Annotated in this window: 110 protein-coding genes and 3 tRNA genes; 21 read left to right on the top strand and 92 right to left on the bottom strand. The window is 43.1% G+C overall.

Features of this window, described 5'->3' with window-relative positions:
* The 4 genes from OS173_RS07740 to OS173_RS07725 all read right to left on the bottom strand — a co-directional run.
* A partial coding sequence (locus OS173_RS07740; RefSeq protein WP_267183696.1) for a GTP-binding protein occupies positions 1-629 on the bottom strand: 629 nt, incomplete at its 3' end.
* 47 nt (positions 630-676) lie between these two features.
* Positions 677-752: transfer RNA gene (locus tag OS173_RS07735), tRNA-Thr, on the bottom strand.
* A 9-nt stretch (positions 753-761) separates the two neighbouring features.
* A tRNA-Gly gene (locus tag OS173_RS07730) sits at positions 762-835 on the bottom strand.
* Positions 836-873: 38 nt separating this feature from the next.
* Positions 874-958: transfer RNA gene (locus tag OS173_RS07725), tRNA-Tyr, on the bottom strand.
* A 687-nt stretch (positions 959-1645) separates the two neighbouring features.
* On the opposite strand from OS173_RS07725, the gene OS173_RS07720 reads away from it, so the two are divergent.
* Complete coding sequence (locus OS173_RS07720; protein WP_267183695.1) at positions 1646-2545, top strand: helical backbone metal receptor; 900 nt, start codon at positions 1646-1648, stop codon at positions 2543-2545.
* Here the strand turns inward: OS173_RS07720 and OS173_RS07715 are convergent.
* The 5 genes from OS173_RS07715 to OS173_RS07695 form a co-directional block, all read right to left on the bottom strand.
* A complete protein-coding gene (locus OS173_RS07715) occupies positions 2506-4113 on the bottom strand; it encodes a GDYXXLXY domain-containing protein (protein WP_267183694.1) in 1608 nt (535 codons plus the stop codon). The two genes, OS173_RS07720 and OS173_RS07715, sit on opposite strands and share 40 nt — an antisense overlap.
* Positions 4106-5143: a DUF2157 domain-containing protein gene (locus tag OS173_RS07710; protein WP_267183693.1), complete on the bottom strand. Its 1038-nt coding sequence runs from the start codon at positions 5141-5143 to the stop codon at positions 4106-4108. Before OS173_RS07710 ends, OS173_RS07715 begins: the two co-directional genes overlap by 8 nt.
* 73 nt (positions 5144-5216) lie before the next feature.
* Complete coding sequence (gene zapE / locus OS173_RS07705) at positions 5217-6269, bottom strand: cell division protein ZapE (protein WP_267183692.1); 1053 nt, start codon at positions 6267-6269, stop codon at positions 5217-5219.
* The gene (locus tag OS173_RS07700) at positions 6269-6940 is read right to left on the bottom strand and encodes an alpha/beta hydrolase (RefSeq protein ID WP_267183691.1); all 672 of its coding nucleotides are present in this window, start codon (positions 6938-6940) and stop codon (positions 6269-6271) included. Before OS173_RS07700 ends, zapE begins: the two co-directional genes overlap by 1 nt.
* A 39-nt stretch (positions 6941-6979) precedes the next feature.
* Positions 6980-8533, bottom strand: a complete 1554-nt coding sequence (locus OS173_RS07695) for an AmpG family muropeptide MFS transporter (RefSeq protein ID WP_267183690.1) — start codon at positions 8531-8533, stop codon at positions 6980-6982.
* 162 nt (positions 8534-8695) lie between these two features.
* Here OS173_RS07695 and OS173_RS07690 point away from each other — a divergent pair, with 162 nt between their 5' ends.
* The 3 genes from OS173_RS07690 to prpC all read left to right on the top strand — a co-directional run bounded on the left by OS173_RS07690 (position 8696) and on the right by prpC (position 11977).
* Positions 8696-9742 (top strand): cyclic nucleotide-binding domain-containing protein, encoded by a 1047-nt coding sequence (locus OS173_RS07690; protein WP_267183689.1) that lies wholly within the window; start codon positions 8696-8698, stop codon positions 9740-9742.
* 218 nt (positions 9743-9960) lie between these two features.
* On the top strand, positions 9961-10848 hold the full coding sequence (prpB, locus tag OS173_RS07685) for a methylisocitrate lyase (RefSeq protein ID WP_267183688.1): 888 nt from the start codon (positions 9961-9963) through the stop codon (positions 10846-10848).
* A gap of 1 nt (position 10849) precedes the next feature.
* Entirely contained in the window at positions 10850-11977 is a 1128-nt protein-coding gene (gene prpC, locus OS173_RS07680) for a bifunctional 2-methylcitrate synthase/citrate synthase (RefSeq protein WP_267183687.1), read from the top strand.
* Positions 11978-12042: 65 nt separating this feature from the next.
* On the opposite strand, the gene OS173_RS07675 is transcribed toward prpC, so the two are convergent.
* From OS173_RS07675 to OS173_RS07640, 8 genes are all read right to left on the bottom strand, one after another.
* Positions 12043-12201, bottom strand: coding sequence for a YqaE/Pmp3 family membrane protein (locus OS173_RS07675; RefSeq protein WP_267183686.1), 159 nt, complete (start codon positions 12199-12201; stop codon positions 12043-12045).
* A gap of 85 nt (positions 12202-12286) precedes the next feature.
* A complete protein-coding gene (locus OS173_RS07670) occupies positions 12287-12973 on the bottom strand; it encodes a hypothetical protein (RefSeq protein WP_267183685.1) in 687 nt (228 codons plus the stop codon).
* A gap of 121 nt (positions 12974-13094) precedes the next feature.
* Entirely contained in the window at positions 13095-13379 is a 285-nt protein-coding gene (locus tag OS173_RS07665) for a type II toxin-antitoxin system RelE/ParE family toxin (protein WP_267183684.1), read from the bottom strand.
* The gene (locus OS173_RS07660; RefSeq protein WP_267183683.1) at positions 13379-13603 is read right to left on the bottom strand and encodes an addiction module protein; all 225 of its coding nucleotides are present in this window, start codon (positions 13601-13603) and stop codon (positions 13379-13381) included. Before OS173_RS07660 ends, OS173_RS07665 begins: the two co-directional genes overlap by 1 nt.
* A gap of 50 nt (positions 13604-13653) precedes the next feature.
* A complete protein-coding gene (locus OS173_RS07655) occupies positions 13654-14985 on the bottom strand; it encodes a DEAD/DEAH box helicase (RefSeq protein WP_267183682.1) in 1332 nt (443 codons plus the stop codon).
* A gap of 190 nt (positions 14986-15175) precedes the next feature.
* Positions 15176-16396, bottom strand: a complete 1221-nt coding sequence (locus tag OS173_RS07650; RefSeq protein ID WP_267183681.1) for a M56 family metallopeptidase — start codon at positions 16394-16396, stop codon at positions 15176-15178.
* Positions 16393-16761 carry a BlaI/MecI/CopY family transcriptional regulator gene (locus OS173_RS07645; protein ID WP_267183680.1) on the bottom strand — a complete coding sequence of 123 codons (369 nt, stop codon included), beginning with the start codon at positions 16759-16761 and terminating at the stop codon, positions 16393-16395. Before OS173_RS07645 ends, OS173_RS07650 begins: the two co-directional genes overlap by 4 nt.
* A 504-nt stretch (positions 16762-17265) precedes the next feature.
* Positions 17266-19062, bottom strand: coding sequence for a hypothetical protein (locus tag OS173_RS07640; protein WP_267183679.1), 1797 nt, complete (start codon positions 19060-19062; stop codon positions 17266-17268).
* A gap of 216 nt (positions 19063-19278) precedes the next feature.
* On the opposite strand from OS173_RS07640, the gene OS173_RS07635 reads away from it, so the two are divergent.
* Entirely contained in the window at positions 19279-19533 is a 255-nt protein-coding gene (locus OS173_RS07635; RefSeq protein ID WP_407659812.1) for a ComEA family DNA-binding protein, read from the top strand.
* A gap of 42 nt (positions 19534-19575) precedes the next feature.
* On the opposite strand, the gene OS173_RS07630 is transcribed toward OS173_RS07635, so the two are convergent.
* The 6 genes from OS173_RS07630 to OS173_RS07605 are packed head-to-tail and all read right to left on the bottom strand — an operon-like array spanning position 19576 to position 25116.
* Entirely contained in the window at positions 19576-19935 is a 360-nt protein-coding gene (locus OS173_RS07630) for a YhcB family protein (RefSeq protein ID WP_267183678.1), read from the bottom strand.
* 15 nt (positions 19936-19950) lie between these two features.
* The gene (locus tag OS173_RS07625) at positions 19951-20277 is read right to left on the bottom strand and encodes a DUF2288 domain-containing protein (protein WP_267183677.1); all 327 of its coding nucleotides are present in this window, start codon (positions 20275-20277) and stop codon (positions 19951-19953) included.
* Positions 20261-21112, bottom strand: coding sequence for a tetratricopeptide repeat protein (locus tag OS173_RS07620; protein ID WP_267183676.1), 852 nt, complete (start codon positions 21110-21112; stop codon positions 20261-20263). Before OS173_RS07620 ends, OS173_RS07625 begins: the two co-directional genes overlap by 17 nt.
* A gap of 11 nt (positions 21113-21123) precedes the next feature.
* Positions 21124-22446: a UDP-N-acetylmuramoyl-L-alanine--D-glutamate ligase gene (gene murD, locus OS173_RS07615; RefSeq protein WP_267183699.1), complete on the bottom strand. Its 1323-nt coding sequence runs from the start codon at positions 22444-22446 to the stop codon at positions 21124-21126.
* Positions 22446-23798 carry an adenine nucleotide alpha hydrolase family protein gene (locus tag OS173_RS07610; RefSeq protein WP_267183675.1) on the bottom strand — a complete coding sequence of 451 codons (1353 nt, stop codon included), beginning with the start codon at positions 23796-23798 and terminating at the stop codon, positions 22446-22448. Before OS173_RS07610 ends, murD begins: the two co-directional genes overlap by 1 nt.
* 4 nt (positions 23799-23802) lie before the next feature.
* Positions 23803-25116 (bottom strand): TldD/PmbA family protein, encoded by a 1314-nt coding sequence (locus OS173_RS07605; protein ID WP_267183674.1) that lies wholly within the window; start codon positions 25114-25116, stop codon positions 23803-23805.
* 13 nt (positions 25117-25129) lie between these two features.
* Between OS173_RS07605 and yjgA the strand changes: the two genes are divergently transcribed.
* A complete protein-coding gene (yjgA, locus tag OS173_RS07600; protein WP_267183673.1) occupies positions 25130-25681 on the top strand; it encodes a ribosome biogenesis factor YjgA in 552 nt (183 codons plus the stop codon).
* 111 nt (positions 25682-25792) lie between these two features.
* On the opposite strand, the gene OS173_RS07595 is transcribed toward yjgA, so the two are convergent.
* From OS173_RS07595 to OS173_RS07495, 22 genes are all read right to left on the bottom strand, one after another.
* Positions 25793-26191: a hypothetical protein gene (locus OS173_RS07595; protein WP_267183672.1), complete on the bottom strand. Its 399-nt coding sequence runs from the start codon at positions 26189-26191 to the stop codon at positions 25793-25795.
* Between the two features lie 201 nt (positions 26192-26392).
* Positions 26393-26680 (bottom strand): DUF6980 family protein, encoded by a 288-nt coding sequence (locus OS173_RS13405; protein WP_407659813.1) that lies wholly within the window; start codon positions 26678-26680, stop codon positions 26393-26395.
* Positions 26681-26830: 150 nt separating this feature from the next.
* Positions 26831-27103, bottom strand: a complete 273-nt coding sequence (brnA, locus tag OS173_RS07590) for a type II toxin-antitoxin system BrnA family antitoxin (RefSeq protein ID WP_267183671.1) — start codon at positions 27101-27103, stop codon at positions 26831-26833.
* A gap of 40 nt (positions 27104-27143) precedes the next feature.
* Positions 27144-27449, bottom strand: a complete 306-nt coding sequence (locus OS173_RS07585; protein ID WP_267183670.1) for a hypothetical protein — start codon at positions 27447-27449, stop codon at positions 27144-27146.
* 213 nt (positions 27450-27662) lie between these two features.
* A complete protein-coding gene (locus tag OS173_RS07580; RefSeq protein ID WP_267183669.1) occupies positions 27663-28169 on the bottom strand; it encodes a hypothetical protein in 507 nt (168 codons plus the stop codon).
* A 138-nt stretch (positions 28170-28307) separates the two neighbouring features.
* Positions 28308-28727 (bottom strand): hypothetical protein, encoded by a 420-nt coding sequence (locus OS173_RS07575; protein WP_267183668.1) that lies wholly within the window; start codon positions 28725-28727, stop codon positions 28308-28310.
* A gap of 58 nt (positions 28728-28785) precedes the next feature.
* Positions 28786-29913 (bottom strand): M23 family metallopeptidase, encoded by a 1128-nt coding sequence (locus OS173_RS07570; protein WP_267183667.1) that lies wholly within the window; start codon positions 29911-29913, stop codon positions 28786-28788.
* Between the two features lie 41 nt (positions 29914-29954).
* On the bottom strand, positions 29955-30410 hold the full coding sequence (locus OS173_RS07565; RefSeq protein ID WP_267183666.1) for a GyrI-like domain-containing protein: 456 nt from the start codon (positions 30408-30410) through the stop codon (positions 29955-29957).
* Between the two features lie 177 nt (positions 30411-30587).
* On the bottom strand, positions 30588-31958 hold the full coding sequence (locus tag OS173_RS07560) for a dipeptidase (RefSeq protein ID WP_267183665.1): 1371 nt from the start codon (positions 31956-31958) through the stop codon (positions 30588-30590).
* Between the two features lie 298 nt (positions 31959-32256).
* A complete protein-coding gene (locus OS173_RS07555; protein WP_267183664.1) occupies positions 32257-32517 on the bottom strand; it encodes a type II toxin-antitoxin system RelE family toxin in 261 nt (86 codons plus the stop codon).
* The gene (locus tag OS173_RS07550) at positions 32504-32737 is read right to left on the bottom strand and encodes a hypothetical protein (protein ID WP_267183663.1); all 234 of its coding nucleotides are present in this window, start codon (positions 32735-32737) and stop codon (positions 32504-32506) included. Before OS173_RS07550 ends, OS173_RS07555 begins: the two co-directional genes overlap by 14 nt.
* Before the next feature lie 575 nt (positions 32738-33312).
* Positions 33313-38034 (bottom strand): AVAST type 4 anti-phage nuclease Avs4, encoded by a 4722-nt coding sequence (gene avs4, locus OS173_RS07545; protein ID WP_267183662.1) that lies wholly within the window; start codon positions 38032-38034, stop codon positions 33313-33315.
* 554 nt (positions 38035-38588) lie between these two features.
* Positions 38589-39005: a hypothetical protein gene (locus OS173_RS07540; RefSeq protein WP_267183661.1), complete on the bottom strand. Its 417-nt coding sequence runs from the start codon at positions 39003-39005 to the stop codon at positions 38589-38591.
* Between the two features lie 220 nt (positions 39006-39225).
* Positions 39226-39912, bottom strand: coding sequence for a response regulator transcription factor (locus tag OS173_RS07535; protein WP_456085705.1), 687 nt, complete (start codon positions 39910-39912; stop codon positions 39226-39228).
* A 306-nt stretch (positions 39913-40218) separates the two neighbouring features.
* A complete protein-coding gene (locus OS173_RS07530) occupies positions 40219-41526 on the bottom strand; it encodes a sensor histidine kinase (RefSeq protein ID WP_267183660.1) in 1308 nt (435 codons plus the stop codon).
* A complete protein-coding gene (locus OS173_RS07525) occupies positions 41523-42557 on the bottom strand; it encodes an SAM-dependent methyltransferase (RefSeq protein ID WP_267183659.1) in 1035 nt (344 codons plus the stop codon). Before OS173_RS07525 ends, OS173_RS07530 begins: the two co-directional genes overlap by 4 nt.
* Positions 42547-43326: a DUF1295 domain-containing protein gene (locus OS173_RS07520; protein ID WP_267183658.1), complete on the bottom strand. Its 780-nt coding sequence runs from the start codon at positions 43324-43326 to the stop codon at positions 42547-42549. Before OS173_RS07520 ends, OS173_RS07525 begins: the two co-directional genes overlap by 11 nt.
* Entirely contained in the window at positions 43316-43849 is a 534-nt protein-coding gene (locus tag OS173_RS07515) for a DUF2878 domain-containing protein (protein ID WP_267183657.1), read from the bottom strand. Before OS173_RS07515 ends, OS173_RS07520 begins: the two co-directional genes overlap by 11 nt.
* Before the next feature lie 3 nt (positions 43850-43852).
* A complete protein-coding gene (locus OS173_RS07510) occupies positions 43853-45172 on the bottom strand; it encodes an SAM-dependent methyltransferase (RefSeq protein ID WP_267183656.1) in 1320 nt (439 codons plus the stop codon).
* 5 nt (positions 45173-45177) lie between these two features.
* Positions 45178-45954, bottom strand: a complete 777-nt coding sequence (locus OS173_RS07505) for a DUF1365 domain-containing protein (RefSeq protein WP_267183655.1) — start codon at positions 45952-45954, stop codon at positions 45178-45180.
* Positions 45955-45958: 4 nt separating this feature from the next.
* Positions 45959-47203, bottom strand: a complete 1245-nt coding sequence (locus tag OS173_RS07500; RefSeq protein ID WP_267183654.1) for an NAD(P)/FAD-dependent oxidoreductase — start codon at positions 47201-47203, stop codon at positions 45959-45961.
* A complete protein-coding gene (locus OS173_RS07495; protein WP_267183653.1) occupies positions 47200-48117 on the bottom strand; it encodes an acyl-CoA desaturase in 918 nt (305 codons plus the stop codon). Before OS173_RS07495 ends, OS173_RS07500 begins: the two co-directional genes overlap by 4 nt.
* Before the next feature lie 133 nt (positions 48118-48250).
* On the opposite strand from OS173_RS07495, the gene OS173_RS07490 reads away from it, so the two are divergent.
* A complete protein-coding gene (locus OS173_RS07490) occupies positions 48251-48805 on the top strand; it encodes a nuclear transport factor 2 family protein (protein ID WP_267183652.1) in 555 nt (184 codons plus the stop codon).
* Positions 48806-48810: 5 nt separating this feature from the next.
* Positions 48811-49359, top strand: a complete 549-nt coding sequence (locus tag OS173_RS07485; RefSeq protein WP_267183651.1) for a chalcone isomerase family protein — start codon at positions 48811-48813, stop codon at positions 49357-49359.
* An 84-nt stretch (positions 49360-49443) separates the two neighbouring features.
* Here OS173_RS07485 and OS173_RS07480 read toward each other — a convergent pair whose 3' ends face one another.
* From OS173_RS07480 to OS173_RS07470, 3 genes are all read right to left on the bottom strand, one after another.
* Complete coding sequence (locus OS173_RS07480; protein WP_267183650.1) at positions 49444-50067, bottom strand: hypothetical protein; 624 nt, start codon at positions 50065-50067, stop codon at positions 49444-49446.
* A 180-nt stretch (positions 50068-50247) separates the two neighbouring features.
* Complete coding sequence (locus OS173_RS07475; protein WP_267183649.1) at positions 50248-51594, bottom strand: hypothetical protein; 1347 nt, start codon at positions 51592-51594, stop codon at positions 50248-50250.
* 32 nt (positions 51595-51626) lie between these two features.
* Positions 51627-52568, bottom strand: a complete 942-nt coding sequence (locus OS173_RS07470) for a DUF523 and DUF1722 domain-containing protein (RefSeq protein WP_267183648.1) — start codon at positions 52566-52568, stop codon at positions 51627-51629.
* 167 nt (positions 52569-52735) lie between these two features.
* Here OS173_RS07470 and clpS point away from each other — a divergent pair, with 167 nt between their 5' ends.
* Both clpS and clpA read left to right on the top strand, forming a co-directional pair.
* Complete coding sequence (gene clpS / locus OS173_RS07465; protein WP_267183647.1) at positions 52736-53056, top strand: ATP-dependent Clp protease adapter ClpS; 321 nt, start codon at positions 52736-52738, stop codon at positions 53054-53056.
* Positions 53057-55327, top strand: a complete 2271-nt coding sequence (gene clpA, locus OS173_RS07460; protein WP_267183646.1) for an ATP-dependent Clp protease ATP-binding subunit ClpA — start codon at positions 53057-53059, stop codon at positions 55325-55327.
* A 232-nt stretch (positions 55328-55559) separates the two neighbouring features.
* Here clpA and infA read toward each other — a convergent pair whose 3' ends face one another.
* The 11 genes from infA to OS173_RS07405 form a co-directional block, all read right to left on the bottom strand.
* A complete protein-coding gene (infA, locus tag OS173_RS07455) occupies positions 55560-55778 on the bottom strand; it encodes a translation initiation factor IF-1 (RefSeq protein WP_267183645.1) in 219 nt (72 codons plus the stop codon).
* 83 nt (positions 55779-55861) lie between these two features.
* Complete coding sequence (locus OS173_RS07450) at positions 55862-57730, bottom strand: hypothetical protein (RefSeq protein ID WP_267183644.1); 1869 nt, start codon at positions 57728-57730, stop codon at positions 55862-55864.
* Between the two features lie 56 nt (positions 57731-57786).
* Complete coding sequence (gene ung / locus OS173_RS07445; protein WP_267183643.1) at positions 57787-58470, bottom strand: uracil-DNA glycosylase; 684 nt, start codon at positions 58468-58470, stop codon at positions 57787-57789.
* Between the two features lie 4 nt (positions 58471-58474).
* Complete coding sequence (locus OS173_RS07440; RefSeq protein ID WP_267183642.1) at positions 58475-59284, bottom strand: response regulator; 810 nt, start codon at positions 59282-59284, stop codon at positions 58475-58477.
* A gap of 57 nt (positions 59285-59341) precedes the next feature.
* Positions 59342-60277 carry a cell division protein FtsX gene (locus OS173_RS07435; protein ID WP_267183641.1) on the bottom strand — a complete coding sequence of 312 codons (936 nt, stop codon included), beginning with the start codon at positions 60275-60277 and terminating at the stop codon, positions 59342-59344.
* Positions 60274-60942: a cell division ATP-binding protein FtsE gene (ftsE, locus tag OS173_RS07430; RefSeq protein ID WP_267183640.1), complete on the bottom strand. Its 669-nt coding sequence runs from the start codon at positions 60940-60942 to the stop codon at positions 60274-60276. The genes OS173_RS07435 and ftsE overlap by 4 nt, the downstream gene beginning before the upstream one ends.
* A 4-nt stretch (positions 60943-60946) precedes the next feature.
* The gene (gene gspF, locus OS173_RS07425) at positions 60947-62161 is read right to left on the bottom strand and encodes a type II secretion system inner membrane protein GspF (RefSeq protein WP_267183639.1); all 1215 of its coding nucleotides are present in this window, start codon (positions 62159-62161) and stop codon (positions 60947-60949) included.
* A 2-nt stretch (positions 62162-62163) separates the two neighbouring features.
* Positions 62164-63639 (bottom strand): type II secretion system ATPase GspE, encoded by a 1476-nt coding sequence (gene gspE / locus OS173_RS07420; RefSeq protein WP_323373185.1) that lies wholly within the window; start codon positions 63637-63639, stop codon positions 62164-62166.
* A gap of 5 nt (positions 63640-63644) precedes the next feature.
* The gene (locus tag OS173_RS07415; protein ID WP_267183638.1) at positions 63645-65543 is read right to left on the bottom strand and encodes a secretin N-terminal domain-containing protein; all 1899 of its coding nucleotides are present in this window, start codon (positions 65541-65543) and stop codon (positions 63645-63647) included.
* The gene (locus OS173_RS07410; RefSeq protein ID WP_267183637.1) at positions 65540-66409 is read right to left on the bottom strand and encodes a type II secretion system protein N; all 870 of its coding nucleotides are present in this window, start codon (positions 66407-66409) and stop codon (positions 65540-65542) included. Before OS173_RS07410 ends, OS173_RS07415 begins: the two co-directional genes overlap by 4 nt.
* A 69-nt stretch (positions 66410-66478) precedes the next feature.
* Positions 66479-68251 carry an acyl-CoA dehydrogenase C-terminal domain-containing protein gene (locus OS173_RS07405; protein ID WP_267183636.1) on the bottom strand — a complete coding sequence of 591 codons (1773 nt, stop codon included), beginning with the start codon at positions 68249-68251 and terminating at the stop codon, positions 66479-66481.
* A 212-nt stretch (positions 68252-68463) separates the two neighbouring features.
* Here OS173_RS07405 and OS173_RS07400 point away from each other — a divergent pair, with 212 nt between their 5' ends.
* The gene (locus tag OS173_RS07400) at positions 68464-69864 is read left to right on the top strand and encodes a cytochrome ubiquinol oxidase subunit I (protein WP_267183635.1); all 1401 of its coding nucleotides are present in this window, start codon (positions 68464-68466) and stop codon (positions 69862-69864) included.
* Complete coding sequence (cydB, locus tag OS173_RS07395; RefSeq protein ID WP_267183634.1) at positions 69861-70880, top strand: cytochrome d ubiquinol oxidase subunit II; 1020 nt, start codon at positions 69861-69863, stop codon at positions 70878-70880. The genes OS173_RS07400 and cydB overlap by 4 nt, the downstream gene beginning before the upstream one ends.
* 119 nt (positions 70881-70999) lie before the next feature.
* On the opposite strand, the gene OS173_RS07390 is transcribed toward cydB, so the two are convergent.
* From OS173_RS07390 to ssb, 3 genes are all read right to left on the bottom strand, one after another.
* Positions 71000-72799 carry an ABCB family ABC transporter ATP-binding protein/permease gene (locus OS173_RS07390; protein WP_267183633.1) on the bottom strand — a complete coding sequence of 600 codons (1800 nt, stop codon included), beginning with the start codon at positions 72797-72799 and terminating at the stop codon, positions 71000-71002.
* 102 nt (positions 72800-72901) lie between these two features.
* Entirely contained in the window at positions 72902-74071 is a 1170-nt protein-coding gene (locus OS173_RS07385) for an ATP-grasp domain-containing protein (RefSeq protein ID WP_267183632.1), read from the bottom strand.
* Positions 74072-74179: 108 nt separating this feature from the next.
* Complete coding sequence (ssb, locus tag OS173_RS07380; protein WP_267183631.1) at positions 74180-74644, bottom strand: single-stranded DNA-binding protein; 465 nt, start codon at positions 74642-74644, stop codon at positions 74180-74182.
* 203 nt (positions 74645-74847) lie between these two features.
* Here ssb and OS173_RS07375 point away from each other — a divergent pair, with 203 nt between their 5' ends.
* Entirely contained in the window at positions 74848-75363 is a 516-nt protein-coding gene (locus tag OS173_RS07375; protein ID WP_267183630.1) for a GspH/FimT family pseudopilin, read from the top strand.
* Between the two features lie 30 nt (positions 75364-75393).
* Here the strand turns inward: OS173_RS07375 and OS173_RS07370 are convergent, their stop codons facing one another.
* Both OS173_RS07370 and OS173_RS07365 read right to left on the bottom strand, forming a co-directional pair.
* Complete coding sequence (locus tag OS173_RS07370) at positions 75394-75720, bottom strand: HesB/IscA family protein (protein ID WP_267183629.1); 327 nt, start codon at positions 75718-75720, stop codon at positions 75394-75396.
* A 128-nt stretch (positions 75721-75848) separates the two neighbouring features.
* Complete coding sequence (locus tag OS173_RS07365) at positions 75849-76250, bottom strand: phasin family protein (RefSeq protein WP_267183628.1); 402 nt, start codon at positions 76248-76250, stop codon at positions 75849-75851.
* A gap of 99 nt (positions 76251-76349) precedes the next feature.
* Here OS173_RS07365 and OS173_RS07360 point away from each other — a divergent pair, with 99 nt between their 5' ends.
* Positions 76350-77120 (top strand): hypothetical protein, encoded by a 771-nt coding sequence (locus tag OS173_RS07360; protein WP_267183627.1) that lies wholly within the window; start codon positions 76350-76352, stop codon positions 77118-77120.
* Between the two features lie 57 nt (positions 77121-77177).
* Here the strand turns inward: OS173_RS07360 and lpxC are convergent, their stop codons facing one another.
* The 15 genes from lpxC to mraZ all read right to left on the bottom strand — a co-directional run bounded on the left by lpxC (position 77178) and on the right by mraZ (position 93279).
* A complete protein-coding gene (gene lpxC, locus OS173_RS07355; RefSeq protein ID WP_267183626.1) occupies positions 77178-78089 on the bottom strand; it encodes a UDP-3-O-acyl-N-acetylglucosamine deacetylase in 912 nt (303 codons plus the stop codon).
* Between the two features lie 219 nt (positions 78090-78308).
* Entirely contained in the window at positions 78309-79481 is a 1173-nt protein-coding gene (ftsZ, locus tag OS173_RS07350) for a cell division protein FtsZ (protein WP_456085706.1), read from the bottom strand.
* A 31-nt stretch (positions 79482-79512) separates the two neighbouring features.
* Positions 79513-80739: a cell division protein FtsA gene (ftsA, locus tag OS173_RS07345; RefSeq protein ID WP_267183624.1), complete on the bottom strand. Its 1227-nt coding sequence runs from the start codon at positions 80737-80739 to the stop codon at positions 79513-79515.
* The gene (locus tag OS173_RS07340) at positions 80736-81482 is read right to left on the bottom strand and encodes a cell division protein FtsQ/DivIB (protein ID WP_267183623.1); all 747 of its coding nucleotides are present in this window, start codon (positions 81480-81482) and stop codon (positions 80736-80738) included. Before OS173_RS07340 ends, ftsA begins: the two co-directional genes overlap by 4 nt.
* Positions 81475-82374 carry a D-alanine--D-alanine ligase family protein gene (locus tag OS173_RS07335; protein ID WP_267183622.1) on the bottom strand — a complete coding sequence of 300 codons (900 nt, stop codon included), beginning with the start codon at positions 82372-82374 and terminating at the stop codon, positions 81475-81477. Before OS173_RS07335 ends, OS173_RS07340 begins: the two co-directional genes overlap by 8 nt.
* The gene (murC, locus tag OS173_RS07330; RefSeq protein WP_267183621.1) at positions 82367-83794 is read right to left on the bottom strand and encodes a UDP-N-acetylmuramate--L-alanine ligase; all 1428 of its coding nucleotides are present in this window, start codon (positions 83792-83794) and stop codon (positions 82367-82369) included. The genes OS173_RS07335 and murC overlap by 8 nt, the downstream gene beginning before the upstream one ends.
* A complete protein-coding gene (murG, locus tag OS173_RS07325; RefSeq protein WP_267183620.1) occupies positions 83791-84837 on the bottom strand; it encodes an undecaprenyldiphospho-muramoylpentapeptide beta-N-acetylglucosaminyltransferase in 1047 nt (348 codons plus the stop codon). Before murG ends, murC begins: the two co-directional genes overlap by 4 nt.
* Positions 84834-86009, bottom strand: a complete 1176-nt coding sequence (ftsW, locus tag OS173_RS07320; protein WP_267183619.1) for a putative lipid II flippase FtsW — start codon at positions 86007-86009, stop codon at positions 84834-84836. Before ftsW ends, murG begins: the two co-directional genes overlap by 4 nt.
* Before the next feature lie 2 nt (positions 86010-86011).
* A complete protein-coding gene (gene mraY, locus OS173_RS07315) occupies positions 86012-87094 on the bottom strand; it encodes a phospho-N-acetylmuramoyl-pentapeptide-transferase (RefSeq protein ID WP_267183618.1) in 1083 nt (360 codons plus the stop codon).
* The gene (locus tag OS173_RS07310; RefSeq protein ID WP_267183617.1) at positions 87091-88434 is read right to left on the bottom strand and encodes a UDP-N-acetylmuramoyl-tripeptide--D-alanyl-D-alanine ligase; all 1344 of its coding nucleotides are present in this window, start codon (positions 88432-88434) and stop codon (positions 87091-87093) included. The genes mraY and OS173_RS07310 overlap by 4 nt, the downstream gene beginning before the upstream one ends.
* Positions 88431-89927 carry a UDP-N-acetylmuramoyl-L-alanyl-D-glutamate--2,6-diaminopimelate ligase gene (locus OS173_RS07305; RefSeq protein ID WP_267183616.1) on the bottom strand — a complete coding sequence of 499 codons (1497 nt, stop codon included), beginning with the start codon at positions 89925-89927 and terminating at the stop codon, positions 88431-88433. The genes OS173_RS07310 and OS173_RS07305 overlap by 4 nt, the downstream gene beginning before the upstream one ends.
* On the bottom strand, positions 89920-91638 hold the full coding sequence (locus tag OS173_RS07300) for a peptidoglycan D,D-transpeptidase FtsI family protein (protein WP_267183615.1): 1719 nt from the start codon (positions 91636-91638) through the stop codon (positions 89920-89922). Before OS173_RS07300 ends, OS173_RS07305 begins: the two co-directional genes overlap by 8 nt.
* Positions 91635-91904: a cell division protein FtsL gene (gene ftsL / locus OS173_RS07295; RefSeq protein ID WP_267183614.1), complete on the bottom strand. Its 270-nt coding sequence runs from the start codon at positions 91902-91904 to the stop codon at positions 91635-91637. The genes OS173_RS07300 and ftsL overlap by 4 nt, the downstream gene beginning before the upstream one ends.
* On the bottom strand, positions 91901-92815 hold the full coding sequence (gene rsmH, locus OS173_RS07290) for a 16S rRNA (cytosine(1402)-N(4))-methyltransferase RsmH (protein ID WP_267183613.1): 915 nt from the start codon (positions 92813-92815) through the stop codon (positions 91901-91903). Before rsmH ends, ftsL begins: the two co-directional genes overlap by 4 nt.
* The gene (gene mraZ, locus OS173_RS07285) at positions 92815-93279 is read right to left on the bottom strand and encodes a division/cell wall cluster transcriptional repressor MraZ (protein ID WP_267183612.1); all 465 of its coding nucleotides are present in this window, start codon (positions 93277-93279) and stop codon (positions 92815-92817) included. Before mraZ ends, rsmH begins: the two co-directional genes overlap by 1 nt.
* A gap of 348 nt (positions 93280-93627) precedes the next feature.
* Between mraZ and OS173_RS07280 the strand changes: the two genes are divergently transcribed.
* Positions 93628-94167 carry a hypothetical protein gene (locus OS173_RS07280; protein WP_267183611.1) on the top strand — a complete coding sequence of 180 codons (540 nt, stop codon included), beginning with the start codon at positions 93628-93630 and terminating at the stop codon, positions 94165-94167.
* 347 nt (positions 94168-94514) lie between these two features.
* On the opposite strand, the gene OS173_RS07275 is transcribed toward OS173_RS07280, so the two are convergent.
* The 4 genes from OS173_RS07275 to OS173_RS07260 all read right to left on the bottom strand — a co-directional run bounded on the left by OS173_RS07275 (position 94515) and on the right by OS173_RS07260 (position 100298).
* Positions 94515-94994 carry a hypothetical protein gene (locus OS173_RS07275; protein ID WP_267183610.1) on the bottom strand — a complete coding sequence of 160 codons (480 nt, stop codon included), beginning with the start codon at positions 94992-94994 and terminating at the stop codon, positions 94515-94517.
* Positions 94995-95147: 153 nt separating this feature from the next.
* The gene (locus OS173_RS07270) at positions 95148-95450 is read right to left on the bottom strand and encodes a YybH family protein (protein WP_267183609.1); all 303 of its coding nucleotides are present in this window, start codon (positions 95448-95450) and stop codon (positions 95148-95150) included.
* Between the two features lie 190 nt (positions 95451-95640).
* The gene (locus OS173_RS07265; protein WP_267183608.1) at positions 95641-97905 is read right to left on the bottom strand and encodes an arginine/lysine/ornithine decarboxylase; all 2265 of its coding nucleotides are present in this window, start codon (positions 97903-97905) and stop codon (positions 95641-95643) included.
* Positions 97906-98066: 161 nt separating this feature from the next.
* Positions 98067-100298 (bottom strand): NADP-dependent isocitrate dehydrogenase, encoded by a 2232-nt coding sequence (locus OS173_RS07260; RefSeq protein ID WP_267183607.1) that lies wholly within the window; start codon positions 100296-100298, stop codon positions 98067-98069.
* 35 nt (positions 100299-100333) lie between these two features.
* On the opposite strand from OS173_RS07260, the gene OS173_RS07255 reads away from it, so the two are divergent.
* Positions 100334-100519, top strand: a complete 186-nt coding sequence (locus OS173_RS07255) for a hypothetical protein (protein ID WP_267183606.1) — start codon at positions 100334-100336, stop codon at positions 100517-100519.
* Here OS173_RS07255 and OS173_RS07250 read toward each other — a convergent pair.
* Genes OS173_RS07250 through hutU form a run of 3 tightly spaced genes read right to left on the bottom strand, consistent with a single transcriptional unit; the run spans position 100496 to position 104463 of the window.
* Positions 100496-101272, bottom strand: a complete 777-nt coding sequence (locus OS173_RS07250) for an N-formylglutamate amidohydrolase (protein ID WP_267183605.1) — start codon at positions 101270-101272, stop codon at positions 100496-100498. The genes OS173_RS07255 and OS173_RS07250 overlap by 24 nt on opposite strands.
* Positions 101254-102780, bottom strand: a complete 1527-nt coding sequence (hutH, locus tag OS173_RS07245; RefSeq protein WP_267183604.1) for a histidine ammonia-lyase — start codon at positions 102778-102780, stop codon at positions 101254-101256. Before hutH ends, OS173_RS07250 begins: the two co-directional genes overlap by 19 nt.
* Positions 102781-102783: 3 nt before the next feature.
* The gene (gene hutU / locus OS173_RS07240; protein ID WP_267183603.1) at positions 102784-104463 is read right to left on the bottom strand and encodes a urocanate hydratase; all 1680 of its coding nucleotides are present in this window, start codon (positions 104461-104463) and stop codon (positions 102784-102786) included.
* A 196-nt stretch (positions 104464-104659) separates the two neighbouring features.
* Between hutU and OS173_RS07235 the strand changes: the two genes are divergently transcribed.
* A complete protein-coding gene (locus OS173_RS07235; protein WP_267183602.1) occupies positions 104660-105265 on the top strand; it encodes a hypothetical protein in 606 nt (201 codons plus the stop codon).
* A 43-nt stretch (positions 105266-105308) separates the two neighbouring features.
* On the opposite strand, the gene OS173_RS07230 is transcribed toward OS173_RS07235, so the two are convergent.
* Genes OS173_RS07230 through OS173_RS07215 form a run of 4 tightly spaced genes read right to left on the bottom strand, consistent with a single transcriptional unit; the run spans position 105309 to position 107487 of the window.
* Positions 105309-105668 carry a hypothetical protein gene (locus OS173_RS07230; RefSeq protein ID WP_267183601.1) on the bottom strand — a complete coding sequence of 120 codons (360 nt, stop codon included), beginning with the start codon at positions 105666-105668 and terminating at the stop codon, positions 105309-105311.
* Between the two features lie 55 nt (positions 105669-105723).
* Complete coding sequence (locus OS173_RS07225) at positions 105724-106095, bottom strand: roadblock/LC7 domain-containing protein (RefSeq protein ID WP_267183600.1); 372 nt, start codon at positions 106093-106095, stop codon at positions 105724-105726.
* Entirely contained in the window at positions 106088-106615 is a 528-nt protein-coding gene (locus OS173_RS07220) for a GTP-binding protein (protein WP_267183599.1), read from the bottom strand. Before OS173_RS07220 ends, OS173_RS07225 begins: the two co-directional genes overlap by 8 nt.
* Positions 106616-106620: 5 nt before the next feature.
* Entirely contained in the window at positions 106621-107487 is an 867-nt protein-coding gene (locus tag OS173_RS07215) for a hypothetical protein (protein WP_267183598.1), read from the bottom strand.
* A 418-nt stretch (positions 107488-107905) separates the two neighbouring features.
* Here OS173_RS07215 and trmB point away from each other — a divergent pair, with 418 nt between their 5' ends.
* Together trmB and OS173_RS07205 are read left to right on the top strand one after the other, a co-directional pair.
* Positions 107906-108592: a tRNA (guanosine(46)-N7)-methyltransferase TrmB gene (gene trmB / locus OS173_RS07210; protein WP_267183597.1), complete on the top strand. Its 687-nt coding sequence runs from the start codon at positions 107906-107908 to the stop codon at positions 108590-108592.
* Positions 108592-110430, top strand: a complete 1839-nt coding sequence (locus OS173_RS07205; RefSeq protein WP_267183596.1) for an SLC13 family permease — start codon at positions 108592-108594, stop codon at positions 110428-110430. Before trmB ends, OS173_RS07205 begins: the two co-directional genes overlap by 1 nt.
* On the opposite strand, the gene OS173_RS07200 is transcribed toward OS173_RS07205, so the two are convergent.
* Positions 110414-110584: a hypothetical protein gene (locus OS173_RS07200; RefSeq protein ID WP_267183595.1), complete on the bottom strand. Its 171-nt coding sequence runs from the start codon at positions 110582-110584 to the stop codon at positions 110414-110416. The genes OS173_RS07205 and OS173_RS07200 overlap by 17 nt on opposite strands.
* 271 nt (positions 110585-110855) lie before the next feature.
* Between OS173_RS07200 and OS173_RS07195 the strand changes: the two genes are divergently transcribed.
* The gene (locus OS173_RS07195) at positions 110856-111053 is read left to right on the top strand and encodes a type II toxin-antitoxin system VapB family antitoxin (protein WP_267183594.1); all 198 of its coding nucleotides are present in this window, start codon (positions 110856-110858) and stop codon (positions 111051-111053) included.
* Entirely contained in the window at positions 111053-111418 is a 366-nt protein-coding gene (locus tag OS173_RS07190) for a type II toxin-antitoxin system VapC family toxin (protein WP_267183593.1), read from the top strand. The genes OS173_RS07195 and OS173_RS07190 overlap by 1 nt, the downstream gene beginning before the upstream one ends.
* Before the next feature lie 296 nt (positions 111419-111714).
* Here the strand turns inward: OS173_RS07190 and OS173_RS07185 are convergent, their stop codons facing one another.
* Positions 111715-112245, bottom strand: a complete 531-nt coding sequence (locus tag OS173_RS07185) for a hypothetical protein (protein ID WP_267183592.1) — start codon at positions 112243-112245, stop codon at positions 111715-111717.
* Positions 112246-112361 lie beyond the last annotated feature (116 nt).

Raw genomic sequence — 112361 nt, 5'->3', positions numbered from 1 at the left:
GCTGTGTCACGCTCAGGCTCAGGAAAATAAGAATCCATCTCATCCAACAGCTTTTGTACAGCCGGTACACCGATATCACTGGTGTCGCCTTCTAAGGCTTTCAAAGCTGATCCTTTAACCAATGGCGTGTCATCACCAGGGAACTCATAGTCATTCAATAACTCACGAACTTCCATCTCAACCAACTCTAACAACTCTTCGTCATCAACTTGGTCACATTTGTTTAAGAACACAACAATATAAGGTACGCCAACCTGACGTGCCAACAGGATATGCTCACGGGTTTGTGGCATTGGACCGTCAGCGGCTGATACCACTAAAATGGCACCGTCCATTTGCGCCGCACCTGTAATCATGTTTTTAACATAGTCAGCATGGCCCGGACAGTCAACGTGCGCATAGTGACGATTGTCTGTTTCGTATTCTACGTGAGAAGTCGAAATCGTGATACCACGCTCTTTTTCTTCTGGCGCGTTATCAATTTGGTTGTAATCTCTAAAATCACCACCCATCTTTTCAGCAGCAACTTTTGTGATCGCTGCAGTCAAAGTCGTTTTACCATGGTCAACGTGACCGATTGTGCCCACGTTCACATGGGGCTTATTGCGTTCAAATTTTTCTTTTGACATAGTTGCTACTCCAAAAACAAAAGCAGTTATAATTAAATCGTTTGTAATGGTGCCCATAACTGGAGTCGAACCAGTGACCTCTTCCCTACCAAGAAAGTGCTCTACCGACTGAGCTATATGGGCATCTTACATTGGAGCGGGTGATGGGAATCGAACCCACGTATTTAGCTTGGAAGGCTAATGTTCTACCATTGAACTACACCCGCTCTTCAAACCCGAAGCTCACTTCAGGGTCTCTATATAATGGTGGAGGGAGGAGGATTCGAACCTCCGAAGTTAAAAACAGCAGATTTACAGTCTGCCCCCGTTGGCCGCTTGGGTATCCCTCCAACGAACGAAGCACGGCATTTTCGTAGAATATTGCCTTAATGTCAATAAAAAATAGCAGTAATTTGAGTATCTGACTAAGCCGAGTTTAGCGAACATTACTGAGTTGCGAATTTTAGATGAATTTTATCGCTTTGCAAGGATTATTTTAAAATCTGGAACAACTTAAAAAAGCGAGAGATCAAATTGTCTCCAATAATGTTCTGCACTTCAAAATACGCATAAAATCAATTCCGTTGAAACGCCACATCAATTCTAAAACATCTTGGAAAAATATGTCACTAACCCGTGGTGCATTTAGAGCGATAAATGGTAAATAAACATGATTTAATAACCAAAAAGACGACTCGTCTTTCCGGCCAATACCACATCCTGTTAACTTGGCACACCTACGTCCTGTAGGCGACTAAGCGAAGCGCATGGACGCCGCCAAGGATGGCGGTGTTAGAATCGAGACCGGATCGGAGATCGAGGAATCTTCTCAATTTAGTCAGAATTTTAAACTTTGGGAGATATCTCCACTCACTTCGCTCGGTCGATATGACAACATTTGTTTTGGTTTCTTCCAAATGCACCACGGGTGTCACTACTATTTAATTAACATGTCAGCACAATACGAGTCTTAATTGAAACTTCCTCATTAAGAGTGTGCTAGTGCGGTGTTATGTATTTTTTTACAATCTACCAAAATGGCTTTGGAAGCTTTTCTCCATTACAATGCCCGTCACTCACTACAACAAAACACCACCATGCTAAATCGCTGTTTATATATCCTGTTACTGAGCGGACTCATAAATCCAATCCACGCTCAAAGTGATGCCAACAAGCCGGTAACGACCGTAAGCTTGGCGCCACATATCACAGAATTGATTTATGTTGCCGGTGGCGGCGAGACCCTAGTCGGTGTAAGTGCTTACAGCAATTACCCAAAACAAGCCGTTAACCTCACTGTTGTGGGTGATGCTTTTCGCATTGATTTAGAACAGATGATTGCTTTACAGCCGGATATGATTTTCTACTGGCAAGGCACCACAACCAATCAAGTCTTACAACAACTACAGCAACACAACTTAAACACCATACCGATTAAAATTGACTCTTTAGCCGACATCGGTGAGGCCATAAAAGATATTGCAAAACACATCGGATTAAAACAACCCGATGCCTATCAACAATTCAAAAAACAATTACACAGCCACAAGCAACAACAATCGACAATCCGGTCGGTGTTTATTCAATTATCAGAGCAACCACTTTACACAGTCAGCGCAGACCATTGGATGAGTGAAGCCGCGGCTTTGTGTGGCCTTGAGAATATTTTCCAGCAACTGCCAACCATTGCCGCCACCGTCACCAAAGAAGCTGTGATTGTCAAAAATCCTGATGTCATTATTCGCATGCAGCCCCTCAACAAAAACAGCCCTTTAAAACAATGGCCGCAAATTAGCGCCATTAAAAATAATCACATCGCTGTACTTAACCCCGATACCTTCAGTCGGCCGACACCCAGAATATTAAATGCCATTGAAGACCTGTGCCAACAAGTTAATCAGTTTTCTGGTAATGCGTCAGCTGCAGAAATTAACTGAAAATCCGCATTATATAGACCAGTCAATATAGAATCACCTTGCCGACTAACCCGAAAACCACCATATTCGGCCTGCTCATACAGCTTCGCGCTCCCCTCCTCAAAAAAGTAGGCATCAGTGGGTACCACCAAACCCCAGCGGCTGTGCTTTAGTGATAATAAATATTCATTATCCTCAAGTGGTTGGCCCTGGTAGAATCGCTGAAAAGCTGCCACCGACTGTTGATTGGTTTTAACCACAATTTGATTAGATGGTTGTAAATCGTGGTTATCTGATTGTGCCTGATTAACGGTATTACTTAACGCAAATCGCAAACGCATATAATCTCCCTGCATCAAAGAGCGTGGATCAACCGGCGCCAATTCCAGCAACATAAAATCACCGTCTTTAATGAGCATCTGTTTTTGATAAATGCCGGTATTCACCACAATTACAACAATAACAAAAGTGACCACCGCAATCCAAGGAACACTTTGTTGCGAAGCGGAGTGTCCATTAGCTTCCTTTGACGGTCGGCGCGTCAACCAAACCGCAATCAACATAACAACACCCATGGCTGTTAGTGTCATAGACTTCACCAGCAAACTCACATCTAAATGATAGTAATACCAGCTGACAAACCCCAACATCGCCAACACGCCTAAACCTGATAATATTCTATTACGACACACAAAACCAAGAATCAACAACAACGCGGCGCCACTAAAGCCGTGAATAACAAAACCCAACAAAGCAAAACCAATCAGGCTAAACAAAATTAAGCCGCGTTCAGCCGATGTTTGTGGCAACAATGATTGTCGCTGCAATCGCCACCACAAATAACCGTATACCGCGATGTGCAACACTGCGTTTAGCCATACAGCAGACTGGGTGAACCAAACACTCAAATCACCGCCCACATGACGACCCAGCTGCCAATACCATGATAAAGCCTGTACATTTAAACCAACCAAAGATAGCGCCAAAGCATAAGCCATGGGTTCGTATAGTTTTTTATCTTCATGCCAACCGATTTTGTCCATCCAAAGCCAAACCAATAAAGCACCCAGTAAAGCACTACCAACACCTGAAACCAATAAGAAAGAATGCCCCCAGAACAATAAGGTTACAGCAAATAAGGTACTTAATAATCGGTGTACAAAATCTTGCATCAACCACACCAAAAGAAGTTGATAAACCGCTAAAATATAAAACAATGATTGTGTTTGCCATCCCAGGTGTTTTGCCACCGCAAAACTAACCAACAGTTGGCCCGCCAAACTCAGCGCCAGAAACAAATGCTTTAAAAATGCCATCTTATTGTTATTTTGTTGCCTGTAAAAATGCAAAGCAGCAAAATTCAGCACCAAACCCAGGGCACCGCTCATCAACGGATAATCAAAAATGGGCACAATCATAAAACCGATAAAACCGGTTAAAAATATCGCAGCAAACCAGCCACCCACCGCCTGTAACACATGCACAAACCAGCTGTTATCGTCGTCTGTTTGTGAAACCGGTGGCGCATCAACCTGGGTTGTCATTTGTTTGGCTTTGAGCTGTTGCCATAAGACGTTTACATCATTCATCTTGCCACTCCTTTTGAATTGACTTCAACCAAGCCACCGCAGCGGCTGTTAAAGCGATAACGAGTATTGCCAGTAACAATAAAACAGACTCGTTAAAAACGTTATCAAACAGCTGAATGACTAAGGTTACTAACAGGGTGATGAGTGTCATCATCCAAAAAGCAAGAAACAACAAATCAGGACGATGATATCGATAATAAGCATATAAACCGGCCAATCCCAGCAACACCACCAAACCCCTGGTTAACGCATAAGACTGCCATTCAAATATGGCCATAAAACCCATAATTGTGAGGCACATTAGCAGCGCCAGACTTTGCAGCTGTCGTCCCCAGTCATCCGCCATTAAGCAACGCTGATAAAACCCTTTATCAGTTTTTATCGGGCTTGATTTAGATAACAACTCAAGCAACATCCACAACGCCGTGTTAACCATAAAAAACAGCCATATAAAATCAGCTGAATGATTAAACCACAACAACATCAGTGGCCGAGAATCTGCCAATAAAAACAGTGCCACGTTGATGATTGAGGACCACATTACCCACAACACGGATTGACCTGAAGTAATCGCCAACGCACTGATTAGTAGAGCCCATAAGGCGAACAACTGCCAGGGATCAGCACCTGTTTGGTATACCTGACCGAATAAAGCCAGTAGTCCACCGATTAATAAAACCATAACCACTGAACCAATAACTGTCATTAAATTTAGGCTTTTCGGCCGTATATTGAAACGATTATAAAAAGCCGGTGTTTTTATCAACCAAAGGCCTAAAACAGTTAAGAACAACCCCGCCTGCACCATAGCAAATTTAAATATTACGCCCATTGACTGCCAGTTATAAGCCAAAAAGAACAGCAAAGCCACGGCCAATGCCAACCCCCCGAGCACCATAAATAATGTTTTTAAAAAGGGCATCCAGTCGGTGGGCGCGGGGCGTTCATCAGCCATAATTAAGGCCGCTGAAACTGCGTCTTGTTTAATGGCTTTTTGTTTAATCCATTGATAAATAGCTGACTGAGACATATTGATTTGCCTTAAGCACAAATACAATAGTTTAGCAGAATTAAAACCTTGTGCGTCGCTTTGATTAAGCGATTTATTTCGGCTGAATTCGCAGTAACTCTGTGAGTCGTGAACGGGTGCGTCGGTACTCAAATGACATGCGTTTACCCTGATACAAAACATCGTAATGACAAGCGGCACGACACACCATGCCCACTTCAGCCTCATACAACACATCAACCAAAGTAATAAATCGCCTGGTTTGATCATCCATATCGGATGTTAATAATGGGATATGATCAATCAGCACGAAGTCAAATTGTTCACCAATAAGCAAATAATCATTGGCACCGCGAGCGGCCTCACATAAAGCTTTGAAATCACACCATAGTATATTGCCAGTCGATTTAATCACCGGTAATGCGCGATGATTAATATCAATGTCACCAGAAGCTGATGGGCCATTGGCAACGTGATCAAAAAATACATTTAACCGTTTCGCCGAGGAATCGTTGACAGGGAAATACCAATGTTCATGATCATGACTGTTATGATAGCGATAATCTTTTTCGCCATCGAGACGTAACACCTCCATATAATCATTAATCCAAACAATGGCCGGCATAAACTTAGCCCGTTGTAAACCATCTTTGTATAAATCATCAGGTTTTACGTTTGAGGTGGTCACTAACGTGATGCGATGTTGATGCAGGGTTTTTAGCAAACCGGCGAGGAGCATGGCATTAGCAATGTCATTGACCAAAAATTCATCAAGACATAAAATCTTGATGCGTTTCGCTAATTGTTGACCAATGTGCTCAATGGGATCAGACACACCCGCAACAGCACGTAAACGGCGATGTACCCATTGCATAAAATCATGATAATGCTGACGGCGCTTCGGAACTGATTCAGGCAGGCTGTCGTAAAACAAATCCATTAAGTGAGTTTTACCACGACCCACAGAGCCATAAATATATAAACCCCTGGCAACAACCGATTGTGAAAATGGCCACCATCTTTTCTGCGGTGTCTGAATAAGATCATCGTACAATCTTTGGAAAGACTGTACCACCTTAGCTTGGCGTTTATCGGGCAATAAGGTGCCGTCGTCAATTTCCTGTTGATATCTTTGGGCAGGTCCCATTAATCATTCGGCTCGCTGTTTACTTGTCTTAACAAGCCATTTTTAACCGCACCTTTTAAATCCAATAATCGACGATGGAAAAAGTGTCCGGCCTTCATAGTCACCAATTGTGGCTTTGGATTTTGAGCTTCCACATATTCATAAACAGCCCGCGGACTGACCACATCATCCTCTTCACCCATCACCATTAGCCATGGACAGTCAGGCGGATCTAATTCAGTAAAATCATAACGCTCTACAGGAGGCGCAACCGTCACAAAATGCTCAGGCTTAATATCATGAACTGCTCGCATCGCCACGTAGCATCCAAAAGAAAATCCCGCCAACCAAAATTTACTGTCCGGCTTGGCTTGTTTCGCCCATTCAAAGACGGTCATAAGGTCATCGGTTTCACCCACACCATCATCAAACACACCGTCAGATTCACCAACACCGCGAAAATTAAAACGAATGGTGTAAGCGCCCATCTCACGAAAGGCTTTTTCCAGCATATGGGTGACTTTATTGCGCATGGTGCCACCATACAGCGGATGCGGGTGACAAATAATGGCGACGCGATCCTTATCCACGGCATCAGCCACCGGTGGTGCAGTGAGTATTTCCAACTGGCCGGAGGAACTTGGTATCATTAATACCGTTGATTCTTCCGCAAATTTTGGCGCTTCAGACATAATAATTTATGATTTTTCAAAATTCGGCATTATATCACGTTAGGCTGATTTTTCTGTTTCACTGTCTGCTGATGCTGTGAACTCAAAAGCCTTAACCTTGATGGCATATAACAACATTAAAATAACCGGCAAACCAATAATGGCGGTCATCAAGAAAAACCCACCAAATCCCAAAGTTTCCACCATTCCTCCTGAGTAACCGCCCAAAATTTTTGGAAACAAAGTCATGACTGATGAAAACATGGCATATTGCACCGCAGTAAAACGGCGGTTAACCAACAAAGATAAAAAACCCACAAAAGCCGTCATCGCCAAGCCGGCGGACAAATTATCGGCAGAAATCATCAGCGCCAAAAACCACACACTTTTATCCATACCGGCCATCACCATAAACAGTAAATTAGTCAGTGAAGACAGCACCGCACCAATCAGCATAATTCGCAGAATACCAAATTTAACCACCAACACACCACCAATTAAGCCACCGGTTAAAGTCATGACCAAACCAAAGGTTTTTACAATACCGGCTATTTCATCCAATGAAAACCCCATGTGTTGATAAAACAAATTGGCACTTACTCCCATGACAATATCCGACACCCGATATAATGCGATAATCCCCACCAATAAAACAATGTAGCGGCGGTGGCGCTCAAATAAATCAGCCACCGGTTGCACATACACAGACCTCATCATAGCCTGATTAACGAAACCACTGAGACCAATGAGTTTAGCCATCACAAATGCAGCCATAAGAGCCACCAGTAGCCGAATCGTGACAGTTAGGGTATCAATCAAAATTGTATTGCTGATAACTGCTGATAACTGTGATGACAGATGTTCTATATTGTCAGACAATGACCAATAAACCATCACAAACACGACCATTGAGAACACGAATACCAACAACACCCCCAAATAATCACGGGTGCTATGTACCAATTCTTGTTTGGTTGGCGGCTCTTTAATGGCCAGTGTGGTGGCAATCCCCACCAACATGACACACGCCATGATTAGATAACTGATTTGCCAGGCCTGGTATTGGTAATTTCCCACCGCAGTGCCTAAATAGCCGGCAATAAATAAGGCGCCTGCACCGGAAGTTATCATGCCTAATCGATAACCGACAATATACACAGAAGAAAGCATAGCAATGTCTTTTTCTGTGGAGGCTTCAATCCGCCAGGCATCAATCAGAATATCCTGTGTGGCTGATGAAAACCCCAGTAAAACAGTTGCCATCGCCATCCTTAACAGCGCCCCATCACCAGCTGCGGGATTGGTCATTGCCATCCAGACAATCGCCGACATAATAAGGATTTGCACCACCAGCAACCAAGCCCGCCGTTGGCCCATAATCCGACTTAACACAGGAATCGGAAGTTTATCCACCAACGGTGACCATAAGAACTTAAAAGAATATGCCAAAGCCGCCCAACTAAAATAAGTAATTTCAGATTTAGCAACCCCCACCTGATCAAGCCAAAGCGATAACGAAGAAAAGATTAAATACAAAGGAATACCTGCCACAAAACCTAACAAGGTCATGTGCAAGAACTTCGGCTTAAATAAGTAATACAGAACCGATGGCATGATTGAAAGAACAGTGAAAAGCGACTCAGTTTACCATGATTTTACCGCAACCAAGACAAGCTCTTTGGCCCGAATAACCATGATACAGACCTGAGTCAATGGTTTTGTACAATCATAAAGAAATCAGGTAAGATAAAGCATAATAAAAAGGGGAACCGACCAATGATTAGCGCTGAACAACTGCAGAACTATTTTCCGTTTAATACAATTAATCCGGATTTTTATCCTCTGTTATTGTCTCAATGCCAATCATTTGAAGCACCTAAAGATACAATGCTTTCAAAACACGGGCAGCCCTTAAAACAAAGCTTATTCTTAACCCAAGGCGTGGTTCAGGTCACCACCGAATCAGGTCGAGAAAAAGTATTAAAATCTAAAAGCTTATCGGCAAAATACCCAATTATTGATGCCCATAAAAGCCAAGATGCCACCATTCGCGCCACTTCCCAATCAGTGAGTGGTTTCGGAATCGATGCCAAACTGCTTGAGCAATTTCAAGTCTGGAATCGGTGTCATACCGAAGCCCCTTTAGACAGCCCCTTGAGAAACCACCAAAGTTATCAATGGGTACTGGGTTTATTAAACAGCCGTACCGTAAAAATGATACCCCAGGGCAATGTCTCTGAACTGTTTGCTGTACTGGAGCGTATCGAAGTACGTCAGGGAGATGAATTAATGAGCGAAGGTGAGGCCGGCGACTTTTGTTATATCGTTGCTGATGGTAAAGCCGGGGTTTTCAAATGCCAGGCTGACGGTGAAATTCAGGCGGCAACACTGAAAAGTGGTGATTTATTCGGCGAATCTGCCTTGGTCTCTAACGAGCCACGCGATGCCGGTGTCCGCATGATGTCCGATGGTGTGCTGATGCGCTTATCGGGCGAGGCTTTTCGAAAATTACTGAAAGCCCATGTGGTACGCTGGATCACGGCAGAAAAGGCATTACAAAAAATTGCCAATGGCGCCACCTTACTCGATGTACGCGAGAATGACGAACATCAGCAAATGGGCATCAAAGGCAGTTTAAATATTCCCTTACCCGAATTACGCGAACGCAGTCGCCAAATTAACCCCAACGCCCCAATCATCACTGCCAGTAATATGGGTTCACGTTGTGCTGCAGCGGCCTATACCTTAACCACCATGGACTTTGACGTTTATGCCTTACAAGGTGGCATCAGCGGTTTATTGCGTCATATAGAACGGGCTTAACAACTTAACCCAAAGTCACGCTTTGGTGGCTATAATGCCACCATTCTGTTATAATTCGCACGCTTTAAATTAAAGGTCTTATCAAGGACTTAGCATCTTTTTGGTGCCGTAAAAAAAATTTAAAACGTGATTCAATCGGGTGTAAAGCATGGCTCACGTCAACACCTAACAAACGCAGTTGAACACACCCAAACTGCCAACAGCAACCCCATAACAATATGACACAAACAATCACCAGCCCCGGACTTAAATTCCGGCAAGCCGTCGAACAAAACGACCCACTGAAAGTGGTCGGCACCATCAATGCTTACACCGCCCGCATGGCTAAAGCCATCGGCCATCAAGCCATTTACTTATCCGGTGGCGGTGTCGCTGCCAATTCCTTAGGGATGCCGGATTTAGGCATTTCATCATTGGAAGATGTATTGATTGATGTTCGCCGCATCACCGATGTCTGTGATTTGCCTTTATTGATTGATGTCGATACCGGCTGGGGCGGCGCTTTTAACATTGCCCGCACCACCCGCTCAGTGATTAAAGCCGGCGCTGCGGCTATGCACATCGAAGATCAGGTGGCACAAAAACGTTGCGGTCATCGACCCAACAAGGAAGTGGTGTCAAAACAGGAAATGGTCGATCGCATTAAATCCGCTGTTGATGCCCGCACCGATGAGAACTTCGTGATTATGGCCCGCACCGATGCCCTGGCCATTGAAGGCGAACAAGCCGCTATTGAACGTGCGGTGGCTTGTGTTGAAGCCGGTGCTGATATGATTTTTCCTGAGGCCATGAAAACCTTAGACCAATATAAACGCTTTAAGGCTGCAGTCAAGGTTCCGATTCTGGCCAATATCACTGAATTTGGTCACACACCATTATTCACCTGCGACGAATTGTCACAACACGATGTCGATATTGTGCTGTATTGTTGCGGCGCCTATCGCGCCATGAACAAAGGTGCAGAAACTGTTTACAAAGCCTTATTAAAACAAGGTCACCAAAAAGATGTCCTGGACATTATGCAAACCAGAGAAGAGCTGTATGACTACCTGGATTACCACAGCTATGAACAAAAATTAGATCAACTTTTTTCGGAGGACAAATAACATGGGAAATGCAAAAAAAACCGGCGGTGCCGGATTACGCGGCCAGGTGGCCGGACAAACCGCCCTTTGTACTGTCGGTAAACAAGGCACCGGCCTGACCTATCGCGGTTATGATGTCGATGATTTAGCCACCAATGCCAGCTTTTACGAAGTCGCGCACCTGATTATTCATGGTCACCTGCCCAATCAAAGCGAACTCGATGCTTATAAAAAGAAAATCAACGGCCTGCGTGAATTACCGCAAGCGGTGAAAAAAACCTTAGAACTGATCCCCGCCGATGCCCACCCCATGGATGTGATGCGCACCGGAACCTCGATGTTGGGTAACTTAGAAACCGAAACTGATTTTTCACAACAACGGGATAAAGCCGACCGTTTAGTCGCCACCTTGCCAGGTATGATTTGTTACTGGTACCAATTTGTCACCCATGGCAAACGCATCGATACCGCATCGAACATTGATGGCGTCGGCGCGCATTTCTTGGAAATGTTGCACGGTAAAAAACCCAGTGAATTACATGCCCGGGTGATGGATGTGTCTTTAATTTTATACGCCGAACATGAATTTAACGCCTCAACCTTTACCGGCCGTGTGGTGGCATCGACTTTATCGGATATCCATTCCTGCGTCACTGCGTCCATCGGCGCCTTGCGCGGTCATTTACACGGTGGTGCCAATGAAGCGGCCATGGCCATGTTGGCCCAATGGTCAACACCTGCAGAAGCCACAGCCGCCATCGATGAGATGCTGAAAAACAAAACCCTGATTATGGGCTTTGGTCATGCGGTCTATACCGAACGCGATCCCAGAAATGCCATCATTAAAAAATGGTCTGAAAAATTGGCTGAAGAAGTGGGTGACACCACCTTATACCCGGTCAGTTGTGCGGTTGAGAAAAAAATGTGGGATGAGAAAAAACTGTTCCCCAATGCCGATTTTTTCCATGCCTCAGCGTATCATTTTATGGGCATTCCGACTGAGCTATTTACGCCCATATTCGTGATGTCACGGGTCACCGGCTGGACGGCTCATGTGTTCGAACAACGCGAGAACAACCGCATTATCCGCCCCAACGCCGATTACACCGGCCCCGAAGCCCGCAAAGTTGGGCCCATTGAGGACAGATAAACACATTAACCTGGACATAAAAAAAGCAGCGATTTAAGCTGCTTTTTTTTGATTTCATAAAACTTCTATCTTTTCGCAATGATATAAACCGCATGAACCACACCGGGGATATATCCCAATATCGTTAATAAGATATTCAACCAAAACTGACCGCCTAAACCGACCTGTAAAAAAACACCCAGTGGTGGAATTAAAATAGAAAACAAAATTCTGATAAAGTCCATATATCCTCCTATATTATTGATTATAATAGTAAATATTATACTTAAATTATCTTAAATAAATGTTATTACAGTGTTAACTTAACATTTATTCACAATCAATCCATATCGGTTTCACCTGAATGTCTTCCGGTAAATATGTAAACCAATCACGCGTCAACTCAACCTGGCCTGCTTCGCAATAAACCTCAAAACTTAACCCCCTGGTATGTAATGGTTGATCGTGAATAATCACTGTACTCACAGAACTACCGGCAGATTTGAACTCAACATCGGCTATAGACTGCAGCGATAAATCGATGACATCCCCGAATTGTTGTGTTTTAACCTCTACTTCAACCGTGGTATATAACAAACCTTCTGAACTGGATGTGGTGCTGGTTGAAACCACTAATTCATTCAAAGGAAATTCATCAATCACTTCAAACGACATAGGCTCAGACTGCCAAGTGTCACCATCAATCGTCAAAGTAAATGGGCCAATGGTCTGGCGACCCTTTTCTAAGAATTTAATTTTAAATGTTCGGGTCAGAAACTCAGGCTTTAGAGGTCGTTCAAACAACGATTTTTTTATTCTAACTCCTGGGGCTGACGCCAACCCCTGCCTAATGTCACCGGCCAGAAAAGGTCCAATGGCCAAAGTTATCTGCGCCGTTTCACCGACATGCACGAAAGGTTTATCTATATCCACAAACATCTTCATAGGCCGTGTGTCTGCCGCCACTTGATTAATAAAAGTCAATAACGTAAGCCCTAGCAAAATACGATTTAACATTAAACGTCCTCTAAAAAAAGCCGTATTTTACTGTAAAAAAGGTTTGATTTATGTCCAAATGAGACCCTTTACATGCCAACTAACCCACAGCATGAACGATTCTTTTTATTGCTAAAAATAGTTATTTTGGTATCTTTTTTGGATGTTGGCGGTTATCAAAAACAGCATGAACGATTATTTCATTGATTTCGATGGTATAGAATATTGAAAATGGAAATTTTTTTATAAGTTTTCTACGATATTGTCGATGTGTGATGGGAAAAGTATCAGGAAATTCAATAATATTTTGAACACCTTGCTCCAAACAATCGATAAAAACCTGACCTAATCCATGGCTTTGTTCTTCATACCAATCGAAAGCCAATTCAATATCTTCTAAAGCGTCGTCGGTATAATAGAGTTTCATTAACCCTTAGTTCTTAATTTTTGATGTGCAGATTTCCAGTCATGTAACTTAACTTCTCCATTCTGAAAATCACGCTGCCTTCTGTCTAATTCTCTCTTTTGCCATTCAGGCATCGGCAGCTTATTCGCATCACAGGCGATGGAATCCCACAAGTCTTCAACCATTGATATCTTTTCAGATAAGGCTAATTGATCAATTTGTTTTAAAAGATTTTCTCGACTCACTTATTAAATCTCAAATATTAACTGAATATATTTTAACACAAACCGGAATCTCACTTGTTTTTCTTGCGTGCTTTGCGGTTTTTGGCGCCGCCGGCCCTGCTACTGATGGATTTTCCGGATTTTCTTTTGGGTTTTGTTGGCTTGCCCGGTTTGACTGGTCCTGTTTTATTGTTTCCTTTGGCTTTATTTTTGGGCTTGGGTTTGGGTGTGTGTTTGTGCACAGCCGATTCTCTTAAAGTATCGGCTTCAGTGAGCTCAAAACCACGGCGATAAATACGTGGAATCGCCTCACCGATTAAGCGTTCAATTCGTGCCAAAGCACGGGCTTCTTGCGGACACACAAAGGAAATCGCCTGCCCGGACTTTCCGGCACGGCCGGTACGCCCGACACGGTGTACATAATCTTCGGGTAAATGCGGTAGATTGAAATTAAGCACATGGTCTAAACCCTCAATATCCAGACCCCGTGCGGCCACTTCGGTACTAATCAACACCTGAATTTTTGCTGATTTAAAATCTGCCAGTGCGCGACGGCGTTGCCCCTGACGGGTATCACCGTGGCACAGTGCCACCGGCACATCGGTTTTTTTCAAGTGTTCCAATAAATGCTCGGCTTGCTTTTTGGTGCCGGTAAAAACCAGAATCTGGTACCAGTTATGTTCTTCCAGCAAAGCCATAAACAGATCCAACTTGCGTTCTTCACTGACCGGATAAATGACATGCTCAACGGTTTCTGCCGTGATATTGGCCTTGCTAATGCGCACATCGGCCGGATTTTTTAAGATTTGGTGGCTTAATTCATTGAGCGCCGGCGTGATGGTCGCAGACACCAGCATGGTTTGTCGGTTTTTAGCGGTCTGGTTAATTAAGCGCTGGGCATCTTCAATAAACCCCATATCCAGTAAACGATCGGCTTCATCTAAAACCACCACATTGACTTCGGATAAATCAACGTGGTTTTTATCAGTATGCGCCAATAAACGACCCGGCGTGGCAATTAATATATCTAAGCCGGTCCGTAGTTTGGCCACTTGTCCATCGAGGTTAACACCACCATAAATGGCCAGCATATTAATATCCAAATGCTGTGCATAATCTGCGATGGCTTGACTTAATTGTTCCGCCAGTTCACGGGTTGGTGTTAATATTAAAGCCCGTACTTTACCGGCCGCCAGGGTTCTGGGCTTGTCCACGATTTGTTGCAAGATCGGCAGCGCAAAAGCCGCTGTTTTGCCGGTTCCGGTTTGGGCATTAATCAAGACATCCTGACCACGGCGTGCCGGCACCATAGCCTGCTCCTGAATCGGTGTCATCTCATGATAACCACAACTTTCAATGGCTTTAAGTAATTGAGGGGCTAAACCCAATGATTCAAACTTCATGGTATATCCTTTCAAGGCCTATCAAGGCCAATTCAAAATCGAGCACGCACTATACATGACAATGCACCATCTGATAACAATTATATCAAACAATTCTCTTCATTCTATTGCCATGGGTCAAAACAGATAGAGGCATATATACAAAACCCATACTTAGACTTATCACATAATAAGCGACTACTAAAACCCTTTATTTTGATAACACTGTAAAATTAAGACCAAAAGCAGGTTCGTTTATCGTTTCTGCACTGACTTTAATACCGGCTTTTTGGTTCGGCTCTGTTAGGATGCTTGGTCTGTATAGTGTGGTGTTCTGTCTGTTTAATATTTGGGTATCAATCATAAATTGATTGGCTTCAGTTGCTGGCTCACTAATCTTGAATTTAATGGTGTATCTGTCCAGCTTTACTTCCTGCCAGTCATCCACTTCAACGACCATTTGCTTGTTCGTACTTGAGGCTTCACTGAGTCCCGAAAATTGCTCTGTCACCTCAAAAATAATATCAACCACCACCTCATTATCAGCAAGCTGGACTTTTTCAAGCTTATCCTGATTAGCTAAACTGGCTGTGGAAAGCAGTGCAATGATAATTAGGCTAACTGTGATATAAAACTTATGTTTCTTCGTCATGTTTTTCTCCTGGGATAGTTTTTGAATTCGTTTTATTTGAAAACTGTTATTTTGACTGATTTCATTGATTAAGGCCGTGGGCTTCGTCTGTTGATATTCCAAAATAATTTTGGCTAGGTGATGTTGGTAACGCTTATTTGTTGATTGTTTTTGACAGGCTTCATCACAACGCAATTCAATGACTTCACGTAATCTTTTATTGAGCCAATAAACCATCGGATTAAACCAAAATAAACGATAAACAAATCCAATAATTAATAACCAATAAATATCACCATTTCGAAGATGTTGTCGCTCATGCGCCAAAACGATATCACGTTCGGCTTGCCGAAACAGCTTTGTATTAATCCAGATTTTAGGCTGCCAAAATCCGGTGACACACGCACCCACTAAATCATCCACCAGTCGCACATTTTTATATTTTGTTGATTGGCCTTTATTAACTAACCACCGATGTTTATGAATAAGTTTCATGACATCAAGGACAAACATGAGTACGCCACATAACATAAATAACAAGCCAAGTTGAATCATCGATGGCACCCAAAATCTAACTGATTCGGGTGTTTCTATGTATGTTGCTAAGCTATGAACGGTATAAATTGTCTCATTGACGGTGTTCAGTTCGACATGCAAGCTAATCAAATGATAGGGCAACAACCAACTCATCATCGCCAGCATTAAAACCGGAAACTTAATGCGCTCAGGAATCAACATCCATCTGTTAATGGCCAATGCCCAAAAGCTGATTAATAGGTTAATAAATAAATAACTGATCATAACTTTTTGTCCCGTTTGATCAGGTTTTCTAAATATTGAATGTCTTCCTGGCTAAGGTCATCTTGTTCAAACAACTGATTCATCAAAAGTTTTTTATTGCCGGCAAAAAGTTTTTGTAGCACCTGTTTAAGCATCGGCTTTTGAACTTCCTTTGGAGTCACAAGTGTTTGATAATAAATAGTCCGGCCTTCAACACGATGGCGTTTAATGACCTTTTTCTGTTCCAATCGATCGATAATGGTTTTAACGGTTGAATATGTCACGTCCCTAGTCTTTGTAATATAGGCATGGACCTCAGGCGAGGTGGCTTCCGTTTGTTGCCAGAGATATTGCATCACATCCAGTTCAAAAGAAGTTAGTTTCATGGTTCTCTACAAGTGTCGATATGCAGATTATTATTGTTACCTCTACACTTGTCAAGATAAAATTTATTTTGAATCTAATTTGTTACATTTAATATGGCTTTGTTACGGCAGACTTATACTCAAAGACGCGGGTTGCCGGCCTTCGCCGGCAAGCCTAGCAACAACATAACAATTATATAAACACCCGTGGTGCATTTGGATTAATAGTCGGTTCTTAAGATTTCTTTCAGAACCTAAAAAGTGTCACGCCATTCCGACTAAGCGAAGCGCATGGAGGAATCTCCCTAATTTTATCGCAAATTTCCATTGGCAGGAGATATCTCCACTCGCTTCGCTTGGTCGATATGACAATATTTGTTGGGTTCTGTCCCAAATGCACCACGGGTATAAACCTTTATTCACAACTCTATTTATCAACAATACTTATTTTCTGTATGAGATAAAGGCTGCTGGGCAAGCCTGTCACGCATCATTAAACACTAAAATTTAGGTTTTGCTTTGGTTTTAATTCACCACCAGCGTGTCCACTGCCATGGGCACGGGCTCGGAGCGGCCGTAGGTTTGCCATAGGCTGGTCATATAGCTGGCACGGTTTTGATTGGCGGGACCTTCCGTCCAGTTGCGGTTACACAGTGCGTTTTCTGACGGCAGATTATTGTCATCGGCGACTTTTTGTAAAAATTCGATGTATTCCTTGCTGGCCACCTGAAAATTCAATCGGGCAGTCAGGGTAATGGGCAATGCCACCTGATCGATATTAATTTGATAATCGGTGACATCGTAATTAACCACCGCCGCTGCTAATTGCGGATCCGCCGGATAGGTGATACCCACCGGTGCCAACTCACGATTACCGGCACCGGTAAAACCCAATGGCGGTATACGGTTATCTTTGGCGATGCAATTATTAAGCACAAAATGGAACATGACATCACCATCGCCGTCTTCAGTCTCGCAGGTGTTATTTTGCTCATTCCAGATACCCTGCAGTGTTTCATAGACTTTGAGCTGACTGTCCTCGGTTAATACGCCGGTGCTGTTATCATAAGCGCCAGATTGCCAAAACACAGTGTTGTTGCCATCACGCGCTTCTAACTGGAGCCACATACGACGGCCTTCGGGGTAACCGGTAGGCAGTTTATGACCGGTCAGGTTGGTCACTTTGACCGCGACCGTCAATTGTTGCGTTGTTTGTGCGGTCACCTGCGCAGTAACCAAAGCGCTCTGATTTTGCAGCATGTTAAAGGCATACGAGGTGGTTAAATCTAAAGCACCTTTACGATCTAAACCGACTGGGTCATTGGCTGCTAAATCATCGCCATAAACAGCTTTGATGACTTGGGGGATCCAGGTATTACCGCCGGCAAATTGATGGGTGGGCAAATTTCCAGGCCGATTAACACCAAATACACAAGCACGGGCATCGGTTTCATTGGTTTCCGGCATATGGCAAGTCTGGCAGGTTTGGCCGGTTTGCAGCACTGGTTGCTTTGAGGTACTTAAGGCTTCAAACGGATCGCGGTAAATTAAATCAGCAAAATAAGAGTTTTTCCATTCTGAATAGGTGCGTTCAATGGGCATGGCAACATCGGTTTCCTGACCATTGTGCCAAAATTTTCTGGCAATACTCAACTGACCATTGTCTAAAATCTCAGGTGAGGAAATGTCGTGACAACTACCACAGTATTTTGATGACTCTAAGAATGATGAATAGACCCAATCGTGGGGTGGCGGGGTATTGCCGTCATTATATTTATATGGACCTTTACGACAAGGTTCTCCGGAATAACTATTTTCACAGGCGGCATCATCCAGCCAGATATCGGCATTTTGGGTGGCAGCCGGTTGACCTAGGGGTGTATGTGACTCGATGCGGTGACAAAATTGACATGTGACACCACTGTAGTCATTATGATTGGAAGCGGCTTCTGTAAAACTGCCTTGCAGTGAACAGCCTTGACTACCGTTAACATTAACAATACCTTTAGCTGCTTGTCCTGTTTTTACCACCCGACCGCCGGACCAACCTTCCGGGGTATGACAGCGCAAACAAAAATCACCGACTCCTGGAATATCGTTATTGGCCACATCGAGCGCTGCCCAAAACAGCGGATCACGCATGGCGTTGGCTTTCATGGAGCCAATCCAGGTATCAACAGGCATATTATAAGGATCACTGCTGCGCTGCGTGCTTTGATGACAACTCAAACAATCAGCATTGCTTGCCAGCGGAAATTGCAATCCGGGTTGACTACCATGGGGTGTGAAATCAACGGCTTCAGTTGTTAGCGGGAAAAACATAAGAGTGCCAAGGCTTAAGCAGTATAAAACAATCGCAATCGACATTTTCCTACACGCTGTTATCATTGATACTATTCTCATGGTTTATTTCTAACAACATTATCAGAATTTGACGGTATTGTCATTATTTTAACTTCGCTACCATAAGCAACAGATGTGAAAACATCACAGGAAGAGTAATCACTCATTGAATAAAATTAAAACGAGGAATCAATTATGAATATGTTTAAAACTTTATTTTTAATCTGCAGCTTATTAATTTCAACAGCTTTTGCGGCGGTTAATATTAACAAGGCTTCTGCGGAGGACATTTCAAAAGAGCTGAAAGGCATCGGAATTGTGAAAGCCACGGCCATAGTGAGTTACCGTGATAAGAATGGTCCTTTTAAAACCAAGGAACAGCTAACGGAAGTGAAAGGTGTTGGTTTAAAAACTGTGGAAAAAAACCGTGACAATATTTTATTGAAATAAACGACTTAATGATTAAGTCATCTATAAATTCAACCCATTGGTTTAGTCCACCGATGGGTTGATATTATGGGGATAATCATCATCACTTTTTAAGTATTTAATGGTGACTTCTCGGGATTTACGGTTAATTAATTGATTGCGAATTTGTTCATCAGTTAATAACTCTTCAGCGGAATCAGCTAAATGGGTAAATACCGCTTGGTAGCTATCGGTTAAGTTATCGATGAGGTCGGCCGTTTTGGCAAAGTGGTTTTCAACTTTTTGCTGGTACTGATCTAAACGCTGTTCCAGTTCTTTAACTGAATGTTGTTTGCCTTTTTTTTGGTTAATGATGTACATACCGGCAATTCCCAAAGCCCATCCCAAAATACCGGCTGATAATATTAAAATCCAATCTATCATAATTTTATCTCTGTCCTATGACTTGTTTATTTCTTGAACCACCACCCAGGGGGCCATTGTCACCGCTTCAAAACAAGCGTTCTGTTTTAACCATTTTTTGGCATGTTCATCATGCGCTCTGGTCAATAGTTTAGCATTGATCCAGTCGCTTATACAGTCTGCATCATCGGCGTGAATCTTTTCTGCTACATCAATCAAATCCAATTCAGGATCAACCACCAGGATCACGCCTTTGGCAAAAAATTTCTGTAATTCCAGGTAATCAATTGGCCCCCGCTCTTGATTAAGTCTCGTTCGGATATCTTCTGTTTCATTCATTTGCTGATTACTGTTTGTCATCATGCATTACCATCTCTTCACGCCAAGGTTGTCGTTGGCTATAGACGTTTAAACGCTCCACATAACCATCACAACCTCGAATTTTATCGTCTTCACTTCGTCGTGTGTAGTCAGCCATCAATTGGCTAAAATCATCAATTTCACTGACCGTTATACCGCAATAGCCGGCCACCACCCACGATTGTAATTCAATGGCGCCGTTAAAATCAGCAATTTCCGCCAATACCGCCGCTTTGGTGTCAATCATCGCCCAAGGCATGCGCTGCTGACCATACATACTTTCTAATTCTGAAATGATTTTCAAAGCTTGATGGCCATTACGGCAGTCTTCATTCGGCTGAGTGGCTAACATCCACGCCCAATCATTAAAAGCCGACTTGATTGTTCTGATTTTAGCTTGTTCAAAATAGCTGTAAGCACGCTGACAATTAACCGCCTCACCGGCTAAACCATACACTGAAAAATAGGCTAAGCGATAAAACGCCTCACCATGACCGGCCTCTGCAGCTTGTTGCAACCATTTTTTTGCTGCCGACCATTGTTTGTCTCGGTACAGCATTAATCCGGTTTCAAACATACCGTGCACATAGCCTAATTCAGCGGATTTTAAAAACCACTCTTGAGCCAATTCATCATCCTGAGGAATGCTTTGGTAATCGTTTTGTAAGCCTTGTTTAAACATATTACCGATAAAATAAGCCACCTCACCATCGCCTTCGGCCACTTTATCAAGCAAAGTTCGGGGAATTAGCTGCTCTGCCTGAACATCTGACCGGCCGGAAATTCCAGGTGGTTCGGCAGAAACCGAAACCATCATAAATAGCCATAATATTGTCAAAAAATGTTTCATCATTGCTCAAATTGTTGTACCCATTGGGCAAATTGTTGTCCGCGTTGTTGGTAATTAGTAAACGCATCAAAACTCGGTGCGCCCGGTGATAGCAACAAATAATCACCCGCTTGAGCCACCGAAAATCCTTTACTAACCGCTTCAGCTAAAGTAGTCACATACTCAACGTCCATTATATCATTGTGCTGCTGTAAGGTTTGTAAAATCCGTTGACCATTGGCACCGCTACACAGTATTTTTTTCGGTGACTTATCAGTGATTTTTTGGGCAAACCACTGCCAATCAACACCGCGATCATAGCCACCGAGCAGTAACACAGTGCGTTCTATTGGGCACGTTTGCAAAGCAGCCCAAGTGGCATGGGGTGTGGAGGCAATGCTGTCATTAATCACATGAACGCCACCTATCGTGCCGAGAGATTGCAGGCGATGTGGCAACGGCGGGCATTTTTTAACTGCATTTAAAGCAGGTTTAACATCCAAACCCAAAACTTTAACCACGGTCATAACCGCCGCCAGATTGTGTAGATTATGGACACCGGATAGTTGCCAGCCGGCCGTCGAAAGCAGGGCTTTGTCCTGATACATCAAAACATCATCCAGCACATAAAACCCTGATAAATGGTTAAACAAAATAAACGCATCAATCGGCGTATGTTGTTGCATTTCCTGGCTTAACACATCCTTGGCATTAATAACAGCCTGTTTGGCAGAAGTCAGCAAACGCCATTTATCCTGGCGGTATTGCGCATCATCACGGTGCCAATCCAGGTGCTCCGAATACAGGTTCAATATTACCGCCAGATCCGCTTTAATGGCGCCATCCTGGGCTTGGTAACTGGAGGTTTCTAAGATAATGACATCATAAGTCGCATCACAAGCAATCAAAGGCGTACCAAAGTTACCGGCAATCACACAGTTCAAACCACAGGCTTTAAGGGCTTCATGCAATAAATAACAACTGGTGCTTTTGCCTTTGGTGCCGGTAATGGCGACCACCGTCGGTGATTTGTCACCGCGGTGTAATTCATTACTAAACCATAATGCTGATGCACTGATAAATTGACTGTGACTGTCTTGCACTGCTGTCTGGTAGGGACTGATACCGGGCGACTTAATCACCACATCAAAGCCATCCAAGACTTTGGCAGTGATTGGCGCATGATTAAATTCGACACCACTGTTGTCTGCTTCTTGTTCAGGGCATAACACGAACAGCTTCAAATCAGGCAGGTGTTTTTGTAAATAGCTTACGGTGGCTTTACCTTCCACACCATAACCCCACACCGCGATTTTTTTATCGACTAACTCGCTTAACAGCATCACCAATGGGCCTCTGAAAAGTGTCGCTTATTGGGCAAGTAATAAGGTTCTTGCCGAGCCCATAACGCATCACTATCCGCCTGATTAACCGGCGGCATCTGTTGTAACCAGTGTGCCAAAGACCCTTGATCCTGCCAATCCGGATGCTGTTTTAATAACCACAATGCGGCACGCATTTCCAGGGCTTCACCGACACATTCAAAAGGTTTATCCCCTTCAAGTCCGAATAACGCCAAAAACAAATCGGATAATTGTTTATCAGCCAATAAATCATGACCAAAAATTGCCAGTAATTGTTCCCGTGATACGAACGGCGCCAGGGTCACAAACACAAAAGCGCATTTGGGGCAAACCCCACACCAGCGATTATTTTGGTTTTTTGAACCGCTTAAATGAAAATTCCGATTACAACTGGAAAATACCTCGAAATACTGCGGATATTCACTAAATTGTTTCACAATCGCCAATTCTGAATAAGGTCGCAACAAAGAAAAATAGTCCACCGCTTGACCCATACTGAATGCCAACACCTTTCGATATTGTTGTTCAAAAGCCCAGGATTTGGAATATTGATGGTTAACCCATTGGCCATTGGCCGCTTGAAGATTGCCGACATCAGCAGAACGTTCGTTACTAAAAGCCACACTGTCAAACCCCCCTAATAAAGCGGTTAAAACCGCAACCGTGCTATTAATGGCGGTAATCGGCACATGGCCGTTAAAAGCACCCTGCTCCGTCAGTAGTGATAACCGTTGATCCACGCGGCGGCGAATTTGCAGCATCGGCAGTTCAGTGGCTTGCGCCACTTGCTCAATTAATTCAGCCGATCCCACTTGTAACAGGGTAATGTCTTCACCGGCTTGTCGCAGGCGTTCAATGCTTACCAGAGAATCTTTGCCACCGCCAATCGGTACCAAGGTTCTGGGCGGTAACGATAACACTTTCTCAGTGTTCGGCTTGTGGTCTTGGCTGGGGAATTGAATATACGATAACCAACCCAAATTATTTTCATGGGCCAATTCTGCCAAACCCGCTTGCCAGCTATCGGTGAGCCATTGGGCTTCAATCGTACTTGGTTTTGTTTGATCAAATTCAATGGTTTTCGCTAAATGAGTTTTGTAATAACTGACACCGGCCATCCAAAACACCTGTTGCACCGCATGATTAACGGCCAGCAGCCAGGCATTGCGTTGCTCATCGGCTAACCAGGCTTGTTGCAATAAGGACTCCGGGAAAATAAATTGCTCCTGAAAATCCCCGAAGCGACTGTCCCGATAATTCAGGCTTAGCACACCATCAGCGGCATTAAAATGCACTTTTTTGAAGGTAAATGTGGATTGACTCTCAGTCACGGCATTAGTCACCGGCAATGGTCATACCATCCACCAACCAGGCACCGGTGTGGATTTTACTGCGTTGATCGATATCTGAGCCGACTGCTCGAATGTGGCTAAACATATCCTTTAAATGCCCGGCGATGGTCATTTCACTGACCGGAAAAGCAATGGCGCCATCTTCAATCCAAAACCCGGAAGCACCACGAGAATAATCGCCAGTGACCGTGTTTACACCCTGCCCCATTAAAGAAGTGACCAAAAACCCACGCTCCATTTGTTTGATTAAATCATCGGTCGTCGGTGCCTCGACTTTTAGATTGTGGGCACCGCCACCATGACCGGTGGGTTGAGTGTTTAGGCGTCGCGCTGAATATAAAGACAACATAAAGCCGGTTAAAACACCTTGATCAATCAAGGTTCTGGGTTTGGTGGCAATGCCGTTACTGTCAAAATTACGGCTGCCAAAACCACCCGGGATAAACGGGTCTTCACTGATATTAAACCAGTCAGGGAACAATTGTTTATTCAAATCATCTTTAAGGAAACTGGCTTCCTGATAAAGTGCGCTACCACTGATGGCCGATAACATATGGCCAATCAAGCTTTTCGCCATAGACGGATCGAATAACACCGGCACCTGTTGCGACTTAACTTGTCTGGAACCTAATTGAGCGACACTGCGACCGGTGGCTTTGGCACCCATCGCTTCTGAATTCATTAATTGCCCAAAATCACGTACCGCATCCCACCAGTACTCACGCTCCATTTCACCATTTTTCTTGGCAATCGCCACCACGCTGGCAGAACAATTGCTACCGCGTTTTTCACCGACAAAACCATTGCTGTTGGCATAAATGGCGTAACCATCCCCGACTTCTACGCCGGCTTCATCCACCACCACATCAGCTTGCATCTCTGCCGCTTGCGCCCGCGCACCTTCAGTGGCCCGCAAAGCATAGGCAATTAAAGTTTCAGGATCATAGGGATTATCAAAAGCCGTGTGTAAATCTTTAAATTCTGTGGCCAATAATTCCTTATCAGCTAAACCCGCCGCCTCATCCGGTGCGGTTAAAGCCGCAATGGCCAAAGCCTTATCAATGGTCAAGGCAATGCTTTCATCATTAACCACCGCGGTGGAGGCGGTACCCTTGGCACCGTTTTTATACACCGTTAAGCTTAACGATTTATCCTGGTTGTTCTCGACCGTATCGACCTCGCCCTGGCGACAACTTACGCCTATCCCCCGGCCTTCGGCATAACTAATTTCGGCATCATCGGCGCCTTTATGCTTTACTGTTTCAAGAACTTTTGTGACAATATCAATTTGATTCATACCTGAGCCGTTTATGTCTAATAAAGACCAGTCGCCAAACAGCGACCAATCAGTGGAAAATACCTTAAGTAAAACCCAGCTAAAAAAACAGGCCCACGGTCTCCAAGACCTGGCCCGAGAAATAGCCGAGCTACCGGCGAAAAAACGTGACGCTTTAAATTTACCGCCGGCATTAATCGCAGCCATTGATGAATCGAAACGCATCACCAGCCACATTGCCGCCAAACGGCATACCCAATACATGGGCAAACTGCTGGCCAAGTGCGATTATCAAAGCATTGAACAACAGTTGCAACAAGATGAGGCTAAAAATGCCCATTTTCAAGTCAGAGACGCCATAATTAACCAATGGCTAACGGCCTACATTGACCACGAAAAAACATTAAATGCCTACCTTTACGAACATTTCCCCCACGAAACCCTGAACGAGCTCCGCAACCTGGTCCGCAATTACCTGAAAAAACCCGAACCACCCCACTCGAAAAAATTGTTTAAAGCCTTGCGGGAATTAGACAATCAAGAACCCTTGCCGCCTGTTGGTCAGTTGGACGTTAAATTAAGTTGACAAATCTCGTTCCGATAGAAATTGTAGGTTGGCGCTGAGCTTGCGAAGCCCAACATCATGCCATGCCGACTGGAAAAAATGTTGGGCTTCGCTGCGCTCTGCCCAACTTACCTAACTTAAAATCTCCAGTCCACTAGTTTTAACGTTTAATCTATATATTCTGAATTTCTCAGTTTCGGTATTAGCATTAAACCTAACATAGTGTTGTCCGTCTTCTGCACTTTGATATACACCCTCAGTCCATATGATTTCTTCAGGTTCGTTAAATAATTGAATGCACTTTTTAGATTCGATAAAATATATACTAATACCACAACCAGCTACACAAATGAATGTACCATCAAATGAAATAAGGGCTGAATCGGGGTCACCATAAACACTGGTCAAATATAAATCCGAATTTTCATAATCACACAAATTATCTGATTTTGACTTATCCTTTAAATAAACAGATTCATTTATAGAATACAGTTTGTATATGTCATTTTCAGATAAATATCTAATACTCACGGAAGGCTCCAAATGATATATACCAGCTTATTAAGCTAGTACATAAGATTATCATATAACACTAAATCGTGCATTTTCGTATTATTCCTACAATTTCCAGTTAAAAACAATTTTATTATGCAGTGAATCCGTGGTGTATTTTGAGCCAATCATAAAATTGATAGATTATATTTATTGCCGGTGGGCAATACCCATCTTTCTCTACTCCAACCACGAAGAACTTAGATATTTTATTGGTATGTCATTTCCCCACGGATCAATACCTAGCTTCTCTAGCGAATCAAACCATGCATCTCTTCTCGATTTGGGTAACTTTGTACCACACCAATTACAGTATTTTAGAATTGAATACTCAAATCCGCTGCTTAATTGAAGACCAAATTCCTGAAAAGCACTGCTATAGTAGATAGGATGCTCACTATCTGAAAGGGCTTCACGCATATCTTCACAACAACACTCTGGATATGTTTGTCGTTCGTTTTTTAACATCATTACTATGTTCATAATACGAAAACCTCTATCACCTCGTTAAGCCTTGTAGGATGGGCTTCGCCCATCATAAATCTTGGAACATTGTCATTAATTGTTGATGGGCGGAGCCCATCCTACTTATCCCGATTACAACGTGATAATATCGCATCAAACATCAGCATTGTTTGCCGCACCAGAATGCCTTGTCTTATCATGACCTGACTGCTCCAACCGCTCAGCCAACCAAACTTTTATAATTGACTGCCGGGTAACACCCACACGTGATGCTTCTTGGTCAAGTGATTCAATCATCCAAATCGGAAAATCAACATTGACACGCTTTTGCTCACGATTAGGCCGTCTCATCGTTTTTAGATCAAGATCATCAACAATATCGGATTGATCATCATCAAATTTTTTATCGAATTTTTTAGCTTTCATGAATAGTCACTTCAGTTTTAACTCAACTGTATAAAACACATCACTCCCCGAATGCTTCACTGGTATTACCGAATGCGTATTCATGTAAATTTGTTTCTTCCTCTGTGGTGATTAATCTTCCCTGAAAGTCATCAAAAGAAATACGCGGATTATAAGATTTACCCTGAACTCTAATCTCCGCTTGATTATGCAGCATGGCAAAATCAAAAGTGAAATCTCCAATTATATCTTTTGCTTTCTCACCCGCTATCCCTTTTTTCTTTAAGGTTTCTTTAAGTATAACAATCATTTGATACTGCCATTCAGCAGCAATATCATAATAATCTTCTGAAATCTTAATTTTCATACTGTGTCCTTCAAATTTTAATATGTCGGGCTTCGCGTTGCTCTGTCTAACCTACATGGTTTTATGACTAATATATCTCCATTAACTGGAATTTAGTCTATTCATACTCAATTCGTGGGCTTGGCAAAATTAGCCTCGTAAGATGGGCTCAAATTGATTAAGTTGACTTAACGCATCTCCTCAATTACTTATCGATTACGTCTTAGAATACTTCTACCTTTTACGCACAAATACAAAGCTAATACTCATTATTAATAGAATTAAAGCCATAATACCTAGATTCGAAGTGGTGTCCACAGATGTTGGCTCAGGCGCACCTCGAACCTCAAAGTCTAACTGACTAACAAAATACGTAGAATAGTCAACAGGCATTGGGGGGAAATCATTAGGATCTAGTATTCGGTATAATTCATAGGTATAAATCCCTTCACTTAAGCCACTAATTTGGCCAGCCATAAATTCAGCTGTAACGCTCATGGGAGGTATAGGTGTAATTGTTGTGCAGACATCATTTGGCAGAACAAAAATCCTTACAATATTACCGTCAACTTCAACAACACTGTTAATAATATCAACCGAATAACAAACCCATGACTCAGCCAAAAAATCAATATTTTGTCCTGCAAAAGGGATTTGAGGCTCTATTGATAAAGGGTCTTGGGCATTAGCCACCCAAATATTGCCAAGCAAACATAAAAAAATAAAAATCTTTAACTTCATAAAGTAAGCACTCCACCAGGATTTATATGACTATATTACGCCAATAATCGTAAAAATAAAAAATTTCTTTTCATTTAGACTCAATCCTAAACCATTAAAAAATTCAAATAGCTACGTTATCAGAGTAATCGTAGACAGTCACTTCTCTATAGCCATTTTCGTACAAGCGATCAGCCAGGTAAGATGGGCCCAGCCCGTCATAAAGCTTGAAAGAAATCCATTTAACTTTGATGTACGTAGATTACCTAACTTGGCATTTATTAGCTTTGAAATGAGCCAAGCAGTCAGCCATGCGACCACTACCCAAAACGTTGCGAGTACAATGTAACCATAAATTGTTGCACCACACCATCCCCAACCACAGTGGTCAAGAAGCAATCCGGGAATTCCAAGTCCATTTAAAATATAAACAGGCGCCATCTGAATCAATCCCATTACAGCATATGGTGTGATTAAATAATCCGGTAAACGGTCTTCCCAAATGACATAGGGAAGCCAAACCACTGTGTAGGTAAAAACTATTATCAAAAACAGTTTAACTGTTGTGCGCTTAAACATCTGGACAATCTCTACTAAAATAGAATTAAACAGTTACCTCAAGACTCAAAAACCAGCATTAAAACTCAATCACATCACTTTCAGCCGGCATTACATTGCGCTGAACTTCAGAATCTGTTGGCTTAAACGGATAGATCGGTTTAATATCTAAATAACCGACCGGCGCTGTGCCCAATTTTGTAAATTGTGAAAACTTGTAAGGCTGGCTTTCCATAAACAGACCGTCGGAATATTTCTCCAGTTGCTTGCCATCCGGATTTGTCAGTACGTGCATATGCAAGTGCGGTGCGAAGGAGTTGCCTGAATTACCAAATCGCCCCAGTTCTTGTCCAGTGGTGACGACATCGCCGGCTTTCACTAAAACAGAGTTCAGTTTTAAATGGGAGTAATTGCCGATGCTGCCATCGGCATGTTCAATATAAACGACATTGCCGGTGGCATTATTGATATCAGTTTCATAATCCAGTTCAAAGGGCGTTTGGTTATCAGGTATACCATCTTTAGCATAAATAACTGTGCCACCTTGGGCTGCCAGAACCGGCTGATCAAAACAGTACCAATCTTCAAGTTTTGAACCATCGTTTTTATATGGGAGTCCATCGACCAGTTTGGCATAATCGATGGCATAACGCTGCGGATTGTTACCATAAAGATAAGCGTCTTGCCTCGTATCAAAGACCGGTTCATTAAAGGGAAACAAAGCGCGTGTGTGGTATGAACTGACACCCGGCGACCCTTCAGCCAACCAGACGCCCTGTGGCAATGGAAAAGAGATTGTGATTGGATCGGGATATTGACGGTCTATTTTCAAATTAAAAACATGTTCTTTTGCGTTGCCAGAATTATCCTTATATTTAAATATATGCCTGAGTTCTTCGCTTGACCAGCCATTCTCAGGATAAGCCAGCCAGATACTGCCAATACTGACATCGCCGCGTTGATTAAAATCTTCATAATTCAATTGCAACTCATCTTCATAATAAATGGCGACGTTTTGCAAATTGGGAGCCTTGATATGAAAATCGTAGACCAACCAGGTACCGTTGGTATTCAAAACCTTAACAGGCTGTGTAGGCAGGCCGACATAGAAATCTTCTGAGATTTCTTTTGTGTTTTGGCTGCTGCAGGAAACGGTAAAAATAAGGGTGAAGTAAAGGATTGCTCTAAAGCTTTTTAAGTGCGTCATGTTTGGCCAATCTAGGACAGTCACTTTATTATAGTTATTGTTTAAGCAATTGAGATATAAATATCAATTTCTTTTGGATTTTTATAATGTTCAAAATCTGTTGTGTAAGCGCGTTTGTGCGCTGAATCCGGGTTGCTAAAGTAATCCCATATTTCGCCCCAGGTTTTAATAACAGCTTCAACACGTGCTTGGTCATCAGGTGCTGACGCCAGACCTTTAAATACCAAATATTTTCCGCTTCTAATGGTTACTTTCTCAAGTGCCTCATCCGCTTTTTCAGTGCCCGCTAAGACATTAAATTCACCACTGGCGTCAGATTCATAATCATAATAAACGCCATAAACCCGTTCTCCACCCTGGTAATCCACCGACACCTCCTGATCGAATGTCTGCCAGGTTTTGCCAATTCGTGCTGTTTCAGGGTTCATTTCTTGGGCGTTAGTGGTTCGCACCGACATGCCGTAAATTTGTTTTTCATTAAGGGTTACAATATCCATAGTTTCTCCAATGTCTTTATTTTAGCTTGTATAAAAAGCCCCGTAATGTCGACATAGTTGATCATAAAGCCTGGCAGATTGTCGCTCATTATGGTGGGCGAATCCCACCCTACGCGAACAGCTATTTTTATAATAAGACCTCACACTATGCAAGGGCTTATTAAAATCATTGTCCTTTTACTGTGACGTGTGGTTTTGGGCATAATCCTCAACTTGCTGCCAGACGCGGAACAGGTTACCGGACAGGATTTTCTCGATATCCTGTTCTGAGTAGCCGCGTTGTAACAATCCGGTAATTAAATTCGGGTAAGCCGAGACATCTTTTAAGCCGGTGGGTAAAGAATCGCCCACACCATCGTAATCCGAGCCGATACCGACATGATCGATGCCCACCATTTTCACCACATAATCAAAATGATCTAAAACTATGTCTAAAGTGGCAAACTCAAAGGGTGCTTTTTCGAGGTAGGCTTCAGTAAAGGCTTTGGCTTCTTCACTATCGGCTTTGACACCGTTCTCTGTTAGAAATTGAGCCACAGCTTTTTTATACGCATCATAGCTGTCAATCGATTTCTGAGAGACAAAGGTTGAACCAAAGTTGATAAAAATCACCCCACCCTTGTCAGCCAGGGATTTAATCATGTCATCACCCATATTACGCTCCAAACCGGGCGTAAAATGCCGCGCCGAAGAATGCGACGCAATCACCGGCACTTCGCTGATTTCAATCACTTGTTCGAAGGCCAGGTCAGAAATATGCGAGACATCAACCATCATGCCGATGTTGTTCATGGCTGTGACCAATTCTTTCCCAAAGTCAGTCAAGCCCTGCGCCGGACGTTTTTCGTCATAAGACGAATCAGAAATGTGATTACTGAGCGAATGTGACAAAGTAATGTAGCGAATACCACGATCATAGAAGTGTTTTAAATTATCCAGATTACCGGCAATCGGCGAACCATTTTCCATCCCCATCGGCAAAGAAATCAGGCCTTCTTTAAAGTTGGCTTTGATATCGGCAGGTGATTTCGCTAAAGCGAATTTATCCGGTGATTGCGCCACCATTTTTTCCACGCCATCAATCAATTCATTAGCCACGGCTGTGCTGTCACCGCCCTCTGCCTCAATGCTCGCAGGAATATAAATCGACATAAACGGCGCATCCAAACCACCCTTTATAGCCCGCGGATAATCAAAATCACCACTCTCGGTGGCCTGACTCACATCTTCATACTGTTCCTTTAACCGATAAGGCACATCCACATGCAAATCCGCAATAATGTATTTCTTGCTAATGGTTTCTGCCTGTTTTTGCACATCTATCTCTGCGTGAATAATCATCGAGAAAGATAGTAAGCAACAAACAGAGAATATTTTGAGTTTTAGATTCATGGTTAATACGTGTTTTAGAAAGTGTTGAGATTGTACACCACTGAAATTGAAATATCTTTGGGATGGACTGATGTGTTCTAAATGCCAGCTCAATAATTGTCGTACGACTAAAATATTCACTCGTTCCCATGCGCCAGAGACTGTGAAATAACGCATTGGATTTATTAAAATTTCAATTTTTTGAGATTGAACAGACACACCCCTTAATCCCCTCTCAAGAGGGGAAATAAAAGTGCTGATTCTTAATGCACTGTTTAAATATAGACAGAATCATTCCCCTCTTGAGAGGGGTGCAGGGGTGTGTTCTTGGGGCATAATTCACTTTTGTTCCCGACAAAAGTGAAAGCAACCGCGGCGATCACTTCATTTAACCTCGCGCTTTTCGCCTCTGATTCGCTACGCTCACCAACCGGCTCAGCGAGTCGTGTTGCTCAGCAGCGCTCCAATTAGATTTTTAGCGCTTATAAACCTGCTTTTGGTGACTTATTTTCACCACCGTAACAATCAACTGCATATCGGTCACTTCATAGATAATTCGATACACGCCCTGTCTAATCCGATAGCGTTCCTGACCTGAAAGCTTTTCACTGCCAATTGGCCGGGGATTTTCCCGCAATGCCTCAATACGATGAAGGATTCGGGCAACATCTTTGTTTGGGATTGGGCGTAAATCTTTGGCGACTGACTTCTTGAAGACCAGCTTATATTTTGCCATGAGCCTTCAAATCGTCCAACAAGGCCTCATAGCTCATAGTCGGCTCGGAAACCCGTTCTTCAAAGGACGCTAAATCCTCCTGATCCTCAGCCAGCGCCGCCCGAACCGCTTCGTTAACGATATCTGATAAGGAACGGTGGGTATGCGCGGCTTTCAGCCTGAGCGCCGCATGCAACTGCGGTTCAAAATAAATTGTAGAACGCTTTGATGTTTCGGTCATGGTGCTTTCCGGAGACTGAGCTAAATTGTCATTATAGCGTCATAACGTTATGGCGTCAATCAAGCAATGTTCAGACTCCCAGGTTGATAAATCGATGAGTTAAAAGGCTTTAAATCTGTTGGCTATACCGTCGTTGGAACTGCTAGCCAGCTCAAAGAATATTCAAAAAAAACAAATCGGTCATGGTCGGTTGGAATACGCTTAAAGCCGGCTCTCGAATAGAGCAAGCCAAACAGATTCTTTTTTTATACTTCACACTCGTGAAACCATGACGCTCGGCTTGAATCAGAGAAAACAACCTAAAAAAGCTTTTTCAAGGCACTACAAACCTTAAACAAACTTAACCACTCAAAAACACTCAATTTAACGTGTTATTATGCGTCAAAATTTAACATCATGGCTCGTTTTACGACCTTCATTAAATGACTGTCCTTGTTTATGTTTTATACGGCACGTGAATATGTCGCCATTTGTCAGCATATGGATAGGAGCGACACAAACTACAAATAATATATTCTTCGTATTTGATTTAGGCCTTTGGTTTTTCGGTAAACCTCGGCCACAAAGTTTTTTAGCTAGGCTACATCTTCTCTTAGGAGATAACCAGTAATTGAATATTGCTCAACCAGGAAATCCAGAACCACCATTGACTTTGCCCGTAAATTTGGTGTTCGTCTAACTTTGTCATGATTTTTGAATAAATACCTTCTCATATATCTTTCCAAATAAAATATAGTATTACCTGATTTATCCTTTGATATATCAATATCAAAAGTCTTAATTGCGTTACTGATCCAGTAAATACCATCATCTAAAAATTCACTTCCAATGCCACAAAGGAGTTTACTAATGCTATAAATAAAAGAAGGCTCACCACCGATCCTGCCACTTAGCTCATCAAAAAAAGCTTTATTCTCCGTTGAAAATGTATGCCATGTCATTGCTTCATCCTTCCAAGGGACTCTTCCAAATAAAAAGGATTCGATTATACGTTCTTTATCATGCCTCCAACCTTGGCTATTTATTGAATCAACGATATGGTCTTTAAATCGATTCCAAACATACCAAAATGAGTCCGGCATATTCAATGAGTCTTCAGCGCTAACAAATTCATTTAACAAATCTGCCACACCTTCACTCAAGGTGAAATTATCGGTAAAATATTTAAGGTATTTGTCCTTCTCGCTATTCCCTATATGCAGGATAAAACGGGCATAGTGCTTTAAAAATTCATATCTGAAAGTATAATCAAGCCGGTCTTCTCTGTCTGGTGAAAGCAATTGCTGTGAAATTATCTTAATAATCTCCTCGACAAACGGCACTGGTTTATTGTGTTCGCCATCCAATGGTGCAAGCTGAAAAGCAGTTATCAATATGTCGTTATCTATGCTTTCAATGTTGTCTATTACGGATTCCGTGATGGTTTCATCTTCGATACTGTTTAGTACACGCTCTAATTCTTTAAATAACTCCTGTTCAAAGTCATTGTTATCAATTTCATATTTGTGCTGCTTATATGCCTCTTGTCTTAAACGATCCCGAACATCTCTATATTTTTGAGCAATTACCAAATACCCAATATACAACGAATTCATGAACTCAGATTCATTCTTCCATAAGTGCTGAACAGCTTTAATGGCCACTGAATTTATCCTGTCCACTCCCATCATCGTTATTTGATCATGCCTCATCAGTGCTTTGATTAACAGCAGCTTGATAGTTAGCCTTTCATCCGGAAAATCTTCTATCAATTTTGGCAGCACAAATAACGCAGGAACAAGGCCGTCACCAATCTGGTGTATGTAATCATCATTGTTAACGATGTTTGCGTATTCAAATATGACTTCCCTGCAAAATTCTAGCTCGGTTTTTCCTAACTTTTCTTTAAAGTCTCGCAATAGCACGGCGCACACATACGATGGTGTGGCTCGATCGAACTGTAGTTCCTCCGCCATGCAGCCTTCTGAAAGTTGATTCCATATTTCTTTTGCCTCGCCCAAAGCAGTCAGTGGATCGTTTTCATAAAATTCATATTTTTTGTAGTTTTCTCTATTATAAAGCCTGCTATCAGCCCAAATTTTTAAACCGGAATGTGTAAACGGCCTGCTCGCTTCTCGCTGAGATGTTTCACTATATTCCTTAAGCTCTGGATCAATCTCCGGATTGAATTCTATTGCTATACCATTTTCCATTTCCTTTGCTTCAGGTGACATTTTTCTTTTGTCCATACGGGCTAAATATAGACGCCAAGTTTTATCGCGATGATTTTCTAGTTCTTTCTCCGGTAAGTTTTTGTAGTGAACATCCCAAATTTCCCAAATTTCTCGAAGCCTTTTCTCAGATTCTTCTTCGCTCACTTCTTCTGTCCTAAAAAACTGATACTGAAGCGCTATATTTTCTAGTGAATTTTTTCGATGTTTTTGATCGCACGCACTTATCCTTTCATTCTCATGAAGCTCATTCATCCGGTTGATGCTAAAGTTTTTGAGCGAAGTAAGTTGAGTTTTATGTGTTTGATCCAACATCATTCTAGATGTGTCATAGAAAAAAAATTCTTTTGTCCTGAATAGAGTTTTGGCTACATTAAATGTTTTCTCGTGAAAAGCACATACTATGCTTGCAACAACAGCCACGAGCGCAGAAGATTCAGATCTTGTTAGGATATAATTTAGATAAAATTCAAGTGTTTCAGATTTGGTATTTTTTCCCCTCTCAAGAAAGAAGCGTTCTAGAGACATTAATATTGATTCAAGTAAATCAGGGTTTACCTGTGTTCCTCGGTACATGCACCAAAGACGATTTGAAATAGGTAGATCAACTTTCTTCCCATCATCTAGTAATAGTGTTGCTGTTTCAATCTGGCCCTTATCAAGGCTGGATTCTTCATATTTTTTTGAAGCATAATTAATTAGGTCGGCAATGAAGTTTAATGTTAATTCTAAATTGGTTTTCAGCAGGGCGTATATAGGTGTTTGATAGGCACTGGCGGGAAAATAGTCTTGATGTCCATTCTCAACACCAAATTCATGATCTATCTCTAGTCTTGATCCATAAAAATAATCGCGGTTTTCTGGTGGTTCATACACCCAAAGGCATTTGGCTAGAGCGATCACTTTTTCCGGAATTTCCATAGCAACATTAAAGCATTCCATTTTGGTTAAAATGAATTCACTCATAAGATGATATGGATCGTTATTTCGCTTCCATTTGTTTAGAATTATTTCATCAATGATTGCTTCAAGTTCAATTTTAATTTCACCTACCCCATAAAGAATGGTTAGGATCAACTCTTTGGAAAAACCATCATCCCTAATATAGACATCGTTTTCTATTACCGATTTGTAAAACGATAATGCAATTAGGCTGGAATATTTAGTTGCGTCGCCAGACTTGTTGTGACTGTTCCAGTCGTAGAGGGCAGGTAATGCAAAATTGAGATTATCAATACCGATTTTCTCGATGTTATCGAAAATGAACTTGACAAGCGATTTCCATCCGTTTCCTTTCGGTTTGGTTATTATATATTCCATTGATAAAATATCTGGCGTTCTCACACCAAGCTTATCAAATAAACTATTGTCTATCTCTTTGCATCCTATTCTTATCAGCAAGCATATCCGTTTTAGAAGTCTGAAATCGTCTTCCAATAGTAAATCTTTATTAACGGTAAAAAAATAATCGGAATAGTCGGATAGAAGCATGGAAATTAGCACTTCATCCTTCCACAAATTGGATATTTTGTGAGACGACAAGGTTTCTACAATAAGATGGCTAACTTCTTCATTGGCCGCACTAAGTTTCTCTGATAGCCACCGCCTGAAAACCCTTCTTATGGGCAAAGACTGTTGTATTCTATCAAAAAATATTTCAGCATTTTCTGAGGATAAATAATTACTCTCAACGAATTTATCAAGCGCCCATTCTTCATATATATCATGAGTAATAAAATACCCGCGAGTAGACTCATAGCTAATTATTCCATCGGAAACCAACGATTGTTCTACCGTTTCATTTGAGTAGCTATGATCTGGATTAACGAAAAACCTTCCTGAATTAGCTCTTTCTTTAGCAAGATGTATGAAAAATTGTTCTCGTTGCGGGGATCGTTTCGCAATGACTCTTGGCCATAAAGACTCTTTGAATTCAAAGTAGCTTGCGCCCTTGTTGTCTTGGTAATGCTTCAAATACTCCCTAAGATAAAATGGAGTCAATATGAGCGCTTTGAGCCTTTTGTCATCAGGGATGACAAAATTATGCTTTTTGGCAAGTTCGAATAATGTATCTTCATTCAGGTTTTCTAGATGCACCGACTTAAAGCTAATTTTGTATACTTCATATAGCTGAAAAATTAAATCATCTAGGTAGGTATTTCTCGTGGTGAACCACACCCTCCATCCAGCTTTGATTAAATTGGATAGATACTCTTTAATAGGATCAGTATTTTCCAAAGCAAGCAAGTGTTCCGCAGAATCAATAACAACTGTTTTATTTTCAGCTCCTTCATGTGCTCCAATAAAATCTTTTAGAAAAACACCTGACAAAAATACATTCAAGCTACTAACAGAAAATTCTGTCGCTTTGTGGACATAAAAAGCATCATTTTTTCCTTTGTCTCCATACAGCTCTTTTATCAAGGCTGTTTTTCCCGTGCCGCCTTCGCCACTTATAATTAACGCGCTAGCATCTGACTTTTCAATTTCAGATATAATATTAGAGCGATTGATTGAAACATCTTGGTCGCCAAAAGTTATAGCAGTTTCAATATCGTCCAGAATTGCACCTGTATGAGACTCGAACGACTCCAAAAGTCCAAATAAATTATCAGATTGAGTAAAGAAGTACGAAGTGATCCGGCTACAATCATCGACAACAAACGGCGATTCGAAAAAGCTACAGCATCTCCATTCAATTTCTAAGTTGTTTGCCTTTGCCTTTTGTTCTGCTTCTATTTTCCCTTGTGGTTCTTTTCCTTTGTTTTGCCCCCATTCTGAATTTGTGTAAAAAATTATTTTATTTAAATGGGGATAGTCACGTTTCGCTTTTGTAATCGTATCTAGTATGTCATTTTTGTGGCCAGATAATGCGGCGTCATAAAATTTAGCTTGCCAACCAACATTAACTCCATTTGAGGAAATCGGATTGGTTTCTATTGCCGATTGGTTTTTATAGCGAAAAATGCCAGTTTTCACGCTAAATTCATTGCAAAAAAGGAGATAACACATCCACTCAAAAGCATTTTGTGGATTTGCTGAAAACTTTGCTTTAAATATATCCCAATCAGTTTTAATCAATTTCATTTTCTCTTTTAATGAGTTTTAACTGATATTGAATCGATATCATCTGCAAGATTATTAGGGGCTTTCGGAAGGCAATATAATCTCGCTTTGGTTCAAAATCAGATGCTCGTGCGGTGCCGTATAACGCCAGCGCACAACGGCGCCCTTGTAATGGAGGCGCAGCCGCAATGAAAAGGGCGTCCGGCGGCCACCGGCCGCGAATTGATGCGCCTTGTTATATGAGCCTACGCGACATTTTTTGAACATTTACTACAAATTGCTGTGTTAGCTTGGTTTACCTCGTCACACGATGGACAAACCCAGTTGTACCTTGGCGCCTTGGGGCCAAGCACCCCTTTTCTTTTAAGAGCCCGATATACGAATACCACGATTAAAACAAATGCGAGTGAGAGTAGCGGATTCTCGAGCGCAAAAAAGATTGGATAGAAAATCATTATCCATGGCGAGATATCAATATGATTGCCCGCTATCGCCCCTGGCGAGAATATGCATAAGAACAAAACCGTTACAGCGCTGGATGGAATCTTCATAGTCTCACTGGGCCTATATAACGCTCAAAGCAGCCGCGCGGTACGCGTCGGCTGGCTTTGCTTGTTATATTTTTTTGAAATTACAGCTGCAAGTGAATAAAGCACACCTGACAGCGCCAGCCAAAATAGCACCTGCATGGTTAGCGAATCTAAAAACTCAATCGAAAGCACAAACCAATGTGTTGCTCCGAGTAGCAGTGTTACCAGTACAGCTAGCACGTTGAGCATGTTTACTCTGGATAACAACTGAACCGAGATTAATGCAACTAGCGATATAAAGCCGTACGCTGAGCAAATTAACAAGCTAAGTTTGAAAGTGCCCCAACAGCCAAACTTTGGATCGCAGCTACCAATAAGCAATATTTTGTATGCCTGATAAGCGGCTATCGGCAGCATGAATAAAAGTAGTGACGTTGATACAGTTCTAATTATCGTGCTCATGACTACTCAAAAAATATAACAACTTATTAAACATACATTTTAATCCAAACTTAGGGCTTAAATCAGCTTTTTAGGGGTTTTTTACGCCTTTTTGAGTGCTTTATCACCACTTTGTTGAAGATTTATGCGTTTTTATTCGAACAATTCGAGGTTAAAACGCATTTGTGTCCTATTAGCATCTATATGGCCGGATAATAACGCATTTTTGAGATTATTTATTTTAATCCTCATCCGCCATCTTCAAACCCACACCCGGTATGGTATGCAACAATTCTTTATCGAAAGGTTTATCGATGATTTTGCGGAGTAGGTAGAGGTGGCTGCGCAGGACGTCGGATTCGGGGACGAGGTCGCCCCAGAGTTGTTGGGTGAGTTGTTCTTTGGTGACCACTTCGGGGGATTTTTTCATCAAGATTTTAAGAATCTGCATGCCGGTGGGGGATACTTTGAGCAATTGTTTGTCGCGCTTGACTTGCATGGTGGCGAGATCGAACACCAAATCACCGACTTGCAGGGCGCTTTGGTCGAATTCGCCGCGGTGGCGGCGGACCAGTGATTTTATGCGAGCCACTAATTCATCGGGATTAAAGGGTTTCACCAAATAGTCATCGGCACCTGAGTCAAATCCGGTGATTTTATCATCGATTTGATCGCGGGCGGTGAGCATAATAATGGGCACATCGGATCGCACTTCTTTGCGCACTTTTTGGCAAATATCAAAGCCGCCCATGCCGGGTAACATCACATCTAAAACCAAGGCATCATAATGGTTGGTGACAGCCAGATGCATGCCGGTGATACCGTCTGCGGCATAGTCGACGGTGATGTTTGCCAATTCCAGAAAATCAGTCACTGTTTCTGCCAATGATTGGTGGTCTTCCACCAGTAATACGTTAATATTTGTCATGTGTTGTGCTCCTGTGTAGCTGGCGTAGTATATTAAACATCTGTGTACTATGAGAGTCTGTCACAAGCCTCATAACAAGGCATCGGTTGCAGATAATGGCCTTAGTCCTTATCAAGAGCGATACCAACAGTAGGCCCTTTTAGGGGACGCTGTAATGAGGTTTGTGGCTGACTCCCGAAGGGTGAATCCTAAAACAGCCATCTACGGCGTTATATTTCCTTGCAATATGAATAACTATTACGAAGAAAAAAAGCCTTGTATCTGACTGTTTTATGATTCACTCATTGTGCACATATGTTCAATATACTACGCTAATATTTTAACTTGTGTAAGGGTTAAGGTGACCGTGGTTCCCTGATCGGGTTGGCTTAAAAAATCCACTTGCCAACCGCATTGCTGACAGAGCCAATCGACAATCGACAAACCCAAACCGAATCCTTTTTCACCGAACTCATCGCCGCGGTAAAAGGGTTCTTTAATTCTCTTCAAGGTCTCCGCATCCATGCCTTTACCCTGGTCTGAAATAATGATGTGATTATGATCTATGGTGACCGTCAACTCGGGCTTATCACCTGAATATAAACAGGCATTACGCACCAAATTACTGATGACCATAGAAAAAATTTGTTCCGCGATTGGCGCCTCGATAAGATGCTTCATGCGCCAATGCAAAGTGACTTCTTTATCGGGGAATAAAGCAATGGCCTGCTCAACGATGTTTTTGAGCACATCATTAATCACCGTGACCTCTTGGTTAGCGACCTGATTTTCGCGGGATAAAAGCAACAAAGCTTCTATCAATGACTGCATATCAGCCACCATCGGTTCCATGCGCATCACTAAACGTTTAGCCGCTGGTTCCAGGGGCTGTTTTTTCAGTAGTTCAACATTCCCCTTCAGTACCGCTAAAGGTGTTCGTAACTCATGACCGGCATAACGAGAAAAGTTTCGCTCGCGATTAACAAACTCGGCAATGCGTCCGGAGACTTTTTCAAAGGTGGCCACCAGGGTGTTGATTTCATTGTTGGCGTATTGATTGACATCATCGAAATTGAGCTGACTTAAACCCGCTTGCGAAATATCAACCTTTTCCAGTTTTCGCACCAACTGCAGAATCGGTGACAAGGCCCGCTTTGAATGCACATAGGAAATAAAAGCCGGTAAATAAATGGCCAGCAATACAATCACCAAGGGTGTAATACCAAAATAAAACGCCAATTTCGACACCTGGGCTTCTTCAAAAACCAGAAACAGCTTTTGGTTGCCCTTTTGGGTTACATAGGCAATCGGCATTTTATGGTTGAGTTCCACCCGTTGATAGGCTTCTTGCATGGTTGCCAGAGGCTCCGGTACAGCGGAATAATCATCGTTATTAACCATGTAACCGGTGAGATTCATGGTTTTGGGTAAGGGAAAATCCGAATTGTTAGCGCGGTGTTCCCAGAAAAATGCGGCCTCACCTTGTAAGGCTTGTTTAATCAGGACATTTTCCACCACTTTGGCGGCGCCAAAAACACCACCCACGGTGGCCAAGCTGATAAAGACCAATTGAATAATAAAGACTTTATTCAGCTTACTGACTAAGCCTTTATCTTTTTTAATTGTGTTGCTCATTTATTTTTTGGAGACCACAAATAATGCCCCACCAACCATTGATTACCTTTATCATAACCAAACAACTCGGCACATGACATAAAAAAGATGCGCCAGCGTTGCCACCACAAGGCCGCATCATCACCATACACCCGTTTTAATACCGGCATGATGTGGTTTTTATTGCGATCCATGTTATTGAGCCAGTGGTTCGATGTTTTCTCATAATGCTGACCCGATAACAGCCACCGGCGTTGCACTTTCATGTCATCCTGAAAAAACAAAAACGTGTCCTGGGCCGGCATTTGTCCACCACTAAAGAAATATTCAGACATCCAGTCATCTTCGCCGCGGACTTCATAAGGGTACATTAAAAAGCGGTGACAAAAAATATGCACAAACATCAAACCATCGCACTTTAACCAGGTAGAACAGTTGGCCAGAAGCTGCTGGTAGTTTCGAATATGCTCAAACATTTCAATGGATATGATGCGGTCAAACCGCTGGTCTAACGTCAATTCATTGATATCACAGGTGATGATTTCAACATGACTTAATCCGCGTTCCTGTGCCTGTCCCATAATGTATTCACGCTGCGAATGGGAGTTAGAGACGCCGGTAATTTTTGCTTTCGGAAATTGTTCGGCCATAAATAAGGTCAACGAACCCCAGCCACAGCCCAGTTCAAGAATCTGCTGACCGTCCTTGAGTTGCGCCCGTTCAATATATAAATCCAGCATGCGCCGTTCTGCCGTTGATAAATCATCACCCGGCTGATAATAAGCCGATGAATATTTATCATAATCTCCCAATACCCATTGATAAAATTCAGCGTCCACTTCGTAGTGTTGTTCATTGGCTTTGTCGGTTTCAATGGCCATCGCCGTGGTTTTTAATTCCAGCAAAAAATCATTAAACTTCTGAGACGCCTGCTCCGGCTCTTGGGCCGACTCTTCTGATAACCTTTTTTTGACCAAGTGTCGAATGCCTGAGCGAACCAAAAAGTCAGGTACCAAGCCGCGCTCCACCCAATCAATCATCTTATATATCATTGTTAACAGGTCCTATAAAAAATTTGTTGGTGCGTTGTTGATAACGCTTATAAGCTAAGCCACGTTTTTTAATGGCCTGCTGTTCTGAAAATGGAATCCCGGTGAGTTTTAATAAGAACAAGAGCATTAACGCCACCATGCCGAAGGCATACCAGAGATAATCGCTGTGCCACAATAAAATCGGGTAAATAAACCAATGTAACCATTCGAAAAAGTAATTGGGGTGACGTGAATAACGCCACAAGCCGACATTGCACACTTCACTGGCGTTATGGCTGCGTTTAAATTGGTGTAATTGTCGATCTGCCAAACTTTCACCCAGCAAAGCGCCACCGCCAATCACGATTGCCGCCGCCATTTGCCACATCGCAAGCGCTTCAGTATTCAATAACCAATAAGCCGGCAATGAAAATAAGATGCTTAAACCTGCCTGGAACATAAAAAAGACAAAGAACTTTCCTTGCGTGTTTTCAGACCAATGATTTCGCAGATGTCGATAACGGGAATCCTCATGCTGACCGTCATAACGCGCCAGTAAATGCCAACCCAATCGGCCATACCAGATAATCGGGAATAACAGCACCAACAATCGATTAGTGATATCCGCACTCAGCATGAATTGGTAAATAATCGCCGCGGCCACAATGCCCCACGCCCAGGCCATATCGACGCTGTCGGCATGCCGGGTTTTAAGCTGATAAACAAAAGCCGACAGTTGTAACAATAGACACACTGCAGCAGCTAAGATTATTGGATGACTATACATCATACGCCCTTCTCCACGATTTATTGATGCCATATAAAACACTGAAATAAAACCACCAACCCACAGCGATTAACAGCATCACGGCCATCGGTTTTTGTAGCGCCACCGCGCCCAGTTTAGCGGCTGAAAAATAACTCAAGGGGGCGCCAATAATTAAAAACGCCGCACCCAGCCAATAGCTTCGGAACAACCAACGCATACCGATTTTTAATGACAAGGCAAAACCAATCCAGAGCATCAGAATCCAATACGGCGGTAACCACCACAGTGAATTAAACCAGTGCCCATAATTAACCCAACCACTGATTTGCAAGAAGCCATCCAAGACAACCCCCACCACCAAACCAAAGACCATGGCCACCACATCACTGCGTTGCCAGCCTTCATAAGCAGTGACAACGAGAATCAGCATAAACACCAGTAAAGCCGGCAGCTTAAATCCATAAGCCACTCCCAAAACCACGGAAAACCACAGGGCATTGAGCAGCATGGCATGAATCACGGTTTTTAAAGTCGATGAATTCATGGGTTAGACTAGGCTTTTACGCCACATGGGTCGTTGGTTGCCCGGTTTAGCCAATAACAGATGCACGTCGCTGATGGCCCGTTCAATAAAACCACCCTCGCAGTAACAGAAATAAAACCGCCACATGCGACGAAATTCACGGTCGTATCCCAACGATTCTAATTCTATAGTTTGCTCATTAAAACGTTGACGCCAATCGGCCAAAGTCCGGGCATAACTGTCACCAATGTCTTCTAAATTAACCAATTTCAATTGGCTGTGATCGCCGGCAGTGCCGACCAATGTACTCACTGAAGGAATAAAGCTGCCCGGGAAAATATGCTTCTTGATGAAATCAACTGATTTTAAGGCCTGTTGATAACGACTGTCTTCAATGGTGATGGCTTGAATCAGCGCCAAACCATCTTCTTTCAATAAGGCATCACATTGTTTTAAATAAGTGGCCAAATACTGATGCCCCACCGCTTCCACCATTTCTATCGACACTAATTTATCAAACTGACCCGATAAATCACGGTAGTCTTTTTTCAAAACAGTAACGCGATCTGTCAGACCTGATTGCTTAACCAGGTCCTCTGCGTAACGATACTGCTGTTCAGAAATGGTGGTGGTGGTGACGTGGCATCCGTAATGCTGGGCTGCATACACCGCAAAACCGCCCCAGCCGGTACCTATTTCAATGACCCGATCATTGGCCGATAATTGCAATTTTTCACATATAATTTTGAGCTTTCTGGTGGCCGCTGTTTCTAAATCATCATTGACATGGTTATAAATGGCTGAAGAATACATCATGCGTTCGTCCAAAAACAGACGGAACAAATCGTTGCCTAAATCATAATGTTCAGCAATATTCTGACGGCTACCTTGCGGTGAATTTTTTTGAAAATAATGGCCCACCTTAAGCAGGGCATTTTTAATGCGGGCACTGCCGTTTTCAATGCTGTCTAACCAATCCCGGTTACGCACAAAAACCCGAATTAACCGTGTTAATTCATCACAATCCCAATCACCACGTTGATAAGATTCAGCCGCACCAACACTACCCTGTAAAGCCAAAGCACTGTAAAAATGATCATCATGAACGTGAAGACTGACCTGCAAATCAGACATCTCATCACCAAAATTATATTGTTCATCGCCATCGATGATGATCAGATGCGCGTGTTGTAAGTCTTTTAGATGATTCAATAATTGTTTTTTTAACCATCGGGTTAAACGGCCACGCTGGGGACGCTGATGTGCAACCGTGCGCAACGGCTTTTCGACTGTTTGATTTCGGTAATTGCTGTCAGTATTTATTTTAAAATTTGGCTGATTCATGGTTGTTAACTGTTTGGATGGTTATAAAAAGGTATTTTTTTAAGCCACAATCGGGCTGCTTGATAATAAATATTGAGCCACATTTTCCAGGCTTGTGCGGGTCGTCTGACCGTTAAAGATAGGCCCGCTTTGGTGTCAGAAGCACACCATAATGTTTGCATACCAACATACATGATGGAATCACCGTCTTTAGATAACTTCATATGCACATCCACACCTTCTGCGTTGACTTTAAAACGCCATTGGTAGTGAATATCCATGGGTACAAACGGTGAAATATGAAAAGTTTTATCAAAACTAAAATCGTATGTATCGGCTTTGCTGGTTTTATCCTGTTGCCGACAATCATGAAAATACAGTTGCTTATCACCCCATGGGGTGTTGTTAATTTCAGAAACGATAAATGTCAGTTGATCTTGTTGGTAACAAAAATAAAAACTGACCGAATTAAAACCGACGTTAATAAAACGTGGATGCGTCATAAGCAGAACATGACCGTTAAAGACTTCACCCGTTTGTTGCTGAAGATACTCATTTAATTTAATAGAAATGGATCGCTTGTCTTTGACCACATAATCACGGTCGCAGAGACCATAAATATTAAAACCATTGTGACTGCGAAACAAGGATTGTTGACACCAACTGTTCAGATCATCTATGGCCACTAGATGCCAGTACATGCGGTCTGTAAAACGGTGTTCCTTTGGACTATAACGGTGATGTACCACATGCCCCGATAAATAACCGGGCTGCAACATGGTTTGTTTACTTGAGCTTCGCATGTCATTATTTAACATACTGTTCCTGCACTAATTTTGCCACCTCAACCCCACTTTGCGCGCCATCTTCATGAAATCCCCAGCCTAAATAGGCACCGCAGTAAAAACTGTTGTTGTGACCTTGCAAAGCCTGTATCTGTTTTTGTTTAACCGGTGTTTGACGGTCATAAACCGGATGACGGTAGGTTTTACTGAGTAAACACAACTCAGGATTAATACGTTGTGTTTGGTTTAGACTGACGATTACCGGGGATTGAACCGGTAAGTTTTGCAGTTTATTGAGGTAATAATTCACCTGACAACCAGCAGCGGCTTCGCCATAATAATTAACCGACCAACTGGCCCAGGCCTTTTTATTGCGTGGCAATATACGACCATCTGTGTGTAAATCCATTTGATTTTCAACATAGCGGATACCGCCCAAAGCCTCAGCTTCCAGTAAGCTAGGTTGGTCAAGTAAATTTAATGTATCATCCACGTGAGTGGCAAAAATTACGGCTTGGAAACGTTCTTTGCCTTCATCTGTGGTTACGATAACACCTTGATCATCGCGCCAAACAGAATGTACCGGCTGGTTGCGGTAAACCGATCCTTGCAAGTGATTTTCAATGGCTTTTACATAGTTTTGTGAACCGCCTGAAATGGTTCGCCATTGGGGTCGGCCGGTTAATTGCAACATATTATGGTTAGCCATAAATCGCAATAAATAATAAATGGGATAGTCTTTAACCGTTTCAAAATCACCGGACCATAAAGCACTGACCATCGGCATCATGTGTTCATAAATAAAATATTCAGAATATTTCTCAGTCAGCAAATAATCATAAATACCCACATCCACTTCATCGGCAAGAAGTTTAGGGGCTTTGCGGTAAAAACGTATAATGTCATAAATCATGCGGTAAAAAGCACCACTAACAAAGTTTTTTTTATCACAAAATAGACCGCCCACACTGGTGGCGTTATATTCTAATCCGGTGACTCGGTTGGAAACGGCGAAACTCATGTCCGAGGCTTCAGTATCAACGTCATAACGGTTAAGCATGTCTTTAAAATGATGATATCGGGATTCGTTATAGACCAAAAAACCGGTGTCCACAGTTATTGTCTGACCGTCAACCTCAATGTCATGGCTATCGGCATGCCCTCCTAAGTTTGGCGATGCCTCGAATAAACTGTAATCCACAAGGCCATTAAGCTTATCAGCGGCCATTAAGCCCGAAATACCACCACCAATAATGGCCACTCTCACGACACCACCTCACTCAATCTTTTCTTATTCAACAATACTTCGTTGGGGGTTTTCAAATCCCAAATCAAACCGACTTTAGACATTAACCACAAACCATAATAGCTGATATCAATTTGCCACCAGCGAAACCCCTGGCGCACTGACCCGGGACAGCAATGATGGTTATTGTGCCATCCCTCACCAAGGGTTAGCAGAGCCAAAATGAAGTTATTACGGCTGTTATCACCGGTATCAAATTCACGACTACCAAACACATGCGCCAGTGAATTGATGGCATAGGTTACATGTGCCAACAGCACTGTAGAAACCACATAACCCCATAAAACAAGTTGCCAGCCACCGGTCTTTAAGGCAGGATACAAAGTAGCTAAAACCTCACCAAGAACATAAAGCAGAACCATGTAGACTAAGGGAAAAATAATGTCATAGCGATCGATAAACCGCAGTTCAGGGTATTGACTCAAATCTTTGATGTATTTTTCTTGGGTGGTGAAGTTTTTAGATTGCAAGAACCACCCCATGTGGCTGTGCCAGAATCCATGCTTTGGGCTGTGACTGTCTTGATCCGTATCGGCATGAATGTGATGATGACGATGATGGGCTGCCCACCATAAAGGTCCACGCTGAGTGGCCGTGGCACCTAAACCAGCAAAAACAGCCTGCGTAACTCGCCCGGTTTTAAAAGATTTGTGAGAGAAATATCGGTGATAAAAAGCGGTAATGGCAAACATCCTGACAAAATAGGATAAACCACAAACCAATAATGCGAAACCGGTAAAAGGCACAAAGAATACCAACAAACAGGCCAAGTGCAAAAACACAAAAGGCAAGATTCGTGACCACGCAATTCCCGCGTCTTGTGAAGACACTTGATTTTGTTGATTATCAAACCATTGTAGCCACAATTTTTTCATTCAAATGAATATTTTTAAAAACTCTATTTTAAGTCTAGAAGGTGAAAACTATGTGAAGCCAAGAATCTCGGTTTTCACAGGGACTCGACACAGCCAACGGTATGATGGATGTTTCTAAAAATGAGTTATTCTTGTGATTAAAGCTATAATAATTTTAGCACTGATTTTCTTAGTGCTCTATGCCTGCACCCGCTCCTCGGGATATAAGTCCGATCACAGTTTCCATGCTTATTTTGATGCCTTAGCGCAACAGTCCGTAACGCATCAGGCCGATGCCAAAGAGCAAATGCAGCGAATCTTTGCGGACATGTCTAAAGGAGCCACAGCCGATAATATCCGCACAGTGTATGCCGAAAAACTTTACTTTAATGACACATTTAAGGTCATCACTCATCGTGATGAACTCATTCAATATTTAACTTCGACCACTGAAAATGCGGACTCCAAAGTTGACATTCTGGAGGTCATTAAAAGTGACAGTGATTATTACGTTCGCTGGCGCATGCACATGACATTTACTGCCGTCGGCAAAGACATCAGTTCAGAATCAGTGGGTATCAGTCAGCTCCGTTTTAATGAACAGGGTCAAATCACATTTCAGCACGACTTTTGGAACAGTGCCGAAGCGTTTTATGAGCATTTGCCTTTCATTGGTCGTTTTTTAATCAAAATTAAACAAAGACTCTAAAATCGATGAGTTCGAAAACAATTACACTGGTATCATTTTTATTTGTCTGTTTTGCTACGCACGCCACTGAGCCCAACAGTCAGTCCAAAGAAATAGTGGCTTATACACAGCAATGGCAACAGTGCGGCCACCATCTGGTGCGCAAAGGTCTCATCTTCAAAATAGTGGATGTGGACTGGTTCACGGATAATTGCCAAGACAATCAAAACATTCTGACAGCTTCACCGGTACTGCTGCGCTTCAGGTATTTTAGAACGATAAAACGTGATTTTTTCATCAGCAGTGCCACCGAATATTTTTTACGCAACCTCAAAATAGAAAACCAATCCGCCATAAAGGGTGCTGTCAACGAATTTAATAAAGCCTACCAAGATGTCCAAGACGGTGACATATACGACCTTGTGATTATTCACGAAAACAGTCTAAAACTGTTCAAAAACAGCGAGTTGCTTGAAAACACAAACAATGCATTTATCTTAAATAACTATTTGAGAATCTGGTTTGGCTCAGATCCGGTGCTACCGGCACTAAAACAAGCTTTTGATGAAAAATAACTTATTGATATCACCACCAACCCCGACAGGCTATGTGTCGGGATCCATGGCTTTTTAGTTAGTTCTAAAATCTGAATACTGTGCTTAACGCAGTTTTTTCATTAATTCATGGGTGATTGATTTGATAAAATCATTGATGACGTTATCACTATCATCTCTTTTAAATGTAGCGGTGTCAGCAGACCATACAATGTTTTCTGTCTTGGCAGAAAACAGCCTGGCATTAATTTTCACGTCCGCTTTAATTTTCACTTGCTCAGGATTGTAAATGTTAATCACCTCATATTCCTGAAAAACAGCCTTCAAGCCATGATTCAACGGTGTTTTAATCACTTCAGGTCGACCGGGTTTAATCTTGCTGTCATATTCAATCGATACCAACTTTGTGACAAGCACTGCATCGGCGCCGATTTCATCAACCAATGATTTAACAGATTTCTCACTGATATCATCACCGTGTGTTCGATTTGCCTGGAAACTTGTGGCTTTTAAACCATTTTGATTGATGGCATTAGCCAGCTTATTTTCAAACCGAATACTTTCCGCCTTATTCTTATTACCTATCGACAAAACCACGATATGGTTTATTTCATGGTGATTGGAGAGGTCATCATAGGTTGTTTTTGTCACCGTTTTTTTACCACACCCGCTTAACAGAAGCAGAAACAACAGAAGCAAAAAGTAACGATTTAATTTTATTTTTTTCATGGCATTAAACTTGGGTGAATTAAAATTATCCGATAAAAATCGGCTGTATAATAAAGTAGAGTTTACGTTAAAAATTAACCAGTTTCAAAACTAATCGCAACCACTAAAATAATGTGACAGCACTTATAAAGTGTTAACGGCCAACATTAAGCCGGATTGCGAATTAAATAAACAACTATTTTAAAAACCATTCCCAAAAATAAGGTCGGTAACAATGCGCTGTGAAGGCGTCATTTCCTGCATAGTCAATGAAGTATTACCACCGGCTTCAACTTTATGCATGACAACACCGATTACCGGCAAACCATAATAGACATAGCGTTCATTGCTATTCGCCGTATCAAAGGCGTCAGCGGTGGCAAAACGGGAGAAATCAAATTCCACCGTTCCTAATTCTGATTGAATGTTGATTAAGCCGTGATACTGATCTAATAAATAAGACATTGTGCTGTAATTGGCATGATTAAAACCCAGTACATTGACACTGCGACACAGTGACGCTACTTGTGGATTAACTTGGGGTTCTAAAACACCATTGTTGTCATAGGTACTAACCGAAACCAGTTCACAGGCGCCCTGGCTTTGGAATTCCTGGGTAAAAGGCGCTCTGTTTGGCTGATAATAATTAACATATTTATTTTTTGTGGGAAAAGTAAGTACAACTTCAGTATCGGTACCGGCATCTTTTATAAACTGATCACTCAATAGAGTTCTCACAAAGGGAGCACTGGCAGCTTTATAGGCTGCTTGCCAGTTATGCTCTTGAGCTTGGCTGTTGATTTCTAATTGATTTCTTAATGTGTTGGCATCCATGAGCAACATATTTCCAGATGACCCATGTAAAAAATCACCGGAATCATGGAAATTATTAATCGCTATGGCTTGGTAGTTCAGATCATCATTAGTAACCATATTTTTGATTACTAATGAGCCAGAGAGGCCACCGGTGGCCGGCTGTATATCAATATTCGGATTCAAGCTCCATTGTCCACCTGCATTCCATGAAGCATCAATAAAACCACAATCATTATCAATTGCACTGGCATGGTCGCCGGTCACTTCACCCATTTCATACACTTGGATAAAGCCGGTCTGGGTCCGCACCAAATTGTTAATTGCCGGATCATTATCTATTTCATATGGATAAAATTTTTGAGGGTTACTTAACCAAGGAGCACAGCCTTGATTAAAGTTGAGTAAATGAGTGGTGGCCTGACCAGAATAAGGCGGTCCAAATGTAGAGGTTGCCGAGACCAATTGACCCGACCATGATTCTAGTGGTGATAAATATATATTGAATGGCAAAACCGGTTGACCATTAAAGCCTTCCCTGAACTCAACTGAGATGGCCTTATATTGATTACTGTTATTTTGAATGGTGATGGTACTGCGTAAATCATTTTGTACAGAATAGTAAGGGAAAATTAAAGCTTGGCCTTGGTCATTATCACTTAATCTAATGGCACCAACTTGTTGAAAAGCAACAAGCGCAACAATACTTAATAATAATTTTGTCAATCGATTCATAGCTCTCTCTTTTTATATTTGGTAAATGTTTCTTAAATGTGGTTCTGCAACCCCAATTCGTTGGGATAGGGCTGTAAATATACTTGCTCTAATAAATAATTTATGTGATGGACTTCAGCATAATGGCGCATCATGGTGAGTGGTGTCATCAGGAAGACTTTTTGCTGTTGATATTGTTCTATGGTTTTAATGATGGAGGCTTTGGCCTCAGTGCTTAGGCTATTTTTAAAAAATCCCAATAAGTGGTAAAGCACATTAACATGGCTTTTTATTTTGGCGGGTTTGGCCAGGCATTGCATGAATAATTGAAAATAGTCCCGTCTAATGCTCTCACCTTCATTGGCTCTGGCCACTAATCGACCCAGTTCACGGTACATCACTTCGGAATGCGCTTGTAGTAAAAATTTATAGCGGCGATGAAATTCCACCAGTGCCCCTGGCGCGTTGTCACTCAGCACTTCTCGCCGCCAGGCATCTGTGGCGAACACCCGAATAATAAAATTCTCACGAAGGTGTACATCATTAAGACGGCCGGCCTCTTCTTTAGGCAATAAAGGCAATTCATCATCAATGACTTTGGCGTAAATACCGGTTTGTGGTTCATTATGGGGCATACCCGTTGGTAAATAAGCTTTCACCCGAAACAAGCCGCAACTGGGTGATTTTTGCATAAATATATAGCCACAAACATCAGCCAGCTCAGGTAGCTTTTGGTGGGCATAGTCTGTTAGTTGATCTGTGTAATCTTGACTGTGGTCACCGACATTTTTTGACCGTACTTGATCACCTTCCATGACCAAACGAATTGGCTCGCGTGGAACACCCATACCAATTTCAACTTCCGGGCAAATGGGTAAGTACTCAAACCACTTGGATAATACTTGGGTACAAAACGGCGCGTGTTTATGACCGCCGTTATAACGTACTTCTTGGCCTAATAAACAGGCGCTAATGGCAACTTTTATTTTTTTCATAAGCACATTTTATCGTGATTATGTGAAAAAAGGATGATAAAACAATGTATTATCAGTTTTTTTAATTTTCACGCGCCTTCATGTAAAATGAACATCTAAGACGATGACTTGAAAAGCGCGTCGACAACCATGATATTATGAGTTAATAATAGTAAACACAACTACCCATGACCAACAAACAAAACAAAACCCAACAAGGCGTTGATCTGCTGGAACAACTGGAATCCCAGATTAACGACCCGAAAATGTACAAAGTAATGCTCATCAATGATGACTTTACACCGATGGATTTCGTCATTGAAGTTCTTCGCAAATTTTTCTACATGGATGAATCTCAAGCCACCAAAATCATGCTGCATGTGCATACCCGAGGACAAGGTATTTGTGGTATTTTTACCCATGAAGTGGCGGAAACCAAAACCACAATAGTCAACGATTATGCTCGCGACCATGAGCATCCGTTGTTATGTGTCAGTGAGGTGGTGTAAATGTTAGACAGTCAGTTAGATCAGAATATCAGCGAAATATACACACTCGCTCGGCAAAAACGCCATGAATTGTTGACCATGGAACATTTAATGCTGGCATTGCTAAAAAACAAACAAGCGCTGCAAGTATTAAAAATGGTCGGTGCAGATTTGCATTTACTGGAACAAGACTTGCAAGTGTTGATTGCCCAGCATGTCAAAATTTTACCTGCGGAAACGGACTTTGAAACCCAACCGACTCTGGCTTTTCGCCGGGTCATACAACGGGCCATTTATTCCGCACAATCGGCTGAAGTCAGTCAAGTGACAGGTGACCGCGTTTTGGTAGCGATGTTTGACGAATCCGATTCTCATGTGGTTTATTTACTGAACAAGCAAGGTGTATCACGCTACGATGTGGTTAGAAGCATTGCTCATGGTGGCTTTGATGAGGTCGAACAGTCTTTAACTGAACAGCAAGACAGTCAGAATGATGACACCGACAAGAAAAAGCCTGATAGTGGCAAAAGCTTTCTTGTTAACTTAAACAAAAAAGCCCAACAAAGTAAAATTGACCCATTAATTGGCCGAGATCAGGAAGTGGAACGTGTCATTCAGGTGTTAATGAGACGTTCTAAAAATAACCCTTTATTGGTGGGTGAGCCCGGTGTCGGAAAAACCGCCATTGCAGAAGGCTTGGCATTAAAAATTGTCAAAGGTGAAGTTCCTGAAGTCATGCAGGATGCACAAGTATTTGCGCTGGACTTAGGTGCATTGTTAGCCGGTACCAAATACCGTGGCGATTTCGAAAAACGCCTTAAATCAGTGATCAAATACATTGCTGATATCGACCACGCCATCATGTTTATAGATGAAATTCACACCATCATCGGTGCCGGTGCGGTCTCGGGCGGCTCCTTGGATGCGTCGAATTTATTAAAACCCGCCTTAAGTAAAGGCAGTTTACGTTGTATCGGCGCCACCACCCAAGACGAGGTACGTACCATTTTTGATCGTGATCGCGCCCTGGCAAGACGTTTTCAAAAAGTCACCATCACTGAACCTTCTGAAACAGAAGCCATTCAAATCTTACGCGGCTTACAACCTTATTATGAAGACTTTCATGAAGTCAGTTATTTAGATGAGGCGGTCACCGCAGCTGTCAAACTATCATCTAAGCACATCAGTGACAAATTCTTACCGGATAAAGCCATTGATGTCATCGATGAAGCCGGTGCCTGGCAGCGTATTCACGGACTGCAACAACAACCTATTTCAGCAGCCGACGCCCGACGGGTGGTGGCATCCATTGCTAAAATTCCGGTGGCCGATTTAAATCAACAAGACACTGACCGCCTTAAATCCATTAAACGAAATTTGAAACATGTGATTTTTGGGCAGGATGAAGCCATTGAAATTTTAGCGGACACCATAAAAATGGCGCGTGCCGGCTTAAATCGTGATCACCGAACGGTCGCCAACTTACTGTTTGCCGGTCCCACAGGAGTTGGCAAAACCGAAGTGGTTCGACAATTAGCCCATCATCTGGGTCTTAAACTGATTCGATTTGATATGTCGGAATACATGGAGCCACATTCGGTTTCCAAATTAATTGGCGCCCCTCCCGGCTACGTGGGCCATGAACAAGGTGGTTTATTGACGGATAAGGTTCATCAAACACCACATGCCATTGTGCTTTTGGATGAAGTTGAAAAAGCCCATCCGGATATCATGAATATTCTTTTACAGGTCATGGACAATGGCAAACTAACCGACTCCAACGGCCGTGAAACCGATTTCCGTCATGTGATGGTGGTCATGACCACCAACGCAGGTGCCACTTTACACAGCCAAAGTAGCTTTGGCTTCTTAGACCAAGATCACAGCAGTGATGCCATGTTGGAAATCAAGCGGGTATTTACCCCCGAATTTAGAAACCGTCTGGATGCCATTGTGCCCTTCCAAAATCTGGAAGCGAGCCACATCGAACGGATTGTCGATAAATTGATGATTGAGTTAGAGCATCTATTAACCGAACCCGGAATAAAATTCCAGCTCAGTGCCAATGCCCGCAGCTGGCTTGTTGCCAAAGGCTACGATCGAGATATGGGTGCCAGACCCATGCAACGTGCCATTGACCAATACCTGAAAAAACCACTGGTGGATGATATCTTGTTTGGGAAGTTAAAAAATGGCGGCTTAGTTAAAGTCGACGTCGATCAAGATAAATTAACATTTAACATTGAAACCGACGTCAAACAACATCACCAACAAGAAGAAAAAGCCGATTGATACATATTTTGCTGCTTAGTAAATGGACCCGCCGAGCCGGTTAGGCCAGGTAAATGAAGTCATGCGGTTTTGCGAAGCAAAGAAGCGTGACGGAATGTCCGTTAAGGCCGTGAGCGAAGCGAATCAGAGGCGAAGTGCGCGAAGACAAAAGACATGTTCGCAGTGGCCGCTTTCACTTTTTACATTTAAATTAATTTATCGAAAAAGTGAATGAAGTCCCAAGAACATTCCTCTATTTGCTGCGGAAGGTGATTCGTCCTTTGCTTAAATCGTAAGGAGTGAGTTCAACTGTAACGGTATCCCCGGTTAATATTCTGATATAGTGCTTGCGCATGCGACCGGAAATATGCGCCACCACTTCATGCCCGTTTTCTAATTCAACACGGAACATGGTGTTCGGTAAAGTATCAATCACTTTACCTTCTAATTCAATTACATCTTCTTTTGCCATATGGTATTTTTTGAGTCTTCAATAAAAAAGAGGGTTATTTTAACAGAATAACGAAATTTTTACAGTGACTTGCTGAACGCTTGTTAATTTTCAAAATTATCAGTAAAAATCAGGTCCGAAAGGGGTGCCAAAGCCGGAACTGTAAAGTTACCATATCCCGACGCACCGGTTAAGGTCACCGAACTCGACACTGGTGCTTGTGACAGGGTGACTGAAAAAGCATAGCCATAACCCCAGCTGATGTCATTGCCGTTAGGTGCAAGCATTTGCAAACTACTACCGACAGGGGTTGTTAACGCCCAATCATTATTAGTTTGATCATCCACGTCGCTAAAATCATATTGACTGACACTGGTACCAGCTTGTAACGGTATAGTCAGCGCTGATATACCCGGATTGAAATCATAATTCTCCACAAAATAATGGTATCGGTATAACCCACCCCCCAAATCAATCACTTTAGTTTTCACAGACAGATGGCCGGCACCGGCTTGTAAAACCCGAAAAGATGAAGTCATCGCAGCTATATCAAAACCGGTATCAGGTACCCAGCGATCAGCGGCAGGACCTTGCGCAAAGGGGCCGGTGTTGGTTAAATATTTATTACTTGGATTATAAGCAACCTGACGACTGCCCATACTGTTATAAATATTGACATCATCACGTACCAAATACCACGCTGATAAAAAATAGTTTGCCTGATTTTCAGTAAAATCACTGACTTTAATGTTCATGCGTTGACTGTCACTGGCAGCGGCGTTTGTCCGTCCACCTGTGCACCCGGGATCAAAAGAAGATCCACAACTGTCCCAAGTGCCCAAAAAAGGATTTATTTCACTGCGCGGTGCTAAATATAAATTATTATCATTACTCAATCTGCCGTAGGTATCACGACAACCCGGCCATAAAATATTATTGTTATCACAGTCTATATCGCAATCTTGGTTAGTGGTATAAAAAGCATGTTTTAGCGCAGAAGCCCCTATTTGTGTAAAACGGCCATTTTTTTGTTTGTATAAATTCCACATCAAATAAGGATGCTGGTCATTATTATGCGGCGGAAATGAACCGGTAAAAACACGATACCATGGGACATCGGCATCACCAATATTCTGCAAACGTGCCGTTGGAATAATAATACGCCGAGTGTTGTCACCATTAACAGCTCGGCTTTCTCCTGTTAACGCAATTAACATAACATCGGCGTGACTTTGAGCAGACGGCCACACCGGTCTTGAATTACATTGAGGCGGCAAACCCTTTAGGCTTGCGTTGAGTTCATTTTGACTGACATTGTTAATCATTTGCACAGAACCCACCACTTGACCGGTCAGGTCGGATTTGTTAAGACGATCTGCCAACCATTGACTTAAACGAACATCCACATGTTGGTATCTTAAAACGCTGTTTCCCTGCTCCCAGACTGTGTGGATATTATCCAAATGAAACAAGATGTCTTCACCATCAATTATATCCAACACCGCCATATCTCCGGCTTTGGGCGAACGTTTAGCATGGGCAATGCGTAAATCATTAAAGTCCAGGGACATACCCTGATGGCGAAACTTAATAGAACCTTCAATAAACAATTGACCGGACTGTACCCCTTCAAAAATCCCAAAGGGTAAAAACAACTGCAAGCCACCAACATGTTTAATGATGAAATGACCTGTTTGGTATTGACCACCTAAAAACTGATCATAATCAAGCAGACGTGTGGCAGCGTCCTCATGTCTTGTGGGCATCTCAATCTCATCGACAAAATCTTGTTCAAGTTTTAACCGCAGCTCACCACCAACCGCATATCCATAACGGTTAATTTGCCCTTGGTATTGAGGCTTGTCCAAAAGTTCTTGCACCCACGGTGCCACATTTTTGGGTATTTCATTACTGGCAAACGCCATTGCTATACTAAATAGCAGAATTAATAAGACATATTGTTTTTTAACCACACACATAGCATGATTATAAACGCTTTACCGGCCGTTAAAAAAACAAAATAATGGTTTTAGGGTAATTCCCAGTCAATTTCGCTACCATGATGGGTTTTTAAATAGGTATTGGCTTGAGAAAAATGATGACAACCGAAAAAACCGCGGTGCGCTGATAAGGGTGATGGATGCGGGGCAGTTAACACCAGGTGTTTATCGGTATCGATGACCTGGCCTTTTTTTTGAGCATAACTGCCCCACAGCATAAACACCACATGTTGACATTGATTATTTATAATTCTTATCACAGCATCAGTGAACTGTTCCCATCCCTGATTACGGTGACTGGCTGCCTGGTTTTTACGCACCGTCAAGACACTGTTAAGCAGTAAAACACCTTGTTCGGCCCATGCGCTTAAATCACCCGAACCATTAACAACACCCAAGTCGCTTTGTAGTTCTTTATATATGTTTTTTAAGGAAGGAGGTAAAGCGGTGCCGGCTTGAACCGAAAAACTCAAACCATGCGCCTGATTGGGGCCATGGTAAGGATCCTGGCCGAGAATAACCACTTTCACTTGCGTTAATGGGGTGCTGTCGAAAGCAGCAAATATATGTGATCCGGGTGGATAAATCACTTGGCCATGTTGCTTTTCCTGTAACAAAAATTGTTTCAGTGCTTGCATGTAATCTTGCTGGAATTCATCTGCTAAGACTTTTAGCCAAGATGATTCCAATTTCGGCGACACGTTTTCTGCCATGGGGTTAATCGTCTTGTTTAATTTTAGCCCGGTGAAATTGCGTAAAACGGATTTGGAATTTGATTTTTTTCACCAGCGCTTCTTGGTTAACCGGCTTACCAATTAAATCATTGGCACCACTGTTTAGAATTTTTTTCTGATTATCGGTATTTTCATCGCCGGTCATAATGACAAACGGCATGTCGATTTTATCCAGCTCCAAATCAGTGCGCACATAATGCAAGATTTCCATCGCTGTTTCATTATTTTTCAGGTAATAATCGGTTAACACCAAATCAAACTGGTCATAGGCGCTGTCTCGCGTTGGAATCAGTTCTTTGGCATCGGTGACACTTAACGTATGGGTGATATCAATGTTGTGATTTTGTAATAGTTTTTTAGTGGCATGTGCAACAACCGCAGAGTCTTCAATGTATAAAATCTTGCCGTTAATCTCATCGTCCGGCTGTAACAAACCAGTGAGAAAAATTTCCAGGCCTTTTTGTCCGGCGGATTTATCAATATAGTCTGTGACATCACTGCCTAACAGGCGATCTTTAAGGCGTTTATCGACATCTCCTGAGATGATAATCACCGGTAAATAATGGTGGTTTTCACGGACATAGGCACAAATTTTAGTGCCATCATCGTCTTTTAGACGAAGTGCGGTCAGAATTAAATCCACCCGATGTTCTTTAAGATGTTCCAAGGCTTCAGCAACACTGCTGACTGCAATCACATCGGTGTAAGGTTTAATCTTCTTCACCAACTTTTCTGTCATGGTGCGCGCCAACTTAGAGGAGTCGGCAATCAGTACTTTATGGGATTCAGTCATACGGATTATTGTACACGATAAAGACACTTACTTGATAGCGTATCAGACTCGAAATCATCACAGTTTATGAATATGACCGGAGCTGCTGATACGTGCACCTAGCCAGGATATGAAAGCACATAAAGTAATAAAAATTAACCAGTCAGACATGGAACCGGCATTGATTTCAAAGGCGCGACCGAAACTCATCGTTAACGCCATTAAGGGTTTTTTCATCCACCACAGGGTAATAACTAATAACAGCCAAGCCAATAAACCGGCCAGTACACCGTAATAAAGGCCACTATATAAAAACCGTCTGCGAATTTGACCGGGCGAAGCGCCCAATAATTTCTTTAAGCTAATTTCAGCTTTATGAGCGGCCACTTCATTTCCAATTGAATGGCTCAAAAACACCAAAACAATGGTTAAAAATATGGCGATACTGCCTTGCATCACATAATACAAGGCACGTGTAACTGCCTGTAACTGTCGGTACCAATCAGCATCAAAACTAACATAATCAATGTCCGGATGCAGCTGTAATTGTTTCGCCAGGCTTTTGAGCTGATCGACGGTGGCCGCTTCATGGGGTGTAAGCATGAGTTGGTCCGGTAAGTCATAATCATCAATCACAGCAATCACCTGATTTAATTGCGGATCATCACTGAGATCTGATTTGATGTCTTGTTTGGCCACCAAAACAACTTTAGAGATTAACTTTTTATCGGTCAATTCAGCTTGTAAATTTTGACGCTGCTGTTCACCGACATTGGGTTTTAGGAATACCGCGACGCTGCCTTGGTTCTGCCATTGCTGCTGAATGCCATCAAAATTTTGCCACAAGGTCCACATCAAAAGCGGCAGATAAAAACAAATGGCCAAAGTAATCACGGTAAATAAACTGCTATAGGGTGTGTGCATGGGCATACGCCAACCACCCATGATGGCCCGTCCGTGGCCTCGGTACCAGCGTTTAAATCCATTGGGTTGATTATCAACTGTTTGATTCATATCGGTCGGTAATCATCAATCAGACGCCCTGAATCGAGCACCAAAACCCGTTTACGCAGCCGTTTAATCAAAACCAAGTCATGTGAGGCAATCACCACCGTGGTGCCATTACGATTAATGCGCATAAATAAATCCATCAATTCCAAAGACAAATCCGGGTCAAGATTACCGGTGGGCTCATCGGCCAGTAAAATCGCCGGTTTTGAAATAATGGCACGGGCAATGCCCACCCGTTGTTGCTGACCACTGGATAATTGACTGGGATAAAACTGGGTTTTTTCGGCCAAACCCACCTGTCCTAAAATCACCCGCGCTTGTTTACGACTGTCTTTGACAGTAAACCCACGCAGCCACATGGACATGGCCACATTATCTAAAATTGTGCGGTTTTCCAAGAGTCGGTGATCTTGAAAAATCATGCCTAAATCACGCCGATATCCGGGTAATTGGTTATCGGATAATTGCCGTAAATTATGACCATTGACCTGAGCCTGCCCATAGGACATGGTTTCAATACGCATGATAAGCTTTAATATCGAGGTTTTACCGGCACCGGAATGACCGGTTAGAAACAACATCTCTCCGGCATCCACTTCAAAGCTGACATCAGCCAGTGCTTTGTTGTGTTTGCCATAGGACTTACTGACGCGGTTAAAACTGATCATGTGATTAAGTCAACAAGGTATTGATTTGAAAAATAGGCAATAACATGGCCAACACAATAAACAGGACCATTAAACCGACAAATAATATCGCCAGGGGCTGTATGGCATTGGTTAAGGTGGTGAGTTTATTTTCCACATCCCGTTCTTGTACCATGGCGATGCGATTAAGCATATCACTTAAACGACCGCTTTGTTCACCGGAGTTAACCAGTTTGACCGTTAATGAAGGAAACTCTCCCACTGAACGCATGGCACCAGCCAATGATGCACCTTCCCGAACCGCCGCCGCCACTTGTTGACACGCCTGCCGCATCACCTCATTGCGTACCACTTGAGAAGCCAAAGATAAGGCCGACACAATCGGCACCGCACTGTGGGTTAAAATAGCTAAAGTTCGGGTAAATCGGGCACTTTGCGCGGTGCGGGTGAGTGGACCCAACACCGGCATTTTAAGTAATAAACGGTGCCAAGCTAACTTAAATTCCGGTTTTTGTAAGGCTGTAAAAAAGCCCAGGGTTAACAAACCCAAGATCAATATTAACAACCACCCAAAGCGACTTAAAAAATCGCTGATGGCAATCAGCACCCGTGTCATGACCGGTAACACAACATTGGCAGAGGCAAACACATCAATCACCTTAGGCACAATATAAACCATCAAACCAGCCACCACCGCAATCGCTGTAACCACTAAAATCATGGGATAAATTAATGCCGATAAGGATTTTTTACCCAAGGTTTCACGGGTTTCTAAATAGTCAGCCAATTGCAATAACACTTCAGCCAATTGTCCTGCTTGTTCTCCGGCTTCCACACTGGTGGCCACCAATTCGTCAAACGCTTTAGGAAATAAGCGCATGGCATAAGCCAATGACTGTCCTTCCATGACCTTGGCATACAGGGTCGATAAAATTCGCTCGGTGTTCCGGTGGTCACTTTGTTCTTGCAAGGTTAACAAAGCATCATCAATGGGCAAGCCGGCTTCCACCAAAGTCGCCAGTTGTCGAATAATCAGGGGTAATTCATTTTTTTTAAATCGCAACCGAAACCGACGTAGATCACCGCTACTGACATGTCGTTCTATGACCTGTTGTACATCAATCGGCGTGAGTTGTTGACTGCGTAATAACTGCCTGGCTTGCTTGGCGTTTTCGGCTTGAATAATGCCTTTTTTGGTACGTCCGGTTGTATCTAAGGATGTGTACTCAAAAGCCTCCATGGTTATTCACTCAGCACCCGCATAATCTCATCCGCTGAGGTAATACCGGCCAATAATTTCTCCCGGGCATCTGCGGCCATTGGCGCAAAATGTTGTCTCGCCTCGGCGGTTAATTCACTTTCATTTTTTTGTTGATGGATCAACTGCTTCAGGGTTTCAGTCATGGTAATGACTTCATAAATACCGACACGGCCACTGTAGGCCTGTTGCACCGGTAATTGATCATTGGCCTGATAAATAAATTCTAGATTTGTCGGTAGACCCAAGGTCTCGCGACTTTGTTGATCAAGGACTTGTTTAATGCGATGTTCAGGATTCAGTCGTCTGACTAAACGCTGGGCAATCATGCCTTTCAATGATGACGCCAATAAAAATGGCGGCACACCCATATCAATCAATCGAGTAACAGCACCGACAGCGGTGTTGGTATGTAAGGTTGAAAACACCAAATGACCGGTTAAACTGGCTTGAATGGCGATTTCTGCGGTCTCTAAATCTCGAATTTCACCAATCATAATGACATCAGGATCTTGTCGCAATATGGCCCGTAAACCGCGGGCAAAGCTCATGTCAATCCGACTATTCACTTGGGTCTGACTGATACCGTCCAAATGGTACTCAATCGGATCTTCGATGGTCATGATATTTCGGGAACGCTCATTGAGCGCTTCCAAAGCCGCATATAAGGTGGTGGTTTTACCGGAACCGGTGGGTCCGGTCACCAAAATAATACCGTGTGGCAATTGTAACAACTGCTGCATTTGCGCCAAATGGGTGTCATTCATTCCCAATTGCTTTAATGACAATTGGCCGCTTTGTTTGTCCAACAAACGCATGACAATGCGTTCACCAAAAGCGCCGGGGATGGTGGACACCCGCACATCGATGGGATGTCCGGCTATTTTTAAAGAAATTCGACCATCTTGTGGCAAGCGCTTTTCGGCAATTTCCAGTTTCGACATAATCTTAATACGCGAAGCAATTAAACCGGCCAAAGCCCGATCTGGGGTTAGCACCTCCTGTAAAACCCCATCCACCCGATAACGAATCGATAATTGTTGTTCACCAGGTTCCACATGGATATCAGATGCACCCACTTTGACGGCATCCGCCAATAAGGCATTGATTAAGCGAATAATGGGGGCGTCATCCTTGCTTTCCAACAAATCTTCCGGCTCCGCTAAAACTTCAGCCACTTGTGCCAATTCTGACTCACTGCTGTCCAAATCCGCCACCACATCATCGGTCATGGATTGTTGGTGGTGGTATATTTTTTGTATAACTTTGCGGTATTCAGCCTCACTCAAAAATTTGAGTTTGACCGGTTGTTCAGATAATCGTTGTAATTCAGCAATCGCTGCCGGTTTGGCATGTTCTGATACAGCCAGTGTTAACACGCCGTCATCACTTTGTTCCCATATGGTTGCACCACGGTTTTTGGCAAAACGATAGCTGGGTAAATCAATCGATTTCATCATGACCTTTATTGGGGACCATCACTAACCTGATCCTTTAAAGGAGGCAATTCAGGTTCTCCACGGCGGAATGTTTCCGGCTTCACTTCTTGTAATTGCTGCTGACGTATGTCTTCATAGCGCTGTCGACTGATGGCCTCTTGATGGGCATCGGTGTGCATAATTTGCGGGTGAATGAAAATCATTAAATTACGTTTAATTCGTGAGCGTTTTTTGGTGCGAAATAAATTACGGATTAGCGGAATATCCCCGAGCAAGGGTACTTTTTTGATGGTTTCCTGCACCGAGTCATCAATTAATCCACCCAAAACCAAAATGGAATTATCGGGAATCATCACCGAAGTTTTTAAGGTACGCTTTTTAGTAACAATGTCCACGGCAGTGGTGGCATTGGGATCAATACTCGATATTTCTTGAGCGATATCAACCACAATTTGACCCCCTTCATTGATGTGCGGAGTTACGGTTAAGGACAAACCCACATCTTCGCGTTGAATGGTGGTGAATGGATTGGGTGAACCTGTGCTGTCGGCATTGCCGGTCCCGGAATACTGACCGGTGACAAAGGGGACTTCTTGCCCCACAGAAAGAGAAGCCTCTTGATGATTCAAGGTCACAATTGATGGTGTCGATAAAATGTTGTTATTACCATCGGTGCTGATGGCTTTCAATAAGCCGCCAAACTGTAGCGCGCGCTCACCATCTGCCCCGGTTCCAAAATTCAGATAACCCAAATTTAAACCACCTGCCAATAAACTGCCAAACACATCCAACGGATTTTCAGCACCTAAATTAGGTAATTGATTACCGGTAAAGGAACCGCCAACAATACCGTCATCACCGTCACCGGCAATTGGGGCATACCAATCAACACCCAGTTCTTTGGAATTATCCATCGACACTTCAGCAATGATGGCTTCCACCAGCACCTGTTGCCGTCTGATATCCAATTTGCTGATGGCTTCTTCCACATTTCGATATACGGCCGGTGGCGCTTTTATCACCAAGGAATTGGTTTCGTTATGGGCTTGAATGCTGATGTTGTTATCGGTACTTTCTTCACCTTGCTGACTATTGGCCAATGTTTCTAAAATAGGTACCAAAGTTTCTGCTGAAGCGTATTTAAGAAAAACCACCTGTGCCTGGGTATTGGTGGCCAAAGGTCGATCCAGCTCGTTAATGATGCTGTGAATTTTACTTTTTAATGCGGGATTGGCACTAACAACCACGGTATTGGTGCGATTATCAGCAACTATTTTGGTTTGTGGCCCCAAATTATTACCGGTATCCAATAATTGCGTTAGGGTATCTGCCACATCTTCGGCATTGGCATATTGCAAAGATATTAGTTCAATGGCGCTGTCAGATTGTAAATCGATGTTATCAATCAATTGCTGCATTTTGTCCAAATGGCTGCGCTTATCCGAGACAATCAACATGTTACCGTCGGCATTGGCAATAATTTTAGATTTTGGATTAATCGACTTAATGACCTGCATCACATCATCGACAGGCATGTGCTCTACCCGGAAAATACGGGTCATCATGTCATCAGGGTGTCCGGCACCACCGGAATACATGGGATTACTTTTACTCATCGGTAAAATTTTGATGACATTGCCCTGTTCTTCAGTGGTGTAACCATTGACACTGAGCACTGACAAAAATAAATCATACACTTCTTTTTCAGGAATCGGCTGACTTGAAATCACCGTTATTTTGCCTTGTACTTCAGGATCTACCACAAAATTCTTACCGGTCATGTCACTAATGGTTTCCACCAACAAGCGAATGTCTGTGTCTTGTAAGTTAAGTGTATGGGTGTCTTCTTGTTGTTGAGCGTTCGCCAAATTAAGGCTAAACAGCAAGCTCATAATTAGCGCCAAAATGGTGGTTGATTTTGTCATTGTTGTAACTCAGATAAGTTGAGGTTAAGGCTAATTTCCCGGCCATTGCGATTAACGGTGACCGTGGCGCGTTCACTTTGCTCAAGTTGTTGCTTGATGGTAAACAAATTATTGCTGGCTATGGCCACACCATTAACGGCAATAATGCGATCATTGCTTTGTAAGCCTTGTTTGAGAAGTACATTATTACCGCTTAAAGCCGATACTTTTAAACCGGCAACTTGACCGGTGTTATCGGTGATGATACTGACATTACCGGCAATTTTAGCAATCTTATTGGCATCAAATTTAGTTTGGTTTAAGGCTTCTTGCCAATGACCACTGCTGTTTATAAACTGACGGTTTCGAGCAGCGACATCCACTTGAGAGCCATCTGTATTGCGAACTTGACCAGCGGGATTTCGGTCGCTTGAAAGACGGTTTTTTGACAGGGTTAATTTTTCTTGACGACCGTTTCGACTTAACAATATATAGTCAGGGTATACGGCTGTTAACTTGGCCATATCAAACACCTGATCACCCACTTGAAACATTTTTTCATCACCACCTGGTTGACGAATATAGGCTTGACCACTTTGTTGATCATTACTGGCAAAGGTGCCGGTAATAATTAAATCTAAGCTGGTTTCGCCGGACAGTGAATGGTTTAAGGATGTTTCCGAGGATGCCGCCGCTCCAAATAAGTGGTGGCTTGAAAGTGGAGCGCGTGTTGTATTTGATGCCGCTAAAGCAGGAGGTGCTGTTGCCGACTCAATGCCGGCACCACGGTGTTTGGGGAACAATATAAATTGCCCCCACAACACCACTGCCAACAGCATCAGCACCCATGTAATAATTGTATTTAGATATTTTTTATTTAGCTTCAATCTATACCATGAGGCACCGACATAAACCGACGTCGTTTAAAGATGTCTGATTTATGTAAAACCTCTTCGTTAAAATTCTGATTCTTGTATCGTCATCAAAGAATCAGCCCCGGTCCGAATGGACGCTTGGCAACTTTCAATCCTCGGTAATATTTTTGCAAAATAAAATGCCGCGGTTTTTTGCTTGCCTGCATAAAAATCTGCACCGAGCTGACCTTTGTTGTGCTCTGCTGAATTATGCAATCGTGCCCAGAAATATGCAAGGACAACATAACCGGACATCATCATGTAATCCACCGAGGCGGCTCCGACTTCATTGGCATCTTGCATGGCAGACTTGGCAATAAACCCGGTAATATCATGCCAGGCATCTAAAGCTTTTTGTAACTGTGCATTAAATGGCGTGTCATTATTATCAATAAAATCTTGAATAATATCACCCATTTGTCCAATCTGACCTTTTTGTAAGTACAACAATTTGCGGCCAACTAAATCTAAACCTTGAATACCGGTGGTACCTTCATAGAGAGTGAAAATCCGCGCATCTCGATACCATTGTTCCTGGCCGTGCTCCTTAATATAGCCATGACCACCATACACTTGAATGCCGTAAGTGGTTGCTTCCAGTGCAGTTTCGGTGATAAAGCCTTTGACAATCGGAATCAAAAATGCCACCAACTGTTCTGCTTTTTTCACTTCATCAGCGTCTTTTGAATGTTTGATCACTTCCAGTTTCTGACCGACAAAATAAGCCAGAGCACGGTTACCCTCGGCAAAGGCTTTTTGGGTTAACAGCATGCGCCGAACATCCGGGTGCACAATGATGGGATCGGCCGGTTTATTCGGGTATTTTGGACCATCAGCAGCACGCATTTGCAAACGGTCTTTGGCATAGGCCAAAGCATTTTGATAAGACGCCTGGGTGGCAGCTAAACCTTGAATACCGGTATTTAAACGTGCTCCATTCATCATGGTAAACATTATTTTCAAACCTTCATTGGGTTGGCCAATTAAATAACCTTTGGCCCCATCGAAGTTCATCACACAAGTGGCAGAACTGTTAAGGCCCATTTTATGCTCAATACTGGCAGCCGCCACACCATTGCGTTCACCAACACTGAGATCATCATTGATTAAAAACTTAGGCACTAAAAATAATGAAATTCCCTTGGTACCTTCCGGTGCATCCGGTAATCGCGCCAGCACCAGATGAATAATATTGTCCGTTAAATCATGTTCTCCGGAAGTGATAAATATTTTAGTGCCGGTTACTTCATAACTACCGTCATCAAGCGGCTTGGCAGCTGTTGCCACCATGCCTAAATCAGTGCCACACTGTGGTTCAGTCAAACACATGGTGCCGGACCATTCACCGGTGGTGAGTTTAGGTAATACCATTTTAGCCAGCTCATCAGAAGCAAAATGGGTCAACAATTCACGGGCACCGTGGGTTAAACCCGGATAATTAGACCAACCTGGGCAATAATAGGTATTCAGTTCGCCCAAAATTAATTGCAACCAACTGCTTAAGCCTTGACCACCGTAATCAGGATCACCATCCAAAGATGACCAGCCTGAATCACAATAGTTTTTATAAAGCTCTTTAAAACCATCGGGGGTGGTGACTTTATTGCCGTCAATCCGGCAACCTTGTTCATCCGCCGGATTGTTTAAGGGGCCAACATATTCATGTAAAAATTTAGAGGCTTCGTCAATCACAGTAACGAAGGTTTCAGCATCCAACTCTTCATGGACACCAAGTTTTTGATAGTGACCGGTTAAGTCCAAAACTTCATCAACAATAAATTGTATATCTTTAACGGGTGCGGGTAAATTAGCCATATTCAAACGTTCGTATTAAAAACTTAATTTTACCATTGTCAACATCAAATTAAAATCAAAGCCGAACAAATGATGTCTGGATTCGCAGTTATTTATGAATGAATGGAATGGCCAGGTTTGATTTATCGATGACCAAGCTCAATAATTTCAGCCATATATTTGATTAATCAACATAAATAAACTATAATTCAATTTTATCTAATATGTTTATCATGCCTGTATTAGAAAACTTTGACGCCCTACTCCTGGCCCGAATCCAGTTCGGTTTTACCATTGCCTTTCATATCATCTTCCCTGCCTTTACCATTGGTCTGGCCAGTTTTTTGGCCGTACTTGAGGGTTTGTGGCTGAAAACGGATAACCCGGTTTATCAACGGATTTATCGCTTTTGGGTGAAGGTTTTTGCCGTTGCCTTTGGTTTAGGCGTGGTCTCCGGCGTGGTGATGAGTTATCAGTTCGGTACCAACTGGTCGTTATTTTCCACCCAAACCGGTAATATCCTGGGACCTTTATTGGGTTACGAGGTGTTAACTGCATTTTTCTTGGAAGCTTCTTTTTTAGGGATTATGCTATTCGGTTGGGGTCGGGTCAGCAAAAACATGCACTTTGCCGCCACCGTGATTGTGGCCATCGGCACTTTAATTTCGGCTTTTTGGATTTTATCGGCCAACAGTTGGATGCAAACACCCGCCGGTTTTAGTCGAGATGCCGCCGGGGTGTTTTTCCCCAAAGACTGGTGGGGCATTATTTTTAACCCATCATTCCCCTATCGTTTAATGCATATGGTCACCGCGGCCTTCTTAACCACGGCTTTTGCGGTCGGTGCGGTGGGTGCCTGGTATATTTTAAAAAACCGACATTTAGCCGAAGCTAAAATCATGCTCGGTATGGCCTTGCTTATGGCACTTTTTGTGGCACCGGCACAATTAATTATTGGTGATTTGCACGGCTTAAATACCCTGGAACATCAACCGATTAAAGTCGCCGCCATGGAAGGCATCTGGGAAACGGAACAAGGCGCAGGCTTTCGGGTGGTTGCCTGGCCGAATCAAGCCGAACAGCGGAATGATTTTGAACTCAATATCCCCTATGCATCCAGCTTAATACTGACCCACAGTTTAGACGGTGAAGTCAAAGGCTTGAACCATTGGCCGGTGGAAGAACACCCGCCAGTGGCGACCGTATTCTGGTCGTTTCGGGTGATGTTGGCGATTGGCTTTGCCATGATTTTTACCGGCCTGGTGGCCGCCTGGCGCTATTGGCGCGGCCATTTATACCGCTCTGATTGGTTTATGAGATGGTGTGTTTTAATGGGACCGTCAGGTTTCGTGGCCATTATTGCCGGCTGGTTTGTGACTGAAATTGGTCGTCAGCCCTATACCGTGTTTGGCCATTTACGAACGGCGGACAGCTTGTCACCGGTGATTGGCGCGCAAGTGGCGCTGTCCCTGGCTATTTTTATTGTGGTCTATACCGCCCTCTTTGGTGCCGGTACTTATTATATTTTTCGGATTTTCAAAAAAGGGCCTACCGATCAAAGTGATCCGGATTATTATCAACACAGCCGCCAACAAGCTGCCAAGGCCTTAAATAATGATGGAGATCAACAATGAGTGAATTAGCAAGCTGGTTGGATTTACCGCTGATTTGGGGCGCTGTTTTGGCCCTCGCGATTTTCCTTTATGTACTTCTTGATGGTTTTGACTTGGGCGTCGGTATTTTGTTTCCCTTTGCACCATCCGAACAATGCCGGGATCGCATGATGAATTCGGTGGCACCTTTTTGGGATGGTAACGAAACTTGGCTGGTGCTCGGTGGTGGCGGTTTATTTGCCGCTTTTCCGCTGGCCTATTCCATTGTTTTACCGGCGCTTTACTTACCCTTTATCTTAATGCTCATCGGTTTAATTTTCCGCGGTGTCGCCTTTGAATTCCGCTTTAAAGCCGGTATGAAACGCTGGGTCTGGGATGCCGCGTTTCATTTTGGCTCCATGTTGGCGACTTTTATGCAAGGCCTGATATTAGGCAACTTTGTCCAGGGCTTCACCGTCATCGATGGCCAGTACGCCGGCGGTCCGCTGGACTGGGCCAATGGCTTTGCCGTGTTTAGCGGTATCGGATTGATATTCGCCTATGGTTTGCTGGGCGCCGGCTGGACCATTATGAAAACCGATGAAATCACCCAAAAATGGGCCCGCATTGCCGGTCAATATTGTCTGATTTTTGTGGTGCTGTTTATGGCTTTAATCAGCATCATTATGCCGCTGATGGATGACCGCATCGCTGATTTATGGTTTAGCTCACCTAATTTCTGGTATTTATTACCGATTCCACTGATCAGCTTATTCGCGGTGGTACAAATTATCCGGCATTTGCACAATAAAGATTCCCACAGTCGCGTATTTATCTACGCCATACTGTTATTTGTTACCGGATATGCAGGCCTGGCCGTCGGTGTTTATCCCTGGATTGTGCCCTTTGAACTCACCCTCTGGCAAGCCGCCGCCGCTGACAGCTCACTGATGTTGCTATTGGTTGGTACGGTGATTTTCTTACCCATCATCTTGGCTTACACCGCCTTTAGCTTCTTCACCTTCCGCGGTAAAAGCAGTCATGAGAGTTTGTATTAATGGTTAGCAAAAAAACAAGACAATGGCTCTGGTTTATTGGCTTGTGGTGTTTGGGATTTCTGGCGGTGGGTTTGATTAGTCTGGTGATTAAAGGCATTTTTTCTTTGGGGACATAATAATCACTGACTATCTTCTTTTTGTTGTGCCAGCCACAATTGCGCATAACTGCCCTGTGACAGCATTAAATCATCATGCGAGCCTTGTTCAATAATACGACCCTGCTCAAGAACGATAATCTGATCGGCATTGACGACGGTGGACAAGCGATGGGCAATAACTAAATTAGTGGTGTTCTTAGCCATCTCCTGAATGGCTTTTAGAATCATTTGTTCGGACTGACTGTCCAGCGATGAAGTGGCTTCATCAAACACCATGATTGGCGGCTTTTTCAAAATGGTTCGGGCGATGGCAACCCGCTGTTTTTCACCACCGGAAAGCTTTAAGCCACGCTCACCCACTTGAGTGGCCGTGCCATCGGGTAATTGTGCGATAAAATCATCCAAATAGGCCATGGATATGGCTTGTTTGATCGCTTCATCACCGGCCGAAGGATTGCCATAGCGAATATTTTCCCAAATGGAATCATTAAACAACACCGTGTCTTGCGGTACCACCCCAATGGCTCGGCGTAAAGAATCTTGAGTGACTTGTTGAATATCCTGACCATCGATTTCAATGCGTCCGGCAGTTGGCTCATAAAAACGAAACAACAGTTTCACCAATGTTGATTTGCCCGAACCACTGGCGCCAACCACCGCTAAAGTTTGGCCGGCTGTCACTTTAAAACTGAGGCCTTTAATGATGTCACGATCACTGCGGTAGCTAAATTCAACCTGCTTGAATTCGATCTCACCTTGTGAAACAACCAACTTTTTGGCATTCGGGGCATCGTTGATTTTTGGTTGAATCTCCAAAATATTAAACAGCTGCTCAATGTTAATCATGGATGTTTTGATTTCACGGTACACAAAACCTAAAGATCCCAAAGGAATAAACAATTGCATCATAAAGGCATTGACCAAGACAAAGTCACCCACCGTCATAGCACCGTTTTGCACACCCAGAACCGCTAACAGCATCATCGCTGTCATCGAAACACTGATGATTAAGGCTTGTCCACCATTCAGGGCGAACAGCGACAAGCGGTTCTTCCGTTTGGCTTGTTCTAATTGCTTTAAGTTGGCATCGTAACGATTGGCTTCAAAAGCCTCATTGGTGTAATACTTAACCGTCTCATAGTTCAATAAGCTGTCTATGGCACGGCTGTTACTGGCCGAATCTGCGGTATTGGCCTCACGCAAAAAAGCCCGCCGCCAATTAGTTATTTTCACCGAAAACAGAATATATGTAATGATGGCAATCAAAGTGGTTAAGCCAAACTTCCAACCATATTGAAACAACAAAATACCCACCACCAACATAATTTCTATCAACGCCGGCAAAATACTAAACACCATAAAACGTAACAGGAAACTAATGCCACTGACACCGCGTTCAATGTCCCGAGAAACACCGCCGGTCTTGCGATTTAAATGATAATCCAAATCCAACCGATGCAAATGCACAAAGGCTTCATGCGCAATTCGCCGCATGGACCGTTCAGTCACCCGGCCAAACAAAGTATCCCGAATCTCACCGAATAAGACATTGGCAAAGCGCAGTAAGCCATAGACAAGCACCAAAGCCACCGGTGCCAAAAACCACTGTCCTGATACCATTGAATTGTTACCGGCCGCACCTAACTGATCAACGATCCCTTTAATTAAAAATGGCATACCGGTGGTGGCTAATTTCGCCGCCACTAAAAACAGCAACGCCAGAATCACCCGTGCTTTATATTCCGACAAATAAGGCAGCAGCTTTTTCAAAACGTCCCAATTTTCGGCCTGATCAGTTTCTGGAGGAGCTTGCCCGCGCATGGTTTGTGGGATCGACTTTAAAGGATTGATTATAAGTCATTAAAAGAAATTTAATTTAGATAGAATATTGATTACCAGTATTTGGTAGCAAATTGATGTTCATCAATCTTGCTCAATTTCAACAGGGTTTGTACGACACAGTTTACTTATGTCTTTGCTCACATCGTCGTATTGATCGGCACTGAAAAAACAACGCCCGACGCTTTCACCGACACCATCTCGCGGTTTAATGCGGTCGCCTTTTGTAACTTTGATGGTGGCTTTGGACAATGTGGGATAGTCAGTTTTATTGGGCAAAGTCACGGTTTTAACGATACCTTCGCCGGGATGCAGTAAAACAGCGCCACAAGTCCGAACAGGATTAGCCGGTAAATTTTCGACCGGCAGGCCCAGCTCAATTTGTACGAAAACCTCCCAGGGATCAAAGTCATAGGCACACTTGATTAATTCCATGATATATCCGCCCGGCGGTCGCAGTGCCACTTCACCGAACAACTGACCTTTTTTATCACGATAATATTCAAGATGAGTTAAGCCCCACTTTATATTGAGTGATTTAATCACCTGAGTATTCAAAGTCCGAATAGCTTCTAGTTCAGCTTCCGGGTAACCGGCGGGAACAATATTGGCGACTTTATTGGTGTGGTATTCGGTGATACTGGAAAAGATAATTTGGCCATTTTCAATAAAAGATTCGATACTGCCTTCAGCGGCATCAATAAATTGTTCATATAGTCGCTGAGTTGCCAGTAGTGGGCGTAATTCTTCAACTGTTTTTACTATCACAACATTACGTCCACCGGAATTCTTGCGGTCTTTAACAACCACAGGTAACCCAAGATTTTTGACCAATGATTCTGCTGTTATGCCCTTACGGTGAGTGACAAAGGCAGCCATGGGAATATCGTGTTCGCTCAGGTATTCTTTCATGGCCATTTTGTCGGTACAACGATTCAACAAGGCTTTTGAAGAACTTCGGGCATTGTAAATTCGCCTTAAAACGGCAGCCGGAAAAACCCCCGATTCGGTACCGGCGATGACATGGCTAGGGGTATTTTTTAGGCGTAACCCAATCATGCTTAAATCGTTATCATCTAGGGCTTTATCTATTTGAGCAAAGGCCACGATGAGAACCTCATCAACACCGGGCGGTGTTATTTTAATGGGTTTCTCAGTCACAATCGAATAGGGAACTCCTTGTTGATAAAGGGCTTTGGCTAATTGCTGACGATAGCCGGTCATTAAAATAAAATGTGATTCTTTAAAGCTCATGTCACCTTTAGGTATATTGTTACAACCTTAAAAATAATAAGGCAAAAAAAGAACCCCTCAAGGACAAGGGGTTCAAATTTATGGTTATAGGATTAATGATGCTTACCTCTAAAAAGGTATTTCGTCGTCAAAATCATCGTAATTCGGACCGGAGTCGTTCTGGTTTTGATTCTGATTTTGTTTATTGCCTTTTGGTGCTGATGGCATGTTTCCACCACCCATACCACCACCTGGGCCGGAGCGTCCGCCAAGCATTTGCATTTCATTCGCCATAATTTCAGTGGTGTAACGATCCGCCCCAGATTTATCTTGCCATTTGTTGGTGCGAAGTTTGCCTTCTATGTAAACTTGGGAACCTTTTTTAAGGTATTCTCCGGCAATTTCCGCTAATCGGCTAAAAAATACCACACGGTGCCATTCAGTGCGCTCTTGTTTATTACCGTCTTTATCGTTCCAGGCTTCGGTGGTGGCCACTGATATGGTGGTAACCGCCGCGCCGGCCGGGGTGTAGCGGACTTCAGGATCCTGGCCTAAATTTCCCACTAAGATGACTTTATTGATACCTCGTGCCATGTGTTTTTCCTGATTAAATAATCGACAATTATAGAGTCGTTATTATACCTGTTCAAGGGACAATCGACCATCTGTACCATCGTTTATATAGACAACTGTAGGAAAATATTGACAAGCTTGTCAGAAAATATCGGCAGATGGTTAGTTTTAAAACGCGCATAATTTAAACACACTCGTTATCAAATCAACATCAGGGAGGCGTTATGTCACACAAACCATCAGGATTTACTTTAATTGAAATGATGATTGCATTGGCAGTTATTACTATCTTAACCGGCTATGCAGTCCCTAATTATCAAGCATTTAAGCACAATAAAATAATGACCACAGAAATCAATCGTCTGATTAGCAGTTTACATTTTGCACGTAATCAAAGCATTATTTACGGTAGCCATGTTATTTTATGTCCCAGCGTATCATTGAAAGAATGTGATGCAGACAGTTTTTGGCACAAAGGTTGGTTGGTTTTTAAGGATGATAATCAAAATCGTCAACTGGATAATAATGAAATCATTTTAACCACTGAACAAGCCATGCAAGAATCATTGAAAGCGGTGGCATCTGTTTACCGCCAGAAAATTCGTTATGATCGCTTAGGATCATCACCGGGAACAAATCTATCGATTCGTTTTTGTGATTTGCGAGGTGACGATCATGCTAAGACAGTGATTGTCAATAATGTCGGTCGCCCACGGGTGGCTGAATCCGGTCAATGTTAAACAGAAGTCGGGTTAAATGAGAAACCGAGATTAATTGGTGGTGAAACTCTCACCACAACCACACGAGCCCGTGGCATTGGGGTTTTTATAAACAAAAATTTGATTAATGCCTTGTTTCTCATAATCGATGGTGGTGCCTTTGACTTTGTCTAAATCTTGTCGCGGCACAATCAAGGTAATTCCACGGTCTTCAAAAGTCGTGTCATCATCCTGTTTATGATGTGCAATACTGACATCGTAGCCCCATCCGGAACAACCCATTTTTTTAATTTTCACGCGAAAGCCTATGGCGTGTTCATCTTGCTGTAAAAAATGTTGAATACGATTGGCAGCTTGTTCTGTAAGTTTTAGGGACATTATTCTAAAAAAATTGGAGTGACCTTAAGATGATGCTTATTGTAACATTTTCAAGGGAAAAAAGGCTCACAAAAAAAACAGCAACCATCCTTGGCTACTGTTTGGGGGACAAGGTATTAATCAACGATTTAGGCTGATGTTTCGATTTTTTCTAATTTTTTGATTTCTTTGGTTAATGCATCAATTTTTTTGCTGAGTTTGTCCATGTCTTCACCGGTTGGAATATCCAGTTTATGTAATGCATTTTCCACGCGGGCTTCAAACATTCTCTCAATTTTCTCAACTTGCTCGTTGGCATAGGCTTTTAAGCCTTTGACTTTCTTTTCTGCCAATTCAGTGGTTTCATTCACTGATTTTTTAGATTTTTTTTCAAACTTTTTGCCTTCTTTAATCAGTTGGTTGTAAAACTTCTGACTTTCTTTAGAGCTTTTTGAGTACACTTTAACGGCTTCTTCTTGAGCCATTGATACGGCACCCATACCGGCTAAGTAAATATTTTTGGCTGATTCTTTAACTTGGTTCGTATTCATTTTTTGATCCTCACTTGATTGTGTTTTTTAACTAATATGGGTATCATAATCAATGTCTATAGAGTAAACACACTAAACACGGATAATAGAATAAAAATTATGAAAATAAATGAATGGCACCCCACCGATCCTGCTTTTACCACAACCTTAACAAAGACAGATCTGAAGAATGTTTGGAAACATTTACATGCCGCTGACTTAGCTGCTGTTCCCTCCGGTGATTTGTTGGATGCTTGGCTGGCTTATCATAATGGCGACTTCGCTGAAGCTGTGCGGTTAGGCCGATCTTTAGGCAGCAAGGGTTTGCCGGTGGTTATTCGTGCAGTTGTGGCATACACCGATTATGTCTGTGAAGATGATAAAACCTCCGAGCGTTTACTCCATTTGGCTTATGAATACGGTATTGAAACCAGTGAAGGTGCTCATTTTGATTATAATTGTGAATTTACCACGGCAGTGGCTATGGGACGATACTCACAAACCATTTCTATAACCAAAGCCCTGCACCAAGGATTTGGCGGAAAAATCAAAAAACGCTTAGCAACCGTACTTGAACATCAACCGGATCATGCAGAAGCACATATTGCTCTGGCACTTTATCATGCCGAGGTAATTAATAAAGTGGGGGCTACCTTGGGTGGCATTACTTACGGTGCGAAGAGTAAAACTGCCTTGGAACACTGTGAAAAAGCATTGGCATTGGCAGCAACCCCCATTAATCTGATTGAAGCCGGTAATGTTCATATTTTACTGAAGGCTAAAGATGCGGTGTCAAGAGCCACGCAACTTTACCAGCAAGCTGCTGAGATGGAACCATTGGATACGGTGCAAGCGCTTGATATCGATTTTGCTAAATCACAACTCGATTAAAACTTAACCACCGGATCAGAATAATACCGATGTGCAACATTTTAGTGATAAGATCTATTAAGAAGTGAGATAACTGGGTAACATCTCTGTGGGTCGGTCTTTTTTGCCTTCAAAAGTCACCAACTCATAGGCGGATTCATCAGCCAGTAAAGCCCGAGCCAACTCGTTATTTAAGGCATGACCTGATTTATAACCGTGAAATGAACCGATGATGGGGTGACCCAATTGGTAGATGTCACCTATGGCGTCTAAGAGCTTGTGTTTAACAAACTCAGATTCATACCGTAAGCCATCATTATTGAGTACCCGATAATCATCCAAAACGATGGCATTATCCATACTACCGCCTAAACCAAGGTTATGACTTCTCAGCATCTCAATATCACGCATGAAACCAAAAGTACGGGCGCGAGACACTTCTTTGATAAAAGATTGACTGTTTAAGTCAATGTCGGCATAACGACAATGGTCTTCAAAAGCCGGGTGATCAAATTCAATCTCAAACGAATAGCGACTGCCATTACCGGGTTTCAGCAAGGCATACTTATCTTCCATTTCGATTTTGACTTCTTTTTTTATCTTTATAAATTGACGGGCTGCTTTTTGTTGCTTGATACCGGCAGACTGTATTAAAAACACAAAAGGCCCGGAAGAACCATCCATCACCGGCACTTCTGAAGCACTTAAATCCACATAACAGTTGTCAATGTTCATGCCGGCAAAAGCCGCCATTAAATGTTCAACGGTACCCACTTTTACGCCATTTTTAACCAATGTAGTTGACATACTGGTTTCGCCCACATTGAGTGCATTTGACTCAATGGCCACGGGTCGTTTGTAATCAACGCGTCGGAACACAATGCCGGTATTAACGGGTGCGGGTTGTAAAGTAATGAATACTTTTTGGCCTGAATGAATGCCTACGCCGGTGGCGCGGACAGTATTTTTTAGTGTTTGTTGTGCAATCATATAAGACTGTATGCTGCCTTTAAAGGGTCAATTTTTGCCGATTGTATCATAAATCACTCATCTAACAAGTGTTTTGTTGTTTTAAAACAACGTTTGTGACATTTAAGCGACAAGTCACATGGGGTGCAGCGGGAGGTACGCCCACACCCCAGTAACCAATCGAAACATCAGTTATGGTATCTGACAAAATAACAATCACATTCGATTTAAAACCGCCACTTAATCCAACTGGTTTCTTAAAAACGTTGGAATATCCAAATAGTCATCGGACTCTTGGGCACTGTCATCACCCCTGAGTTTATCGATGACGGCATGACCGGTATTTTTTGAAGCGTTGTCATCATCTCGGGTGGCACGTAATGGTTGCTCAGGCTGATTATTGGTGGCTTCACGAACAATCTCAACAGCTTTGAATTGTTTTTTCTTGGCCGTTTTATTTAAACCCGTGGCAACCACAGTCACACGAATCTCATCTTTCATTTCCATATCAATGGATGTTCCGACCACCACAGTGGCCTCATCAGAGGCATATTCTTTGATTAAATCACCGATTTCATCGTATTCACCAATGGTGAGATCCATGCCTGCAGTGATATTCACCAGTACACCATTGGCGCCGTGCATATCAATGTCTTCGAGTAAAGGTGAATTCATGGCCAATTCAGTGGCAGCCGCAGCGCGGTCATCACCTTTACCGGAACCGGAGCCCATCATCGCCATACCCATTTCACTCATCACAGTGCGTACGTCGGCAAAGTCAACATTCACGAGTCCGGGACAAGTGATTAGTTCAGCAATGCCTTGTACCGCGCCTTGTAATACATCATTGGCCGCTTTAAAGGCGTTGAGCAAGGTCACATCACGACCAAAGTGGGTAAGCAGTTTACCATTAGGAATGGTAATTAAAGAGTCCACATGCTGCTCTAAATCCTGAATACCTTTGTTGGCCACATCCATTCGACGCTTACCTTCAAAAGGAAATGGTTTGGTCACCACGGCCACCGTTAAAATACCCATTTCTTTCGCAATTTGGGCAATCACGGGGGCTGCACCGGTTCCGGTTCCACCGCCCATACCGGCTGTGATAAAAACCATGTCAGTGTCTTGTAAGCTTTCTTTTAAACGCTCAGTGTCTTCCAAAGCGGCTTGTCGACCGACTTCAGGATTGGCACCGGCGCCTAAGCCTTTGGTCACATTTTGACCGATGCGGATCACATTTTTGCAGTTGGTTTTTTCCAATGCCTGCATATCGGTGTTGGCGCAGATAAATTCAACACCATCAATATTGGCATCCACCATCTGTTGCACCGTGTTACCACCGCCGCCACCAACTCCAATCACTTTAATGACTGCGCCGATGCTATCGTTTTCCATTAATTCAAACATATCAATATACCTCCAAAATTACTTTTAATTTCAGCGATTAATAATCGCCCAGAAACCACTTTTTAAATTTATGAAGCCAGGTTTCTGACTCCGTAAAATTATCGGCAACAAAATCACTGTTGCTACCATATTGCAATAACCCGACGCCCGTGGCATGGACCGGATTATTGACAACCTCTTTTAAACCGGTGACACCCACCGGCACGCCCAAACGGACGGGCACATGAAACACCTCTTCGGCCAGCTCCACAGCCCCTTCCATACGGGCAGCACCGCCGGTTAACACAATACCGGCAGCAATTAAATCGATGTAGCCGCTGCGTTGCAGATCGGCCTGAACTAAACTGAATAATTCTTCATAACGCGGTTCCACCACTTCTGCCAGTGTTTGACGTGCCAATCTGCGTGGTGAACGATCACCGACACTGGGCACTGAAATGGTCTCTTCAGCCGACGCCAATTGACGCAACGCACAGGCGTATTTCAACTTAATGTCTTCAGCATGTTGGGTTGGTGTTCGCATTGACACAGCAATATCATTGGTGACCTGATCACCGGCAATGGGAATCGTCGACACATGGCGAATGGCACCTTGGGTAAATACCGCGATATCGGTTTTTCCGGCACCGATATCCACCATACAGACACCCAGTTCTTTTTCATCTTCTGTTAATACCGCGGTGGCAGAAGCCAGCTGCTCCACAATTAATTGATCAACGGACAAACCACAACGCGCAACACATTTATTGATGTTTTGAGAGGCACTGTCTGAGCCGATAATCAAGTGAACCCGCGCTTCTAATCGCACGCCGGACATGCCCACAGGATGACGGATGCCATCTTGTCCATCAATGACATATTCTTGCGGCAAAACATGTAGCACTTTTTGATCATTGGGAATGGCCACCGCCCTGGCGGCATCCAAGACTTTTTCCACATCAGTCTTACTGACTTCTTTATCTTTAATGGCAACGATGCCATCAGAATTAATGCTGCGAATATGACTGCCTGAAATACCGACAAACACCGACTGAATTTCACAACCGGCCATTAATTCCGCTTCTTCAATGGCGCGTTTAATGGACTGAACGGTTGATTCGATATCAACCACCACGCCACGTTTTAAGCCCCGTGATGGTGATGAACCGATGCCCACCACTTCCATGGAGCCATCACCGTGAACTTCACCGACAATGGCCACCACTTTTGACGTGCCAATATCTAAACCGACCTGTAATTTACTGTCATTTTTCTTAACCTTCATGAGCTGACCTCCTGATCTTGAAGCTGAGCTGGTGATGGTTGCTGTTCATTGTTTCCGGGATGCCATTGCACCACGTAGCCATTACTGTAACGTAAGTCAATACGCTGCGGTGATTGTTGACTGGTACGCACCATGGACTGCCAAGTGTCGGCTAACCGCAAAGCACGTGCCTCTTGCTGCTCATTGCCCAAATTTATTTGCAAACCGTTGCGCAACTCCAGTTGCCACCCACCACGCTGACTAACTTGTGCGGTGGCTATTTCATGACCTACCGGCTGTAACAAACGATTAAACCGGATAAACATTTTATAAATTTGATCCGCCTGGTTGTCCGGTGCATAGAGTTTTGGCAAACCGGCAACATCATCAATACGTTCCACATCAAACAACTCACCACGCTGATTAATTAATTGACGATCGTTCCATATGGCTTTGGGTTGATGTTCAACCAAAGTAACTTTTAAACTATCAGGCCACTGTTTCACTACATGGGCTTCACGCACCCAATTGAGTGACTTCAACGCATTTTTGACTTGATCAGTATCCAATCTAAAAAAAGACCTTTCTCCGGTTTTTTTCACCACCAATCTAACTTGCTCGGCAGTTACACGTTGATATTCTGCTGCCACTTCCACCTGTTTAATTTCCCAACGCTCAGAATGTATCAAACCACTCATTAATGCTGACACCAACAGCAGTGTCAACAGACTGAAAATCAAAATGAGCTGCGCAATCTTACTCATGATGCCACCCGGTTTTAATAATTTCAGCCACCAAACGGTTAAAATCCCAACCATGGACTTTGGCTGCTTTGGGCAACAAACTGGTGGCGGTCATACCCGGCGTGGTATTCACCTCCAAAAACCAGCGTCGTCCGGCTTCATCCACAATAAAGTCCACCCGGCCCCAACCTGAGATTTGCAAGGTTTCAAAAATTTGTTGGGTATCGGCCTGTAATTGTCTTTGCAAAGCTTTGGAAAAAGATGGCGGACAATGGTAGCGGGTACTGCTACTGTTATATTTAGCCTCATAATCATATAGCTCGCCGGCCGGTTCAATGCTCACCACCGGTAAAATATCCTTACCGACCATACCCACTGTACATTCTGTGCCCGATACATAGGCCTCCACCAAAACCTGATTCGTGAGGTTAAAGGCATGCTTCACCACATCGGCCAGGTCATCACTGTGGTTGACCTTGGTTAGGCCAACACTGGAACCTTCACTGGCGGGCTTAACAATCCATGGCCCTTCTGCCGCATCGATGATCAACTGTTCGGGTGAAGTTAATATTTGGAAAGGCGGTGTTAATATACCTTGCTGTGCCACCAAGGTTTTGGCAATGTGTTTATGCCAACTTAAGCAGGCACCCACATAGTCACAACCGGTATAGGTTAAACCTTCCAAGGCCAACCAAGCCGCCAATTGACCGTCTTCGCCATCGGCGCCATGCAACAAATTAAAAACCAAATCAATGTCATGTTTGGACAATGCCTTAAGTTCATTAACATCGTTAACACAAATTACCTCATAACCCAATTCCTTAATGGCAGCTGCCACCGCATGCCCGGAACTCAAAGAGACTTCACGTTCGGCACTGTGTCCACCCATAAGTAATGCAATTCGTTTAGTCATGATAGGCTCCTTGATTAACAACCATGGTTTGAATAACGGCACCGATGGACCCGGCACCAATCATCAGCACCACATCATTGGCTTTTAACAAATGCGCTAAGGTCTCCGGAACTTGTTCTATATCCTGAACAAAAATGGGATCCAATTTTCCTCGATTTCGAATGCTTCGGCTTAAATCCACCGCGCCAGCACCGGAAATTTCCTTTTCTCCGGCAGCATACACTTCACTTAAAACCAGCACATCGGCATCATTCAGCACATCACTGAACTCATCAAATAAGTCCCGCGTTCGGCTGTAACGATGAGGTTGGAAAACCACCACCAACCGTTGTTCGGGCCAGCCATCACGGCAAGCAGCAATCACAGCGGCAACTGCCGTGGGATGATGGGCATAATCATCAATCAACGTCAATTCACCACCAGCAGGTGCCGGAAGCCGGTGAATATTAAAGCGTCTGCCAACACCTGTAAATTGTGCCAAAGCGCGATTCATGGCAGCCGCATCCACGTCCAGTTCCAAAGCCACTGAAATGGCCGCTAAGGCATTGAGTACATTGTATTCACCGGGAATATTTAAACGCACAGACGATAACATTCGCTTACCTTCAAATTCGACATCAAAATCCATGAATTGATGGTGTTGTTGTATATTGACGGCACGCACTTGCGCATTTGGTGACATTCCGTATGTGATTTTATGGCGTGAAACCTTTTCAGCCAACTCTGCCACCCGCTCATCATCAACACATAAAACCGTGACACCATAAAAAGGCACCCGATGAATAAAATTATTAAACGCCTGATTCAATACATTTATATCATTATCAAAGGTGTCCATGTGATCTTCATCAATATTGGTAACCACCGCCATCACCGGCTGTAACAATTCAAATGACCCATCGGACTCATCAGCTTCTGCCACCAGGTACTCACCGGCACCTAAGCGGGCATGAGAGCCTGCCGCAGTTAATAAGCCACCGATAACAAACGTCGGATCTAATTTCGCTTCTGCTAAAATACTGGCAATCAAACTGGTGGTGGTGGTTTTACCATGGGTACCGGCCACCGCAATACCCACTTTGAAACGCATTAATTCAGCCAACATTTCAGCACGCGTTAAGACCGGCAAAGCCACTGCTCTGGCTGCTTTTAGTTCCGGATTATTACCCGCAATCGCCGATGAATAGACCACCACATCGGCTTGCTCTATGTGTTTCGCAAGATGTTCATGCATAACCGTCACACCCATGTTAACTAAGCGTTCTGTGGCCTTGCTTTGCTGTTGATCCGAACCGCTGACTTTAAAATCCAGGTTATGCAAAACTTCTGCGATACCGGACATTCCTGAACCACCGATACCGATAAGATGAATGCGCTGCATTCGTCGTGCAAATTTATGTTCGGGTGTTAAATAACTCATGCACCCACCTCTTCACAGATATCTGCCATGGTATTGGCCACATGCGGTTTATAAATGGCTTTTAAAGCGTCACGCATGGCCGCTTGATTCTGCGCATCAAACAATTGCTCAATGCGCGCTAATAGCTGTTGTTCGTCATCTTTTTCTGACCAAATTAAAGCCGCTTCATGGTTCACTAAATACATGGCATTTCTGGTTTGGTGGTCATCAACAGCTTGCGGAAACGGCACCAACAAAGCCGGAATATGCATGGCTGTTATCTCAGCCAATGTCAAGGCGCCGGCGCGCGCGATACAAACATCGGCCCAACTATAGGCTTTTGACATGTTATGTATAAAGTCATCAACCCTGACATTGTCCTTGGCATCGCCGTAAGCCTCTTTGGTGCGAACGGCATTTCCCTTACCGCACTGGTGCCAAATACGAATAACATCTTCATGTAAATATTTTGTTAGCCACTTAGGCAGTAGTCGATTTAAACTTTGCGCACCCAAAGATCCACCCATGATTAACACATTAAAAGGTTGTTTGGAATCGACTTTCTTTGCAGTCCGTGAAATGGATGCGCGAACTGGATTGCCCACCCATTGCGACTGATATAAACCGTTCAAATCAAAACCTGTGAGAACTTTATCAGCGTGTTTTGCCAACAAGCGATTGGTCATGCCAAACACACTGTTTTGTTCATGAACCACCAATCGTGTTCCACAAAAGCGCGTGGCCAATCCACCCGGCGCAGCCACATAACCGCCCATAGAAACGGCCACATCAATGTGTTCTTTCACCATAAAACGACGGGCTTGCCACATTGTTTTAAACAACGAAAAGGGTGTCGTTAATTTACGCATGATCCCTTTGCCACGCATGGGCTTAACAGTCAACAACTTCAATCGAATCCCATACTGCCTAACAATACGCTCTTCCATACCGCCTTTGGCACCTAACCAATAAATGGTGTGACCTCTTTTTTGCAACACTTTTGCCAGTGAAATGCCGGGAAAAATATGTCCTCCGGTGCCGCCGGCCATAATTACAAAATTCATGCGCTTGCCTCCTGCTTTGTCAACCTGAAATTCATTTTACGGTTTTCATAAGACACCCGAACCACCAACGCAATGGCAATAATATTCATCATAATGGCACTACCACCGGATGAAATAAACGGCAAAGTCAGGCCCTTGGTGGGCAACATACCTAAATTCACGCCCATACTTAAAAATGTCTGTAAAGCCAACCAAACCACAATGCCGGAGCATAAAAAACCACCATAAATTTGGCCATTGATAAAAGCCTGTCGTGAAATTTTAAAAATTCGCACAAACAGCAATATAAATAAACCCACCATCAATAACACACCCAAAAAACCCATTTCTTCGGCGTAAACTGCAAAGATAAAATCTGTGTGAGCTTCCGGTAAATAAAATAGTTTTTGAATACCGGCACCAATACCCACACCGGTTAACTCACCACGACCCACCGCGATTAAGGCCTGAACCAATTGAAAACCGGCATTAAAAGGATCTTGCCAAGGGTCAGTAAAGTTAACCAATCGCTTAACACGATACGGCTCTGCCCAAGCCAAAACCAACACCGCTGAACCACTTATGAGACCAATTAAAGTCAAATCGCGGTAACGGGCGCCAGCAATAAACACCATGATAATGGTGATTGCCATTAACAACACACCTGAACCAAAATCCGGCTGCACCAACAATAATCCCACAATCACTGCGGTCAATAAAATGGGTCGTAAAACACCCAGCATTGACGCTCTGATGGCTTCTTCATGTTTAACCACATAAGCGGCTAACGACATAATTAAAGCCAACTTAACTGCCTCAACCACCTGAAATCGAGAAACACCTAAATTCAACCACCGTCTGGCACCATTGACTTCAATACCAATACCGGGAATCATAATTAACACCAATAACACCATGGTGACAATTAAAGCCGGTCGGCTTAATCGCTGGAACCAAGAAACCGGAATATTGAGCACCGCCCAAGCGCCCATAAAGCTCATAACAATAAACAATAAATGTCGCTTCAGATAATAAAACGGATCGGATGTGGCGTTTTCAGCCACTGCCACAGAAGCTGACGCAACCATCACAATTCCGATAAACAATAAACTAAAAAATGCCGCACATAGCCAACCATCGACACCCACCCGGTACCAATGTATTTGTTTATTTTTGTTGGCTTTAGCAGTCATAATCAGCGTATTTTTAAAGTGGCTAAACCAACCAGAACCAAAATAATCGCGATAATCCAAAACCGTACGATGACTTTAGGTTCAGCCCAGCCTTTCAATTCAAAGTGGTGGTGAATCGGTGCCATTCTAAAAATTCGTTTTCCCCGTAATTTAAAAGACGCCACCTGTAAAATGACTGAAGCGGTTTCCATTACAAACACGCCGGCCATAATAAAAAACACAAACTCTTGGCGGGTAATAAAAGCCACCAAACCTAAGGCCGCCCCCAATGCCAAAGCCCCGACATCACCCATGAAAACCTGAGCCGGATACGCGTTATACCAAAGAAACCCCAAACCGGAACCAACCATGGCCGCGCAGAATATTGACAATTCGCCGGCTCCTGGCACAAAAGGTAAAATCAGATACTCACTAATAACTGCATTACCCGCAACATAAGCAAACACCCCCAATGCGGATGCCACCAACACGGTTGGCATAATGGCTAAACCATCTAAACCATCGGTTAAATTAACAGCATTACTGGCGCCAACAATGACAAAATATCCAAGCGGAATGGTCAACCAACCAAGATGCCAATTAAAATCAGTCACCATCGGCACCACCAGTTGTTCTCGGATGCTACTGTCTCCAAAAACAAACAAATACACCACAGCCAGTAACCCCACCAACGATTGCAACGAATATTTATAACGTGCTGCCAAACCGTCGGAATTTTTACGGTGAATTTTTTTGTAATCATCCAACCAACCGATTAATCCAAAACCGGTTATCACGAATAACGCCAGCCAAATATAGTGATTACTGAGATCAGCCCATAACAATGTGACCACACCAATAATGACTAAAATCATGGCACCACCCATAGTCGGTGTACCTTGTTTACTGAGATGACTTTCAGGACCGATTTCTCGCACCTGTTGTCCGATTTGTTTGGCTTGTAACCATTTGATAAATCGACCACCCAACATCAGCGAAAAAATCAAAGCAGTGAGTGCAGCCACCACCGCACGAAAAGTTAAATAGCCAAATACATTTAACCAGGAAAAGTGAGATTGTAATTGTTCTGCCAACCAAAATATCATGCTGCTGACTCCGCTAATAAAGCTTCTACTATGCGCTCCAATCGCATACCTCTTGAGGCTTTCACTAACACAGTTCCCGTTCGATCCAGTTTTTTATTTAAGGCTTCAATTAATTGTTCAGTTTGGCAAAAGCTATGACAAGCAGAGTCACCAAAACCCTGGCACACGGCATCTGCCCAGTCCCCAACTGCATAGACGTTTTCAATACCCATAATCTTCGCTGTTTCCCCCACTTTTTTGTGTGCCAATATCGCTGTTTCCCCCAATTCCAACATATCTCCACAAACCAATACCCGGGGTTTGGGGGATTGTTGCAACACGGATAAAGCTGCCTGCATAGAAGCCGGATTGGCGTTATAACTGTCATCAATTAATAAACCGCCTTGTTTAAAATGATGACGTTGTAATCGTCCGGCTTCAGGCTTAAAGTGACTTAATCCGGACGCTATGTGTTCCACAGAAAACCCGAGCCAATGGGCCATGGCCACCACTGCAGCAGCGTTCATTAAATTGTGTCCACCGGCCACCGGCAAACGTAAGTGGATGGTTTGCCCGTCAGACGTTTTTACTTGAACTGTTTCTTGTGAGTTGTCCATCAATCGATAATCGGCATCTTTGTGGCGACCAAATCGAACTTGGTTAACGCCATTTGGTATCGACCAACTATCATGATAATTATCATCGACGTTAATCACTGCTAAGCCGCCTGATTGAAGCGCCTGGTATATTTCACCTTTGGTTTTGGCAATGGCATCCAAGCCATTAAATCGACCCACATGGGCTTCACTTATGTTATTGACCAAAGCCACATTGGGTGGCGCAATTTCACACAAATAAGCGATATCACCGGCTTGTCCGGCTCCCATTTCCAATATCAAATATTTGGTTTCCGGTTTTAATGCCAATACGGTTAACGGCAAACCAATTTCATTGTTATAGTTACCCGCTGTTGCCTGTACCGAAGCTTGTTGTTTTAATACGCTATAGAGCATATTTTTTACTGTGGTTTTACCGTTTGAACCGGTGATGGCAATGACTTGTGCTTGACATTGTTGAAGCCAAGCACTGGCTAAAGCCGCCAAAGCTTTTTGTGTGTCATCACAAATCAATTGTGGCACCGACACTTCCACCGGTCGGCTCACTAACACCGCCACCGCACCGTGTTCAACCGCTTGTTGACAATAATCAGCACCATCGAAATGCTCACCCGCCAAAGCCACAAACAATTGTCCCGGTTGCACTGTTCTGGAATCCGTTGACACGCCTTTGATGCGAACATCCTTGCCCACCAATTGGCTATTAACGATGGCAGCTATTTGATGAAGTTGCATCTTGATCATGCGGCTTTCTCCAGCCACTTTTGTACCACCTGAAAATCACTAAATTCGTGGTATTGATCTTTTATTTGTTGGGTTGTTTCATGGCCTTTTCCGGCAATCAAAACCACATCACCGGTCACCGCCTTTAACAAGGCTTCTTCAATAGCCGTCTGTCTATTATGGATGATCTGCGGAGGCTTCTTCATGCCTAAAGCAATATCTGCCGTAATTTGAGCGGCTGATTCAAAACGCGGATTGTCATCGGTAATAATCACGCGATCGGCATAAGATTCAGCGATTCCACCCATTTGAGGACGTTTACCGCGATCACGATCGCCACCACAACCAAAAACACACCACAACTCATGTTGACAATGTGCGGCCAACGCGTTTAATACTTGCGCTAATGCGTCTGGTGTATGGGCAAAATCTATCACCACAGTGACTTGTTTATGGGGTAGATGAATGGTGTTCATGCGACCCGGCACCGGGTTTAACTGTGCCACCACAGTAATAATATCTGTTGCCTGAAATCCGGCTTCAGTGAGACTGGACATGACCGCTAATAAATTATCAACATTAAAACGGCCCAGCAGTTGCGTTGTTATGCGGTGTTGCTCATTATCATGGCGCCAATCAAAAGTGATGCCGACTTCAGACAATTCGACATTTTGTGCTGTGTGGTGATGTTTTATGTCATTGTTTTTTGTTTGTTGTTGACCATAAACACTGATTAAGTCTGCATTAATACCTTCTTTTAACCATTGACTTGCATAGTCATCATCTCCATTAATCACGGCATGGCGTAACGCATACTGCGTGAACAACTGTTGTTTTGCTTCACTGTAAGCTTGCATGGTTTGATGGTAATCAAGGTGATCTTGACTGATGTTGGTAAAAATACCGGTATCAATGCGCAAACCGTTCAATCGTCCTTGTACTAAGGCATGTGATGATGCCTCTATGCAAACATGCGTAATCCCTTGGTTTAACAGTTCAGCCAGGTTTGACTGAATGTGTAACGCTGATGGCGTGGTGTTAGCCAGCGGCTTTAATCTTTTCGCATCACCCAAACCCAAGGTGCCCATGTAAGCAGCGTTAACTCCAAAAGCTTGTAGCGCTTGAACCAGTAACCATGCAGTCGAGGTTTTACCATTGGTACCGGTCACCGCCATGATCTTCATTCGCTCACTGGGATGGTCAAAAAAGAAAGCCGCCAGTTTTCCTAATTGGCCACTTAATTGTTTAATTTCATAAACCGGAATAGTCACTGCCAGTTGTTTAATATGACTGTTGATCGGCGCTTCAGCAAAAATAGCCACTGCACCGTTTTGTTCGGCCTGTTCCGCAAACGCTATGCCATGCTTGTGATGACCTGACAAAGCCAAAAATAAATCACCGGACTTAACTTCCCGGCTATCGATGGCCAATCCTTTAATGTGTAAATCAACATGGGTGGTTTGACGCGCTTCCACACAATTTAACAGTTGGGACAACAGTTTATAGTTAGCCATGATTGTCCTCCACCTCTGTTGTCTGCTTATTATCAGCTGTTAACGGCACCTCATCCGCCGGCACATTTAATAAGCGTAATCCGGTTTTCATGACTTCAGAGAATAATGGTGCCGCCACCTGACCACCATAATAAGCTTCACCTTGCGGGCTATTAATATTCACAGCCACCACCAATCGCGGTCGATGAACCGGTGAAAAACCCACAAATGAAGCCATATAATTATCAGAATAGCCGCCATTTTCAGCAATTCTGGCGGTACCGGTTTTGCCGGCTACACTGTAATTGGATAATCCGGCACGGTGACCGGCATTGTCTGTGACCACATGCGACAACATTTCACTCACACTGGCCGCCATCGCCGGATCTATAATGGCACGTTCTTCATTGAGACTGTTTTTGATAAAAGTCGGCGCACGGTAACGACCGTCATTGGCAAACACAGCATACGCCGCCGCCAACTGTAAAGTCGTTACTGATAAATTATAGCCCCGGGATAAAGCCGCATGATCAACGGTTCGCCAGCGGTTATGTGGTGGCAAATAACCGGCAGATTCACCAATAAAACCACTACCGGTTGATTGTCCAAAGCCAAAACGATGATAAACATCCCACAAATGTTCTTTGCCTAAATCCAAAACCAGTTTAGCGACACCAATGTTGCTGGACTTAACCAAAATATCGACCAATGACAATTCACCATAATCACGGAAATCATGAATCACAAAACCATCCACCTCATAGACACCGGGTGAAGTATTAATGGTAGAAGCTCGGTCGAACTGCCCACTTTCCAAAGCCGCGACAATGGCAAATGGCTTCATTACAGAGCCCGGTTCATAAATATCCGTGACCGCACGGTTTCGCCAACCATTGTTATCTTCTTTACTGCCATTGGGATTAAATGAAGGCATATTAGCCATCGCCAACACTTCGCCGGTGCTGACATCCAACACCACCACTGAGCCTGATTTTGCACGGTGCTTATAGACCACTTTTTTCAGCGCCAAATAAGCGGCATACTGCAAACGTCGGTCAATACTTAAATATAAATCTTTACCCGGTTTAGGGGCTTTAATTTCATCCACATCAATATCAGCCACCGCATGGCCTAATAAGTCTTTAACCACAGTTTTCTTTCCGGCGACACCGGTTAACCAATTATCGTACGTCCGTTCCAAACCCTCCTGTCCTTGGTCCTCGACATTGGTAAAACCCACCACATTGCCAAGAATTTCACCGGATGGATAAAACCGTTTATATTCAGTGCGGAATTCCACGCCGGGCATGTTTAAAGCTTTAACCGCATCGGCCATCATGGGCGTTATTCGCCGCTTAATGTACAAAAACTGACGATCACTGCGGCTGGTAATAATTTGTTTTAATTCCTCAGCACTGAGCTGTAACACTTCTGCCAATTGTTCTACTTTTGAAAACTGATCAAGTAACTGACTCGGCACCACCCCCACTGACTGCATGGCTGTACTCAACGCCAGAGGCTCGCCATTGCGATCATAGATGGCACCGCGCGACACCGGCATTTCCACTTCTTTAACATGACGCATCTCACCCTGAGCTTGGTAAAACGCTTTGCCTTTTACCTGTATGGCAAAAGCGCGCACCACCACCACCGAAAAACCACAAAGCAATAAAGCCATCACCGCTAACATTCGCAGCTGAGTTCGGCTTATTTGTGACCCGGATTGTCTCATCGTTTTATGACCATAATCTGTTCATCTTCGGGCAATTTCATGCCCAATTCACTTTTCGCTATATGCTCTATGCGACTGTTGCTAACCAAAGTGGATAACTCAATTTGTAAACGCGCCCATTCACCATTGAGGCGGGTTTTTTCTTGTTCTATTTGTTGAATCGATGCAAAAACCTTGCGCGTTTCGTTTTGGCTATACACAAAAGCCACCAGCACCACTGCTAACAATACCGCTAAAACCAAGGTTATTATTGGTTGTGGATTCATAACCGTTTTGCCACCCTCATCACCGCACTGCGCGCACGGATATTCGCATCTACCTCGTAAGCTTTAACCGGTTTACCAATGATTTTTATGGTTGCTTGTGGCAAGTTATCCGGCATTATCGGCATCCGCCGATCTACTTTGATGGGTTTGGCTTGTTTTTTCATAAAGCGTTTCACCAAGCGATCTTCCAGAGAATGAAAACTAATCACCACCAATCGTCCACCGGCTTTCAACAAAGCCAGCGACTCAGGCAAACTGCGCTCAATTTGTCCTAACTCATCATTAATGTGAATACGTATGGCTTGAAATACGCGAGTGGCTGGATGCTTTTTGCTGTAAGCTTTATTCACCTCAGAAACCAAATCCGCTAATTCAGAGGTTCTGGTTAGCGGCTGATCGTCTCTGGCATCAATTATTTTCTGAGCAATGCGCCGTGCATTTTTCTCTTCACCGTAGCGCCAAAAGATCTGTCTCATCTCATCCAAACCTGCCACCGCCAACCAATCAGCGGCTGAATCACCACTGTGGTTATCCATACGCATATCCAAAGGACCATCTTTTTGAAAACTAAAACCACGTTCAGCCTGATCAATTTGCGGCGAGGACACGCCAAAATCAAACAACACCCCGTCATAAGTATCTGGAGATAACTGTTCAGTTATTACTGATTCAAAATCTCCGGCAAACACAGTAACACGCGAATCACTGTCAGCTAAATTTCCGGCCACCAATAAAGCCTCCGGATCACGATCAATGACATCCAAACGTCCTTGCGCATTGAGTTTTTTAAGGATTTCATTGGCGTGACCGCCACGACCAAAGGTGGCATCTAAATACCGACCCGAAGGATTAATAGCAAGTGCCTCTGTGGCAGCTTGCAACAGGACGCTTTGGTGCAATGACTGATTCATCACAACACCAATGACTTCATATCTTCAGAAACTTCTCCACCCATAGTCGGCACCTGATGTCGCTGTTTATGCAAGGCATCTTCATTCCAAATCTCAAACTTTTTACCTAATCCCAACATCACCACCCGCTTTTCCATGGAAGCCACTTGACGTAACGTTACCGGCAATAAAATCCGTGAACCTTTGTCCGGACTGAGGTGATATGCACTTCCCACCAATCTACGTTGCAGGGCACGGTGCATGGGATCAAAGGTACTTAACGCCATAACACTGTCTCGTACTTTCTCCCATTCCTTTTGTGGATACAGCCACAGCGAGTCATTTTCATAAGCATTATAGGTAAGAACCAAAGCATTTTCGCAGGCGTCAGCAATCGGTTCACGATACATTGATGGTATCGCCAATCGACCTTTTGCATCTAAATTTAGAGCCACTTCGCCGTAAAACACTACTTTATCCCACAATTATGTTACTAAAACCCACATTATTGCACTTTATGGTGAAACCAGTTTTAAGTCAAGCGGGAAATTTAAAAAATTGTTTGATTTCAGTAGCTTAAACAATATTTCACTTTAAGAAATAGCGCTAAGTGTTTGATTTTTATGGTTTGCGATTGTGTGATTAATGAGTAAGGTGTGGAGATTTTTTACACGAGAATCCGCATCATTGCAATGCAGAAAGGCAGTATAGCTTAAATACAACCTATTGCAAAGTCAGATAGTGAACTAACCCAGGCCGCTGATCAATATCTCCCTTTGAACTTCAATAATTTATCACGGTCACAGTTGTAAACAATCACCCATAAAAAATTCATGAAAATTCTATTAGCCACACTTGTTTTATTCTCGTTTTCTTCTAATGCGCAAAATTGCCAAGACCTCTATCAACAACACCTGAAAACAGACTTAGCGTTAAGTTACAAAGAATTTGACCAAACCATGGGCCAAGGCTTCAGGGCCTTACTGAAAGATGGTTTAAACTGCCATAAAGAAGTCGCCCAATTAATCGAGAAATACATCGAAGTCAACAATGCCACGCAAAGCTCCCTGCGCTGGCACGCTGCCCAATCATGGGGCCACGCCGGTGATTATAAAAAAGCCGTCAAATGGAGTAAAACAGTTCCCAAGAACTCAGAAAACTTTGAAGAAAACGCCCTGCGCTGGAATGATTTTGTCCTGGGAAACATAGCATTTTTTGAAAAAGACAAAGAAACGCTCACACAGCATCGCGATAAAGTCGCTGCAGCCAAAGATAACCACTTCGGTAACCAACTTAACACTAAATTCTTAGACAGTCTCATTAAAAACTTCAATGAGTCCTATCATTATGCCGTGAATCATATAGAACAATAACCATTTTAAGAATAGTCTGAGCAAAGCGATCAAAAGCGGGGCATTATTGAAGAACAACAATGTGTCTTGGTGAAGTTAGATTTCTATAATCTGGTTGAAGACAACTCGTCATTCCGGCTAAGCGAAACACATGGACACCGCCATCCTTGGCGGCGTCCACTCACGGCCTACGGCATTTCAATTAAGATTCTTGTGCTTCGCACAAACCGCTTAATTTACATTACCTGGCCTTCGCTCGGTGGCCTACACGGAAGTAGGTCTGCTACATTAGTTGCAACGGACGTAGCCGATATGACAACATTTGTTAGGATTTCTTCCAAATGCACCTCAGGTTAGTACATTGAAATCTATTTTGAATTTGACTCTGGACAGTAACCTTTATTCATTGAAGTATGATCGAAACTGTAATCTGGCGGCCAAGCTTGTCTATCATTCAATTGAATGGAGAATTCAAAGGGTCCTCGTTCACCCCATAAAACTTCATACGCTTCCCAATGTATTCGAAATGTGCCTAAAACGGCCATCACCAGAAAAACCACAAACAGACCAATACCCGTACAAAACCATTTATCCCGATAATTGCCAATATGCGAAGCAATAATTTCCCCCAACATCCAGCCTGCAAACAAGACAAAAACAACAATAAAAACCGAAAACAGACTAAACCCTGCTTTGTTTTCAGAAAGCCAGTTATACTCCATTGGTAGGCAACCATTAATCATAACGGTATACATAACCATCCATTCGTAAAGAAAAAACAGAATCAGAAAATAAGCCACCATTAACAAGGTGTTGCTCTCATTTGTTATTTTCTTGACAGGCTTCATTCAGTAAAATTAATTCAGGACATGTATCCATTATAATCACAATTTCCAATCGTGTAGGAAAATGTGGTCAGGAATTTTCTATCCCCATGTCAAATTTTTGATAGGAAAGGACCAATAAATGTAAGCATACTCATATAAACCTTGGCCTTCTTTCTACTCTTCCGCAGGCTTATTTGACATACCTCTGCTAAATCGCCACTGGCCATTTGCTGAACGGTGAAGCACTGAAAATGCCCGTTGTTTAACGATAACCGCCTCACCGCCATCATGCGGAATACGTTTATTACGTTCTAAGCCCCGCACAAAGGCCCGATCACCGCGCACAATCAATTCATGACAATCATAATCCTGAATAAATAAAAAATTTTCAAAAAAGGGTGCGAACGCATCTGCCAAAGCTTGCCGTCCGACGAGTGGCTCGGCACCATGTGTCCAAAATACTGCATCCGTTGTCACAAGATTGGTTCAGTAGGTTGGGCTGATCTCCGCGAAGCCCAACAACAAATCTTAAATAACAGCTTACATTTTCGGATTAAAATAATCAAAACCTGCTTGATAATTTTATCCTAAAAAAACTCAAGTCTATGAAGAAAATATTGGGCTTCGCGGAGCTCAGCCCAACCTACATTTTTTGCCCAGAGTACCTTTATTCCACCACTACATCAATAAAGTATTCTTTTTTACCGTTGATTTTTTTACTGATAAGACCGTGAACATCGGATTCAAAGCCGGGGAATTGAGCATTGAATTGTTCAATGTATTTAAGGTAGCCAATGACTTCGGGTGTGAAGCGCTCACCGGGGACCATTAATGGGATGCCCGGTGGGTAGGGTGTGATTAATATCGCTGTTATGCGACCTTCTAAATCATCAATTGACACCCGCTCTACTTGACCATGAGCCATTTTATCCCAGGCATCAGCAGGAATCATGGCCGGTTCAATGTTGGACAAATACATGTCCTTGGTGATTCTGGCGATGTCATTTTGCTGATACATGCTGTGGATTTGCTGACAGAGGTCATGCAGCCCGATGCGTTCATAGGCCGGGTGCTTGGCAACAAATTCCGGCATAACTCGCCACAGAGGAAGATTACGATCATAATCATCTTTAAATTGCTGCAATTCCGTGACCAAGGAGTTCCAACGACCTTTGGTGATGCCAATGTTAAACATAATAAAGAAAGAGTACAGACCGGTTTTTTCGACCACAATTCCATGCTCGTTCAAATATTTTGTCACCACGCTGGCCGGAATGCCCATTTCATCAAAACGACCTTTGATATTCAAGCCCGGGGTAACAATGGTGGCTTTAATGGGGTCAAGCATGTTGAAGCCGGCCTCTTCAATATCAAAGCCATGCCATTCATCTTCAGGATTAATCATCCAGTCGCTTTGCACCGGTACTTCTTCATCACTGAAATCATCAGGACCCCAGACGGTGAACCACCAATCATCGTCACCAAATTCGTTATCCACTTTGCGCATGGCTTTTCTAAAACTTAGCGCCTCCACCAAAGACTCCTCGACCAAAGCATGTCCCGCTGGCTGTTCCATCATGGCCGCTGCCACATCACATGAAGCAATGATTGAATACTGCGGACTGGTTGAAGTATGCATTAAAAAGGCTTCATTAAAACGGTGCATATCAAAATGGGAATTCTGAGACTCTTGTACTAATATTTGCGAGGCTTGTGACAAACCGGCCAATAATTTATGGGTAGATTGGGTCGAAAAAACCGTGGCATTTTCTGCGCGGGTTCGACCGTCACCGCCGATGGCATGCATATTTTGATAAAATTTATGGAATGATGCATGGGGCAACCACGCTTCATCAAAATGTAAGGTATCAACTGTATCGCCTAACAAGGTTTTAATTTCCTCAACGTTATAAATAACACCATCGTAGGTACTTTGCGTTAAGGTTAATATGCGTGGTTTACGTCCTTTAACTTTGCTGGCAAAGGGATGAGCAGCAATTTTTTTGGCAATATATTCAGCTGAAAACTTTTGTTTGGTAATCGGGCCAATAATACCGTAATGGTTTCTACTGGGCATCAAGAACACCGGCACCGCTCCGGTCAAAATAATTGAGTGCAATATGGACTTATGACAATTTCTGTCCACCACCACGATATCGCCTGTGGCCACAGTTGAATTCCAGACAATTTTATTCGATGTTGAGGTGCCGTTTGTGACGAAAAACAAATGATCAGCACTAAAAATTCGCGCGGCATTGTGCTCACTTTCGGCCACAGGGCCATTATGATCCAACAGTTGACCCAACTCTTCCACCGCATTACAAACATCAGCACGCAACATGTTTTCACCAAAAAACTGATGAAACATCTGTCCTACCGGACTTTTTAAGAACGCCACACCACCTGAATGACCCGGCGTATGCCAGGAATAGGAACCATCTTCTGCATAATTCATCAACGCTTTAAAAAATGGTGGCGCCACATGAGACAGGTATTTATTGGCTTCACGAATAATATGTCGCGCCACAAAATCCGGGGTGTCTTCGAACATATGAATAAAACCGTGCAACTCCCGCAAAATATCATTGGGAATATGCTGACTGGTTTTGGTTTCACCATACAGAAATATCGGAATATCCGGATTACTTCGGCGAACTGCAGTAATAAATCCCCGAATTTCTTCAATGGCTTGATCAACTTCTTCATCACTGCCCTGGCCAATTTCCTCGTCATCAATGGAGACAATAAAACTGGAGGCGCGACTGGCTTGTTGCGCAAAAGAAGTGAGATCGACATAACTGGTATATCCCACCACCTCAACACCATTTTCTGTAATGGCTTCCGCCAAATTACGAATTCCTGAACCCGAGACATTTTCAGAACGAAAATCCTCATCAATCACCACGATAGGAAAATTAAAGCGCTTTGACATAGTATTTAGATTAAATAAAACCTTTTTATTATCGCTTGTTAATTCCTGCTGTCAACAAGCACCGCATGTCACATCTCTATTTCTTGATTTCCATCATCCAAATAAAAACGCCGATTGGCTTTAAACCAATCGGCGTTTGTCGGATCACACAGATGAATGCGTTAAGCTTTGATTAAGTCATTAATGATTTCATTTAAGGCCTCGCTGGGGCGCATGGCAGCGGCAGCTTTGTCATCATTGGGCTCAAAGTAACCACCTAAATCTACAGCTTTGCCTTGCGCGTCAACCAGTTGCTGTAAAATGGTCTGTTCCTGAGCATTTAATTTTTCAGCCACAGGTTTGAAGGTGTCTTTGAGTTTTTTGCTGTCGTTTTGCTCTGACAAGGCTTCCGCCCAATATTTAGCCAGATAAAAGTGACTACCGCGGTTATCCAATTCATTGACTTTGCGAGAAGGTGATTTATTGGTTAATAAGTATTCCTCGTTGGCTTTATGCAATGCATCGGCGAGTACTTGTGCGTCTTCGTTACCGGTTTTTTCGGCAGCCGCTTCTAAAGAAACCGCCAACGCCAAAAACTCACCCAGGGAATCCCAACGTAAATGACCTTCTTCAATAAATTGTTGTACATGTTTCGGTGCAGAGCCACCGGCACCGGTTTCAAACAAACCGCCACCGGCCAGTAAAGGCACGATGGACAGCATTTTGGCACTGGTACCCAACTCTAAAATCGGGAACAAATCGGTGAGATAATCACGCAATACATTACCGGTTACAGAAATGGTGTCTTTGCCGGCACTGACCCGCTCACAGGTGTAACGCATGGCAGCTTTCGGGTTCATGATTTTAATCTCTAATCCGTCAGTATCGTGTTCAGGTAAATAAGCGTTCACTTTTTCAATCAGGTTGCGGTCATGGGCGCGGTTTTCATCGAGCCAGAAAATCGCCGGCTGACCGGTATTCCGGGCACGACTGACGGCCAATTTTACCCAGTCTTTAATGGCCACGTCCTTGGTCTGACAGGCACGCCAGATATCACCCTGCGCCACCTCATGCTGTAATAACACTTCATTGTCATCAGACATAATGCGAATAAGACCATCAGCTTCAACCTCAAAGGTTTTATCATGAGAGCCGTATTCTTCGGCTTTTTTCGCCATTAAGCCAACGTTACTGACATTACCCATGGTGGTGACATCAAAGGCACCATTTTCACGGCAAAAATCAATAATTTCCTGGTAAATACCGGCATACGAGCGATCGGGAATAACCGCATGGGTGTCTTGTAGTTTGCCATCGGCATTCCACATTTTGCCGGAGGTTTTAATGGCCGCCGGCATCGAGGCATCGATAATGACATTGTTAGGAACGTGCAAATTGGTAATGCCTTTATCTGAATCAACCATGGCCAGCGATGGGTTGTCCTGATAGCAGGCAGCGATGGCATTTTTGATTTCAGTTTGTTGTGCTTCAGGAAGTGATTCAATTTTGTCATACACCGCCTGAATACCGTTATTGGCATTGACATCCAACTCATCGAATAACTGACCGTATTTCTCAAATAAACTGCCGTAATACACTTCCACCGTATGACCAAACATAATCGGATCAGAAACCTTCATCATGGTCGCTTTTAGGTGCACAGAAAATAAAACACCGGCAGCTTTGGCATCTTTAATGGCTTTAGCCAGAAAATTTCGCAGCGCTTTTTTGCTCATGCGCGACGCATCCAATACTTCATCCTTTAATAACGTCAGATCTTCCTTTAACACCTTAACGTCACCATTGCCACCCACCCATTCGATGCGAACCGTTTGGTCTTTGGGCATCACATAAGACTGTTCAGTCTCGTAAAAATCACCGCTTTGCATGTGTGCGACTTTGGTTTTCGAGTCTTTTGACCATTCACCCAAGCGGTGTGGGTTATTCTGTGCGTATTTTTTTACAGCTGCAGCCACCCGTCGATCTGAGTTACCTTCCCGTAACACCGGATTGACTGCAGAACCCAACACTTTGCTGTAAGCTGCTTTGGCTTGTTCTTGTTCTTTGTTTTCAGGGTCACTGTGATAATCAGGAATATCGTAACCGGCTTTTTGCAATTCTTTAATGGCGGCATGTAACTGCGGAACAGAGGCAGAAATATTAGGTAACTTAATGATATTGGCCTCGGGTTTTTTAGCCAGTTCACCGAGTTCTGCTAAAGCATCGTTGCGCTTTTGCTTATCTGTTAAGCGCTCCGGAAATTGCGCCAGGATACGGGCAGCCAGGGAAATATCCTGAGTGGTGAAATGAACACCGGCTTGCGCGCCAAAACTTTGCACAATCGGCAGAAAAGAATAGGTGGCTAAAGCGGGGGCTTCATCAGTAATGGTATAGACAATGGTCGGCTTGGTCATAACAGCTCCTTAAAGATTAAGACTTTTGTAAATTCATGATGATACAAAAGCCTCATGGTAAATTTAATCGCCGAAAAGCGATGAAAATAAAAGCCGTAATTATAACAAATCAAAGGCGGGACAGCGGAATCAATTATGCCAATGATAAAACCTTAAAAGAAACACCTAAAAGGAATGCAAACCAAACAAAAAACCAGTTACAAACTAAGCAATTGGGTTAACACAGTGTTCCAAAACCGGCGTAAACCATCCGCGCCATTTGAGACGTTTTTAAAGTCTCGGGCATATATGGATTTACCGTGTTCTAACTGGATGGCGTGAACATTGTTGTGAGGTTGGCCGTAATGGCGAGTGATGTAACCGCCTTTAAAACGGTCATTAATAACCCAGGAATAGTGGTCTTGTTGCTGTAAAGCATCGGTGACTATTTTTTGGTATTTAGGGTCGCAGCTTTGACCCGCAAAGGTGCCGACATTGATGTTTGGTAAAACACCTTCGAAAAATCGTGGTACCACATCATCAATGCTGTGGGCATCAATCAGCAGACAATATCCAAAACGGTTTTTGGCCTTATCAATCAAACGCGATAATTCATCATGATATGGCTGCCAATAACGCTCAATACGTTGTTTAATGTCATTTTCATCCGGTTCCAGGCCACTGCGATACAACGGCCGATCATCAAAACCGGTGACCGGGCAGACACCGGTTTCTGATTGGCCGGGATATAAGGCACCCCCAGTCGCGGGCCGATTCAGATCCACCACATAACGACTGTATTCGGCTTTAATACGGGTGTGCGGCAAATCATCAAAATCAAAGACTTCAGCAATCAAATGATCCCGATCGGGGCAAGCGACCGCATAGGGTTGCAGTCGTTCGATCATGCCCGGCGCCAGCTTGCCGCCATCATGGGGCACACTAATCACCAAAGGTGAAGGCTCACCGATATTGCTTAGCGTAAAGACGGACACAAGGGCTCTAAAGCGTGGTTCAATTCACCGCTCAATACCAATTGTTGCATGCTTTCAATATCCGGAGCCATTAAGCGGTCTTTATCCAAAAACGGCACATCCCGTCGCACCCGTTGATAAACACGGTATAAAGCATCCGAGGTACGCAAATCCTGATGAAAATCGATACTTTGGCAAGCCGCCATCATTTCAATGCCGACAATAATGGCGCCATTCACGGCAATATCGCCGAGCTTGCGCGCGGCAAAGGTCGCCATCGACACATGGTCTTCTTGATTAGCTGAAGTCGGAATGGTATCGACACTGGCCGGATGGGCATAGGTTTTATTTTCCGATGCCAAAGCCGCAGCGGTAACATGGGCAATCATAAAGCCCGAGTTAACGCCGGAATCGGGCACCAAAAACGCCGGTAAACGGCTTAAGCCCGGATCAATGAGCATCGCCAGACGCCGCTCTGACATATTGGCCATATCGGTGACCGCAATACTCAGGTAATCGGCGGCCAGGGCCACCGGTTCTGCGTGAAAATTACCACCGGATAAGATATCGCCTTGTTCAGCAAACACCAAAGGATTATCGGTGGCGGCATTGGCTTCAATCAGTAATTTTTCAGCCACAAAATCAAAGGTATCTAACACCGCACCCATGACCTGCGGTTGACAACGCAAACTGTAGGGGTCCTGAACCCGATCACAATCTTCGTGAGAGACCACAATTTCACTGTTTTTCAATAATTCACGGATGGCACGGGCTACGGTAATTTGGCCTTTTTGTCGGCGCGCCTGATGAATGCGCTCATCAAAGGGTGCCAATGAACCTTTAGCGGCATCAATAGACAAGGCACCGGCTAAAATAGCGCCGTGAAAAACATTTTCAGACTGGAACAAACCTTTCAAGGCCAAACCGGTGGACACCTGGGTGCCATTGAGTAACGCCAAGCCTTCTTTAGGTCCCAGTTTAATCGGGCTCAAATCCAGGGAATCAAAGACTTCCATCACAGGCTTAATTTCACCTTGATAACTGACTTGGCCGAGACCAATCATGGCACTACTCAAATGTGCCAGTGGTGCCAAATCACCGGAAGCACCCACGGAACCTTTTTCAGGAATTAAAGGATAAATTTCATGGCTAATCATGGCCAACAATAACTTCAGCGTATTCGGATGAATCCCAGAAACACCTTGTGCCAAACTCATGGCTTTTAGCGCCATAATTAATCGCGTGGTATCTGTATCGATAGGATTGCCGACACCGGTTGCATGGGATATGACCAGATTACGTTGTAAAGTGTCTAATTCACTTTTTTCGATTTTGACGTTTGCCAACAGGCCAAAGCCGGTGTTGACGCCATACACCGTGTCATCACCGGCAGCCACCTGTTCCACGGTTTGTCGCGACTGAATAACACCTTGTAATAAACGGTCATCCACATCCATTTGTGCGGGTTGTTGCCATATCTGGCGCAAATCTGCCAGCTCGAAGCCTTGTTGCGTTAAGCGATAAGTCATTGTTTATTTTCCCAACATCGGTAAGTTTAAGTTATTCTCATGGGCGCATTTTTGAGCGATGTCGTAACCGGCATCGGCATGACGCATGACGCCGGTGGCCGGGTCATTCCACAACACCCGCTCGATGCGCTTGGCCGCGGCATCGCTGCCATCACAACAAATCACCACCCCGGAATGTTGTGAATACCCCATACCGACACCGCCGCCATGATGCAGTGACACCCAGGTGGCACCTGAGGCGGTATTGAGTAAGGCATTTAATAAGGGCCAGTCTGAGACCGCATCCGAACCATCCACCATACCTTCGGTTTCCCGGTTGGGACTGGCCACTGAACCTGAATCTAAATGATCACGGCCAATCACCACCGGCGCCGATAATTCTCCGGATTTCACCATCTCATTAAAAGCCAAACCGAGTTTATGTCGTAACCCCAAACCGACCCAACAAATTCGTGAGGGTAAGCCCTGAAACTGAATGCGTGCCCGTGCCATATCAAGCCAACGGTGCAAATGTGGATCATCGGGAATGAGTTCTTTGACTTTGGCATCGGTTTTATAAATATCCTCGGGATCACCGGACAATGCTGCCCAGCGAAATGGTCCGACACCTCGACAAAATAACGGTCGGATATAGGCCGGTACAAAACCCGGGAAATCAAAGGCGTTTTGACAGCCGACATTAAAGGCTTCCTGGCGAATATTATTACCATAGTCAAAGGTCGGAATGCCTTGTTTTTGGAAGTCGAGCATCGCTTCCACATGCACTTTCATGGATTCACGGGCGGCTTTGGCGGTGCCTTGCGGGTCACTTACACGTTTTTCAAACCACTCGTCCACCGTCCAGCCTTTGGGCAAATAGCCATTGGTGGGATCATGGGCCGAGGTTTGATCGGTGACCGCATCCGGGCGAATACCCCGGGCGATCATCTGCGGCAGAATCTCAGCCGCATTGCCCAATAAGCCCACGGAGATTGCTTTTTTATCCGCAACCGCCCGGTTAATCATCGCCATGGCTTCATCCAAAGAATCAGCCCGTTGATCCAGATAACCGGTTTCTAATCGCTTTGCAATGCGTGATTCCTGACACTCTATGGCCAGCATAGACGCCCCGGCCATGGTTGCTGCCAGGGGTTGCGCGCCGCCCATACCACCCAAACCGGCGGTTAAAATCCAGCGACCGTATAAATCACCGCCATAATGCTGACGACCCATTTCCACAAAGGTTTCATAGGTGCCCTGCACAATCCCCTGGGAGCCGATATAAATCCAGGAACCGGCGGTCATTTGCCCGTACATCATCAGGCCTTTTTTATCGAGTTCATTAAAATGATCCCAGTTGGCCCAATGCGGCACCAAATTAGAATTGGCGATCAGCACCCTTGGCGCATCTTCATGAGTGGTAAAGACACCCACCGGTTTACCCGATTGCACCAACAGCGTTTCATTGGATTTTAAGGCCTTTAACGCCTTGACAATGGTATGGTAACAATCCCAGTTCCTGGCGGCTTTACCGATACCGCCATACACCACCAAATCCTCCGGCCGCTCTGCCACCTCCGGATCAAGGTTATTCATCAACATCCGTAATGGGGCTTCAGTGAGCCAGGATTGGGCATTCAGTTTGGTACCGCGCGGCGCGCGAATCACCGGTGCTTGGCTATTGGGATCAGTAGTTTGGGTCATGGCGATTAAGACTTGGTTTTGAAAGGGTAAATTGTACCAATTCAGGCCCATTTTAGCCACCAAACCAAACGAGCTTCGTAAACCGATGAATATAAAAAGCTCCTCTTATAATAATAATGATTATCATTATAATTTAGGCCAAGTTGACTAATTTTGATTTGAAAACAACGCGCACATTTTATTTTTGGAGAAAACCATGCACACTTGGACCATAGAGCTCACCCCGGCCAGTCACCGTCAGTTTAACGATGTACTTTCATTAAACCAAAACAAAACAACCGGTCACTTTAGACGATGGTTTGGCGGTTTGGCCGGTGAAATTTATTTAGGCATCAAATCAGGGCTGGATTTAGCCATTGCACGTCCTCAACCCCTGGATAAAACCCAAGCGCAACATATCCTAATTCAAGCCGCCATGGTGCAACAGCAATGCATGCACCACTACCGAGTTTATCAGGATTTAAAAGCACATGACCTAAAAGATCTGGCACTGCATGATTTATTGTTATTTATTCGCATGGCCAATTACCATCCAAGCTATCAGGATTTGGGCGAATTTCAACAACACAGCCATGTCATCGAAAGTAATGAACACTTAAAAACACTGATTAACGAGCTCAATAGCAAGCAACTCATCCAATGCATCAAAGTAAATAACAAGCGATTTTATGACAAAAACCCCTACCCGCATTGTCATCTTTTGGATACTGAAACCGGTCTGATTAGTGACTACGACTGTCACCTAAATGTCTCACACAGCCATCGATTTAAGCGTATTCCTCATAAAAAGATGGCATGTTAGACCTTAACCAATAAAATACTGGTCAATAAGTGGTGTTTACAAATCAAACTTCCAGCGCAGTTTCAACGTTTTGTACTTTGCGGCGCGCTAAGGCTAAGTTTGATTTAGAAATATCCAATACCAGATAAAAGAACAGTCCTTTTTGAGATTTAATAGGGCGAATTAAGTGATACTGACTGTCCAATGTAATCATAATATCGACCAATTCTTCATTTAATTCTAGGTTTTTAATGGTATCAAGTTTGGCTTTTACCACTTGTGAGTTTCCGGCTGCTGCCAGTTCCATATCCAAACCACTACCGGCTTCACCCAAAACCATACCGGATTCACTATCAACTAAAGAAGCGGCTTTAGCACCATCCAATTCCAACAACTGTTGTAAACTTTCATTTATATTTGACATATTTAATCACCTATATTTAAAACAAATACCGTCTTTTTAATAGAGATCGGTAAAACTATATTTTTTTAAGCACTTCAGCCAGTTTAAATGCGAAGTACCTGACTTGCCCTAAGTTATGTTGACGTCCTGTGGTAACACAAAGTACACAGGATTTATTTTGATATTGACATTGAACCATCAGCATAATACCGTTTGCGGTTTCAATCACAGTATTGGCAAAACCATCACCAAGCACGTGCTTAGCGGCTGCCCGACTTAAAGATGCGATTGAGCTTGCCACCGCAGCCAATTTGTCTTGTTTAACATTATTATCACTAAAATAATGACTAAATACCGGAATTCCATCGGCTGTGGTGACATGCACAATCCTGATATCAGGTAGTTTATGCTTTAGTTCTGACATGAGTTTAGTTAACTTATCAGACATGACTAACTTCCTCCGCTAGCGCAATTAATGTATTCATAATCATCAAAGCATCTTCCTTTATTCGAGTGTCAACCGTATAAACCGGCAAATTAAGTTGGTGTTTGCGCAAACATTCATGGACTAACGTTAACTCGTTTGTAACTTTATTATTGAAGTGGGTAACGCCTATGACACACGGCATATCATCTTTAACGGAAAAATAATCCAATAAATAGTCCATTTCTTCAATCGAGTGTCTGTCATTGTCTTTCACCAAAATCACCAACCCCCATAAACCTTCTTTAACAAAATCCCATACCAACGAATATTTACGCTGCCCCGGAACACCGTACAAGGCCAAGTTAATCTCATCATCCACATAAATCTGACCATAATCAATACCCACTGTCGTCATTTCTTTGCCAATATCAACACTGGAAACCACATCTGTGTTTATGGTGTCGTTATTACTTAATCGGTTAATGAGTGTGGTTTTACCTACACCGACCGAGCCGATAACGGCTATCTTTTTTTGAGTCAAATCGTTCATCCTGTTTTTGAAAATAACCCCTTGAGTCCCTGAAGTAGTCTTGACACCGGTTTATTAGACTCAACTTTTTGTGTTCGCGAAGTCTCTGTCTTAATGACTTTAATGTGACCTGATAAAATCATGGCGTTTAAGTAGCCATAGACGGTTTCCTCAGAAGCAATATCTAATTGTAGTAATTGCGCCAAAGTTAACGACCGACTTTTTAACGCAGCTGTCAGATAAATAAATGGCTGCTGAAAACGTAAATGACCAAAATTAGGCCAGTTTTCTAACTCAAGTTTAAAGTTATCATTATGAAAATGCTTATCATAAACTGAATGTTTAAATTGCAAAGCAATGTCCCAAAGCGTCTTATAAAGTGGGTATTCATAATTCGCTTTTGACAAATCTTCGTCACTAACATTGGTCTTTATTTGCACCGTTTCATCAGCGATAAAATCAACAAGTGCAGTAATATCAGCTTCAAAATTCGTTCGCAATAAACCGGTTTTAGTTGAAAACTCAACAAAAAACTGGTCATGGCCGACAATTAAAACGCCGGTTTCTTTTGATTGCATTAAGTTAACAATATGGTCAATCAAGTGCAAAGAATCTGTATCATAACCATCCAAATACTGGCTAATTTGTGTCAACACCTGCGAAATTGTTTTGGGATTAATGGTGGGCTTAAATGTAAAAACTTTATTGTCCTTTAAAACACAAGCTTTGTAGTCTGACCCATGCTGAGAAATACGCACATCCGGCTCTTCCATATCAGTCGGCACAATAAATCGGTTATGGCCATAACAATCTTTAATGTTCAAGATTGATTTGACCAAAAATAATTCCCGACCTGTTAATTCAATATTAAGCCTAATATTCATGTAATGAAATTCCGTTTGTTTATTATTATATTATTCTAGAATTTAATTTTTTCAGTCATTTTAACAGATAAATCTTATTTAAAATTCATCTAGTCCAATGACTGTTTATAGTTCTCTTGAATTGATTTTAAAGTACCATAAATAATTCAAGAAACCAAGATTATAAATTCGTGAAATATCAAATTATCTTACACAAATAAAGTAAATTCTTAAAGACTAAGACGGCTTAATGTGAGGCTCATCACAAATTTAATCTCTTTAGTTTAAAGGCGAAAATTGAATATCCAAATAAGTAATGCGACATGACTAAATGTGTCATGAAACGTATTGGAATTGACGATTCTTAAATTTATTTGAATTGAATGATTTAATCATATTAACTATTTGAGTAGAATAGATTTTTTTGACTGACAAATTCATGAAATTTTTATCAGACCGTGCGCATATTCGCAGTTTTGTATTAAGAAAAGGCAAAATGACCACCGGTCAACGTCAAGCGGTGGATAAGCTGATGCCGCACTACGCCTTAACGCCTGATTCACCATTAGACTTTTCGCAGGTGTTCGGTAACGATAATCCGGTTTGGCTAGATATTGGTTTTGGTAATGGCGAATCTATAATTCATGCTGCGCAAAACCATCCTGAAGTGAATTTGTTGGGCATTGAAGTACATTTACCCGGTGTAGGTCGCTTATTAATGGCGGCGGATGAAAACAATTTGCATAACATTCGCATTATCCGTAATGATGCTGTGGACATTATACGTGAATTTATACCGGATGATTCATTACAAGCCGTGCATATCTACTTCCCTGATCCCTGGCATAAGAAACGTCACCATAAACGACGTCTGGTACAACAGGAATTTTTAGATTTAATCCGCCCAAAATTAAATTCAGGTGGGCGATTACATTTTGCCACCGACTGGCAACCTTATGCCGAAGAAGTGGCTTTATTACTTGAGCAAAATACCGACTGGCTGATAAATAGCCAAACCCAATCGCGATATGCACCTCGCCCCGATTGGCGTCCGGTGACTAAATTTGAACGTCGCGGGCAGCGCTTAAACCATGCTTCTTTTGATTTAATCTGGCATAAGCAATAATGGAAATCATACCGCTAACCAATGAAATGGTGATGATACTGGCAATTTTAGCCTACACCGTTTTAATGTTTGTGACTGAAGTGATTCGCATAGATGTGGCAGCGATATTGATCTTGGTGATGCTTGGTTTAACCGGACTGGTACCGGAAAGTCAGTTATTTTCGGGTTTTGCATCAAATGCCGTGATTTCAATTATTGCGGTGATGATTTTGGGTGCCGGATTGGATCGCACCGGTGTCATGGGCGCGGTGGCCCTGTTTATTTTAAAAATCGGCGGCAAAACTGAGAAAACCGTGATGCCGGTGGTATCCTCCACAGTGGGATTAATTTCCGGATTTATGCAGAATGTTGGTGCCACGGCTTTGTTTCTACCGGTGGTGAGTAAAATTGCCAGTTCCGCCAAAATCCCCATTTCCAAACTGCTCATGCCCATGGGCTTTTGTGCCATCTTAGGTGGCACCGTCACCATGGTTGGTTCATCGCCTTTAATTTTACTAAATGACCTGATTGAAACCTCCAACCAATCTCTGCCCTCTGGTACCGATACCATGGAAACCTTTGGCTTATTTTTTGTCACCCCCATTGGATTATCATTACTGGCGGTAGGTATTTTATATTTCTTGGTTCTGGGTCGTTTTTTATTACCTAAAGAAAAAGCCGTCACCCATGTTCATAATCACCGGTCAGATGCTTATTTTCGTGACAACTATAACCTCGATAAACACATCACAGAAATGATTGTTAATAAAGACAGTCCTTTGGTGGGTAAAATGGTTAGAGAACTGGAATTTGATCCGCATATTCCACCGGTGGTGGCCTTATTCAGTGATGGCGATTCCTCACTGGCACCGGCCAGGGACCGATTTATTTGGAATGGCGCAACATTAGGCGTGATGGGTAATCCTGATCAAATTAAAAAATTTGCTGACCAATTTAACCTCACTGTACTACCAAAACTAAAACATTTTAAAACAGACTTTAATCCCTCGATATCCGGGGTCTCTGAAGCCGTTATTATTCCCGGTTCACGTTACTTAGGTACTAAATTATCGGATTATCATTTTCGTAAAGAATACGCCATCACCATTTTAGCGGTGTCTCGCAACAATAAATTGTATTCCGGAGAAGCCATGTACGATTTAGAGTTGCAATTGGGTGATACGTTTATTATTCATGGCCGCTGGAATGACCAAATTGGTTTAAGCCGATCACGTAATTTAACCCTGGTCAGTGATGCACCCAGTGAACAACAGCGGCCACAAAAAATTCCCTTTGCCATCTTATTTTTTGCCCTCAGTTTATCACTGGTTATTTTCACCAATATGCAGCTGTCTTTGGCGCTTCTCACCGGTGCCGTGGGTATGATTATTTTTGGTGTTCTTAATATGGACGAAGCCTATCGTGCAGTCAGTTGGAAGTCTGTTTTTATGTTGGCTTGCTTAATCCCGCTGGGTTTTGCCATGGAACAAACCGGTACCGCCGTCTGGATTGCTCAAAACACCATCGCTGCCCTTGGCGATATGCCTCAAATTGCCTACCAACTGACTTTGGCTATTTTAGCCACCATTTTCTCTCTGGTCATGTCCAATGTCGGCGCCACTGTGCTGTTGGTACCGTTGGCCATTAATATGGCCCTGGAAACTGGCGGCAACCCCGCCATGTATGCGCTGATTGTCGCCATCTCCACATCCAATGCATTTTTACTACCCACGCACCAAGTGTCTGCTCTAATTATGGGCCCCGGTGGTTACGCCGTAAAAGACTTTATCAAGGTCGGCTTCTTTTTGACCATTATTTTTCTGGTGGTTTCCTTGACTGTCATTAACCAGCTTTTTTAAGGGCACAGGCCCGCTCCAACTTCATCCGAAATAATTGCTTTAACAGTTTAAGGTTATCATCGTGCACCGCCTTATGACAAAACTGACAATCTGCCAATTGCTCAATAATCAGTTCAATTTCTGCCATCACAAAGTTTAATTCTTGTTGATTCATGTGCTTTACTCCTCTCTCAAAGTAACCACCATTAAATCAAATCCAAAACCGTAAAAATACCGCAAAAGGTCGATTGGCTTGTAGGAAAATGTCGATTGGGGTGTGGAGAAAGTTGATAAGGGGTTTTATTGAACACTTGGATAGACACCAGATTGGTATTCCGAGAGTTAAGACAAGGCCTGCCTTGTCTCTACGAATATCATTTTAGATTGATTGCACGATGCATCATAGTCAGCATATAATGATGGTGATTATGATGATGTGGTGATTTATGCGAACAACTGTAACGATTGACAATGAGTTAATGGCCAAAGCCGTGGCTTTATCTGGCATTAATGAACGATCTGCTTTGCTGCGAGAAGGCTTAAAAGCACTTATAGAGCGCGAAAGTGCACGCCGATTGGCTCAATTAGGCGGGTCTGAACAGAATTTAGAAGATGCGCCACGTCGTCGGTCGGCTGTAGATTGATGGTTTTGGTGGATACCTCGGTTTGGGTCGACTATTTGCGCAACGGGGATTCTGTCTTAACTGATTTATTGAATCGCTCTTTAGTTTGCATTCACCCCATGATTATCGGTGAATTGGCCTGTGGGAATTTACAAAATCGGGCTGAATTAATGTTACTTTGGCAAAATCTGCCGCATGTAACCGAAGCCAGTCATGATGAGGTGTTGTTGCTACTTGATAATCAACAGCTTATGGGCAAAGGCATCGGTTATATTGACTTGCATTTATTAGCCGCTACTTTGTTGTCGAAAAACACCCGTTTGTGGACACGTGATAAACGATTGTCGAGTATATCTGAAGATTTGGATGTGGCTTTTATCCCATAAATTTGAGACAAGGCATACCTTGTTTCTACGAGACTAAATTTAGCGCATTAGAGGCTCAAGTTTGACATCATTAAGGTAAAATTTACTTAATTAAACCCGTGGTGCATTTAGGAAATTTTTACCGGAATTTAATCAAATTTATGTAAGTTTTTGGCCAGAAAAGCTGATCTTTTAGATTAAAACACGCAAGATGACCATAAAAGTTGTTCATTTTTACGGCTTTTAACTGCTATCCGATGCCAAAAATAGCACAATTTACTCCAAATGCACCACGGGTTAATTAAATGATGTTAGAACTATTCAGCATCCCAATAAAAGTCAGGCCGGGGCATCGGCAAATAATCACTCAAACGAATCTCACGCAAAGCTTTAACATCGGGAATCGTCTGCACCACATAACGACAAAATTTAAGCATATCGCTAATTTTACTTTTCTCAAAAGGCTGAACGTCAGTGCCAAATTGGTCCCAAAGGGCGTATGTCCCAAGTGTGTAACCAATATTGGCTTCTTTGAAATTAACACCCAAAGTACTTAATGGGTTTTTCTCAAATGTTTTATCAAAAACGCTATGTGAGCTTGGGTCTTTAAGGTACTGCTCAATGAGTTTTTTATGATCTAAAACTTCAAATCCTGCAGCGCCGATGGCAAAAGAACCGCAACGTTCAAGCACCTTAGCTAAGGCCTCATTATTCCTATTTTTTCGAATAATCCTTTTTTGACTTCTGTTTAAATTGCTTTTATAGCGTCTTTGGTAAAGATGGAAAAATTCATGAGAAATTGTACTGATTAAATAACTGTTTATTTGTAAGCGCCAAGCGAACCCCATGGTTGATAGTTTAGTTTAGCTGTGTGTGGGTGTCTAATCGAGCTGGATGTTTTCAGGCAACAACTGTTCTATTTGTTCCACTGTTTTGGCGTTGGGTAGTTGGCGGTAGATTTCAG

The organism is Marinicella gelatinilytica (genome assembly GCF_026410405.1).
GTDB classification, from domain to species: domain Bacteria; phylum Pseudomonadota; class Gammaproteobacteria; order Xanthomonadales; family Marinicellaceae; genus Marinicella; species Marinicella gelatinilytica.
The sequence above is the reverse complement of the archived record's forward strand: the minus strand, read 5'-3'. Positions and strand labels throughout refer to the sequence as shown.

Excerpts from the sequence above, each read along its gene's own strand:
- OS173_RS07720 (WP_267183695.1), top strand. The coding sequence starts at position 1,646 with ATGGCTTTGGAAGCTTTTCTCCATTACAATGCCCGTCACTCACTACAA.
- OS173_RS07715 (WP_267183694.1), bottom strand. The coding sequence starts at position 4,113 with ATGAATGATGTAAACGTCTTATGGCAACAGCTCAAAGCCAAACAAATG.
- OS173_RS07710 (WP_267183693.1), bottom strand. The coding sequence starts at position 5,143 with ATGTCTCAGTCAGCTATTTATCAATGGATTAAACAAAAAGCCATTAAA.
- zapE (WP_267183692.1), bottom strand. The coding sequence starts at position 6,269 with ATGGGACCTGCCCAAAGATATCAACAGGAAATTGACGACGGCACCTTA.
- OS173_RS07700 (WP_267183691.1), bottom strand. The coding sequence starts at position 6,940 with ATGTCTGAAGCGCCAAAATTTGCGGAAGAATCAACGGTATTAATGATA.
- OS173_RS07695 (WP_267183690.1), bottom strand. The coding sequence starts at position 8,533 with ATGCCATCGGTTCTGTATTACTTATTTAAGCCGAAGTTCTTGCACATG.
- OS173_RS07690 (WP_267183689.1), top strand. The coding sequence starts at position 8,696 with ATGATTAGCGCTGAACAACTGCAGAACTATTTTCCGTTTAATACAATT.
- prpB (WP_267183688.1), top strand. The coding sequence starts at position 9,961 with ATGACACAAACAATCACCAGCCCCGGACTTAAATTCCGGCAAGCCGTC.
- prpC (WP_267183687.1), top strand. The coding sequence starts at position 10,850 with ATGGGAAATGCAAAAAAAACCGGCGGTGCCGGATTACGCGGCCAGGTG.
- OS173_RS07675 (WP_267183686.1), bottom strand. The coding sequence starts at position 12,201 with ATGGACTTTATCAGAATTTTGTTTTCTATTTTAATTCCACCACTGGGT.
- OS173_RS07670 (WP_267183685.1), bottom strand. The coding sequence starts at position 12,973 with ATGTTAAATCGTATTTTGCTAGGGCTTACGTTATTGACTTTTATTAAT.
- OS173_RS07665 (WP_267183684.1), bottom strand. The coding sequence starts at position 13,379 with ATGAAACTCTATTATACCGACGACGCTTTAGAAGATATTGAATTGGCT.
- OS173_RS07655 (WP_267183682.1), bottom strand. The coding sequence starts at position 14,985 with ATGAAGTTTGAATCATTGGGTTTAGCCCCTCAATTACTTAAAGCCATT.
- OS173_RS07650 (WP_267183681.1), bottom strand. The coding sequence starts at position 16,396 with ATGATCAGTTATTTATTTATTAACCTATTAATCAGCTTTTGGGCATTG.
- OS173_RS07645 (WP_267183680.1), bottom strand. The coding sequence starts at position 16,761 with ATGAAACTAACTTCTTTTGAACTGGATGTGATGCAATATCTCTGGCAA.
- OS173_RS07640 (WP_267183679.1), bottom strand. The coding sequence starts at position 19,062 with ATGTTTTTCCCGCTAACAACTGAAGCCGTTGATTTCACACCCCATGGT.
- OS173_RS07635 (WP_407659812.1), top strand. The coding sequence starts at position 19,279 with ATGAATATGTTTAAAACTTTATTTTTAATCTGCAGCTTATTAATTTCA.
- OS173_RS07630 (WP_267183678.1), bottom strand. The coding sequence starts at position 19,935 with ATGATAGATTGGATTTTAATATTATCAGCCGGTATTTTGGGATGGGCT.
- OS173_RS07625 (WP_267183677.1), bottom strand. The coding sequence starts at position 20,277 with ATGATGACAAACAGTAATCAGCAAATGAATGAAACAGAAGATATCCGA.
- murD (WP_267183699.1), bottom strand. The coding sequence starts at position 22,446 with ATGCTGTTAAGCGAGTTAGTCGATAAAAAAATCGCGGTGTGGGGTTAT.
- OS173_RS07605 (WP_267183674.1), bottom strand. The coding sequence starts at position 25,116 with ATGAATCAAATTGATATTGTCACAAAAGTTCTTGAAACAGTAAAGCAT.
- yjgA (WP_267183673.1), top strand. The coding sequence starts at position 25,130 with ATGTCTAATAAAGACCAGTCGCCAAACAGCGACCAATCAGTGGAAAAT.
- OS173_RS13405 (WP_407659813.1), bottom strand. The coding sequence starts at position 26,680 with ATGTTAAAAAACGAACGACAAACATATCCAGAGTGTTGTTGTGAAGAT.
- brnA (WP_267183671.1), bottom strand. The coding sequence starts at position 27,103 with ATGAAAGCTAAAAAATTCGATAAAAAATTTGATGATGATCAATCCGAT.
- OS173_RS07585 (WP_267183670.1), bottom strand. The coding sequence starts at position 27,449 with ATGAAAATTAAGATTTCAGAAGATTATTATGATATTGCTGCTGAATGG.
- OS173_RS07580 (WP_267183669.1), bottom strand. The coding sequence starts at position 28,169 with ATGAAGTTAAAGATTTTTATTTTTTTATGTTTGCTTGGCAATATTTGG.
- OS173_RS07575 (WP_267183668.1), bottom strand. The coding sequence starts at position 28,727 with ATGTTTAAGCGCACAACAGTTAAACTGTTTTTGATAATAGTTTTTACC.
- OS173_RS07570 (WP_267183667.1), bottom strand. The coding sequence starts at position 29,913 with ATGACGCACTTAAAAAGCTTTAGAGCAATCCTTTACTTCACCCTTATT.
- OS173_RS07565 (WP_267183666.1), bottom strand. The coding sequence starts at position 30,410 with ATGGATATTGTAACCCTTAATGAAAAACAAATTTACGGCATGTCGGTG.
- OS173_RS07560 (WP_267183665.1), bottom strand. The coding sequence starts at position 31,958 with ATGCGTTATTTCACAGTCTCTGGCGCATGGGAACGAGTGAATATTTTA.
- OS173_RS07555 (WP_267183664.1), bottom strand. The coding sequence starts at position 32,517 with ATGGCAAAATATAAGCTGGTCTTCAAGAAGTCAGTCGCCAAAGATTTA.
- OS173_RS07550 (WP_267183663.1), bottom strand. The coding sequence starts at position 32,737 with ATGACCGAAACATCAAAGCGTTCTACAATTTATTTTGAACCGCAGTTG.
- avs4 (WP_267183662.1), bottom strand. The coding sequence starts at position 38,034 with ATGAAATTGATTAAAACTGATTGGGATATATTTAAAGCAAAGTTTTCA.
- OS173_RS07540 (WP_267183661.1), bottom strand. The coding sequence starts at position 39,005 with ATGAGCACGATAATTAGAACTGTATCAACGTCACTACTTTTATTCATG.
- OS173_RS07535 (WP_456085705.1), bottom strand. The coding sequence starts at position 39,912 with ATGACAAATATTAACGTATTACTGGTGGAAGACCACCAATCATTGGCA.
- OS173_RS07530 (WP_267183660.1), bottom strand. The coding sequence starts at position 41,526 with ATGAGCAACACAATTAAAAAAGATAAAGGCTTAGTCAGTAAGCTGAAT.
- OS173_RS07525 (WP_267183659.1), bottom strand. The coding sequence starts at position 42,557 with ATGATATATAAGATGATTGATTGGGTGGAGCGCGGCTTGGTACCTGAC.
- OS173_RS07520 (WP_267183658.1), bottom strand. The coding sequence starts at position 43,326 with ATGATGTATAGTCATCCAATAATCTTAGCTGCTGCAGTGTGTCTATTG.
- OS173_RS07515 (WP_267183657.1), bottom strand. The coding sequence starts at position 43,849 with ATGAATTCATCGACTTTAAAAACCGTGATTCATGCCATGCTGCTCAAT.
- OS173_RS07510 (WP_267183656.1), bottom strand. The coding sequence starts at position 45,172 with ATGAATCAGCCAAATTTTAAAATAAATACTGACAGCAATTACCGAAAT.
- OS173_RS07505 (WP_267183655.1), bottom strand. The coding sequence starts at position 45,954 with ATGCGAAGCTCAAGTAAACAAACCATGTTGCAGCCCGGTTATTTATCG.
- OS173_RS07495 (WP_267183653.1), bottom strand. The coding sequence starts at position 48,117 with ATGAAAAAATTGTGGCTACAATGGTTTGATAATCAACAAAATCAAGTG.
- OS173_RS07485 (WP_267183651.1), top strand. The coding sequence starts at position 48,811 with ATGAGTTCGAAAACAATTACACTGGTATCATTTTTATTTGTCTGTTTT.
- OS173_RS07480 (WP_267183650.1), bottom strand. The coding sequence starts at position 50,067 with ATGAAAAAAATAAAATTAAATCGTTACTTTTTGCTTCTGTTGTTTCTG.
- OS173_RS07475 (WP_267183649.1), bottom strand. The coding sequence starts at position 51,594 with ATGAATCGATTGACAAAATTATTATTAAGTATTGTTGCGCTTGTTGCT.
- OS173_RS07470 (WP_267183648.1), bottom strand. The coding sequence starts at position 52,568 with ATGAAAAAAATAAAAGTTGCCATTAGCGCCTGTTTATTAGGCCAAGAA.
- clpS (WP_267183647.1), top strand. The coding sequence starts at position 52,736 with ATGACCAACAAACAAAACAAAACCCAACAAGGCGTTGATCTGCTGGAA.
- clpA (WP_267183646.1), top strand. The coding sequence starts at position 53,057 with ATGTTAGACAGTCAGTTAGATCAGAATATCAGCGAAATATACACACTC.
- infA (WP_267183645.1), bottom strand. The coding sequence starts at position 55,778 with ATGGCAAAAGAAGATGTAATTGAATTAGAAGGTAAAGTGATTGATACT.
- ung (WP_267183643.1), bottom strand. The coding sequence starts at position 58,470 with ATGGCAGAAAACGTGTCGCCGAAATTGGAATCATCTTGGCTAAAAGTC.
- OS173_RS07440 (WP_267183642.1), bottom strand. The coding sequence starts at position 59,284 with ATGACTGAATCCCATAAAGTACTGATTGCCGACTCCTCTAAGTTGGCG.
- OS173_RS07435 (WP_267183641.1), bottom strand. The coding sequence starts at position 60,277 with ATGAATCAAACAGTTGATAATCAACCCAATGGATTTAAACGCTGGTAC.
- ftsE (WP_267183640.1), bottom strand. The coding sequence starts at position 60,942 with ATGATCAGTTTTAACCGCGTCAGTAAGTCCTATGGCAAACACAACAAA.
- gspF (WP_267183639.1), bottom strand. The coding sequence starts at position 62,161 with ATGGAGGCTTTTGAGTACACATCCTTAGATACAACCGGACGTACCAAA.
- gspE (WP_323373185.1), bottom strand. The coding sequence starts at position 63,639 with ATGATGAAATCGATTGATTTACCCAGCTATCGTTTTGCCAAAAACCGT.
- OS173_RS07415 (WP_267183638.1), bottom strand. The coding sequence starts at position 65,543 with ATGACAAAATCAACCACCATTTTGGCGCTAATTATGAGCTTGCTGTTT.
- OS173_RS07405 (WP_267183636.1), bottom strand. The coding sequence starts at position 68,251 with ATGGCTAATTTACCCGCACCCGTTAAAGATATACAATTTATTGTTGAT.
- OS173_RS07400 (WP_267183635.1), top strand. The coding sequence starts at position 68,464 with ATGCCTGTATTAGAAAACTTTGACGCCCTACTCCTGGCCCGAATCCAG.
- cydB (WP_267183634.1), top strand. The coding sequence starts at position 69,861 with ATGAGTGAATTAGCAAGCTGGTTGGATTTACCGCTGATTTGGGGCGCT.
- OS173_RS07390 (WP_267183633.1), bottom strand. The coding sequence starts at position 72,799 with ATGCGCGGGCAAGCTCCTCCAGAAACTGATCAGGCCGAAAATTGGGAC.
- OS173_RS07385 (WP_267183632.1), bottom strand. The coding sequence starts at position 74,071 with ATGAGCTTTAAAGAATCACATTTTATTTTAATGACCGGCTATCGTCAG.
- ssb (WP_267183631.1), bottom strand. The coding sequence starts at position 74,644 with ATGGCACGAGGTATCAATAAAGTCATCTTAGTGGGAAATTTAGGCCAG.
- OS173_RS07375 (WP_267183630.1), top strand. The coding sequence starts at position 74,848 with ATGTCACACAAACCATCAGGATTTACTTTAATTGAAATGATGATTGCA.
- OS173_RS07370 (WP_267183629.1), bottom strand. The coding sequence starts at position 75,720 with ATGTCCCTAAAACTTACAGAACAAGCTGCCAATCGTATTCAACATTTT.
- OS173_RS07365 (WP_267183628.1), bottom strand. The coding sequence starts at position 76,250 with ATGAATACGAACCAAGTTAAAGAATCAGCCAAAAATATTTACTTAGCC.
- OS173_RS07360 (WP_267183627.1), top strand. The coding sequence starts at position 76,350 with ATGAAAATAAATGAATGGCACCCCACCGATCCTGCTTTTACCACAACC.
- lpxC (WP_267183626.1), bottom strand. The coding sequence starts at position 78,089 with ATGATTGCACAACAAACACTAAAAAATACTGTCCGCGCCACCGGCGTA.
- ftsA (WP_267183624.1), bottom strand. The coding sequence starts at position 80,739 with ATGAAGGTTAAGAAAAATGACAGTAAATTACAGGTCGGTTTAGATATT.
- OS173_RS07340 (WP_267183623.1), bottom strand. The coding sequence starts at position 81,482 with ATGAGTAAGATTGCGCAGCTCATTTTGATTTTCAGTCTGTTGACACTG.
- OS173_RS07335 (WP_267183622.1), bottom strand. The coding sequence starts at position 82,374 with ATGACTAAACGAATTGCATTACTTATGGGTGGACACAGTGCCGAACGT.
- murC (WP_267183621.1), bottom strand. The coding sequence starts at position 83,794 with ATGAGTTATTTAACACCCGAACATAAATTTGCACGACGAATGCAGCGC.
- murG (WP_267183620.1), bottom strand. The coding sequence starts at position 84,837 with ATGAATTTTGTAATTATGGCCGGCGGCACCGGAGGACATATTTTTCCC.
- ftsW (WP_267183619.1), bottom strand. The coding sequence starts at position 86,009 with ATGACTGCTAAAGCCAACAAAAATAAACAAATACATTGGTACCGGGTG.
- mraY (WP_267183618.1), bottom strand. The coding sequence starts at position 87,094 with ATGATATTTTGGTTGGCAGAACAATTACAATCTCACTTTTCCTGGTTA.
- OS173_RS07310 (WP_267183617.1), bottom strand. The coding sequence starts at position 88,434 with ATGATCAAGATGCAACTTCATCAAATAGCTGCCATCGTTAATAGCCAA.
- OS173_RS07305 (WP_267183616.1), bottom strand. The coding sequence starts at position 89,927 with ATGGCTAACTATAAACTGTTGTCCCAACTGTTAAATTGTGTGGAAGCG.
- OS173_RS07300 (WP_267183615.1), bottom strand. The coding sequence starts at position 91,638 with ATGAGACAATCCGGGTCACAAATAAGCCGAACTCAGCTGCGAATGTTA.
- ftsL (WP_267183614.1), bottom strand. The coding sequence starts at position 91,904 with ATGAATCCACAACCAATAATAACCTTGGTTTTAGCGGTATTGTTAGCA.
- rsmH (WP_267183613.1), bottom strand. The coding sequence starts at position 92,815 with ATGAATCAGTCATTGCACCAAAGCGTCCTGTTGCAAGCTGCCACAGAG.
- OS173_RS07280 (WP_267183611.1), top strand. The coding sequence starts at position 93,628 with ATGAAAATTCTATTAGCCACACTTGTTTTATTCTCGTTTTCTTCTAAT.
- OS173_RS07275 (WP_267183610.1), bottom strand. The coding sequence starts at position 94,994 with ATGAAGCCTGTCAAGAAAATAACAAATGAGAGCAACACCTTGTTAATG.
- OS173_RS07265 (WP_267183608.1), bottom strand. The coding sequence starts at position 97,905 with ATGTCAAAGCGCTTTAATTTTCCTATCGTGGTGATTGATGAGGATTTT.
- OS173_RS07260 (WP_267183607.1), bottom strand. The coding sequence starts at position 100,298 with ATGACCAAGCCGACCATTGTCTATACCATTACTGATGAAGCCCCCGCT.
- OS173_RS07255 (WP_267183606.1), top strand. The coding sequence starts at position 100,334 with ATGATGATACAAAAGCCTCATGGTAAATTTAATCGCCGAAAAGCGATG.
- hutH (WP_267183604.1), bottom strand. The coding sequence starts at position 102,780 with ATGACTTATCGCTTAACGCAACAAGGCTTCGAGCTGGCAGATTTGCGC.
- hutU (WP_267183603.1), bottom strand. The coding sequence starts at position 104,463 with ATGACCCAAACTACTGATCCCAATAGCCAAGCACCGGTGATTCGCGCG.
- OS173_RS07235 (WP_267183602.1), top strand. The coding sequence starts at position 104,660 with ATGCACACTTGGACCATAGAGCTCACCCCGGCCAGTCACCGTCAGTTT.
- OS173_RS07230 (WP_267183601.1), bottom strand. The coding sequence starts at position 105,668 with ATGTCAAATATAAATGAAAGTTTACAACAGTTGTTGGAATTGGATGGT.
- OS173_RS07225 (WP_267183600.1), bottom strand. The coding sequence starts at position 106,095 with ATGTCTGATAAGTTAACTAAACTCATGTCAGAACTAAAGCATAAACTA.
- OS173_RS07215 (WP_267183598.1), bottom strand. The coding sequence starts at position 107,487 with ATGAATATTAGGCTTAATATTGAATTAACAGGTCGGGAATTATTTTTG.
- trmB (WP_267183597.1), top strand. The coding sequence starts at position 107,906 with ATGAAATTTTTATCAGACCGTGCGCATATTCGCAGTTTTGTATTAAGA.
- OS173_RS07205 (WP_267183596.1), top strand. The coding sequence starts at position 108,592 with ATGGAAATCATACCGCTAACCAATGAAATGGTGATGATACTGGCAATT.
- OS173_RS07200 (WP_267183595.1), bottom strand. The coding sequence starts at position 110,584 with ATGAATCAACAAGAATTAAACTTTGTGATGGCAGAAATTGAACTGATT.
- OS173_RS07195 (WP_267183594.1), top strand. The coding sequence starts at position 110,856 with ATGCGAACAACTGTAACGATTGACAATGAGTTAATGGCCAAAGCCGTG.
- OS173_RS07190 (WP_267183593.1), top strand. The coding sequence starts at position 111,053 with ATGGTTTTGGTGGATACCTCGGTTTGGGTCGACTATTTGCGCAACGGG.
- OS173_RS07185 (WP_267183592.1), bottom strand. The coding sequence starts at position 112,245 with ATGGGGTTCGCTTGGCGCTTACAAATAAACAGTTATTTAATCAGTACA.